This window comes from Streptomyces sp. NPDC020192, assembly GCF_044388685.1.
In the GTDB taxonomy this organism is placed as follows: domain Bacteria; phylum Actinomycetota; class Actinomycetes; order Streptomycetales; family Streptomycetaceae; genus Streptomyces.
Genome location: NZ_JBIRXG010000010.1, coordinates 1 through 115343 on the forward strand (window position 1 = coordinate 1; position 115343 = coordinate 115343).

The 115343-nt window shown below is 71.8% G+C and carries 95 protein-coding genes (1 of these 95 running past the window's edge); 64 read left to right on the top strand and 31 right to left on the bottom strand.

Annotation, left to right across the window (positions count from 1 at the left end):
• Positions 1 to 157: 157 nt before the first annotated feature.
• The 3 genes from ACH47Z_RS20145 to ACH47Z_RS20155 form a co-directional block, all read right to left on the bottom strand.
• On the bottom strand, positions 158 to 949 hold the full coding sequence (locus tag ACH47Z_RS20145; protein WP_399075393.1) for a S1 family peptidase: 792 nt from the start codon (positions 947 to 949) through the stop codon (positions 158 to 160).
• A gap of 204 nt (positions 950 to 1153) precedes the next feature.
• Entirely contained in the window at positions 1154 to 3973 is a 2820-nt protein-coding gene (locus ACH47Z_RS20150; protein ID WP_399075395.1) for an ATP-binding protein, read from the bottom strand.
• 188 nt (positions 3974 to 4161) lie between these two features.
• Positions 4162 to 4992, bottom strand: coding sequence for a LuxR C-terminal-related transcriptional regulator (locus ACH47Z_RS20155; RefSeq protein ID WP_399075397.1), 831 nt, complete (start codon positions 4990 to 4992; stop codon positions 4162 to 4164).
• Positions 4993 to 5108: 116 nt separating this feature from the next.
• On the opposite strand from ACH47Z_RS20155, the gene ACH47Z_RS20160 reads away from it, so the two are divergent.
• The 3 genes from ACH47Z_RS20160 to hpnH all read left to right on the top strand — a co-directional run bounded on the left by ACH47Z_RS20160 (position 5109) and on the right by hpnH (position 9468).
• Positions 5109 to 6779: an AMP-binding protein gene (locus ACH47Z_RS20160; RefSeq protein ID WP_399075399.1), complete on the top strand. Its 1671-nt coding sequence runs from the start codon at positions 5109 to 5111 to the stop codon at positions 6777 to 6779.
• A complete protein-coding gene (locus tag ACH47Z_RS20165) occupies positions 6776 to 8371 on the top strand; it encodes an AMP-binding protein (protein WP_399075401.1) in 1596 nt (531 codons plus the stop codon). Before ACH47Z_RS20160 ends, ACH47Z_RS20165 begins: the two co-directional genes overlap by 4 nt.
• Positions 8372 to 8463: 92 nt before the next feature.
• The gene (gene hpnH, locus ACH47Z_RS20170) at positions 8464 to 9468 is read left to right on the top strand and encodes an adenosyl-hopene transferase HpnH (RefSeq protein WP_399075403.1); all 1005 of its coding nucleotides are present in this window, start codon (positions 8464 to 8466) and stop codon (positions 9466 to 9468) included.
• Between the two features lie 65 nt (positions 9469 to 9533).
• Here hpnH and ACH47Z_RS20175 read toward each other — a convergent pair whose 3' ends face one another.
• Positions 9534 to 10748: a cytochrome P450 gene (locus ACH47Z_RS20175; protein ID WP_399075405.1), complete on the bottom strand. Its 1215-nt coding sequence runs from the start codon at positions 10746 to 10748 to the stop codon at positions 9534 to 9536.
• 92 nt (positions 10749 to 10840) lie between these two features.
• Positions 10841 to 11578: a hypothetical protein gene (locus ACH47Z_RS20180; RefSeq protein ID WP_399075407.1), complete on the bottom strand. Its 738-nt coding sequence runs from the start codon at positions 11576 to 11578 to the stop codon at positions 10841 to 10843.
• Between the two features lie 205 nt (positions 11579 to 11783).
• Here ACH47Z_RS20180 and gcl point away from each other — a divergent pair, with 205 nt between their 5' ends.
• The gene (gcl, locus tag ACH47Z_RS20185; protein ID WP_399075878.1) at positions 11784 to 13562 is read left to right on the top strand and encodes a glyoxylate carboligase; all 1779 of its coding nucleotides are present in this window, start codon (positions 11784 to 11786) and stop codon (positions 13560 to 13562) included.
• Between the two features lie 106 nt (positions 13563 to 13668).
• Here the strand turns inward: gcl and ACH47Z_RS20190 are convergent, their stop codons facing one another.
• From ACH47Z_RS20190 to ACH47Z_RS20205, 4 genes are all read right to left on the bottom strand, one after another.
• Entirely contained in the window at positions 13669 to 13902 is a 234-nt protein-coding gene (locus tag ACH47Z_RS20190; protein WP_399075409.1) for a hypothetical protein, read from the bottom strand.
• A gap of 336 nt (positions 13903 to 14238) precedes the next feature.
• Positions 14239 to 15696, bottom strand: a complete 1458-nt coding sequence (locus ACH47Z_RS20195; protein WP_399075411.1) for a catalase — start codon at positions 15694 to 15696, stop codon at positions 14239 to 14241.
• A 184-nt stretch (positions 15697 to 15880) separates the two neighbouring features.
• Entirely contained in the window at positions 15881 to 16795 is a 915-nt protein-coding gene (locus ACH47Z_RS20200; RefSeq protein ID WP_399075414.1) for a 2-hydroxy-3-oxopropionate reductase, read from the bottom strand.
• Between the two features lie 43 nt (positions 16796 to 16838).
• Positions 16839 to 17678: a TIM barrel protein gene (locus tag ACH47Z_RS20205; RefSeq protein ID WP_399075416.1), complete on the bottom strand. Its 840-nt coding sequence runs from the start codon at positions 17676 to 17678 to the stop codon at positions 16839 to 16841.
• A gap of 149 nt (positions 17679 to 17827) precedes the next feature.
• On the opposite strand from ACH47Z_RS20205, the gene ACH47Z_RS20210 reads away from it, so the two are divergent.
• The 9 genes from ACH47Z_RS20210 (at position 17828) to ACH47Z_RS20250 (ending at position 26053) form a co-directional block, all read left to right on the top strand.
• Positions 17828 to 18091 carry a hypothetical protein gene (locus ACH47Z_RS20210; RefSeq protein WP_399075418.1) on the top strand — a complete coding sequence of 88 codons (264 nt, stop codon included), beginning with the start codon at positions 17828 to 17830 and terminating at the stop codon, positions 18089 to 18091.
• A complete protein-coding gene (locus ACH47Z_RS20215; protein ID WP_399075420.1) occupies positions 18088 to 18450 on the top strand; it encodes a helix-turn-helix domain-containing protein in 363 nt (120 codons plus the stop codon). The genes ACH47Z_RS20210 and ACH47Z_RS20215 overlap by 4 nt, the downstream gene beginning before the upstream one ends.
• 153 nt (positions 18451 to 18603) lie before the next feature.
• Complete coding sequence (gene uraD, locus ACH47Z_RS20220; RefSeq protein ID WP_399075422.1) at positions 18604 to 19113, top strand: 2-oxo-4-hydroxy-4-carboxy-5-ureidoimidazoline decarboxylase; 510 nt, start codon at positions 18604 to 18606, stop codon at positions 19111 to 19113.
• A 4-nt stretch (positions 19114 to 19117) separates the two neighbouring features.
• Positions 19118 to 19513 (top strand): hydroxyisourate hydrolase, encoded by a 396-nt coding sequence (uraH, locus tag ACH47Z_RS20225; protein WP_399075424.1) that lies wholly within the window; start codon positions 19118 to 19120, stop codon positions 19511 to 19513.
• A gap of 8 nt (positions 19514 to 19521) precedes the next feature.
• On the top strand, positions 19522 to 20469 hold the full coding sequence (gene pucL / locus ACH47Z_RS20230) for a factor-independent urate hydroxylase (RefSeq protein ID WP_399075426.1): 948 nt from the start codon (positions 19522 to 19524) through the stop codon (positions 20467 to 20469).
• A 59-nt stretch (positions 20470 to 20528) separates the two neighbouring features.
• Positions 20529 to 21956, top strand: coding sequence for a nucleobase:cation symporter-2 family protein (locus ACH47Z_RS20235; RefSeq protein ID WP_399075428.1), 1428 nt, complete (start codon positions 20529 to 20531; stop codon positions 21954 to 21956).
• A 79-nt stretch (positions 21957 to 22035) separates the two neighbouring features.
• Positions 22036 to 23421, top strand: coding sequence for an 8-oxoguanine deaminase (locus tag ACH47Z_RS20240; RefSeq protein ID WP_399075431.1), 1386 nt, complete (start codon positions 22036 to 22038; stop codon positions 23419 to 23421).
• A 587-nt stretch (positions 23422 to 24008) separates the two neighbouring features.
• Entirely contained in the window at positions 24009 to 25376 is a 1368-nt protein-coding gene (locus tag ACH47Z_RS20245; RefSeq protein WP_399075433.1) for a nucleobase:cation symporter-2 family protein, read from the top strand.
• 62 nt (positions 25377 to 25438) lie between these two features.
• Positions 25439 to 26053: a TMEM175 family protein gene (locus ACH47Z_RS20250; RefSeq protein WP_399075435.1), complete on the top strand. Its 615-nt coding sequence runs from the start codon at positions 25439 to 25441 to the stop codon at positions 26051 to 26053.
• Between the two features lie 10 nt (positions 26054 to 26063).
• On the opposite strand, the gene ACH47Z_RS20255 is transcribed toward ACH47Z_RS20250, so the two are convergent.
• Positions 26064 to 26867: a helix-turn-helix domain-containing protein gene (locus ACH47Z_RS20255; protein ID WP_399075437.1), complete on the bottom strand. Its 804-nt coding sequence runs from the start codon at positions 26865 to 26867 to the stop codon at positions 26064 to 26066.
• Between the two features lie 95 nt (positions 26868 to 26962).
• Between ACH47Z_RS20255 and ACH47Z_RS20260 the strand changes: the two genes are divergently transcribed.
• On the top strand, positions 26963 to 27817 hold the full coding sequence (locus ACH47Z_RS20260) for an NAD(P)H-binding protein (RefSeq protein ID WP_399075438.1): 855 nt from the start codon (positions 26963 to 26965) through the stop codon (positions 27815 to 27817).
• Between the two features lie 36 nt (positions 27818 to 27853).
• Here the strand turns inward: ACH47Z_RS20260 and ACH47Z_RS20265 are convergent, their stop codons facing one another.
• Positions 27854 to 29293: an MFS transporter gene (locus ACH47Z_RS20265; protein ID WP_399075440.1), complete on the bottom strand. Its 1440-nt coding sequence runs from the start codon at positions 29291 to 29293 to the stop codon at positions 27854 to 27856.
• 91 nt (positions 29294 to 29384) lie between these two features.
• Between ACH47Z_RS20265 and ACH47Z_RS20270 the strand changes: the two genes are divergently transcribed.
• Complete coding sequence (locus tag ACH47Z_RS20270) at positions 29385 to 29786, top strand: winged helix-turn-helix transcriptional regulator (RefSeq protein WP_399075442.1); 402 nt, start codon at positions 29385 to 29387, stop codon at positions 29784 to 29786.
• A gap of 244 nt (positions 29787 to 30030) precedes the next feature.
• On the top strand, positions 30031 to 30666 hold the full coding sequence (locus ACH47Z_RS20275; RefSeq protein ID WP_399075445.1) for a hemerythrin domain-containing protein: 636 nt from the start codon (positions 30031 to 30033) through the stop codon (positions 30664 to 30666).
• Positions 30667 to 30753: 87 nt separating this feature from the next.
• Here ACH47Z_RS20275 and ACH47Z_RS20280 read toward each other — a convergent pair whose 3' ends face one another.
• The 5 genes from ACH47Z_RS20280 to ACH47Z_RS20300 all read right to left on the bottom strand — a co-directional run bounded on the left by ACH47Z_RS20280 (position 30754) and on the right by ACH47Z_RS20300 (position 34975).
• The gene (locus tag ACH47Z_RS20280; RefSeq protein WP_399075447.1) at positions 30754 to 31176 is read right to left on the bottom strand and encodes an acyl-CoA thioesterase; all 423 of its coding nucleotides are present in this window, start codon (positions 31174 to 31176) and stop codon (positions 30754 to 30756) included.
• 80 nt (positions 31177 to 31256) lie between these two features.
• Positions 31257 to 31877, bottom strand: coding sequence for a hypothetical protein (locus tag ACH47Z_RS20285; RefSeq protein WP_399075449.1), 621 nt, complete (start codon positions 31875 to 31877; stop codon positions 31257 to 31259).
• A 68-nt stretch (positions 31878 to 31945) separates the two neighbouring features.
• Positions 31946 to 32545 (bottom strand): histidine phosphatase family protein, encoded by a 600-nt coding sequence (locus ACH47Z_RS20290; RefSeq protein WP_399075451.1) that lies wholly within the window; start codon positions 32543 to 32545, stop codon positions 31946 to 31948.
• A gap of 85 nt (positions 32546 to 32630) precedes the next feature.
• Positions 32631 to 33167 carry a DUF4232 domain-containing protein gene (locus ACH47Z_RS20295; protein WP_399075452.1) on the bottom strand — a complete coding sequence of 179 codons (537 nt, stop codon included), beginning with the start codon at positions 33165 to 33167 and terminating at the stop codon, positions 32631 to 32633.
• Positions 33168 to 33193: 26 nt separating this feature from the next.
• Positions 33194 to 34975, bottom strand: a complete 1782-nt coding sequence (locus ACH47Z_RS20300; protein WP_399075454.1) for an FG-GAP-like repeat-containing protein — start codon at positions 34973 to 34975, stop codon at positions 33194 to 33196.
• A 353-nt stretch (positions 34976 to 35328) separates the two neighbouring features.
• Here ACH47Z_RS20300 and ACH47Z_RS20305 point away from each other — a divergent pair, with 353 nt between their 5' ends.
• Complete coding sequence (locus ACH47Z_RS20305; RefSeq protein ID WP_399075456.1) at positions 35329 to 37593, top strand: MMPL family transporter; 2265 nt, start codon at positions 35329 to 35331, stop codon at positions 37591 to 37593.
• On the top strand, positions 37590 to 42011 hold the full coding sequence (locus ACH47Z_RS20310) for a type I polyketide synthase (protein ID WP_399075458.1): 4422 nt from the start codon (positions 37590 to 37592) through the stop codon (positions 42009 to 42011). The genes ACH47Z_RS20305 and ACH47Z_RS20310 overlap by 4 nt, the downstream gene beginning before the upstream one ends.
• A 20-nt stretch (positions 42012 to 42031) precedes the next feature.
• On the opposite strand, the gene ACH47Z_RS20315 is transcribed toward ACH47Z_RS20310, so the two are convergent.
• Positions 42032 to 43240: a pyridoxal phosphate-dependent aminotransferase gene (locus ACH47Z_RS20315; RefSeq protein ID WP_399075460.1), complete on the bottom strand. Its 1209-nt coding sequence runs from the start codon at positions 43238 to 43240 to the stop codon at positions 42032 to 42034.
• An 81-nt stretch (positions 43241 to 43321) separates the two neighbouring features.
• On the opposite strand from ACH47Z_RS20315, the gene ACH47Z_RS20320 reads away from it, so the two are divergent.
• Positions 43322 to 43948, top strand: a complete 627-nt coding sequence (locus ACH47Z_RS20320) for a winged helix-turn-helix transcriptional regulator (protein ID WP_399075462.1) — start codon at positions 43322 to 43324, stop codon at positions 43946 to 43948.
• Between the two features lie 46 nt (positions 43949 to 43994).
• On the opposite strand, the gene ACH47Z_RS20325 is transcribed toward ACH47Z_RS20320, so the two are convergent.
• From ACH47Z_RS20325 to ACH47Z_RS20335, 3 genes are read right to left on the bottom strand one after another with little or no spacing between them, the layout of a single operon-like run.
• Positions 43995 to 44801, bottom strand: coding sequence for a hypothetical protein (locus ACH47Z_RS20325; RefSeq protein ID WP_399075464.1), 807 nt, complete (start codon positions 44799 to 44801; stop codon positions 43995 to 43997).
• Positions 44801 to 46063, bottom strand: a complete 1263-nt coding sequence (locus tag ACH47Z_RS20330) for a VWA domain-containing protein (RefSeq protein ID WP_399075467.1) — start codon at positions 46061 to 46063, stop codon at positions 44801 to 44803. The genes ACH47Z_RS20325 and ACH47Z_RS20330 overlap by 1 nt, the downstream gene beginning before the upstream one ends.
• Before the next feature lie 9 nt (positions 46064 to 46072).
• Positions 46073 to 47587 (bottom strand): IucA/IucC family protein, encoded by a 1515-nt coding sequence (locus ACH47Z_RS20335; protein WP_399075469.1) that lies wholly within the window; start codon positions 47585 to 47587, stop codon positions 46073 to 46075.
• Between the two features lie 242 nt (positions 47588 to 47829).
• Between ACH47Z_RS20335 and ACH47Z_RS20340 the strand changes: the two genes are divergently transcribed.
• The 9 genes from ACH47Z_RS20340 (at position 47830) to ACH47Z_RS20380 (ending at position 57892) form a co-directional block, all read left to right on the top strand.
• Positions 47830 to 49332, top strand: coding sequence for an IucA/IucC family protein (locus ACH47Z_RS20340; RefSeq protein WP_399075471.1), 1503 nt, complete (start codon positions 47830 to 47832; stop codon positions 49330 to 49332).
• 215 nt (positions 49333 to 49547) lie between these two features.
• On the top strand, positions 49548 to 50660 hold the full coding sequence (gene trpS, locus ACH47Z_RS20345; protein ID WP_399075473.1) for a tryptophan--tRNA ligase: 1113 nt from the start codon (positions 49548 to 49550) through the stop codon (positions 50658 to 50660).
• A gap of 360 nt (positions 50661 to 51020) precedes the next feature.
• On the top strand, positions 51021 to 51542 hold the full coding sequence (locus ACH47Z_RS20350; protein WP_399075476.1) for a hypothetical protein: 522 nt from the start codon (positions 51021 to 51023) through the stop codon (positions 51540 to 51542).
• A 3-nt stretch (positions 51543 to 51545) separates the two neighbouring features.
• Positions 51546 to 51848 carry a MoaD/ThiS family protein gene (locus tag ACH47Z_RS20355; protein ID WP_399075478.1) on the top strand — a complete coding sequence of 101 codons (303 nt, stop codon included), beginning with the start codon at positions 51546 to 51548 and terminating at the stop codon, positions 51846 to 51848.
• Positions 51848 to 53071 (top strand): cytochrome P450, encoded by a 1224-nt coding sequence (locus ACH47Z_RS20360; RefSeq protein WP_399075480.1) that lies wholly within the window; start codon positions 51848 to 51850, stop codon positions 53069 to 53071. Before ACH47Z_RS20355 ends, ACH47Z_RS20360 begins: the two co-directional genes overlap by 1 nt.
• A complete protein-coding gene (locus ACH47Z_RS20365; protein WP_399075482.1) occupies positions 53068 to 54021 on the top strand; it encodes a 2-dehydropantoate 2-reductase in 954 nt (317 codons plus the stop codon). Before ACH47Z_RS20360 ends, ACH47Z_RS20365 begins: the two co-directional genes overlap by 4 nt.
• Positions 54022 to 54072: 51 nt before the next feature.
• Positions 54073 to 55161, top strand: a complete 1089-nt coding sequence (locus ACH47Z_RS20370) for a histidinol-phosphate transaminase (protein ID WP_399075484.1) — start codon at positions 54073 to 54075, stop codon at positions 55159 to 55161.
• 140 nt (positions 55162 to 55301) lie between these two features.
• The gene (locus ACH47Z_RS20375) at positions 55302 to 57173 is read left to right on the top strand and encodes a RiPP maturation radical SAM C-methyltransferase (RefSeq protein WP_399075486.1); all 1872 of its coding nucleotides are present in this window, start codon (positions 55302 to 55304) and stop codon (positions 57171 to 57173) included.
• Positions 57164 to 57892 (top strand): DUF5825 family protein, encoded by a 729-nt coding sequence (locus ACH47Z_RS20380; protein ID WP_399075488.1) that lies wholly within the window; start codon positions 57164 to 57166, stop codon positions 57890 to 57892. Before ACH47Z_RS20375 ends, ACH47Z_RS20380 begins: the two co-directional genes overlap by 10 nt.
• 57 nt (positions 57893 to 57949) lie before the next feature.
• On the opposite strand, the gene ACH47Z_RS20385 is transcribed toward ACH47Z_RS20380, so the two are convergent.
• The 3 genes from ACH47Z_RS20385 to ACH47Z_RS20395 are packed head-to-tail and all read right to left on the bottom strand — an operon-like array spanning position 57950 to position 60903.
• The gene (locus ACH47Z_RS20385) at positions 57950 to 58234 is read right to left on the bottom strand and encodes an acyl carrier protein (protein WP_399075490.1); all 285 of its coding nucleotides are present in this window, start codon (positions 58232 to 58234) and stop codon (positions 57950 to 57952) included.
• The gene (locus tag ACH47Z_RS20390) at positions 58218 to 59759 is read right to left on the bottom strand and encodes an amino acid adenylation domain-containing protein (RefSeq protein WP_399075492.1); all 1542 of its coding nucleotides are present in this window, start codon (positions 59757 to 59759) and stop codon (positions 58218 to 58220) included. The genes ACH47Z_RS20385 and ACH47Z_RS20390 overlap by 17 nt, the downstream gene beginning before the upstream one ends.
• A gap of 4 nt (positions 59760 to 59763) precedes the next feature.
• A complete protein-coding gene (locus tag ACH47Z_RS20395) occupies positions 59764 to 60903 on the bottom strand; it encodes an acyl-CoA dehydrogenase family protein (RefSeq protein ID WP_399075494.1) in 1140 nt (379 codons plus the stop codon).
• Positions 60904 to 61166: 263 nt separating this feature from the next.
• Here ACH47Z_RS20395 and ACH47Z_RS20400 point away from each other — a divergent pair, with 263 nt between their 5' ends.
• From ACH47Z_RS20400 to ACH47Z_RS20415, 4 genes are all read left to right on the top strand, one after another.
• Positions 61167 to 61454 (top strand): DUF5132 domain-containing protein, encoded by a 288-nt coding sequence (locus ACH47Z_RS20400; protein WP_399075496.1) that lies wholly within the window; start codon positions 61167 to 61169, stop codon positions 61452 to 61454.
• On the top strand, positions 61454 to 61669 hold the full coding sequence (locus tag ACH47Z_RS20405; RefSeq protein WP_399075498.1) for an MbtH family protein: 216 nt from the start codon (positions 61454 to 61456) through the stop codon (positions 61667 to 61669). The genes ACH47Z_RS20400 and ACH47Z_RS20405 overlap by 1 nt, the downstream gene beginning before the upstream one ends.
• An 82-nt stretch (positions 61670 to 61751) precedes the next feature.
• Positions 61752 to 61964: a hypothetical protein gene (locus ACH47Z_RS20410; protein ID WP_399075500.1), complete on the top strand. Its 213-nt coding sequence runs from the start codon at positions 61752 to 61754 to the stop codon at positions 61962 to 61964.
• Between the two features lie 133 nt (positions 61965 to 62097).
• Positions 62098 to 62367, top strand: a complete 270-nt coding sequence (locus ACH47Z_RS20415) for a DUF5132 domain-containing protein (RefSeq protein ID WP_399075502.1) — start codon at positions 62098 to 62100, stop codon at positions 62365 to 62367.
• 126 nt (positions 62368 to 62493) lie between these two features.
• Here ACH47Z_RS20415 and ACH47Z_RS20420 read toward each other — a convergent pair whose 3' ends face one another.
• The 3 genes from ACH47Z_RS20420 to ACH47Z_RS20430 all read right to left on the bottom strand — a co-directional run bounded on the left by ACH47Z_RS20420 (position 62494) and on the right by ACH47Z_RS20430 (position 75282).
• On the bottom strand, positions 62494 to 64842 hold the full coding sequence (locus tag ACH47Z_RS20420) for an ABC transporter ATP-binding protein (protein WP_399075504.1): 2349 nt from the start codon (positions 64840 to 64842) through the stop codon (positions 62494 to 62496).
• A gap of 70 nt (positions 64843 to 64912) precedes the next feature.
• The gene (locus tag ACH47Z_RS20425; protein WP_399075507.1) at positions 64913 to 65122 is read right to left on the bottom strand and encodes a hypothetical protein; all 210 of its coding nucleotides are present in this window, start codon (positions 65120 to 65122) and stop codon (positions 64913 to 64915) included.
• Positions 65119 to 75282 carry an amino acid adenylation domain-containing protein gene (locus tag ACH47Z_RS20430; protein WP_399075509.1) on the bottom strand — a complete coding sequence of 3388 codons (10164 nt, stop codon included), beginning with the start codon at positions 75280 to 75282 and terminating at the stop codon, positions 65119 to 65121. The genes ACH47Z_RS20425 and ACH47Z_RS20430 overlap by 4 nt, the downstream gene beginning before the upstream one ends.
• Positions 75283 to 75758: 476 nt before the next feature.
• Here ACH47Z_RS20430 and ACH47Z_RS20435 point away from each other — a divergent pair, with 476 nt between their 5' ends.
• Both ACH47Z_RS20435 and ACH47Z_RS20440 read left to right on the top strand, forming a co-directional pair.
• Entirely contained in the window at positions 75759 to 76985 is a 1227-nt protein-coding gene (locus ACH47Z_RS20435; protein WP_399075511.1) for a M20 family metallopeptidase, read from the top strand.
• A 151-nt stretch (positions 76986 to 77136) separates the two neighbouring features.
• On the top strand, positions 77137 to 78051 hold the full coding sequence (locus ACH47Z_RS20440) for a HipA family kinase (protein WP_399075513.1): 915 nt from the start codon (positions 77137 to 77139) through the stop codon (positions 78049 to 78051).
• A 56-nt stretch (positions 78052 to 78107) separates the two neighbouring features.
• On the opposite strand, the gene aceB is transcribed toward ACH47Z_RS20440, so the two are convergent.
• The gene (gene aceB, locus ACH47Z_RS20445) at positions 78108 to 79733 is read right to left on the bottom strand and encodes a malate synthase A (protein WP_399075514.1); all 1626 of its coding nucleotides are present in this window, start codon (positions 79731 to 79733) and stop codon (positions 78108 to 78110) included.
• A 184-nt stretch (positions 79734 to 79917) separates the two neighbouring features.
• Positions 79918 to 80520 carry an NTP transferase domain-containing protein gene (locus ACH47Z_RS20450; RefSeq protein ID WP_399075516.1) on the bottom strand — a complete coding sequence of 201 codons (603 nt, stop codon included), beginning with the start codon at positions 80518 to 80520 and terminating at the stop codon, positions 79918 to 79920.
• Positions 80521 to 80649: 129 nt separating this feature from the next.
• Between ACH47Z_RS20450 and ACH47Z_RS20455 the strand changes: the two genes are divergently transcribed.
• Complete coding sequence (locus ACH47Z_RS20455; RefSeq protein ID WP_399075518.1) at positions 80650 to 80964, top strand: DUF5955 family protein; 315 nt, start codon at positions 80650 to 80652, stop codon at positions 80962 to 80964.
• Between the two features lie 121 nt (positions 80965 to 81085).
• Here the strand turns inward: ACH47Z_RS20455 and ACH47Z_RS20460 are convergent, their stop codons facing one another.
• Entirely contained in the window at positions 81086 to 81880 is a 795-nt protein-coding gene (locus ACH47Z_RS20460; protein WP_399075520.1) for an IclR family transcriptional regulator, read from the bottom strand.
• Positions 81881 to 82153: 273 nt separating this feature from the next.
• On the opposite strand from ACH47Z_RS20460, the gene allB reads away from it, so the two are divergent.
• From allB to ACH47Z_RS20505, 9 genes are all read left to right on the top strand, one after another.
• The gene (gene allB / locus ACH47Z_RS20465) at positions 82154 to 83494 is read left to right on the top strand and encodes an allantoinase AllB (RefSeq protein ID WP_399075522.1); all 1341 of its coding nucleotides are present in this window, start codon (positions 82154 to 82156) and stop codon (positions 83492 to 83494) included.
• Positions 83495 to 83540: 46 nt separating this feature from the next.
• On the top strand, positions 83541 to 84656 hold the full coding sequence (alc, locus tag ACH47Z_RS20470) for an allantoicase (protein ID WP_399075524.1): 1116 nt from the start codon (positions 83541 to 83543) through the stop codon (positions 84654 to 84656).
• 122 nt (positions 84657 to 84778) lie between these two features.
• Positions 84779 to 85600 carry an AIM24 family protein gene (locus ACH47Z_RS20475; protein ID WP_399075526.1) on the top strand — a complete coding sequence of 274 codons (822 nt, stop codon included), beginning with the start codon at positions 84779 to 84781 and terminating at the stop codon, positions 85598 to 85600.
• A 74-nt stretch (positions 85601 to 85674) separates the two neighbouring features.
• Positions 85675 to 86301 (top strand): dihydrofolate reductase family protein, encoded by a 627-nt coding sequence (locus tag ACH47Z_RS20480; protein ID WP_399075528.1) that lies wholly within the window; start codon positions 85675 to 85677, stop codon positions 86299 to 86301.
• A gap of 318 nt (positions 86302 to 86619) precedes the next feature.
• Positions 86620 to 87531, top strand: coding sequence for a DMT family transporter (locus ACH47Z_RS20485; protein WP_399075530.1), 912 nt, complete (start codon positions 86620 to 86622; stop codon positions 87529 to 87531).
• A gap of 85 nt (positions 87532 to 87616) precedes the next feature.
• Positions 87617 to 88012 carry a ribonuclease domain-containing protein gene (locus ACH47Z_RS20490; RefSeq protein ID WP_399075532.1) on the top strand — a complete coding sequence of 132 codons (396 nt, stop codon included), beginning with the start codon at positions 87617 to 87619 and terminating at the stop codon, positions 88010 to 88012.
• Positions 88013 to 88336: 324 nt separating this feature from the next.
• On the top strand, positions 88337 to 89539 hold the full coding sequence (locus ACH47Z_RS20495) for a sensor histidine kinase (RefSeq protein ID WP_399075880.1): 1203 nt from the start codon (positions 88337 to 88339) through the stop codon (positions 89537 to 89539).
• Between the two features lie 35 nt (positions 89540 to 89574).
• Positions 89575 to 90258: a response regulator gene (locus ACH47Z_RS20500; protein ID WP_399075534.1), complete on the top strand. Its 684-nt coding sequence runs from the start codon at positions 89575 to 89577 to the stop codon at positions 90256 to 90258.
• Positions 90259 to 90329: 71 nt separating this feature from the next.
• Positions 90330 to 91514: a cytochrome P450 gene (locus ACH47Z_RS20505; protein WP_399075536.1), complete on the top strand. Its 1185-nt coding sequence runs from the start codon at positions 90330 to 90332 to the stop codon at positions 91512 to 91514.
• 35 nt (positions 91515 to 91549) lie between these two features.
• On the opposite strand, the gene ACH47Z_RS20510 is transcribed toward ACH47Z_RS20505, so the two are convergent.
• A complete protein-coding gene (locus tag ACH47Z_RS20510; protein ID WP_399075538.1) occupies positions 91550 to 92572 on the bottom strand; it encodes a Gfo/Idh/MocA family oxidoreductase in 1023 nt (340 codons plus the stop codon).
• 118 nt (positions 92573 to 92690) lie between these two features.
• Here ACH47Z_RS20510 and ACH47Z_RS20515 point away from each other — a divergent pair, with 118 nt between their 5' ends.
• The 20 genes from ACH47Z_RS20515 (at position 92691) to ACH47Z_RS20610 (ending at position 115176) form a co-directional block, all read left to right on the top strand.
• Complete coding sequence (locus ACH47Z_RS20515; RefSeq protein ID WP_399075882.1) at positions 92691 to 93440, top strand: GntR family transcriptional regulator; 750 nt, start codon at positions 92691 to 92693, stop codon at positions 93438 to 93440.
• 161 nt (positions 93441 to 93601) lie between these two features.
• Complete coding sequence (locus tag ACH47Z_RS20520) at positions 93602 to 94606, top strand: sugar ABC transporter substrate-binding protein (protein ID WP_399075541.1); 1005 nt, start codon at positions 93602 to 93604, stop codon at positions 94604 to 94606.
• Positions 94603 to 95643 carry an ABC transporter permease gene (locus ACH47Z_RS20525; RefSeq protein ID WP_399075543.1) on the top strand — a complete coding sequence of 347 codons (1041 nt, stop codon included), beginning with the start codon at positions 94603 to 94605 and terminating at the stop codon, positions 95641 to 95643. The genes ACH47Z_RS20520 and ACH47Z_RS20525 overlap by 4 nt, the downstream gene beginning before the upstream one ends.
• Positions 95640 to 96410: an ATP-binding cassette domain-containing protein gene (locus ACH47Z_RS20530; RefSeq protein ID WP_399075545.1), complete on the top strand. Its 771-nt coding sequence runs from the start codon at positions 95640 to 95642 to the stop codon at positions 96408 to 96410. Before ACH47Z_RS20525 ends, ACH47Z_RS20530 begins: the two co-directional genes overlap by 4 nt.
• Before the next feature lie 107 nt (positions 96411 to 96517).
• The gene (locus ACH47Z_RS20535) at positions 96518 to 97663 is read left to right on the top strand and encodes an ROK family glucokinase (RefSeq protein WP_399075548.1); all 1146 of its coding nucleotides are present in this window, start codon (positions 96518 to 96520) and stop codon (positions 97661 to 97663) included.
• Positions 97660 to 98238: a sugar kinase gene (locus tag ACH47Z_RS20540; RefSeq protein WP_399075550.1), complete on the top strand. Its 579-nt coding sequence runs from the start codon at positions 97660 to 97662 to the stop codon at positions 98236 to 98238. Before ACH47Z_RS20535 ends, ACH47Z_RS20540 begins: the two co-directional genes overlap by 4 nt.
• Before the next feature lie 124 nt (positions 98239 to 98362).
• Positions 98363 to 101218, top strand: a complete 2856-nt coding sequence (locus ACH47Z_RS20545; RefSeq protein WP_399075551.1) for a DEAD/DEAH box helicase — start codon at positions 98363 to 98365, stop codon at positions 101216 to 101218.
• 317 nt (positions 101219 to 101535) lie between these two features.
• Entirely contained in the window at positions 101536 to 103512 is a 1977-nt protein-coding gene (locus ACH47Z_RS20550; RefSeq protein ID WP_399075884.1) for an SWIM zinc finger family protein, read from the top strand.
• Between the two features lie 333 nt (positions 103513 to 103845).
• Entirely contained in the window at positions 103846 to 106332 is a 2487-nt protein-coding gene (locus tag ACH47Z_RS20555) for an MFS transporter (protein WP_399075553.1), read from the top strand.
• A gap of 221 nt (positions 106333 to 106553) precedes the next feature.
• Complete coding sequence (locus ACH47Z_RS20560; protein WP_399075555.1) at positions 106554 to 107177, top strand: DUF6230 family protein; 624 nt, start codon at positions 106554 to 106556, stop codon at positions 107175 to 107177.
• 51 nt (positions 107178 to 107228) lie between these two features.
• On the top strand, positions 107229 to 107708 hold the full coding sequence (locus tag ACH47Z_RS20565) for a DUF6114 domain-containing protein (protein WP_399075557.1): 480 nt from the start codon (positions 107229 to 107231) through the stop codon (positions 107706 to 107708).
• The gene (locus tag ACH47Z_RS20570; RefSeq protein WP_399075558.1) at positions 107698 to 108576 is read left to right on the top strand and encodes a hypothetical protein; all 879 of its coding nucleotides are present in this window, start codon (positions 107698 to 107700) and stop codon (positions 108574 to 108576) included. Before ACH47Z_RS20565 ends, ACH47Z_RS20570 begins: the two co-directional genes overlap by 11 nt.
• Positions 108577 to 108627: 51 nt before the next feature.
• Complete coding sequence (gene pcaC, locus ACH47Z_RS20575; RefSeq protein ID WP_399075560.1) at positions 108628 to 109917, top strand: 4-carboxymuconolactone decarboxylase; 1290 nt, start codon at positions 108628 to 108630, stop codon at positions 109915 to 109917.
• A 46-nt stretch (positions 109918 to 109963) separates the two neighbouring features.
• The gene (locus ACH47Z_RS20580) at positions 109964 to 110599 is read left to right on the top strand and encodes an MBL fold metallo-hydrolase (RefSeq protein WP_399075562.1); all 636 of its coding nucleotides are present in this window, start codon (positions 109964 to 109966) and stop codon (positions 110597 to 110599) included.
• Between the two features lie 36 nt (positions 110600 to 110635).
• Complete coding sequence (locus tag ACH47Z_RS20585) at positions 110636 to 111415, top strand: exodeoxyribonuclease III (protein ID WP_399075564.1); 780 nt, start codon at positions 110636 to 110638, stop codon at positions 111413 to 111415.
• 15 nt (positions 111416 to 111430) lie between these two features.
• Positions 111431 to 111850, top strand: coding sequence for a DUF6278 family protein (locus ACH47Z_RS20590; RefSeq protein WP_399075566.1), 420 nt, complete (start codon positions 111431 to 111433; stop codon positions 111848 to 111850).
• A 122-nt stretch (positions 111851 to 111972) separates the two neighbouring features.
• Entirely contained in the window at positions 111973 to 112716 is a 744-nt protein-coding gene (locus ACH47Z_RS20595; protein WP_399075568.1) for an amino acid ABC transporter ATP-binding protein, read from the top strand.
• A 17-nt stretch (positions 112717 to 112733) separates the two neighbouring features.
• Positions 112734 to 113660 carry a glutamate ABC transporter substrate-binding protein gene (locus ACH47Z_RS20600; RefSeq protein WP_399075570.1) on the top strand — a complete coding sequence of 309 codons (927 nt, stop codon included), beginning with the start codon at positions 112734 to 112736 and terminating at the stop codon, positions 113658 to 113660.
• Positions 113657 to 114301: an amino acid ABC transporter permease gene (locus ACH47Z_RS20605; protein ID WP_399075572.1), complete on the top strand. Its 645-nt coding sequence runs from the start codon at positions 113657 to 113659 to the stop codon at positions 114299 to 114301. The genes ACH47Z_RS20600 and ACH47Z_RS20605 overlap by 4 nt, the downstream gene beginning before the upstream one ends.
• Complete coding sequence (locus tag ACH47Z_RS20610; protein ID WP_399075574.1) at positions 114298 to 115176, top strand: amino acid ABC transporter permease; 879 nt, start codon at positions 114298 to 114300, stop codon at positions 115174 to 115176. Before ACH47Z_RS20605 ends, ACH47Z_RS20610 begins: the two co-directional genes overlap by 4 nt.
• A 49-nt stretch (positions 115177 to 115225) precedes the next feature.
• Here the strand turns inward: ACH47Z_RS20610 and ACH47Z_RS20615 are convergent, their stop codons facing one another.
• A protein-coding gene (locus tag ACH47Z_RS20615) for an alpha/beta fold hydrolase (protein WP_399075576.1) crosses the window boundary here: on the bottom strand, positions 115226 to 115343 show its 3' portion. The gene runs 1463 nt beyond the window's last position; 118 of the gene's 1581 nt are visible here — the last part of the coding sequence; its start codon lies beyond the right edge, outside the window — the gene reads right to left on this strand; the stop codon is at positions 115226 to 115228.

Genomic DNA, 115343 nt, shown 5'->3' on the forward strand with positions numbered 1-115343 from the left:
CCGCCCGGCCCCCCCCCCCCCGGGGGGGCCCCCCCCCCCCGGGGGCCCCCCCCCCCGCGGGGGGGGGGGGGGGGGGGGGGGGGGGGGCGGGGGGGGGGCCCCCCCCCCCCGCCCCCTGGCATCTGCCTGAGGGATGCTCAGGCATTCGTTTTCCCGGTTACGAGTTGACCTGCGTGGTCACCAGGTCCGAGAAGGTGGTCAGCCGGGTGTAGACACCCGGGTAACCGGCCTCCGCGCACCCCTCGCCCCAGGAAGTGATCCCTGCCAGGACGCCCCCGATGAGCAGGGGACCGCCGCTGTCGCCCTGGCAGGTGTCAACGCCACCGGATGTGTATCCGGCGCAGACCATGTCGGACTGGACGAAGTCCGAACCGTAGGAGCTCTTGCAGCTGGAGTCGGCCACGACCGGGACGGTCGCGGTCCGCAGCTGGTTGGAGGAGCCGCCGTTCTCCGAGGTGGTGCCCCAGCCGAGGATCCGGGCCGTGCTGCCGGCCGCGTACACGCCCGTCTGGGAGGAGGAGACGTACGACGCCGGGGTGTACGGCATCGCGGTCGTGAGGGTCAGCACGGCCACGTCGTTGCCGTTGGTGGCGTCCGTGTAGTTGGGGTTGATCCAGATCTTGCCGACCTTGCCGACCGTGCCGTCGGTGCCGTTCAGATACGCCCGGCCGCCGACCACGCGGATGCCGGCGGCGGACTCGCCCACCATGCAGTGCGCGGCCGTCACGACCTTCTTGGCGGCCACCAGGGTGCCGCCGCAGAACTGGCTGCCGGAGGCGTCCGTGATCTGCATGACGAACGGGTACGCCGTCGTCGTGGTGGTCGTACCACCGACGATGGGCTGCGGGGCGGCGCTCGCCGTGGGGGAGGCGATGACCACGGTCGCCGCGACGGCGGCACAGGCCACCAGGGTCGCGGCGGTCCGTCTGGCACGTGTGAGGCCGAACATGTGTCTCCTCAGTGGGGTTGCACCGGTGGGGGGTTCGCACGGGCGGGGTGAGGCACGGGGGTCGCGGGACCGACCCCCGTGTGCCCGGGCGAGCGGCACGCCCATTACGCTAGGACCCGGAACCCTTGGCTCCCAATGAGGGAACCCCCTAGGGGGGCGGGTGAGGGAAAACCCTCGGTCCGGTTCAGTTAACTCGCGCCGCGCTCAGCGCGCGCGCTTACCTGCCGCCAATCGGACGATGTCCACCCGCGATCGGATCCCCAGCTTGCGGTAGACCCGGGTCAGGGTCGCCTCCACCGTCTTGACGCTGATGAACAGCCGGGCGGCGATCTCCCGGTTGGTGGCGCCCTCCATGACCAGCGCGGCGACCTGACGCTCCATCGCGGCCAGCACGCCGAGCGCGTCCAGGGCGTCCGCCGCGGCCGGCGCCGGTTCCGGTTCAGGGGTCGTCAGGGCCTCGTCCACCTGGCGCAGCCAGGGCAGCGCCCGGCAGCGGCGGAACATCCGGGTGGCCTCGTCGTACCCGGAGGAGCCCGGACGTCTGCCGCGCAGCCGGGCCAGCGCGAAGGCGGCCCGTGCCTCCTCCAGTCCGTAGCCGAGCTTGCCGAGCCGGTCCTGAGCGGACGTCAGCTGGGCCACGGCCGCTTCCAGGTCGCCCTGGGCGGCCCGGACCAGTGCCTCGGAGCGGTCCAGGACCGCGAGGACGCTCTCCCGGCCGAGCCGCAGCGCGTGGTGCCGGCTCGCGTCGATGACGTCCTGCGCCTCCGCCGGTTCACCGATCCGGACCAGTGCCTCGGCCAGATCGCCCTGCCAGCGGCCGCGCGCCGGGTCGGTGATGCCGAGCCCCAGCTCCAGCCGGCGCACCCGGCGCAGCGAACGCACCGTGCCCGCCGGGTCCCCGGCCACCAGCTGGGCGTAACCGAGGGCGCCCAGGGCCCGGGAGAGATACATCTGGTCGCCGTCCTCCTCGGCGTGCTGCACCGCCTCCCGGGCGAGCGCCAGGGCCCGGTCCACATCACCGCCGGAGGCCTCCGCGAGCGAGGTGAGCATCGCCGAGGCGGTCTCGCCGATCCCGGAGTCCCGGGCGAGCAACAGGCTGTCGCGGGCCAGCTCCAGGGCGCGCCCGCAGTGCCCGGCGCGCAGTTCGGTCTCGGCGAGGCCGCGCAGGAAGTGCACCTCGCTCTCCACCGAGCCGCGCCGGCGCACCTCGCGCAGCAGCGCGGTGACCGCCGCCCGGGCCTCGGTCAGCTGGTCGCCCATGACCAGCCAGCGGAACCGGGCGCTGCCCGCCCCGTTGTGGTGCCAGGCCACCCGGGGGTCCTGAGGCTCCTTCAGGGCCCGCTTGATGGTGCGGGGCGCCTCCGGATGGCCCATCAGGGTCTCGGTCTGCGCCTGGAAGGCGAGCGAGAGCAGTTCGGTGCGCCGGTCGCCGCCGCGCGCGGCCAGCTCGGCGGCGTGCGCCGCGGCCTGCCGGGCCTCGGTGAAGTCGCCCGCCACGATCAGGGCCCGCCAGGCCAGCTGGTAGTGGACCAGGGCCAGCAGCCGGGGGTCGTCACCGGCGTCGGCGAGGGCCTGCGGGAAGACGGCGTCCACCTCGGCCATGGTGTGCCCGGCGCTGTCGATGACGATCATCCAGGCCCGCACCCGGTCGACGGGCACCGTCGCGCGGCTCAGCACCTCCCGGGCGATGTCCCGGGCCAGGTCGAGCTCGCCCGCGGTGATGGCGTCCTCGGCTGCCTGGAGCCGGCGCTCGGGCGGGCTCGGCACGCCGTCGGCGGGGGTGTGCCGGGCGGCGAGCAGCCCCAGCTGGGCCGCGACCGAGGGGGCGCCGCGGTCGCGGGCGAGGGCGGCGGCCTCGGCGAGCCGCGCGGCCACCTCCGGATCGGTGCCGGTGCTGGCCAGCGCCAGATGCCGGGCCCGCTCGATCGGATCGGAGGCGGCCGTGGACAGGGCCGCGTGCGCGGCGCGCCGCTCGGGGGCGGGCGCCTCGGCGTACAGCGCGGCCGAGATCAGCGGATGCGCGAACCGTACGGCGGGGGCGTCGGGCTCGGTGGCCAGCAGCCCGAGTTCGGCGGCCTGCGCGCACTCGGCCTCGGCGTTGGTCCGGCCGGCCGCGTGCAGCAGCGCCGGGGTGGGTCTGGCGCCGGCGCTGGCCACCAGCAGGGTGCGCCGGGCCTCGACGGACAGCATGTCCAGGCGGCTGAGCACCAGGGCGCGCAGGCTGGTCGGCACCGGCAGCGGCTCGCCCGGCCGGGGCGGGGTCGGGTTCTCGGCGAGGGCGCGGCCGAGTTCCAGGGCGAACAGCGGGTTGCCGCCGGAGGTGCGGTGGATCTCGCGGACCGTGGAGCGGGGCAGGCCGCCATGGCCGCGGTGGTCGAGCAGGTGGGCGACCTGGGTGCGGGTCAGCGCGCCGAGCCGGACCGCGAGGGTGCCCGGCGGGCAGGCGCGCAGGTGCCGGTCGTACTCCTGGCTCTCGGTGCCCTCGGTGCGTACCGCGCACAGCAGTTGGACCGGGGTGCCCTCCAGACGGCGGGCGGCGAAGCCGAGCAGTTCGGCGCTGGCCGGATCCAGCCACTGCAGGTCGTCGGCGACGACGAGGACACCGCCGCGCCCGGCCAGCGCGCGCAGCGCGGAGAGCACGGCGAGGCGCAGGGCGAGCCCGTCGCGCTGGAGGCTGGACTCGCCGCGGCCGGTGAGCGCCGACTCCAGGGCGGTGCGCTGGGCGGCGGGCAGCCGCGGGGAGACGTCGTCGAGGACCAGACCGAGGAGGTCGGCGAGGGCCAGGAAGGGAAGATGGGATTCGGACTCGGTGGCCGAGCAGCGCAGGACGGTGTGCGCGGTGGCGCCGTATTCCTCGGCCAATGCCCGCAGGACGGTGGATTTCCCTATTCCGGCGGGACCGTGGAGCAGCACACTGCCGCCCGAGGCGAGCTGGTCGCGGGCGCCGGTGAACAGCTCCTCGCGGCCGATGACCAGGTCGGGGCGGCACCTTGCAGGCTCCTGGAAGTCCCGTCGCACGGTCACCGCTCCCCTCGTGTGTCGTGTTCGGGCCAAATTCTAGGCAACGATCCCTGAAATTCAGACGGGCGCCGTGGTGAGGGAAATAACAGAAGGGCAAGTAGGGGGAAAATCAAGGCTTGCCCGCTTGAATAGTCAGGTTTCTTTACTGCTGTCACGCCCGGCCCGAAGGAGCTGCGGCACGGCCCGAAGGCCTACGGCAGCAGTCCCGCCCTGCGGGCCGCGGTCACCGCCTCCCCTCGTGTGTGGGCGCCCAGCTTCCGCATCGCCGAACGCAGATAGCCCTTGACCGTCTCCGGCCGTAGGCCCAGCCGGTCGGCCACCGCCGCGTTGGTGGCCCCGGCCGCCACCCAGGAGAGCACGTCGAGTTCGCGTGGCGCCAGACTCGCACCGGCCGTCGGACGGGCCGCGGTCAGCAGCCCGCACGCGGCCAGCAGTTCCGCCCGCAGCCCCGGGTCCGTGATCCGGGGCGCGAGCGCGCGCAGGGCCGCGTGCGCCTCGCGCACCTGCTCCCAGACGGCACCGTGCTCGGTGTCGGCCGGCTCCGGCCGGGCCGCCGCCAGCAGCTCCCGCACCTCGTCCCGCACCACCAGCGCCTGCTCCACGTCCCGGGCGACGGCCATCGCCGCGCCCAGCGTGCGGTCGCCGAGCGGCTGGGCCGAGCGCAGCGCGCCGTACAGCACCCCGCGCACCCGGCGCCGCACCACCACCGGCACCGCGAGCACCGAGCGGATGCCCTCGGCGGCCACCTGCACGTCGTACTCGTGGCTGATCTGCCGCGAGACCGAGTAGTCCGTCACGGCGCACGGCCGGGCCAGCGCCACCGCCTTGCCGCCGAGCCCGTAGCCGGAGGTCACCGCGAGTGCGCGCAGCGAGTCCGTGCGCGTGCCGCTCAGCTCGCTGATCCGCATCTGCGACCGGCCGGGCTCGACCAGGCCGCCGAACGCGAGCGGCAGGCCCGTCGTCCGGCGCAGCCGGACCAGCGCGCCGCCGATGTCCACTGCCCCCGCCACGTCTGCCGTCACCTGGTCCGTCCCTTCGGCCGCCCACACCCCCGTTCGGGGGTAGTGAGACCTGCATCACGGATTAGACGATGCCAGAGAGCCGCCCGGCAATGGTCCGGAACAGCAAGGAGCGTGTGATGACGACGGTGACCGAGGTGTTCCGTAACGCCAGGGACTTCCTTCTGGAACACCGAGAGGACTACACAGCCGCCTACGAGGGCTTCGCCTGGCCGCGGCCCGCGCGCTTCAACTGGGCGCTGGACTGGTTCGACGCGATCGCCGCCGGCAACGACCGGACCGCGCTGCACATCGTCGAGGAGGACGGCGAGGAGACCAAGCTGTCCTTCGCCGAACTCGCCGAACGCTCCGGCCGGATCGCGAACCACCTGCGCGCGCGGGGCGTCCGCGCCGAGGACCGCATCCTGGTCATGCTCGGTAACCAGGCCGAACTGTGGGAGACGGCGCTGGCCGCGATGAAGCTGCGCGCGGTCGTCATCCCCGCCACCCCGCTGCTCGGCCCGGCCGACCTGCGCGACCGCGTCGACCGCGGCCGGGTGAGGCACGTGATCGCGCGGGCCGCGGACACCGCCAAGTTCGCCGAGGTGCCCGGCGACTACACCCGGATCAGTGTCGGCGGCCCGGCGGCCGGCTGGGAGCCGTACGAGGACGCCTACACCGCCCCCGCCGCGTTCGTGCCCGACGGCCCGACCCTGGCCGACGACCCGCTGATGCTCTACTTCACCTCCGGTACGACCGCCCGCCCCAAGCTCGTCGAGCACACCCACACCTCGTACCCCATCGGGCATCTGGCGACCATGTACTGGATCGGCCTGAAACCCGGCGACGTGCACCTGAACATCTCCTCGCCCGGCTGGGCCAAGCACGCCTGGTCCAACCTGTTCGCGCCGTGGAACGCCGAGGCGACCGTCTTCCTGTACAACTACACCCGCTTCGACGCGCCGCGGCTGATGGCCGAGATGGACCGGGCGGGCGTGACCACGTTCTGCGCCCCGCCGACCGTGTGGCGCATGCTCATCCAGGCCGACCTCGGCCGGCTCGTCACCCCGCCCCGCGAGGCGGTCGCCGCCGGGGAACCGCTGAACCCCGAGGTGATCGACCAGGTCCGGCGGGCCTGGGGCGTCACCATCCGGGACGGCTTCGGGCAGACCGAGACCGCCGTGCAGGTCTCCAACAGCCCCGGGCAGGTGCTCAAGACCGGTTCCATGGGCCGCCCGAGCCCGGGCTACCGGGTCGAACTGCTCGACCCGGTCTCCGGCGCGCCCGGCGCCGCCGAGGGCGAGATCGCCCTCGACCTGTCCGAGCGTCCGGTCGGCCTGATGACCGGCTACCACGGCGACCCGGACCGTACGGCCGAGGCGATGGCGGGCGGCTACTACCGCACCGGCGACATCGCCGCGCGGGACGCGGACGGCTATCTGACCTACGTCGGCCGCGCCGACGACGTCTTCAAGGCCTCCGACTACAAGATCAGCCCGTTCGAGCTGGAGAGCGCGCTGCTGGAACACGAGGCGGTGGCCGAGGCGGCCGTGGTGCCCGCGCCGGACGAGGTGCGGCTGGCGGTGCCGAAGGCGTACGTCGTCCTCGCCGAGGGATACGACCCCGGCCCGGACACCGCGAAGGTCATCTTCGAGCACTCCCGCCAGGTGCTCGCCCCCTACAAGCGCATCCGCCGGCTGGAGTTCGGTGCCCTGCCCAAGACGGTCTCCGGCAAGATCCGCCGCATCGAGCTGCGCGAGGCCACGGCCGAGGGCTCGCAGAACGAGTACCGCGAGGAGGACTTCCGGTGACCTCTCAGCTGTCGTACACGCACGGAACCGGTTCCATCGCCCTGCTCGGCGACACCATCGGCGCCAACCTGGACCGGGCCGTGGCGACCTGGCCGGACCGCGAGGCACTGGTCGACGTGCCGTCGGGGCGGCGCTGGACGTACGCCCAGTTCGGCGCCGCTGTCGAGGAGTTGGCGCAGGCACTGGTCGCCGCCGGGATCGCCAAGGGCGACCGGGTGGGCATCTGGGCGGTCAACTGCCCGGAGTGGGTGCTGGTGCAGTACGCCACGGCCCGCATCGGCGCGATCATGGTGAACATCAACCCGGCCTACCGCACCCACGAGGTCGAGTACGTCCTGAAACAGGCGGGGATCTCCCTGCTGTTCGCCTCCCTCAGCCACAAGACCAGCGACTACCGGGCGATGGTCGACGAAGTCCGGGGCGGATGTCCCGAGTTGCGCGAGGTCGTGTACATCGGCGACCCGAGCTGGGAGGCACTGCTCGGGCGGGGGACCGGTGACGCCCCGTACGCGGAACTGTCCTGCGACGACCCCATCAACATCCAGTACACCTCGGGAACCACCGGATTCCCGAAGGGCGCCACCCTGTCCCACCACAACATCCTCAACAACGGCTATTTCGTGGGGGAGTTGATCTCCTACACGGAGCAGGACAGGATCTGCGTACCGGTGCCCTTCTACCACTGCTTCGGCATGGTGATGGGCAACCTCGCGGCCACCTCGCACGGCGCCTGCGTGGTCATCCCGGCCCCCTCCTTCGAGCCGAGGGCCACCCTGGAGGCGGTGCAGCAGGAGCGCTGTACGTCCCTGTACGGCGTGCCGACGATGTTCATCGCCGAGCTGAACCTGCCCGACTTCGCGTCCTACGACCTCTCCACGCTCCGCACCGGCATCATGGCGGGCTCGCCCTGCCCGGTGGAGGTGATGAAGCGGGTCGTCGCCGAGATGCGCATGGCGGAGGTCTCCATCTGCTACGGCATGACCGAGACCTCGCCCGTGTCTCTCCAGACCCGCGTCGACGACGACCTGGAGCACCGCACCGCCACCGTCGGCCGGGTACTGCCCCACCTGGAGGTCAAGGTCGTCGACCCGGCCACCGGAGTCACTCAACCACGAGGCACGGCGGGCGAGTTGTGCACCCGCGGCTACAGCGTGATGCTCGGCTACTGGAACGAGCCCGAGAAGACCGCCGAGGCGATCGACGCGGGCCGCTGGATGCACACCGGGGACCTGGCGGTGATGCGCGAGGACGGGTACGTCGAGATCGTCGGCCGCATCAAGGACATGATCATCCGGGGCGGCGAGAACGTCTACCCGCGCGAGATCGAGGAGTTCCTCTACGCCCACCCGAAGATCAAGGACGTCCAGGTCGTCGGGGTGCCGCACGAGAAGTACGGCGAGGAGGTCCTCGCCTGTGTCATCCCGCGGGACCCCGCCGACCCGCCCACCCTGGAGGACGTCCGCGCCTTCTGTGAAGGCCGGCTCGCCCACTACAAGATCCCGGCCCGGGTGCGGATTCTGGAGGCCTTCCCGATGACGGTGAGCGGAAAGGTGCGCAAGATCGAACTGCGGGAGGCGTACGCCGATTCGTGACCTGGATCTGTCCCGCGGGACGTGTGCGTGCATGGTGCATGGGGCACATCTGAAAGCCATAAAGAGCTTCGTGTCCGGACTGGAGAGACGGTATGAGCCTGCCGCTGCACCTGTCGTTAAAGCTCGGCGCCCATCTGATCAAGCAGAAGATCCGGCGGGTGGAGAAGTTCCCGCTGCTGGTCGAGGTCGAGACGCTCTTCGCGTGCAACCTCGCCTGTGCCGGCTGCGGGAAGATCCAGCACCCGCACGACGTGCTCAAGCAGCGGATGCCGGTGCAGCAGGCGGTCGGAGCCGTCGAGGAGTGCGGGGCTCCGATGGTGGCCCTGTCCGGCGGTGAGCCACTGATGCACCCTCAGATCCATGAAGTCGTACGACAGTTGGTGCAGCGCAGGAAGTTCGTGCTGCTGTGCACCAACGCGCTGCTGCTGCCGAAGCACATCCACAAGTTCACGCCGGACAAGAACTTCGCCTGGATGGTGCACATCGACGGCATGCGGGAACAGCACGACGCGGCCGTCAGCAAGGAGGGCGTGTTCGACAAGGCCGTCGAGGCGATCAGACTCGCCAAGTCCAAGGGCTTCCAGGTGTACACGAACAGCACGTTCTTCAACACCGACTCGCCCCAGACGGTGATCGACGTCATGAACTTCCTGAACGACGAGGTCGGCGTCGACCGCATGGAGATCTCTCCCGGATACGCCTACGAGAAGGCGCCCGACCAGGACCGTTTCCTGGCGGTGGAACAGACCCGCGAACTGTTCCGCAAGGCGTTCGCCGACGGCCGCCGCAAGAAGTGGCGGTTCAACCACTCCACGCTCTTCCTGGACTTCCTCGAGGGCAAGGTGGAGTTCGAGTGCACTCCGTGGGGCATCCCGTCGTACTCGCTGAAGGGCTGGCAGCTTCCCTGCTATCTGATGGCCGACGGCCATGTCGCCACCTACCGCGAACTGATCGAGGACACGGAGTGGGAGAAGTACGGCCGCGGCAAGGACCCGCGGTGCGACAACTGCATGGCGCACTGCGGTTACGAGCCCAGCGCCGTGCTCGCGACCATGGGCTCGCTCAGGGAGAGCCTGCGCGCGATCACGGTGAAGTGAGCCGCACGGCCGCCCACCGGCCCGCACGGTCGGTGGGCGGCGCGTTCAGCGGGCAGCGGCGTGGGTCACCACTCCACGGGGAGACTGACCGGACCCTCCGTGATGAGGTTCTGGTGGGCGCGTATCTCCTCGGGCGGGACCGCGAGCCGCAGCCCCGGGAAACGGTCGAGAAGGGATCCGACGGCGATCTGCATCTCCACGCGCGCCAGCGGAGCGCCGATGCAGAAATAGCGCCCGTGGCCCAGCGTGAGATGCGCGTTGGGCCGGCGGCCGACGCGGAACACATCGGGGTCGGCGAACTGCTCCGGGTCCCGGTTCGCCGCGAAGTGCGGCACGATCACGGTCGCGCCCCTGGGGATCACCGTGTCGCCGAGGGGCACGTCCACCAGCGTCTGGCGCGGGATGCCGTAGCCGGAGTCCAGCGGGGCGTAGCGCAGCATCTCCTCCACCGCGCTGTGCAGCAGCGAGCGGTCCGCCCGCAGCGCCGCCAGCTGCTCCGGGTTGCGGAACAGGGCGAACATGCCCTTGCCGAGGGCGTTGCCGGTCGTCTCGTAACCGGCGATGAACAGCCCGTGCGCCGTCACCAGCAGCTCCGCCTCGGTGAGCTTCCCGGCGTCGGCGTCGTGCAGATGGACCAGCTGGGTGAGCAGGTCGTCGCCGTCCTCGTGGCGCTTGCGCTCGACCAGCTCCTTGAAGAAGCCCTCCATGTCGGCGTTGAGCCGCGCGATGTCCTCGGGCGAGCGGCCGGTCAGCGCCACCGAGTCACGGGCCCACCCGCGGAACCGGTCCTGGTCGGTGTTGGGCACCCCGAGCAGCTCGCAGATGACCTCCATGGGCAGCGGGAAGTGGTACGCCTCCACCAGGTCGGCGGGCGGTCCCTGCTCCTGCATGGCGTCGAGGAGTCCGTCGACGATCTTCTGCATACGGGGGCGCAGCGTCTCGACGTAGCGCGGTGTGAACGCCTTGCTGACGATCTTCCGCCAGCGCTCGTGGTCGGAGAGCTGGGCGGGGCGGGCGTTCATGGTGTCGTCGAAGCCGCCGTCCTCGGTGAGCCGCGCCGCGTCCTCGCCGATACGGACGAAACGTTTGTCCGCGAAGGCCGTACGGGCGTGGTCGTAGCGTGGGATCAGCCAGGCGAGGTCGCCGCTCGGCAGACGCACCTGGGTGACCGGGTCCTCCCGGCGTAACCGTGCGTACGGGCAGGGTGGCTGGAGCATGTCGTCGTGCGGGAAGGGGAAGGAGAGAAGGTCCAGTTCTGGCCGGGTCGTTTCCGTCGTCATGATCACCTTTCACGGCGCATGGTCCCGGTGCGTACTGCGAACGGTCAAAATCAGAACCGAACTGGACTGAAAATGCACGGACTTGACTTCTTCTAAATAGTGTTGCGATTGCTCGCGGCATGTGCATGCGCATTGACCGGGCGGGGTGTGCCCGTGAGGTCGAGGACGAACAGGGGGACGCGCAGGGTGTCCGCCCGGCTGCGGGCGTCGTCCGTGTAGCCGGCCAGCGAGAAGTACGCACAGTCCGTGGACTCCGTCATCGCCGTCAGCCACAGACACTCCACGTCCCGTGGCGCCGCCGGGCGGACGGTCGGGTCCACCTGGGCGAGGAGCCCGTGCGCGGCGAGCCCGATGCCCTTCGGGGGCCGCTGGTCGGCGCGGCGGATGTCGCGGTAGCCGAGCCAGCGCAGATAGAGCGCGGTGGTGGTGACGGCGTCCCGGGCGGTGTGGATGGCGCGCGGCTGGAAGGCGGGCCGGGTGCATCCCGGCTCGCGGCCGGCGGCCGGCCCCGGTTCCGGCCTCGGCTCCGGCGAGGCCGGGGGCGCCGCCGCGGGTGGCTCGGTCCCGGGGGTCCCGGCCACCGGGATGCGCAGCACCGTGCCGCAGGGGCATCCCAGCTCCGGGTGCGGCCACTGATTGCGGCGGCCGCAGGCGGTGCAGGGCAGCGCGAGCCACTCGTCGTCCCAGGCGCGGTGGGCCGTCGCGACCGGCTCGACGGCCGGATCGAGGCGCGGGGCGGCGAGCGCGCCGCACGCGCACGGATAGACCGGCGCGGTGTAGACGTGCTCGCGCCGGCAGGCCGGACAGCGCACCGGCACGCTCTCGGGCATGGCCACTCCCAGGCGTCGCGTCGGGACAGCGCCCCCATCCTGCTCCGGTCGGACCCTCCTTGTCCCTCTCTTGACGACCTTCGGCGACCCCCCTACATTGATTTCAGATAGTAGAAAGTAATTTCCGCAATACGGAAGTGCTCACCGCGGGGGCGCGACGGGAGTACGCATCCGACAGCCGAAGCAGGAGTACTCGATGGCTCGTATGACCGCTGCCCGCGCGGCAGTTGAGATCCTCAAGCGCGAGGGCGTCACCGACGCCTTCGGTGTGCCGGGCGCGGCGATCAACCCGTTCTACAAGGCGCTCAAGGAGGGTGGCGGCATCAACCACACCCTCGCCCGCCACGTCGAGGGCGCCTCGCACATGGCCGAGGGCTACACCCGTACCAAGCCGGGCAACATCGGCGTCTGCATCGGTACGTCCGGCCCGGCCGGCACCGACATGATCACCGGCCTGTACTCGGCCATCGGCGACTCCATCCCGATCCTGTGCATCACGGGCCAGGCGCCCACCAGCGTGATCCACAAGGAGGACTTCCAGGCCGTCGACATCGCCTCGATCGCCAAGCCGGTCACCAAAATGGCGGTCACCGTCCTGGAGGCCGCCCAGGTCCCCGGCGTCTTCCAGCAGGCCTTCCACCTGATGCGCTCCAGCCGTCCCGGCCCGGTCCTGATCGACCTGCCGATCGACGTCCAGCTCACCGAGATCGAGTTCGACCCGGAGACGTACGAGCCGCTGCCCGTCTACAAGCCGGCCGCGACCCGCGCCCAGATCGAGAAGGCGATCACCTTTCTTCTGGAGTCGCAGCGCCCGGTCATCGTGGCCGGCGGCGGCATCATCGGCGCCGACGCCTCCGACCTGCTGGTGGAGTTCGCCGAGCTGACCCAGACCCCGGTCGTCCCGACCCTGATGGGCTGGGGCACGCTACCCGACGACCACGAGCTGAACGCGGGCATGGTCGGCGTCCAGACCTCGCACCGGTACGGCAACGCGAACTTCCTGGAGTCGGACTTCGTCCTCGGCATCGGCAACCGCTGGGCCAACCGCCACACCGGCTACAAGCTGGACGTCTACCGCCAGGGCCGTACGTTCGTCCACGTCGACATCGAGCCCACCCAGATCGGCAAGATCTTCCCGCCGGACTACGGGGTCGTCTCCGACGCCAAGGCCGCGCTGGAGCTGTTCGTCGAGGTCGCGAAGGAACTGAAGGCCGAGGGCAAGCTCCCCGACCGTGCCGACTGGGTTGCCTCCACCCAGGAGCGCAAGGCCACCCTGCTGCGCCGTACGCACTTCGACAACGTGCCGATGAAGCCGCAGCGCGTGTACGAGGAGATGAACAAGGCCTTCGGCCCGGACACCCGGTACGTCACCACCATTGGCCTCTCCCAGATCGCCGGCGCGCAGATGCTGCACGTCTACAAGCCGCGCCACTGGATCAACTGCGGCCAGGCCGGCCCGCTCGGCTGGACCATCCCGGCCGCGATCGGCGTCGCCAAGGCCGACCCGGACAGCCCGGTCGTCGCCCTGTCCGGCGACTACGACTTCCAGTTCATGATCGAGGAGCTGGCGGTCGCCGCCCAGCACCGGATTCCGTACGTCCACGTCCTGGTGAACAACGCCTACCTGGGCCTGATCCGGCAGGCGCAGATCGGCCTGGACATCAACTTCCAGGTCAACCTGGAGTTCGAGAACATCAACACGCCCGAGATCGGCGTCTACGGCGTCGACCACGTCAAGGTCGCCGAGGGCCTGGGCTGCAAGGCGATCAGGGTCACCGAGCCGGACCAGCTGGGAGCGGCCTTCGAGGAGGCCAAGAAGCTGGCCGCCGAGTACCGGGTGCCGGTCGTCGTCGAGGCGATCCTGGAGCGGATCACCAACATCTCGATGAGCCGCACCATGGACATCAGCGACATCTCCGAGTTCGAGGACCTGGCCACCGAGCCGGGCCACGCGCCGACGTCGATCAAGCCGCTGAAGGTCTGACACACCGCACGCGACGAGGGGCGGTCCATCCGGGAGGATGGGCCGCCCCTCGTCGTGCTTCCCGCTTCCTGCCTGTCCCTGTCCTCGTCCCTGTCCACGTCTGCGTCTACCACTCGTGCTCCGACAGTCCCGGCCAGTCGTCCGGGCCGCCGCCCTGCCACTCGATGAGGTCGCTCTCCTCGACCTCGATCCGGTCCAGGTCGGCCAGCCGCAGGATCTCGACGACGTCGTCCAGATGGGAGGCGATCCCCAGGGTCACGTCCCCTTCTGTGACCCGCCGTGAGCCGTCCAGGGCCGGGGAGTGGACCACGATGTGCGGATACTGCGTCGGATTGCCCATGCCTTCAGCGTCCTGCGGATACGGCGGACGCGCACGCCGAAGCGCCCCCTGGACCAGGGGGCGCTTCGGCGGTGTCATGTGGCCGTCCGACGGCGCGAGGCTGGGCGCGACAGGTCGTTCGCGCCGCCGGACGGAGTCCGTGTTCGGCTGTTTGGCTGGGACCGCGGCGGATGCAACGGTCCGGGGCGCTCCTTCCCCTCAGGTCGAAGAAGGAGGTCCGGGACCTTCACCACCGCACTGGCTCGCATGCCGCCGCGGTCCTCGCCCTGCCCACGAGCTGTTCCGACCAGCCACCCCTCATCCGGGCCGGTCGGCTGCCGCGGGCTGTCCGCGGACTCAGTCCTCGCGCAGGGCGCGGACCGCGTCCTCCACGCGCTTGCCGTACTCCGGGTCGGCGGCGTGGAAGTGGGCCAGGTTCTTCTCGATCACGTCGTCGCGGGAGACCTGCGCGAGGCCGCCGGCGATGTTCGCGATCAGGCGGGACCTCTCCTCCGCGGACATCAGGCGGTACAGCTCGCCCGCCTGGTAGAAGTCGTCGTCCTTGGTGTGCAGGGGGGCGGAGTGGGTGCCCGTGTGGCCCGACACCGCCAGGGGGGCCGAGAGCGGGCGGCCGGTCTCCACCGGGCCGTCGTAGGAGTTCGGCTCGTAGTTCTTGGCGCCGCGGCCCTGGGCGTTGGCCGCCATGAAGCCGTCCCGGCCGTAGTTCTGCGCGGTCGTCGCCTTCGGGGCGTTCACGGCGAGCAGGGTGTGGTTGACGCCCAGGCGGTAGCGGTGCGCGTCCGCGTAGGCGAACAGGCGGCCCTGGAGCATCTTGTCGGGGGAGGGGCCGATGCCCGGAACGAAGTTGTTCGGGGAGAACGCGGCCTGCTCGACCTCGGCGAAGACGTTGTCCGGGTTGCGGTCCAGGACCAGACGGCCCACGCGCCGCAGCGGGTAGTCCTTGTGCGGCCAGACCTTGGTCAGGTCGAACGGGTTGAAGCGGTAGTCCGCCGCCTCGGCCGCCGGCATGATCTGGACGTACAGGGTCCAGGACGGGTGCACCCCGCGCTCGATGGCCTGCAGCAGGTCCGTCTGGTGCGAGCCCGGGTCCTTGCCCGCCAGCTCCGCGGCCTGCTCGCTGCTCAGGGAGCGGATGCCCTGGTTCGTCTTGAAGTGGTACTTGACGAAGAAGGCCTCGCCCTCGGCGTTCGTCCACTGGTAGGTGTGCGAGCCGTAGCCGTTCATGTGGCGGTACGACGCCGGGATGCCGCGGTCGCCCATCAGCCAGGTCACCTGGTGCGTGGCCTCCGGGGCGTGCGCCCAGAAGTCCCAGACGTTGTCCGGCTCCTGACGGCCCGTGAACGGGTCGCGCTTCTGCGAGTGGATGAAGTCGGGGAACTTGATCGGGTCCTTGATGAAGAACACCGGGGTGTTGTTGCCGACGAGGTCGTAGTTGCCCTCCGCCGTATAGAACTTGACGGCGAAACCGCGCGGGTCGCGCACCGCGTCCGCGCCGCCGAGGGAGTCGGCGACCGTCGAGAAGCGCGTGAACACCTCGGTGCGCTTACCGATCTCGCCGAGGAAGTCGGCGTGGGTGTAGCCGGTGACGTCGTCGGTCACCTCGAAGTGGCCGTACGCGCCGGAGCCACGGGCGTGCACCACACGCTCCGGGATGCGCTCACGGTTGAAGCGCGCGAGCTTCTCCAGGAGGTGCTGGTCCTGGAGCAGGAGCGGGCCGCCGACGCCGGCGGAGGCTGAGTTCTGGTTGTCGGCGACCGGGGCGCCGGACTCTGTCGTGAGCACGCGCTTCGACATCAGGGACCTTCCGTACGAGGGGCAGCGGAAAACTGTTTCCGCTTTGTGGAGCCTAAGTTCGGGCCTTCCGGGCGTCAACAGTTTGTTGAAGCTCGAGGCTGGGGATGTGTTCCGGGCGGCGCCGGCGCCTGGGCGCGACAGGACAGGTGTCAGCGACGGCGCCGCCCGGAAGTCTCGGGGTGCGTCAGACCTGGGCGCCGGACAGGCGCTCCACGGCCCGCAGCAGGGCCGAGTGGTCCAGGCCGCCGTCACCCTGGGCCCGCAGCGAGGCGACCAGCTGGGCGACGACGGCGCCGACCGGCAGGGCCGCGCCGACGTTGCGGGCGGCGTCGGTGACGATGCCCATGTCCTTGTGGTGCAGGTCGATGCGGAAGCCCGGCTTGAAGTCGCGGTTCAGGAAGTTGTCCTTCTTGCGCGTCAGCACGGTCGAGCCGGCCAGGCCGCCGCCCAGGACGTCCAGCGCGGCCGCCAGGTCCACGCCCGACTTCTCCAGGAAGACCACGGCCTCGGCGCACGCCTGGATGTTCACGGCGACGATCAGCTGGTTGGCGGCCTTCACGGTCTGGCCGGAGCCGTGCGGGCCGCACAGCACGATGGTCCTGCCGAGCGCCTCGAAGATCGGCTCGGCCTGGTCGAAGTCGGCCTGCTCGCCGCCGACCATGATCGACAGTACGGCCTCGATGGCGCCGGCCTCGCCGCCGGACACGGGGGCGTCCAGCACCCGGACGCCCTTGTCCCTGGCGGCCTTCGCGAGGTCCACGGAGGTCTGCGGGGTGATCGAGGACATGTCGATCAGCAGGGCGCCCTGCCGCGCGTTCTCCAGGATGCCGTCGGGGCCGTAGGAGATGGCCTCGACCTGCGGGGACGCGGGCACCATCGTGATGATCACGTCGGCGTCGCGCACGGCCTCGGCGATCGAGCCGGCCACGGTGCCGCCGGCTGCGGCCAGGCGGTCCAGCTTGTCCTGCTCCAGGGTGAAGCCGGTGACGTCGTAACCCGCCTTGATCAGGTTCTCGGACATGGGGGAGCCCATGATGCCGAGGCCGATCCAGGCAATCGCCGGGCGGGTTGGGTGGGAAGAAGCTGCAGGGTTGCTCATGTCAGGGGTGCCTCTCTCAACTGCTGTGCAAAGTCAGGGGTGTTCAGCGAGCCGCGCGGGCTTCCCTCGGGAGCCAGTCGAAGGCCTCGGCGCTCGGGCGGTCGCCCGGCTTGTACTCGAGGCCCACCCAGCCGTCGTAACCGGCCTTCCTCAGCTGGTCGAGCAGTTCCTCCAGGGGGAGCGAGCCGGTGCCGGGGGCGCCGCGACCGGGGTTGTCGGCGATCTGGACGTGGCCGGTCCTCGCCGCGTACTGCTCGATGACCGAGGGCAGGTCCTCGCCGTTCATGGACAGGTGGTACAGGTCCATCAGGAACTTCGCGTTCCCGAGGCCCGTCGCCTCGTTGACCTTGTCCACGATCCCGACGGCGGCGGGCGCGCTCACCAGCGGGTAGAGCGGCGACTCGGGCTGGTTCAGCGCCTCGATCAGCAGGATCGCGCCGATCCGGTCGGCCGCCCGGGCCGCGAGGACGAGGTTCTCCAGGGCGAGCGCGTCCTGCTCGGCCGGGTCCACGCCCTCGACGCGGTTGCCGTACAACGCGTTCAGCGCCGTGCAGCCGAGGGAGGCGGCGAAGTCCGCCGCCACGTCGATGTTGGCGCGGAACCTCGCCGACTCCTCACCGGGGACCGACAGGGCGCCGCGGTCCGGGCCGGGCAGCCGGCCGGCGTAGAAGTTCAGCCCCGTGAGCTGGACGCCCGCGTCCTCGATCGCCTTCTTCAGGGCGTCGAGCTCGGACTGCTCGGGGGTGGGGGAGTCGACCCAGGGCCACCACAGCTCGACCGCCGTGAAGCCCGCCGCGGCGGCGGCCGCGGGGCGCTCCAGGAGCGGGAGTTCCGTGAAGAGGATCGACAGGTTGACGTTGAAGCGCTGGTCTGCGAATCCCATCGGGGGCCGCGCTCCCTTCCGTGATCGAGATTCCGTATTGCGGAAGTTCGTTTCTGCTTAATGGAAGATTGCCGCCGTGTGTCGGCGCTTGTCAAGGGGCGTCCGTCACCGGCCGCCCGAAAGGCCCCATCGGGCGTTAGGTTGAGCGCGTGCGATTGAGAGTGGAGTTCACGACCGAACCCTTCGACCTGGACGAGGCGCCCGCGCACGCCCTGGCGGCGCGGGAGGTCATCGAGACGGCCGAGCTGGACGCCGTCGACGTCGGCCCGTTCGGCAACACGGCGGAAGGTGGCGCGGACAGCGTCCTGACCGCCGTGGACGCGCTGCTGCGCAAGAGCCTGAAGGCCGGCGCCACCCGGATCTCGCTCCAGGTCAACGTGATCGACGACGGGTTCGGGGAGGGCGATAGATGAGTGGCGACGAGCCCTTCATCGCGGCGGTGAAGCCGCTGGTCGACGCGATGGGCGGAGAGATCCTGCCGCCGGACGAGGCGCGGGACGAGGACGTCGTCCTCGCCTGGGAGGGCGTCGACGTCGTCGCCGTACGCCTGCCCCAGCTGGCCGACTCCCTCGACCACATCCTCGCGGCCATGGAGCGCCGGCAGGGGCGCCCGCTGGCCGACCTGGACCGCAAGGCCAAGCAGGAGCTCGTGCGGACCCTGGAGGCACGCGGCGCGTTCGCCGTCCGGCACGGGGTGGAGACGGTGGCCGGCGCGCTGGGCGTCAGCCGCTTCACGGTCTACAACTACCTGAACCGCGACAAGGGAGCCTGATCGGCCAAGGGGGTGGGGCGGGCGGACCGCCCCGGATCCGTCCGCTCTTGTTACACGGATTTTTCAACAAAGTGTTGACGTGGCGTTTCCGGGGGCGTTCACTAACGGCAGCCCGCTCAAGCACGAAGGCCGTTTCCGGCCACGGAGGCTCCCGTGACGACTTCCACGCCCCCGGGCCTGGCCCGGTTCAACGATCTGGAGGAGCGCGAGGCTCTCGCCGCCCTCCATGAGGCGTGCGCCTCCGCCGAGTGGGGCCGGCGCCTCGCCGCCGCCCGCCCGTACGCCACCGTCGACGACCTCTACGCCGCCGGCGACGCCGCCATGGCCGAGCTGACCACGGCCGACCTGGAAGAAGCCATGGCGGGACACCCCCCGATCGGGCGCCCCAAGCCCGGCGACCCCACCTCCGCGCGGGAGCAGGCCGGCATGGCCGGCGCCGCCGAGGAACTCAGGGCGGAGATGCTCGAGCTCAACCTGGCCTACCAGGAGAAGTTCGGCCATGTGTTCCTCATCTGCGCCACCGGCCGGACCGGCGAGCAGATGCGTGACGCCGTCAAGGAGCGGATCGGCAACGCGCCGGAGCGGGAACGGGAGATCGTCCGTACCGAGCTGGGCAAGATCAACCGTATCCGCCTGGCCCGACTCGTCGAAGAGGACGCCTGACACCATGAGCACCAGCACCACCGCCTCCGTGTCCACCCACATCCTGGACACCTCGATCGGCCGCCCCGCCGAGGGCGTCGCCGTCCAGCTCACGGCCCGCAGCGGTCGTCACGCGGACTGGCAGGCGCTCGGCGGCTCCGCGACCGACGCCGACGGCCGGTGCAAAGACCTGCCGGCACTGCCGGAGGGGACCACACATGTACGGCTCGACTTCGCGGTGGAGCCGTACTTCGAGAAGAAGCAAGCCGATGCGCAGCAGGACGCCCCCGCGAATCGGGACAGCGGACGCGGCGTGTTCTTCCCGGAGGTGGCGATCACGTTCGCCGTCGTACCGGGCGAGCACTACCACGTGCCGCTGCTGCTCAACCCGTTCGGCTACTCCGTTTACCGAGGGAGCTAGCAGACACCATGGCAGACATTTCCCGCCCGGCCCGCCCGGTGATCCTTGGACAGAACCAGTACGGCAAAGCCGAGAACCGAGTCGTCAAGATCACGCGGGACGGCGCCACCCACCACATCAAGGACCTCAACGTCTCCGTCGCCCTGAGCGGTGACATGGACGAGGTCCACTACTCCGGCTCCAACGCCAACGTCCTGCCGACCGACACCACCAAGAACACGGTGTTCGCGTTCGCCAAGGAGTACGGCATCGAGTCCGCCGAGCAGTTCGGCATCCACCTCGCCCGCCACTTCGTCACCTCGCAGGAGCCGATCCAGACCGCGCGGATCCGCATCGAGGAGTACGCCTGGGAGCGGATCGAGACCTCCGACGCCAACTCCAGGTTCATCGGCGCGGACGAGGTCAAGCACTCCTTCGTCCGCAAGGGCCAGGAGACCCGCGTCACCCAGATCACCTACGACGGTGAGCGGTGGGAGGTCGTCTCCGGTCTCAAGGACCTGGTCGTGATGAACTCGACGAACTCCGAGTTCTGGGGTTACGTCAAGGACAAGTACACGACCCTGCAGGAGGCGTACGACCGCATCCTGGCCACCCAGGTCTCCGGCCGCTGGCGGTTCAACTGGACCGACGACGAGCAGAAGATGCCCAACTGGGAGAAGTCCTACGAGCAGGTCAGGAAGCACATGCTCCAGGCCTTCGCCGAGACGTACTCGCTCTCGCTCCAGCAGACGCTGTACCAGATGGGTGCGCGGATCATCAACAACCGCAGCGAGATCGACGAGGTCCGCTTCTCGCTGCCGAACAAGCACCACTTCCTGGTCGACCTGGAGCCGTTCGGGCTCAAGAACGACAACGAGGTCTACTTCGCCGCCGACCGGCCCTACGGCCTCATCGAGGCGACGATCCTCCGGGACGGCTGCGAGCCGAAGATCCCGGTCGACATGACCAACCTCTGACGCGGGACGCGCGCCCCCCGCCAACCGGCCCGGGGGCGCGCCACACCGGAGGGAACGAAATGGCACTGCCTGCGAAGGGGCCCGACACAGCCCCGTGTTCCACCCCGCCGGTGCACTCCGAGAACGCCGTCACGTCCGACGCCGTCACATCCGTGCACCCGGTGGACGAAAAGCTCCACCCCTCGCGGCTCGTCCCCGCCGCGCTCCAGCACATCGCCGCGATGTACGCGGGCGTCGTCACCCCTCCGCTCATCATCGGTCAGGCCTGCGGACTCGACAGCGCGGCCCGCACCCGGCTGATCGCCGCGAGCCTGATCGTCGCCGGCGTCGCGACCCTCCTGCAGACCCTCGGCGTCAAGGGCTTCGTCGGCAACCGGCTGCCCTTCGTCAACGCCGCCTCCTCCGCGAGCATCGCCCCGATCCTCGCGATCGCCGAGACGAACGGCAAAGGGCACCAACTCCCCGCCGTCTACGGCGCGGTGATGGTCGCCGGTGTCTTCTGCCTCGCAGTGGGACCGTTCTTCGGGCGCCTGCTGCGCTTCTTCCCGCCGCTGGTCACCGGCGTGGTCATCACCCTGATCGGCGTCACGCTGATGCCGGTCCCGGTGAGCTGGGCGCAGGGCGGCGACCGGAACGCCGCCGACTTCGGCTCCCTGCGGCACCTCGCGCTCGCCGGGTTCACCCTCGCCGTGATCCTGCTGATCCAGCGCTTCGGGCGCGGCTTCGTCCGGCAGATCGCCCTGCTCTTCGGGCTGTTCATCGGCACCCTGGCCGCGATCCCGTTCGGCATGGGCGACTTCAGCGCCCTGAGGTCCGCGCCCGTCGCCGCGCTGCCCGCGCCCTTCGCCTTCGGCCCGCCCGAGTTCCAGCCCGCGGCCGTCCTGTCGCTGTGCATCGTGATGCTGGTCCTGATGACCGAGTCCAGCGCCGGCATGCTGGCCCTCGGCGAGATCTGCGACCGCCGTACCGACGCCAGGACCATCACCCGGGGCCTGCGCACCGACGGCCTCGCCACCCTGATCGGCCCGGTCTTCGGCGGCTTCCCCACCTCCGCCTTCGCGCAGAACGTCGGCGTCGTCTCGCTCACCCGGGTGCGCAGCCGCTACGTCGTCGCCGTCGCCGGCGGCGCCCTGCTGGTCCTCGGCGCCTTCCCGGTGCTGGGCGCGGTCGTCTCCCTGGTCCCCATGCCGGTCCTCGGCGGCGCGGGTATCGTCCTGTTCGGCTCGATCGCCGTCAGCGGCATCCGTACGCTGTCGGAGGCGGGCCTGGACGACAGCTCCAACATCATCCTGGTCGCCGTGGCGCTCGGTGCCGGCATCATCCCGCTGGCCGCACCGACCTTCTACGCGGACTTCCCGGCCTGGGCGCAGACCGTGCTCGGCTCCGGCATCAGCGCGGGCGCGCTGGTCGCGGTCCTGCTCAACCTGTTCTTCCACCATCTCGGCACCCGGAGTGGCGGGCCCGCTCCGGCACTCAAATCCTCCTAGGGTCCTGCCGTGCCCTCCCCGTGGACGCCTCCCCGCCTCCCCTGTTCACGGGCCCGCCACTGAAAGACAAGGAAGCACCATGGCACCATCGGCAGACCAGCGCATCGTCATCGAGAACTGCGCGATCGCGACCGTGGACGCGGGCGACACCGAGTACGCCTCCGGGTACCTGGTCCTCGCCGGCAACCGCATCGAGTCGGTCGGCGCCGGCCAGGCCCCCGCAGGCCTCGAGAACGTGGTGCGCCGGATCGACGCGAGCGGCCACCTGGCCACGCCCGGCCTGGTCAACACCCACCACCACTTCTACCAGTGGATCACCCGGGGCCTGGCCACCGACCACAACCTGTTCAACTGGCTCGTCGCGCTCTACCCCACCTGGGCGCGCATCGACGAGCGGATGACGTACGCGGCCGCGCAGGGCTCCCTCGCCACGATGGCCCGCGGCGGTGTCACCACCGCCATGGACCACCACTACGTCTACCCGCAGGGCTCCGGCGACCTGTCCGGGTCGATCATCCGGGCCGCTGCCGAGATGGGTGTACGCTTCACCCTCGCCCGCGGCTCGATGGACCGCAGCGAGAAGGACGGCGGCCTGCCGCCGGACTTCGCCGTCGAGACGCTGGAAGGTGCCCTCGCGGCCACGGAGGAGACCGTCAAGCAGCACCACGACGCCTCCTTCGACGCCATGACCCAGGTGGCCGTGGCGCCCTGCTCGCCGTTCTCCGTGTCCACCGAACTCCTGCGTGAGGGTGCCGAGTTGGCGCGCCGACTGGGGGTACGGCTGCACACCCACGGCTCGGAGACCGTGGAGGAGGAGAAGTTCTGCCACGAGCTGTTCGGCATGGGCCCGACCGACTACTTCGAGTCCACCGGCTGGCTCGGCGAGGACGTGTGGATGGCGCACTGCGTCCACATGAACGACTCCGACATCGCCGCGTTCGCCCGCACCAGGACCGGCGTCGCGCACTGTCCGTCGTCCAACGCCCGCCTCGCGGCGGGGATCGCACGGGTCCCGGACATGCTGGCGGCCGGCGTCCCGGTCGGCCTCGGCGTCGACGGTACGGCGTCCAACGAGTCCGGCGAACTCCACACCGAACTGCGCAACGCCCTGCTGATCAACCGCCTCGGCGCCCACCGCGAGGCCGCCCTCAACGCCCGCCAGGCGCTGCGGCTCGGCACCTACGGCGGCGCCCAGGTCCTCGGCCGAGCCGGCCAGATCGGCTCGCTGGAGCCCGGGAAGCTGGCCGACGTCGTGCTGTGGAAGATGGACACCCTCGCCCACGCCTCCATCGCCGACCCGGTGACCGCGCTGGTCTTCGGCGCGGCGGCCCCGGTCACCGCGTCCTTCGTCAACGGCGAGCAGATCGTCGACAACGGCCGCCTGCTGACGGTCGACGAGGACGCCATCGCCCGCTCCACCCGCGAGGAGGCCCAGCGCCTCGCCCGGATTGCCGCCCAGGCCTGATCCACCCCACACTTCGGTGCGCCGGCCCGGTACAGGGCCGACGCACCGGAAACCCGGCGACGGGCCGCTCGTACGGCCGGCTCACCGGGTCACCCGGCGCAAGCCCCGCGGGGCCGGGCGCCGGAAAGCCCGGCGGCCGCCTGCCCGGTGGCCGCCGGCAGGCTCGGCCCTCGCCCGCGTGGACGAAGCGGGTGCAGCGGACGGAGCACCGGAGGATTCCGGGCGGTCTCCCCGTACCTGCGGGTGGCCCGCCGGACAGCTCGGTGGGTCTCCGCAGGGCTGATCCGCCGGAATGCCCGGCGGCCGGCCCCACGGCCGGTCCGCCGGAAAGGCTCGGCCGTCGCCTCACCGGACGGCCCGCCGGAAAGACTCCGGCCGGGAGGGACGGCTCCCGGCCGGGAACCGTGGACCCGAGCGGGGTCCGCGGCTGCCGTTCCGGGGCGGGTGCGTCCGCACCCGCCCCGGAACGGTCACCCCCCACCGCTCGCCACTTGAGCGCCCTCCGTCACCGGTCCCGCACGACCAGACGCACCACCTCCATGAAACCCGCGTTGACGAAGACGTGTTACCCGACCGGAGGAGCCGCCGTGGCCGCCCATCCTGTTGACGAGAAACTCCCCGCCCTCAAAATGGCGACCAGCGGCCTGCAGCACGTGGCCGCCATGTACGCGGGAGTCGTCGCCCCACCCCTGATCGTCGGCGCGGCCACAGGCCTCTCCGGCACCGACCTCACCTTTCTCACCGGAGCCTGTCTGTTCACCGCCGGGCTCGCCACCTTCCTGCAGACCCTCGGCTTCTGGAAGATCGGCGCCCGGCTGCCGTTCGTCAACGGCGTCACCTTCGCCGGCGTCGCGCCCATGACGGCCATCGTCGCCTCGGCCAAGGACAAGTCCGACGCCCTGCCGATGATCTTCGGCGCGGTGATCGTCGCCGGTCTCCTCGGCTTCCTCGCGGCGCCCTTCTTCAGCAAGGCCGTCCGCTTCTTCCCGCCCGTCGTCACCGGCTCGGTCATCACCCTGATCGGCGTCTCTCTGCTCCCGGTCGCCTTCGGCTGGGCCCAGGGACCGAACCCCGCCGCGCACGACTACGGCTCGACGACCAACCTCACCCTGGCCGGCATCACCCTCGTGATCGTCCTGCTGCTGCGCCGCTTCACCCGCGGCTTCGTCAAGCAGATCGCGGTCCTGCTCGGCCTGATCCTCGGCACACTCATCGCGATACCCTTCGGCGCCACGGACTTCAGCCCCGTCGCCCACGCCGACGTCGTCGGTTTCCCGACGCCGTTCCACTTCGGCGCCCCGACCTTCCACATCGCGGCGATCCTGTCGATGTGCGTGGTCATGGTCGTCTCCATGACCGAGTCCACGGCCGACATGCTCGCCCTCGGCGAGATCGTCGAACGCCCCTCGGACGAGAAGACCATCGCGGCCGGTCTGCGCGCCGACACCCTCGGCTCCGCGCTCAGCCCGCTCTTCAACGGCTTCATGTGCAGCGCCTTCGCCCAGAACATCGGCCTCGTCGCCATGACGCGGATCCGCAGCCGCTTCGTCGTCGCGGTCGGCGGCGGTTTCCTGGTCCTGATGGGCCTGTGCCCGATGGCCGCCTCGCTCATCGCGGTCGTCCCCCGGCCGGTCCTCGGCGGCGCCGGCGTCGTACTGTTCGGCTCGGTCGCCGCGAGCGGCATCCAGACCCTGGTCCGGGCCGGCCTGGAGAAGGACAACAACGTCCTGATCGTCGCGGTCTCCCTCGCCGTCGGCATCATCCCGATCACCACGCCGGGCTTCTACCACGCCTTCCCCGAGACCGCGAGGATCGTCCTGGACTCGGGCATCTCCACCGGCTGCCTCACCGCCGTCCTGCTCAACCTCGTCTTCAACCACCTCGGCACGAACCCCGACGCCGAGGACGTCACCCATCCCATGGAGTCGGGCCAGGAACTCACACCCACCCACTGAACACCGGTGCGGGGCACGGCAGATGCCGTGCCCCGCACGGCCGGGTACGGCAGGCTGGGCCCATGAACGAGTCCGGCCGGGTCGAGGCCTTCAGCGACGGCGTGTTCGCCATCGCCATCACCCTGCTCATCCTGGACATCAAGGTGCCGAAGGAGGGTGAGAACGGCGGTCTGTGGCACGCGATCGGCGCGCAGTGGCCCTCCTACGCCGCCTATGTGGTGAGCTTTCTGGTCATCGGCATCATGTGGGTCAACCACCACCAGCTGTTCAGCTACGTCGCCCGGGTCGACCGGACGCTGATGTTCCTGAACCTGCTGGTCCTGATGGTCGTGGCCGCCGTACCGTGGCCGACCGCCATGCTCGCCGAGTATCTGCGCGAGGACACCGCCTCGCACGCCGCGGCCGCCGTCTACAGCCTGGTGATGGTCGCGATGGCCCTCACCTTCCAGGCCCTGTGGTGGCATCTCACCCGCACCGGCCACCTCTTCGACGCCCGGGTGGACACGGCGGCGGCCCGCGCCACCCGGATCCGGTTCGCCCTCGGCTCCCTCGGCTATCCCTTGACCGTGGCCCTCGCCTTCGTCTCCGCGCCCCTCACCCTCGCCGCCCACGGCCTGCTCGCCCTGTACTACGGCTTCAACCAGGTACCCGTGCCGCTCCGCCGGGACACCCCGTGAGCCGAACCGCTCAGAAACGCGGCATGCCCTGACAGGGCGTCAGCGCGGGCAGCCGGCCGACGAAGTACGAGCGGGGCGGGACCCCCATCAGGGCGCGGAAGTCGGACGTCATGTGTGACTGGTCGAAGTAGCCGGTGGTGGCGGCCAGTTGGGACCAGGGGGCGTTTCCGGCCCGGGTGACGAGCGTGCGGACGCGGTCGATACGGGCGTAGTGCTTGGGGGAGACCCCGACGCCCTCGGCGAACAGATTGCGCAACTGCCGCTCGCTGACCGCCAGTTCCCGGGCCACGTCCCGCACCTGCGCCGGTCCCCGGTCCGGGCGGACCGACAGCGCGTCGACCCCCGCCCGCAGCAGCGCCGTACGGGCCGGGTCCACGGCGGCCGACAGCAGCTCCGGGAGCGTATCGGCGAGGTACGGCACCGCCTCCCGCGGGTCCAGCCGGCGCAGCCCGGCCGCCAGCCGACGGGGTGTCTCGCCCGGCAGATCCGCCAACCGCACGACCCTGCCGACCAGTTCGGCCGCCGGTACCCCCAGCAGCGGCCGGGCCGTGCCGGGTGCGAGGCGCAGTTCGACGCAGCGGACGTGGGCCTTGCCCTCGTGGTACGAGGCCCGCACCCGCGGCCCGGAGACGAGCACATCGCGCCGCCCGTCCGCCCCCACCCGCAGGATCACCTTGGTGACCGCGGCGGGCAGCCGGATGAAGGGCTGCTCGGCGGGCTCGGCGAGGGACACGGACAGCGTGCGCACCCCGGCGATCCAGGGGCGCAGCACCTCGGGTGTGGTCAGGGCCTGCTCGGCGACGGCGTTCGGCATCACTCCACGGTAAGCGCGCCCGACCGCTTCCGGGCCGGTGAACCGTGCCGGAATTTCCAAGAGTCCGGCATCGCTCCCGGCCCATCGTGGACCGCATGATTCTGGTGACGGGTGCCACGGGCACCACCGGCAGTGAAGTCGTACGACAGCTCACGGCGCGCGGCGAGAAGGTGCGCGCGCTGACCCGCGACCCGGGAAGGGCCCAGCCGCCCGCCGGGGTGGAGACGGTCCGCGGGGACTACGCCGACCCGGACTCCCTGGCGGCGGCGATGGCCGGGGTGACGGCCGCGTACCTGGTGTGTCCGCCCGGTCCCGGCGCCGCCCACGACACGGCCCTGGTCGCGGCGGCCCGGGCGGCGGGGGTGCGGCGGCTGGTGAAGCTCTCCGCCATCGGCACCGACGATCCCGCCACGGGGCCGACCGTCGCCTGGCACGGGGAAGGGGAGCGGGTGGTCCGGGGAAGCGGTGCCGAGTGGACGGTCCTGCGGCCGTCGTCGTTCGCCTCGAACACGCTGGCCTGGGCGGCGGCGGTCCGCCGGGGCGAGCCCGTGCCGAACATGACCGCCGACGGCGCCTCCGGCGTCATCGACCCGCGCGACATCGCCGAGGTGGCCGTACGGGCCCTGCTCGACGCCGGGCACGCGGGCCGGACGTACACCCTGACCGGACCGGCGGCGATCAGCGCCCCGGACCAGGTCGCCGTCCTCGCCGAGGTGCTCGGCCGCCCGCTCACCGTCCGGAACCTGACGCCGCAGGAGACCCGCGACTTCCTCCGCACCGCCTACGGCATCGACGAGACCGGGGTGGAGGACGTCCTGACCGGTGTCGCCTATCTCCGCGACGGCCGCAACGCGACGGTCACCGAGGACGTGCCCGAGGTGCTGGGCCGGCCGGCCCGGACCTTCCGGGAGTGGGCCGAGGACCACAAGGAGGCCTTCGACGCGGCCTGAACAGGACGGAGAGGACGGCGGGGAACCGGAGGCCGCCTACCGGCGCCGGGGCCGCAGCACCACCCCGGCCAGCACCAGGGCCGCCACCGCGATCCCCGTCGCCACCCGGAAGGCCAGCCGGTAGCCCTCCGCCGTGGCCGGGATCAGCTCCGCGCCCCGGTCGAGCAGGCCGCCGGTGCGGCTCGCGGCCAGCGTGCTCAGCACCGCCAGGCCCAGTGAACCGCCCACCACCTGCGTGGTGTTGAACAGCCCCGACGCCAGCCCCGCGTCCTCCTCCCGCGCCCCGGACATCGCGAGCCCGGTCAGCGCGGGCATCGCCGCCGCGAACCCGGCCGAGAGCAGCAGCAGCGGCGGCAGCACGTCGACGGCGTAGGACGCGTGCACCGGCGCCCGGCTCAGCAGCGCCATCCCGGCGGCGATCAGCACCAGACCGGCCAGCAGCACCCGGTAGCCGCCGTACCGGGCGACCGTGCGCGCGGACAGGCCCAGCATCAGCAGCCCGATCGCGACCGGCGCCGGCAGGAACGCGGTGCCGGTCGCCAACTCGCCGTAGCCGAGCACCCTTTGCAGATACAGCGCGCCGATGAACTGGAAGCCGTACATCGTCGCGATCATCAGCACCTGCACCGCGTTGGCGCCGCTCAGCAGCCGGGAGCGGAACAGGCGCAGCCGCAGCAGCGGGCGGGCGGTCCGGGCCTGGCGCAGCGTGAACGCCGCGAACAGGGCGAGGGCGAGGGCCGTGAGCAGCAGGGTGGCGGTCAGGGAGCGGCCGCCGGCGCCGACGATGACGTACACCGTGAGCATGAGCGCGCTCGTGACCAGCGCGGCTCCCGGGTAGTCGGCACCCTTGCCGAGCCCGGCGCCGCGCTCCGGGGCGAGGACCCGTAGCGCGGCGAGCCAGGCGGCCACGCCGATCGGCAGGTTGATCAGGAAGATCCAGTGCCAGTTCCGCGCCTGCGTCAGCGCGCCGCCGAGGAAGGTGCCGAGCGCCCCGCCCGCCGCGCCGACCGCGCTGAACGCCGCGATGGCGCGGGCCTGTTCACGCGGCTCGGGGAAGAGGGCGACCAGCATGCCGAGGACCACCGCGGAGGCCATCGCGCTGCCCGCACCCTGGAGCGCCCGCGCCGCGATCAGCAGCCCCTGGCCGGTGGCGGTCCCGGCGAGCACCGAGGCCGCGGTGAACACGGCCAGCCCGGCCGTGAACATGCGCTTGCGGCCGACCAGATCACCGAGCCGCCCCACCAGCAGCAGCAGCCCGCCGAAGGCGATCAGATAGGCGTTGACGACCCAGGCCAGCCCCGGCCCGCTGAAGCCGAGGTCGCGCTGGATGGCGGGCATCGCCACCGTGACGATGTTGCCGTCCAGCACGGTCATCAGGGTGCCCGCGCACAGCACGGCGAGAGACGCCCAGCGCGAGTACCTGCGTGACGCTGTCACCGCCGCCGGTGACATGCTGTTCTCGATGGTGGCCGACATGACTCCCCGTTCCTCCCACACACCTTGGTGCACGACTTGTAACGGGGTTCATCGTGGGTGACCATGGAGGCCGGCGTAAGGAGGCAGTCGGATGTCCCAGAGGAACACCGGTGTTACCGTCCAGGCAGTGAACGCACACGCCTGCCCCATCCGGGAAGTTCTTGACAGGGTGGCCGGCAAATGGAGCGTGCAGATCCTCGTCGCCGCCGCGCACGGACCCATCCGGTTCACCGAACTGGAGCGCGGCATCGAGGGCATCAGCCGCCGGATGCTCACCCTCACCCTGCGCAACCTGGAACGGGACGGCCTCGTCACCCGCACCGTGCATGCGACGGTGCCGCCGAAGGTGGAGTACGAACTCACACCCGTCGCCCACGAGTTGAACGACACCCTGCTACGGCTGACCGACTGGGCCGAGCACAACCGCGAGTACATCGCGGGAGCCCGGGCGGCCTACGACGCCGAACACCAGCCGGAGTTGCTCGACGCGTAGGCGTGCCCCGCCTGAGATCCGGTGGAACTCCAGGACGCTCAGCGACGGTCCAGGCCCACCTTCGATCTCCTGAACTGGCCTGGCACTTCCACGAGTTGGCGCCGACTTGGCGGCCGGTGCCGTCGGCGGCACCAGCCGGTTACGGTGTCGGTCAGGCCGTCACATTCCTGTGCTCCGGCCGGTCATAGGGGTGAAGCCGCGGGTCGGTCCGACCCGGCGGGCACGGGACAGATCAGGAGAGATCATGAGCGGCAAGCTCGACATGTCGTTGATGTACGCGATGCACAACGCCCTGCGGCGCGAGCTGGAACAGATGGCCAGGATCACCGCGCGCGTCGACGACGACCCCCGGCGGTTCCTCACCGGCGCCGTCGGCTGGGACATCTTCAAAAAGGCCCTGCACATCCACCACACCGCCGAGGACGAGGCGCTGTGGCCGGTGGTGCGCGAGATCGTGGCCGGGCGCCCCGACGACCTGGCCCTGCTGGACGCGATGGACGCCGAACACGGCGCCATCGACCCGCTCATCGTCACCATCGACGCCGCGCTGGCCGACCCGGAGGGCGGACCCGAACGCCTCGCGGCCGCCGTCGACGCCCTGGCCACCAACCTGACCGGACACCTCAAGCACGAGGAGGACGAGGCACTGCCCCTGATCGAGGCCACCCTGTCGCTCGAGCAGTGGCAGCACTACGGCCAGGTCCACGGCGCCAAGACCGGTCCCGACGGCCCCGTCCTGACCCCCTGGGTCCTGGACGGCGCCGACGAACAGACCATCACCACCATGCTCGCCATCCTGCCCGAGCCCGTACGCGCCGCCTACCACAATGCCTGGCAGCCCTCCTACGCCGCCCTCGACAAGTGGAACACCAAGAGCTGAGGCAGGACTGAGGCGCCGCACATGCCGACCGCCTGTACGGCCGGACCGCCGGCTGTACGGGCGGTCGGCGTGGCCCGGGCGCCGAGCCTACAGGCCGAACAGGTTCGGGGCGGCGCCCAGTTCCTTGAACACGGTGCGTGGGTCGGCGACCAGCCTGCGGTCCTTGAGGTCCAGCAGGCCGGCGACCGCGGAGATCTCGGCCGCCACCGTGCCGTCCGCCCTGCGTATCTCCTGCCGGATCGTGAAGGTCTTGCCCGCGCCCCACTCGAACGCGCAGGTCACATCGACCTCGTCACCGGCCAGCAGCTCGCGCCGGTAGCGGATCGTCGTCTCCAGCGTGACCGGCCCCACCCCCTTGCCCACCAGCCCGGCCTGGCTGATCCCGGCCGCCTTCAGCAGCGTCCAGCGGGCGTGCTCCGCGTAGTTGAGGTACACCGCCTGGTTGAGATGGCCCTGCACATCGGTCTCGTAGCCGCGGACGGTCACGCGCACGGAAAACGGCTCGCTCACGGTTTCCCCTTCTCGTATACGACTTCTCGTGTACGACTTCTCGTGTACGACGCACTGACCCTCCGATCCTGGCACGCCGCTCACACCCGGCGCGGCGAGGCCAGCAGATACCGCGCTCTCGTCCGCGGCTCGGTGTACTCACCCGCCTGCCAGCCCGCCCGCTCCAGCGTGGCCGAGCAGGCGGCCAGCGTCCCGGCGTCCGGCGCGTACACGGCCACCGCCTCCGGCTGCGGGGTCGCCCGCACCCGGTAACCGTCCGCGTCCCCGCCCGCCGGACGGTGCCCCGCCGCCTCCAGCGCGAGCGCCGCGGCCCGCACCAGATGCGCCCGTTCCCAGCCGCACGGCCGGTCCGCGGCACCGTCGGGATTGGTCATCCGGCGCAGCTCCAGCAGCCCCTGCCAGGCACTGTGCACCTCGCGCGCCCGCCCCGGCCCGGTCTCGACCGGCTCCTGCGCACCGCCGACCCGCGCCGCGAACACTCCCGCGTCGGGCACCGGCTCCGGCGCCGCCTCGGGCACCGCCTCCCGTATCCGGTGCCCCGCCGGCGTCAGAAAGTGATCGTGCGGCGGCCGGGGATGCCGAAAGGCCAGCCCCTGCTTCACCAGCCCCGCGAGCTGCGCCTCCGTGCCGCGCAACCGCCCGGTGACCGGATCGGCCCCCTCGATCACCCGCCGCTGCGCGGCACTCGGCGCTCGGCTCACAGCCGTACTCCTTCCGTCCTTTCGCAGAGTACGGCGCGGGTCCGACAACAGGTCCCGGTCTGTTCCCCCTACTCCCGCCCCCGGATGTTCCACCCCGCCACCACCGGCCGCCCGTGCTCCGTGCCGAGGCGGCAGAGCGCGCCCGTCGCCAGTTGGAACAGTGCCCCCTGCTGGGGCGGGAGGCCCAGGTGGCGGGCGGTGAGGACGCGGAGGAAGTGGCCGTGGGCGATGAGGACGACGCCGCCCTCGGTGTCGCGGAGGGCGGCGTCGGCCTTGGCGAGCATCCGGTCGGCGCGCTCGCCGACCTGTTCCGGGGTCTCGCCCGGGTGGTCCGGCGGGCCCGGCGCGACCCCGTCGGTGAACAGGAACCAGTCGGGCCGGGTGCGCTGGATCTCCACGGTGGTCACGCCCTCGTAGCCGCCGTAGTCCCATTCGCTCAGGTCGGCGTCGACCCGGGCGTCGGGGATCCCGATGAGCGCGGCGGTCTCCCGGGCCCGCTGCCGGGGGCTGACGAACGCCGTCCCGATCCGGTGGGAGCGGAGCAGCGGGACCAGCCGGCGTGCTTCCTCCCGGCCGTGTTCGGTCAGGGGTACGTCGGTCCAGCCGGTGTGCCGTCCGGAGCGCGACCACTCGGTCTCACCGTGCCGGACGAGAAAGAGGTCACCCACGCGCGCGCCCTTCCCGTTCGTCTCCCAGCACCGTGACACATCCGGGCCGCGGCCCGCAGAACGGACTGCGCCAGACGGCCGTTGGTCAGGACCGGTGTGGTGCCGCCAGGGAGAGGGTCTGGCCGCAGGCGTCGATCACGGTGGTCCGGCCGTGGCCGTCGGTGACGGGGACGACGGCGGGGTTCGTGTCGTGCGGTGCGCGGACCACCGCCTCGTTCTGCCGTACGCACCAGTCGCCGGCGCCGCTCGTACCGGCGGGTGTGTAGCGGAGGTCCACGGTGACCGCCGCCTTCCCGTTCCCGGGCAGGGAGACGGCGGCGGGCCGGCCGTGCCCGGAGCCCTCGATGCTGTCCGCCTTGCCGTTGTGGATCTCCAGTCCCGGGAAACCGTCGAACACACACGGGCCCGGGCCCTTGTTGACGGCTTTCAGCCGGGCGCGGGCCGGGCCGCCACCGTCCCGGCCGAGCAGGGTCAGTGTCCACGTCAGCGAGGCGGTACGGCACGACGGTACGGCCGGCTCCGAAGCGGTGCTGCCGGTGGTCGTACCGCAGGCCGTCAGGGTGAGGCCCGCGGTGAGGACGGCGAGTCCGCCGCTGGTCAGCCGGGTGGTCGTCGCGCGCATCGTTCCCCCTCCTCCTTCTCGGTACGTCAACTGCCGGGGTGGACCAGCGTGTTCTCGGTGCCGAGGGTCTTGGCGCCGGTGTCGGCGTACAGCGTGGTCTCGCCGTCGGACCAGCGCACCACGAGGTCGTTGGCCTTGTGGTCGGCGGTGAAGTTGCCGGAGGTCATGACCTGGGCGTGGGTCCAGGTGCCGTTCGGACCGAGTACCCGGGAGCGGGTGCCGAGCCCGGCGGCCGAGGTGCCGGTGTAGGAGTCGAGCGAGCCGTCCGCCCAACGGGTCAGGAAACCCGGGGTGGCCCCGAAGTTTCCGCCGGTCAGCGGGGCGGCCTTGGTCCACGTGCCGTTGGCCGCGAGGAGCTGCCTGGTGGGGCCGAAGGTGCCGGAGCCGACCCCGGTGTGCAGGGTCAGCCGGCCGTCGGACCAGCGCACCAGCAGGTCGCCGGCGCCCTTGCCGTCGAACTGTCCGGAGGTGATCTGTACGGCGTTCTTCCAGGCGGAGCCGGGGGCGGCCATGCGGACCTCCCGGCCCACGCCGCCGGCGCCGATGGCCGGGTACAGCGTGGCCTCGCCGTCGGACCAGCGCACCAGGAGATCGCTGCGGCCGTCGCCGGTGAAGTCCCCGCCGGTGAGGGTGCGGGCGTGGGTCCAGGTGGAGTTGGCCTTCGCCAGCCGCTTCTCGGACCCGAACCAGCCCTTGCCGTCCCCGGGATACAGGGTGATCCCGCCGTCGGACCAGACGGTCAGCAGATCGTCCTGGTGGTCGCCGGTGTAGTCGCCGGAGGCCAGCAACGCGGCCTGGCGCCAGCGGGTGGCGCCGCCCGGCAGCGCGTCCAGTCCCTTGTAGGGCGGCAGACCGGCGGGCGGGTCCTGGTTCGCGACCGCGTCGGCCAGGAGGTTGGCGGCGTCGTTGCCGAACGCCGGGGCGTAGCTGATGTAGTCGACGTTCGCGTCGTTGCCGCCGCCGTTGTAGCCGCCGAGGTTGCCTATGACGTGGCCGGTGCGGGCGTCGTCCTGGTAGTCCGTGATCCACGGGCTGCCGGAGACCCCGCCGTAGTAGCCGCCGCAGGTCATGGACATCTGCCGGTAGCCGGGCAACTGGGTGGTCGGCACGGTGCACTTGACGGCACTTCCGGCGCCGTTGTGCCCGTAGGAGGGGTAGCCGACGACGGTCACGTTCTTGTTCGTGTAGCCGGACGGCCGGGTGAAGGTCAGCCCGCCGCCGACGGCGTCCTGCAGGCTCTGGCCGCGCTGGTTGGCCGAGACCCGGGCGAACGCGGTGTCCAGGTCGGACGCGGCCGCCTTGGTGGTGCTCGACCCCTTGTCGGGCACGTACCGGGGGTCGGTGAACAGCCGCTGGATGTGGAAGATCCCGTACGGCTGCTGGTCCGGGCTCGCGCCCTTCACGAACTTCGGGACGAAGATGTAGTCGCCCTGCATGCTCAGCGCGCAGTGGGCGGCGGTGAGGACGACGTTCCGGGCGGTGGTGTCGATCACGCTGCCGGTGCAGTGCCAGGTGGTGCCGCCCGGCCCGTCCGACCCGAAGAACGTCCCTATCAGCCGGGTCCCCGGGAACAGGGTGCCCTGCGGCTGTCCCGTCGCCGCGACCGCCGTCCCGGGCCCGCCCGGTGTCGTCCGGCCCCCGTCCAGCGGCTCGGCGTCGGCCATGCGCTGCGCGGTCCAGAACCGCGCGGCCTGCCGCGCCTCCTGCCCGGCGGAGGGCGTCGGCGACGCGGCCGTCCCGGCCTGCGCGGCCGGAACCCCGCCCCCGAGGGCGGCGCCGCACACCACCGCGACGGTCACCCGGCGCATGCGTGACGAGGACGGTCTTCTGTACGACAACGGTGCTCCCCCTGGTGTGCTGGAAACCGGACCAGAGGGAACGGCGACGCGCGTGCCGGTCGAGCGTCGCGCGGCGACACCACGTACCGAAGACCCCCCGGTCGGCCCGCCGCCGGAGACGACGGGACACGCGATCTTCGCACATGTTGGCGAACCCGCCGCAAGCGGGTTCCGCCGCGGAGACGGCGGCGCGTTTAACGCACGGCCCGCCTTCCGTCAAGTAACGAACTGTCGGGGCTGGGGCGCCGCCGCGCTCGTGGGGACGGTGGAGTCGACCGCCCGTACGACCCGCCGGAGCGGACGCGAACCGGAAAGGAGGCGGGATGCACCGCTGGCTGGGCGCCCTCGCCACCCGTCGCCCCCGATGCGTGCTGCTCGCCGCGCTCGGCTTCCTCGTCGTGTCGCTGGTCGCCGGCGCGTCGGCGACGGCCCGGCTGAAGACGCAGGGGTACGACGATCCCGCCTCCGACTCCAGCTACGCGGCCCGCGTGACCGCCCCGTACCGGGGTACGGCCGCGAACCTGGTCGTCGTCGCGCGGGTCCGGTCCGGCGGCGTCGACGATTCCGCCGCGCGCACCGCCGGCCGCGCACTGACCCGGCGGCTGGCCGCCCAGCCGTACGTGAGCGACGTGTCCTCCTACTGGAGCGGCGGGGCGGCCGGGCTGCGCGGCCGCGACGGCCGTTCGGCGCTGCTGCTCGCGCACATCGACGGCACGGCAGAACAGCTCGGCCCCCGCGCCGAGCGGGTGCGCGCGGCGCTGTCCGGCGGACCGGCCCTCGACGTGCGCGTGGGCGGCCCGGCCCTGGCCGACGCCGAGATGCAGCGCCTGGCCACCGCCGACCTGAAGCGGGCCGAGGCCGTGGTCCTGCCCGGCACCCTCCTGCTGCTGGTCCTGGTGTTCGGCAGCGTGCTGGCCGCAGCCCTGCCCCTGCTCATCGGCGTCCTGGCGATCGGCGGGACCCTGCTGGCCCTGAGGCTCCTCGGTGGCGTCACCGACGTGTCGGTGTTCGCGCTGAACCTCACCACCGCGCTCGGCCTCGGCCTGGGCATCGACTACGGGCTGCTGATCGTCTCCCGGTTCCGGGAGGAACTCACCGCCGGACACGAGCCCCGCGAGGCCGCCCGGCGGACGGCCTGCGCCGCGGGCCACACCATCTTCTTCAGCGCCGCCACGGTCTGCGCCGCGCTCGCGGCCCTGCTGCTCTTCCCGCCGTACTTCCTGCGCTCCTTCGCCTACGCCGGCATCGCCGTGGTGGCCGTCGCCGCGGTCGCGGCCGTCACCGTGCTGCCGGCGCTGCTGGCACTGCTCGGCCGGCACGTGAACCTGTGGCCCGTGCCCTTTCGCCGCGGGACCCGGGCAGGCTCCGCGTCCCGGTTCTGGGAGCGGCTGGCCCGGGTCGTCGTACGCCGCCCGGTGCTCGCCGCACTGCCGGTGCTGGGCCTGCTGGCGGTGTTCGCGGCACCCTTCACCCACGCCGGGTTCGCGACCCCCGACGACCGGGCGCTGCCCCGGACCACGTCCAGCCGTCAGGCCGGCGACCTGCTGCGCGGCGACTTCGGCCCCGGGAGCGCCGGCGCCCTCACGGTGTTCTTCACGAGCCACACGCCCCGGGACGCGCGCGACTACGCACCCGGGCTGTCCGTCCTGCCCCACGTGGCCGAGGTCGTCGGACCGTCCGGAGTGTGGCGGGACGGCGAGCGGGTGGCCCCGCCGGGCTCCGCCGCGACCCGCCTGCTGCCCTCCGGACCCGGCGCTCCCGCGCTGTTCTCGGTGGTGCCGTCGGCCGACCCGCACTCGGCCGCCGCCCAGCGCCTGGTCCGCGCCGTCCGCGGGACACCGACACCCCCGGACACCGAGATCCACGTCGGCGGTCCGAGCGCGGCACTCGTCGACGCCAAGGACACCGTCGCCCGGCGGCTGCCGGTCGCCGCCGCCGTGATCGCCGCCGGTACGTTCGCGCTGCTGTTCCTCTTCTCCCGCAGCCTCGTCCTGCCGCTGAAGGCGATCGCGCTGACCTGCCTGAGCCTCGCGGCGGTCCTCGGCGCCCTGGTGTGGATCTTCCAGGCCGGACACCTGAGCACCCTGCTCGGCTTCACGCCCGGGCCGCTCAGCACGACCATGCCGGTGCTGCTGTTCTGCGTCGTCTTCGGGCTCTCGGTCGACTACGAGGTCTTCGTCCTGGCCCGCATCAAGGAGGCGCACGACGCCGGTCACGACACCGCCGACGCGATCGTGCACGGCGTCGCCCGCACCGGCGGCATCGTCACGACCGCCGGCGCCCTGCTCGCCTTCACGCTCCTCGCCTTCGGCACCTCCCAGGTGGCCCTCCTGCAGTTCTTCGGGATCGGGGCGGGCCTCGGCGTCCTGCTCGACGCGACCCTCGTGCGCGGAGTCCTCGTACCGGCGCTGATGCGGCTCGCCGGCCGACTGAACTGGTGGGCGCCGTGGCCGTTCGCCGGGCGGACTCCCCCCGGGCCGCCCCAGGGACGACCTCCGCCGGCCCCGCGCCCCCGCAGACATGACACCGGCACCCCCCTCTCCCCACCCCCGCCCCCGCCCCCACTCAAGAACCAGGTCTCCCCATGAACGACATCGCCATCGTCGGCCTCGGCTGCCGCTTCCCCGGCGCCCGCGACACCCACGCGTACTGGCGGCTCCTCCGCGGCGCACAGCGGCGGTTCGCCCCCGTCCCGAAGGAGCGCTGGAACCACACCGCCTTCCACGACCCGGCCGACCGGTCCGCCCCCGACACCGCCTACACCGACCAGGTCGCCTTCCTCGACGCGGTGGACCGCTTCGCCGCCCCGCACTACGGTCTGCCGCCCCGCCGGGTGCGGGCCATGGACCCCCAGCACCGCCTGATGCTCGACGTCACCCGCGAGGCCCTCGACGACGCGGGGCTCGGCCGGGGCGGCCTCGACCGGGAGAACACCGGCGTCTTCTTCGGCCTGTCGGCGTCCGACTACCGGGAACTGACGGCGGCGAGCCTGAGGGCACGCGGCCTCGCCGACGCGGGGCTGCTGGTCAGCGAACGGGCAGCGGAACAGTTCGCCGCCGTCGACGCCTTCACCCTGCCGGGAAGCCTGCTCAACATGGCGCCCGCCGCCGTGAGCCGGCACTTCGGCCTGGGCGGCCCGAGCTTCGCCGTCGACGCCGCCTGCTCCGGCTCCCTGATCGCCCTCGACCAGGCGGTGCTCCACCTGCGCCAGGGCACCTGCGCCGCGGCCGTCGTCGGCGGTGTCTACCTCAGTCTCACCCCGGACGGCCTCGTCGGCTTCTCCCGCCTCGGCGCGCTGTCGGCCGACGGGGTGTGCCGCCCGTTCGACGAGCGGGCCGACGGTTTCGTCCTGGGCGAGGGCGCCGGCGCGGTCGTCGTACGGCCCCTGAGGGACGCGCTCGCCGCCGGTGACCGTGTCTACGCCGTCATCAAGGGCATCGGCTCGGCCAACGACGCCAGCACCGACGGCCCCCTGTGTCCGACCTCCGAAGGGCAGCTGCGGGCCATGCGCCGCGCCTACGCCGACGCGGACCTGCCGCCCTCCGCCGTCGGGTTCATCGAGGCCCACGGCACCGGCACCACGGTCGGCGACCGCGTCGAGGTGGAGGCGCTGCGCCGGCTGCGGACCGAGCACCCGGACGAGGACCCCGGCCTGAGCTACCTGTCCTCGGGCAAGGCGCTCATCGGGCACTCGCTGTCCGCGGCGGGCATCGCGGCGCTGATCAAGACCGCCCTGGTCGTGCACCACCGTACGGTCGTGCCGCAGCCGGACATCACCCCCCACCCCGGTCTCGGGCTCGACGCCGCCGGCCTGCGCATCGCCGACACCGTCCGGCCCTGGCCGCAGGGCGACACCTCGCGGTGCGCCGCCGTCAGCTCGTTCGGCTTCGGCGGTACGAACGTCCACGTGGTCCTGCGCGAGGCGCCCGCCCCGGCCTCCGTACGACGGCCGGCGGCCACCCGGTCCGCGCCCGAACCCCAGCTCGCCCTGATCTCGGCGGGCGGCCCGGAACTGCTCCAGGAGCACATCGGCGAGCTGCTCGACACCCTGGAGCACACGCCCGACGCGTCGATGGCGGCGCTGGCCCACACCCTGGGCGGGCGCGAACCGCTGCCCAGCAGGCTCGCGATCGTGGCCGCCGACCCCGCCGCGTTCACGGAGCGGCTGCGCCGGGCCCGCCGGCAACTGGCCGACGGTGCCCGGGGCGACCTCGGTGACGGCGCCTTCGCCGCCGACGCGCCCCTGCCGCCCGCCGAACGCCGTGTGGCCTTCGTCTTCCCCGGCCAGGGCAGCCAGCGGCCGGGCATGCTGCGGGACCTCCACGAGAGGTTTCCCGAGTTCCGCCACGTCGTCGGCGCGCTGGGCGCCGCGGCCGGGACCGACGTGTCCGGACTGCTCTACGGCGCCCGCGCGGACGACCCGGAGACGGGGCGGCGGCTCGCCGCCACCGAGGTCGCCCAGCCCCTCCTCGGCACCGTGCAGATCGCCGCCACCCGGCTGCTGGCCGCGTGCGGCGCGGCTCCCGACCTCGTACTCGGCCACAGCCTCGGGGAGTTCGCCGCGGCCACGGCGGCCGGCTTCCTCACCGACGAGGAGACCGTACGGCTGCTCGCGCACCGGGGTGCGGTGGTGCGGGCGGCCGAGGCCGCGTCCCGCGGCGGGATGGTCGCCGTACAGGCAGACAAGGCGACCTGCCGGCGGCTCGTGCGGAACATCGACGGCGTATGGCTCGCGTGCTTCAACCACGCGCGCCAGATCGTGGTGAGCGGCACCGGGGAAGGACTCGACGCGCTGCGGCGGGTCTGCGCCGAGGCGGGCATCGCGACCCTCGCCCTCGACACCTCCCACGCCTTCCACTCGCCGCGACTGGCCGAGGCCGACGACGCCATGCGCACGGACCTCGGCCGCCGCCCCCTGAACACGCCCCGCCTGCCGTTCGTCTCGGCCGTGAGCGGGACGGTGTGCGACGAGCCGGAACTGCTGCGCGAGCTGTGGTCCCGCCACGCCTCCGCGCCGGTCCGTTTCGGCGACGCCGTGCGCAGCGCCTACGACGCGGGCGCCCGCGTCTTCCTCCAGGTGACGGGGGGCGGTTCACTCCTCCCCGCCGTGCGCCGCAACCTCGCCGACCACGACGACGTCCACGGCGTCGCCGGTACGGCGCCGGACGACGCGTGCGCCTTCCCGCGGGCCCTGGCCCGGCTGGCGGTGCTCGGCGTACCGGTCGACCCCCGGGCCCTGGTGCGGGAGGACGACCGCCGACTGCTGGACCTGCCGGTGGCCCGGCTGGCGGAGCGGTCCTACTGGGTGCCCCGTCCCGATCCCGGGCGGAGGTCCCACGCACCCCACGAGCCCCACCCCCCGACCGGCAACTCGACCCCGGAGACCCCGATGCGCGAACTGCTCGACCTCGTCCAGCAGCAGGTGACACTGCTCAGGCACCTGAGCGACACGCTGCCCGCCACAGCCACAGCCACAGCCACAGCCACGGCCCGGCCCGCGGCCGATGCCTCCGATGTCCCCGCTGCCCCCGGGGTCGAGGACGCCGTACTCGAGCACATAGCCCGCGTCAGTGCCTTCCCGGTGGACGACCTGCGGTCCGACCAGCGCCTGATCGACGACCTCGGCTTCGACTCGCTGATGCTGACCGACCTGTTCACCTCGCTCAAGGCCCGCTGGCCCGCGCTGACGATCGACGAGCGATGCGCCCGGCCGACCGTCGGAAGCATCACGGCGATGATCACGGGGGACACCGGGACGGCCGACGCCCCGCTCCCGGAGGAACAGCGGCGCATCGAGTGCTTTCCCGAGGTCACCGCACACCAGGAGCGGATCGGCGTACTCGGTGAACTCCGGCTGCCCAACCCCTACTTCCTGGTCCACGAAGGCGGCATGACGGACCGGACGGTCGTCGACGGCCGGGAACTCGTCTCCTTCTCCGGCTACAACTACCTGGGCCTGGCCACGCATCCCGAGGTGACCGAGGCCGTCAAGGAGGCCGTGGACCGGTACGGAACCTCGGCCTCCGCCAGCCGGCTGCTGTCCGGCACCCGCCCGCTCCACCTGGACCTGGAGAGCGAACTCGCCCGCACCCTGGGGACGGCGGACGCGATCACCCTGACCAGCGGCCACGCCACCAACGTCACCGTGATCGGGCACCTCGTCGGGCCGGGCGACCTGATCGTCCACGACGCGCTCGCCCACGACAGCATCCTGCAGGGCTGCACGCTCTCGGGCGCGACGCGGCGGCCCTTCCCGCACAACGACGCGGCCGCCCTGGACGCACTCCTCACCCGGGTCCGCCACCAGTACCGACGGGTGCTGGTCGTGGTCGAGGGCGTGTACAGCATGGACGGTGACATCGCCGATCTGCCCGCCCTGGTCGAGGTCAAGCGCCGACACGGCGCGCTGCTGATGGTCGACGAGGCGCACAGCATCGGCGTGATCGGCGCCACCGGGCGCGGTGTCGGCGAGCACTGCGACGTCGCGCGCCCGGACGTCGACCTGTGGATGGGCACCCTGTCCAAGTCGCTGGCCGGGTGCGGCGGTTACGTCGCGACGAGCCGTGCCGTGGTCGACTACCTCCGTTACACCGCGCCCGGCTTCGTCTACAGCGCGGGCATGACCCCCGCCAACGCGGCCGCCTCGCTGGCCGCGCTGCGCCTGATGCGGGCCGAACCGGAGCGCCTCGCCCGGCTCAGGGAGAACGCGGCGCTGTTCCTGCGCCTGGCCCGCCGGGCGGGCGTCGACACCGGGAGCAGCGAGGGCACGCCGATCGTGCCGTGCGTCGTGGGGAACTCGGCGGAGACGCTGCGGCTGGCCCGCGCCCTCTTCGAACAAGGCGTCAGCGTCAACCCGATCCTGCATCCCGCCGTCCCCGAGGAGCTGGCCCGGCTGCGCTTCTTCCTCACCTGCGAGCACACCCCGGACCAGATCCGGTACACGGTCGCGGCCCTGGAACGGCACCTGCGCCGGGCCGACAGCGCGGACATCGCCCCCGCGGCATGACGACCGGAGGGATCCGGCGGCTACTGCCGGTACCCGCCGAGGAACCGCCCGATGCGTCCGATCGCCGCCTCCAGGTCCTCCGCGTACGGCAGGGTGAGGATGCGGAAGTGGTCGGGGGAGGGCCAGTTGAAGCCAGTGCCCTGGACCACCTGGATCTTCTCGCGCAGCAGCAGGTCGAGGACGAACTTCTCGTCGTCGTGGATCTTGTGGACCTGGGGGTCGAGGCGCGCGAAGGCGTACAGCGCGCCCCTGGGTTTGACGCAGGAGACGCCGGGGATCTCGTTCAGCTTCTCCCAGGCCACGTTCCGCTGCTCGTACAACCGCCCGCCGGGCAGTGTCAGTTCGCGGATGGACTGGCGGCCGCCGAGCGCGGCCTGGATGGCGTACTGGGCGGGCGCGTTGGCGCACAGCCGCATGGAGGCCAGCATGGTCAGGCCCTCCAGGTAGTCCTTCGCGTGCTGGCGCGGGCCGGTCACGACCAGCCAGCCGGAGCGGAAGCCCGCCACCCGGTACGTCTTCGACAGGCCGCAGAAGGTGAGGACGACCAGGTCGGGGGCGAGGGCCGCGGCCGAGTGGTGCACGGCGTCGTCGTACAGGATCTGGTCGTAGATCTCGTCGGCGAACACCATCAGCCCGTGCCGGCGGGCCAGGTCGAGGATGCCCTCGACGACCTCCTTGGGGTAGACCGCGCCGGTGGGGTTGTTCGGGTTGATGATCACGACCGCCTTGGTGCGGTCCGTGATCTTCGACGCCATGTCGGCCAGGTCGGGGTTCCAGTCGGCCTGTTCGTCGCACAGGTAGTGCACGGCCTTGCCGCCGGCCAGGGTGGTCACAGCCGTCCACAGCGGGAAGTCCGGGGCGGGGATGAGGATCTCGTCGCCGTCCTCGACCAGCGCGGTCACCGCCATGGAGACCAGTTCCGAGACGCCGTTGCCCAGGAAGACGTCGTCCACGCCGACGTCGAGGCCCAGGTTCTGGTAGCGCTGGGCGACCGCCCGGCGGGCGGAGAGGATGCCGCGCGAGTCCGTGTAGCCGTGCGCCTGCGGCAGCATCCGGATCATGTCCTGGAGGATCTCCTCCGGCGCCTCGAAACCGAAGGCCGCGGGGTTGCCGGTGTTCAGGCGCAGCACGCTGTGGCCCGCCTTCTCCAGCGCGTTGGCGTGCTCGATCACCGGGCCGCGGATCTCGTAACAGACCTCGCTGAGCTTGTTCGACTGCCGGAACTCCATGCGCCCCTCCGGAAACTCGTGTTGCTTGGTTTTACCAAGTAGGCGCTTGGAAAGTCCAACATCTTGTCTAGACTGCGTCGCATGTCACCTCGCCGAAGCTACGACCAGTACTGTTCCGCAGCCCGCGCCCTCGACCTCGTCGGCGACCGCTGGACCCTGCTGATCGTCCGGGAGCTGCTGGCCGGCCCCCGCCGCTATACGGACCTGCACGCGGACCTGCCCGGCGTGAGCACGGACGTACTCGCCTCACGGCTGAAGGACATGGAGCGCGACTGCCTCACGACCCGCCGGAAACTGCCCCCGCCCGGCGCGGCCTTCGTCTACGAACTCACCGGCCGTGGGCGGGAGTTGCTGCCGGTACTCCAGGCGCTGGGCACCTGGGGCGGGGCCGAGCTGGGGGAGCGGCGTCCGACGGACGCGGTGCGCGCCCACTGGTTCGCGCTGCCGTTGCTGCGGGCCCTGGACGGGGAGGGGCTGGTCGAAGTCCGCCTGGAGGAGGGTGAGTTCCATCTGCGGGTCGGTGCGCAGGAGGGGCCGGTGTACGGCGACGGTCCCGCGCCCGGGGAGGCCGACGCGCGCCTGGTGATGGACGCGGGGACCTGTGAGGCCGTGGCGCGCGGGGAGCTGGGCCTCGCGGACGCGGTACGGGCCGGACGCGTGACGGTGACGGGCGAGAGCGCGTTGGCGAAGGCGCTGCGGGAGGGCTGAGGAAAGAGAGAAGGCCCGCCGTCGGGCGGGCCTTCGTCATGGCTGCTCAGACGCCCGGCGGCACCCGGGACGGCCGTCCCGACCCCCGCGTCAGCGCATAGCCCCCGATACCGGCGAGAGCCGCGAGCACGGCACCGATCCCGGTCCACACCCACCGGTCGGACCACCAGCCGGACGACCAGCCGTCGTGCGAACCGAAGCTGGACAGCACCGCCGTCTTCGAACCGTCCTTGTTCTCCCCGGACTTGACGGCGATACCGGGCACCAGCGGCTTACCCAGCGAGCCGTCCACGGCCGCCGCGCCGCCGATGTCCTTGGAGTCGGCCCGCACCTCGGCGCTCACCGGCTGACCCAGGTCGGAGGCGCCGAGGTCGACCACGGTCAGCCGGAGGTAATACGTGCCCGGCAGCGGGTCGTTGGCCCACGGCTCCGCCCAGCCGCGCACCGTACGCAGCACACACGCCAGCTCGACGGAGGTGGCGTCCTGCGCGGCCGTGCGGGTGTTGGCGCCGTACTGGCAGGCCTGCCGGCGCCGCAGCCCGTCGTACACGTCCAGCTGCCAGGTCTGCGACCCGTGCGACTGCGGGAGCTTCACGGTCGCCTTGACGGTGGGCCGCTGGCCGGCGTCGGCCGGGAACGACCAGTACAGGTAGTCACCGGTCGAGCCCGACGCGGTGGCCGACTGGCCCTGCTGGAGCTCCGTCGCCGTACGGAAGGAGGTGCCCGCCCGGGTCGGCGCCGAGCCGTCGGACGACGCGCTCGCCGAAGGACTCGGGGACGAGTCGGCGGCGGCCGGCCCCGCGGCCAGCCCCACCGCCAGCAGCGCGGCACTCAACACACGTGGGATACGCATCAGTTCGTCCTCCAGACCGCGACCCGCCAGCGCGACAGCCAGCCCCACAACAGACCGGCCAGGAACCCGATCACCACGAGCGCGCCCAGCAGCCACCAGCCGCGCCCGAGGCCGAAGGAGGCCACGTCGTGATGGCCCGACGGCCCGTCCACGACGTCGACCGTCAGCTCGATCGGCAGACCCGGGGTCGTCTTGACGCCGGCGGCGGCCGAGAAGGAGTGGGTGACCTGGAGACACACGGTCTCGGCGGGCGCGTTGTCGTCGTCGCTCGCCGGCTTCGGATAGCGCAGCCCTGTGGAGACGACGTCCGTACGGCCGGTGCCGGCGGCCTCACCGCGCACGATCTCCCGCCCGGGCACCGTCACCGCCCGCAGCAGCACCCCGTAACCGGGGTTCACGGCGCGGTCGTCGGCCACGCTGACCGAGGCGCGCAGTTCCTGGCCCCCCTTGACGGAGACCTTGTACCAGCGCTGCTGCCCGAACGCGGCGCGGTCCGTGTACAGCCCGGACTTCAGCTCGGGCGCGTTCGTGCACCGGTCGGCGCCCTCGGTGGCCACCGGCGTCACCACGGGATCGGCGGCCCGGTCGACCAACTGGCCGACACGGCCGCTCAGTTCCTCCTTGTGCCGCACGTCGGTGTACGTGCCGCCGGTCGCGTCCGCGATGCAGCTGAGCTGGTCACGGGTCTTGGCGTCCGGCACCAGACCGAGGGTGTCGATGGTCATCCCGATGCCCTTGGCCGCTATCTCGCGGGCCACCTCGCACGGGTCGAGCGGCTGGCAGGTGTCCTCGCCGTCGGTGATCAGGACGATGCGGTGGGTTCCGGTGCCGCCGTTCAGGTCGTCCGCGGCCTTCAGCAGCGCGGGCCCGATCGGCGTCCAGCCGGTCGGCTGCAGCGTGGCCACCGCGGTCTTCGCGTCGGTCCGGTTCAGCGGGCCGACCGGGTAGAGCTGCGCGGTGTCCTTGCAGCCCTCCTTGCGGTCGTTGCCGCGGTAGTTGGCGCCCAGCGTGCGGATGCCGAGCTGGACCTCCTGCGGGGTCGCGTCCAGCACCTCGTCGAACGCCTGCTTCGCCGCGGCCATCCGGGAGCCGCGGTCGATGTCCCGCGTACGCATGGAACCGCTGACGTCCAGCACGAGTTCGACCTTCGGGGCGGTCGCCTGTGTCTCGTCGGCGACAGCCCCGCCGGGGAACGCGATCCCGGCCGCCAGGGCGGCGAGCAGAGCACAGACGCCCGCCGCCAGCCGTTGTCTTCTGATCATCGCAGGATCCTATGGAGCAGACGCGCCGGGCTCCAAAACGAGCGGGTTCGGCAGCGACGTCCACTGGTCGCCCGGGGTCCGCGGGGACAGCCGCATCAGCGTCAACGCCTTGGCCGGCACGGGGGCTTCGCGCAGGAACGGCAGGTCGGGGGTGGCGGGAAGGTGGGGGAGCGCCGATGCCAGGGCCGCTCCCAGGGGGGCGCTCGAGCCCGCCGTGGCGGCCAGGGCTCCTGCCACCAGGGAGCCGAACAGCTTGCGGCGCAGGGCGGTTTCGTCGTCCGTGACCAGGCGGCCGGTGAGCGGGGGCGGGGTGAGGCCGTGGCGGGTCAGGCGGGCGGGGCTGACGCGGATGTCGGCCAGGTCGCGGTAGACCAGCCGCCGGGGCGTGCCGTCGGCCGCCAGGATCACCAGCAGGTTCTGGCCGTGCGCCTCCAGGGCCACGCCGAGGTCGAGCAGGCGCAGACCCACCGTGAGCGCGAGCCGGGTGAACGCGGCGAGCCAGCCGGGGGAGTCCGGCAGACCGGTCAGGGGAAGCGCGGCCACCGGCAGGACCCGCTCGCCCGGCGTGGCGTACACCTCGGGCGACTCCCGCAACAGCGCCGCCAGATCGGGCGAGTCGGCCGTGACCGCGCCCAGCGTACGGGTGATGTGCAGCAGGCCCTCGCCGCGCGCCACCAACTGCTCGGCGAGGTCGTTGAGGGGCCCGGCGGACCGGATCGAGTAGGCCGAGATGTCCCGCACCGACGAGGTCAGCCGGGCGCTCAGCGCGGTCTTCACATGCGGCCCGCCGCCCGGGAGGGCGAGGGTGCGCAGGGAGAGGAGGGGGTGGGCCGGGCGCCAGGGATCGTACGCGCGCTTCAGGACGTGGGCGGCCTGCCACGGGTGCACCGGGATCAACAGGCGCTCCCCGTCCCGGAGTTCCGTCGGCCAGTCGCCGGTCACCAGGCAGTCGGCCGCCGGCACCGGCACCGTCCCCAGCCCCACCACCGGCCGGTGCTCGGGGCCGTACGCCAGTTGCTCCGCGACCGAGAAGCCGGGCCGGGAACGGCAGTTGGGGTGGTACGGATGCCCGTCGGTGACCCGCTGCTCCCACTCCCAGTCCCTGCCCCACTCCTTCGGGTGATCCGCGTCCGCCCGGGACAGCGCCAACGAAGCTGTACTCTCCGCCAGTTCGGCCGCGAACGCCTCGCCGTGCGGCACCGCCAGCGCGGTCATCAGGCCCGCCGGATCCACGTGGCGGTCCCGGCCGAGGCGGACGCCGGTGACGTACGCGCTCGTCGCGTACGGATCCGCGTGCGGCCCGTACAGCGTCCTGCCGTCGGCCAGCCGCAGGGCCAGGCCCGCCGCCCCGCGCACCCGCCCGGTGATCCACGGCAGCGGCTCATGGGCCAGCGCCCGCCACAACCGGGTCAGCACGGCGGCGCGGGCACCCGGCAGTTCCGCCGTGTACCGGGGCAGCAGGGCTGGCCGTACGACGGCCAGCTCCGCGGCGATCTCGGCCTCGGCGGCGGGGGGACGGTGCACGGTCGCTCCTCGGGAACGGGGGAGACGGGGGACGGGGACGCGGAGACGCGGGCATGGGGCCCGCCCTCGGGGCACGATTGTGCGGGACGACGGACATACTGGTCGCGACGGGCTCCCGGTGCCGTGAGCCCTGCGGATCAGCGGTGCGCCGGGCCCGCGCACCGCGACGCCGGACACGACCCCCGCCGGACGGACTCCCGCTGGACAATGGACGACGTGTTCGGCCCCTGGACGTAGAACGAATGGATCGCGTGGACCTCACATCCCCCACCGCCGCCGTCGGCCGCCGCGCCGACGCGTACGCGGCCGCGCCCCTGCTCAACTGCCTGCTGCGCGAGGTGGCCGAGCCGCTCCCCGACCCCGGTGACCGGCACCGGCTGCACCGGCTGCCCAGCGGCCGGCTGCTGCGGGTACGCGCCGGGCGGCGCCCCGCCGACCCCGAGGTGCGCGCGGCCGGGGCCTGGCGGCCCGTCGGCCACACCGAGCTGGTCAAACTGGTCGCCGAGGAACTGCGCCGGCACACCGGGCTGCCCGGCGGCGACCTGCCCGCCGAGATGGTCGACAGCCGGGACGCGGTCGCCGCGCTGCTCACCGCCCGCGCCCGCGCGACCGCGCCCGCCGACCCCTATCTGCGCTCCGAGCAGTCCCTGATCACCGGCCACCCCTACCACCCGGCCCCCAAGGCGCGCGGCGGCGGCCCGGTCGCGTCCTGGCTGCCGTACGCCCCCGAGGCACAGGCACGCTTCCCGCTGGTGCTGCTCGGCGTCCGCGAGGACCAGGTCGCCGAGGAGGGCGACACCCGCGCCCTCGACGCCCTCGGCACCGCCCCGCCCGGCTACCGGCTGCTGCCCGCCCACCCCTGGCAGCTCGACCTCGTCGCCCGCGACCTCGCCCCGGCCTTCGCCGACGGCCGCCTGGTCCGGCTCGGCGCCACCGCCTTCGACACCTGGCCGACAGCGGCGATCCGCACGGTCTACGAACCCCGCGGCGACCTGTTCCTGAAGTTCTCCCTGGACGTCCGCATCACCAATGACATCCGCCGCCTGTGGCGCCACGACCTGCGGAAACTGCGGCGTACCGACACCGCCGCCGCCCACGCCTTCGCGGCCGTGGACCCGCCCGCGGCCTGGCTGAGCGACCGCGGCTACCGTACGGCCGCCTTCGCCTTCGAGGAACTGGCCGTGCTCGTCCGCGACGGGCTGCGCGCGCACCTCCCGCCCGGCGCCACCGCGCTGCTCGCCGCCGGACTCGCCGAGGGCTTCGAGGGCAGCCCGCTGGCCGCCGCGACCGACCCGCAGGGCTGGTGGGAGGCGTATCTGCGCCAGGTCGTACCGCCCGCCCTCGCGGCGTTCGACGACCACGGGGTCGTCGTAGAAGCTCATCTGCAGAACACCCTCGTCGCCGTCGACGCGGCCGGCACCCCCGTGCGGGCGCTGTTCCGGGACGCCGAGGGCGTCAAACTGCTGCCGGACGTGACCCGGGCCGCGGGTTGGGAACGGCTGGTGTACTGCCTGGTGGTGAACCACCTCACCGAGATCGCCGCCGCCCTCGCCGAGCACCACCCCGGCCTCGACCCCTGGCCCGCCGCCCGCCGCGAACTCGCCCGGCACGACCTGCCGGAGATCCCCGCCCTGCTCACCGCGCCCACCCTGCCCGGCAAGACCAACCTGCTGCTGCGCTGGACCGGCGCGGACGGCGCGGACGCCCGCTATCTGCCCCTGCCCAACCCGCTGGCCGACGCCTGACCCGCCGCGCCCCGACTCATATTCCACCCGGACTCCAGCGGCCGACGCTATGCTGTCCGCATGCATCTTTCGTCATGTCGCAGCTGGTGGCGCTCCCCTTAGGAGCGGCCGACTCGCACGCATGACCGGGCCGTTCGGAAGGACGGCCCTTTCGCGTCCCCTGGACCAGGGCCCGTGCCATTCCGACGGCGAGACCGACCCCACCAGGAGACGTTGTGAACAACACGCCCCAGGCCGCCGGCCCCGACGCCGCCGCCGCAGCTCCCTCCGCCGACACGCTCGGGACGTCTGCCGCGCAGGCCCGCAGTGCGGTGCTGGAAGAGCTGATCCGCAAGGACCCCGGACAGTTCCGCATGCTGACGGGCGACCGCCCCACCGGCCGGCTGCACCTGGGTCACTACTTCGGCACGCTGCACAACCGCGTACGTCTTCAGGACCTCGGCGTGGAGACGTACGTGATCATCGCGGACTACCAGGTCCTGACCGACCGCGATGTCGCGGACAACCTGACCGGGCACGTCGAGGACCTGGTCCTGGACTACCTCGCCATCGGCGTGGACCCGGAGCGCAGCACGATCTTCACGCACAGCGCGATCCCCGCCCTCAACCAGCTGATGCTGCCCTTCCTCAGCCTCGTCTCCGTCGCCGAGCTCAACCGCAACCCCACGGTCAAGGACGAGATCGCCCACTCGCGCCAGTCCGCCGTCAGCGGCCTGATGTTCACCTACCCCGTCCACCAGGCCGCCGACATCCTCTTCTGCAAGGGCAACCTGGTGCCCGTCGGCCAGGACCAGCTCCCGCACCTGGAGGTCACCCGCACCATCGCCCGCCGCTTCAACGACCGCTACGGCAACGGCACTTCGGTCTTCCCCCAGCCCGACGCCCTGCTCTCCAGCGCACCGCTGCTGCTCGGCACGGACGGCACCAAGATGAGCAAGAGCCGCCGTAACGCCATCACCCTGGCCGCCGACGCCGACGAGACCGCCCGCCTGCTCAAGGGGGCCAAGACGGACTCCGAGCGGCACATCACCTACGACCCGGTGAACCGCCCCGAGGTGTCCTCCCTCCTGCTGCTGGCAGCCCTGTGCCAGAACCGGACCCCGGAGGAGGTGGCCGACGGCATCGGCTCCGCGGGTGCCGCCGCGCTGAAGAAGACCGTGACCGAGGCGGTCAACGAGTTTCTGGCGCCGATCCGGGCCCGCCGCGCCGAGTACGCGCAGGACCGCGCCCACCTCCACCGCACGCTGCGCGAGGGCAACGAGCGCGCCCGGGCCGTGGCCGACGCCACGCTCGCCGAGGTGCGTGCCGCGATGAACAGTCACTACTGACCGCCCGCCCGCACAGACCGTCCCCCGGCCCGGTGTAACCGGCCGGGGGATTTTTTTCTGCCCGGACACCCTGATCCCCGCCGGCTCCACGGACCCGCCCTACAGACCCGCCTCACAAACGGTCAAGACAAACGGTCAAGGACATCTCGAAACGGTCCAGGAAGTCTCGAGAACGATTCGAGGCCCGAGGACCACCCTCGTACGAGGTGCAGCCGACCCCGAAGGGGGGAGCCACAGGTGACAGGACCGTACGGCGATCTGCCGGAAACCGTCCGATTCGAACTCGAACCCGCCAGGCGTTTCATGAGCAATGCCGTGCGGGAGGCCCGGGCATGCCTGGACAGCCGTGACGCCGACGGCGTGCCCAGCCATCTGCCGCGCTGCTCGGGTCTTCTGTTCGGCCGGGTGGACGCCGCCGAGATCACGATCAGCCACATCGAATTCGTGCCCAATGTGCGCGACCGCGACGAGAGTGTCATCGCCGAATTCGAAAGGACCATCGCCCCGAAATTCGGCGACGTGTACCGGAATCCGGGGCGAGGATTCTGGTCCGACGAAAAGGGCGTTCTGCGGGCCGTCATGGAACAGTCCGCGAACGGCCTGGAGTTGATGGGGTCCATTCATTCGCACCCCAACTGGCACGAGATCGGCCCGCCGCACGAACGATTCCAGGAACTCAGCGAGAATCCGACCCGCATGGACGAATACCTCTTCCGGCAGTCGTCCTGGCCGGTCAACGTGATCTGGTACGTCCGCGCGACCGGCGCCGGTATGACCCACCGGGTGGCCGGCTGGCGGCCCGGGCCGGAGCACTGCAGCGCGCTCGACGTACGGATCCCGGCGTCGATCCACGAGGAACTCACCGTCGCATCGGAGGTATGAGACATGACCGTCACCGTGAAGCTTCCCGCGGCCTTCCACGTGCTCACCGGCGGACGCAGGCAACTGCCCGGAGAGGGCGAGAACATACGGGACGTCCTGACCGACGTCGACCGGGAGTGTCCGGGCGTACTGGACCGGCTGATGGACCAGGAAGGGTCCGTGAAGCGGTACGTCAACGTCTACCGCAACGACGACGACATCAGGGGCCTCGACGGTCTCGAGACGAAGGTCGAGAACCACGACGTCATCTGGATCGTGCCTGCGGTGGCGGGCGGCAGCGGCACCGCAGCGACCGAGGAGAAGTGATGACCGACCCGACGGACGTCATTCCCACGGAATTCTTCACCGACCCCGGGCCGAATCCGCACGTGGCGGCCGCGGAGTACCGGTCCCGGTGTCCGGTGCACCGGATCGACGTCCCGCCCGGCGCCGAGGCGTACGCGGTCCTCGGGAACAAGACCGTGGAGGAAGCGCTCGGCGACGCGCGGCTGTCCAAACAGGTCGAGAACCTGCCGCCGCGATACCGGCACCGGGCCGTCACCAACAGCCTCCTCGTGGTCGGCAACCTGGGGTTCGCCGACCCGCCCAAGCACACCCGGCTCAAGGAGCCCATCCGGCGGGCGTTCCTGCCGGGCAGGATCGCCCGGCTCCGGCCGCGCATCCAGGCGATCGTCGACGACCTCATCGACGCCTTCCCCGAGCACGGTGAGATCGACCTGCTCACCGATTTCGCCCTGCCGATGCCGCTCACCGTCATCTGCGAATACCTCGGGATACCCGTCGCGGACAGGCCGCTGTTCCTGGAGTGGAGTTATGTCCTCAGCCAGGACCCCCTGCAGCACGACGAGGCCGAACTGAAGGCCGCCAGCGAGGAGTTCAGCGCGTACTTCACCCAGCTGGTGGCCGAGCGCCGCACGGATCCGCGGGACGACCTGCTCGGCGCGATCATCAGAGCCCACGACGCGGGCGTGTACAGCGAGACGGAACTGCTCTCCACGCTCCTGCTGCTGATCATCGCCGGACACAAGACGGTCGCCAACATGCTGGGCAACGGCACGGCCCTGCTGCTGCGCCACCCCGAGCAACTCGCCCTGCTGCGCGCCGAGCCGGAGCGGATCCCCACCGCGATCGAGGAGATCCTGCGCTACGAGGGCTCCGCCGCCTGGGCCTCGCTGCGCGTCGCCGCCGAGGACATGCACCTCGGGGGAGTGGACATCCCCCAGGGCAGCTTCGTCCATCTGTCACTGTCGAGCGCGGGCCACGACCCCGAGGTGTACGACGACCCGGAGCGCTTCGACGTCACCCGCTCACCCAACCGGCACCTGGGCTTCGGTCACGGCCCGCACTTCTGCATCGGCGCCCCGCTGGGCCGGCTCCAGGGCGAGATCGCCTTCTCCGCGCTGCTGCGCCGGCTGCCGGGGCTCGCCCTCGCGGTGCCCGCCGAGGAGATCGCCTGGCTGTCCGACAGCTCGCTGAGCCGCGGACTCGAGTCCCTGCCCCTGCGCGTGGGGGAGAAGCTGCCGCGATGACCAGGGAACCGGACGCTTCGCGCGTCGCCGTGGTGGGAGCCGGCGCCGTGGGCGGATATCTCGGCGGACGGCTCGCCGCCGCCGGACACGACGTGCGCTTCCTGGCGCGTGGCGCGACCCTCGCCGCGCTCCGCCGGCACGGGCTGCGCATCACCGACGCCTCCGGTGTCGAGACGGTGTCCGAGGTACGGGCGTCGGACGATCCGCGGGAGATCGGCGCGGCCGACTATGTCCTGTTGTGCGTGAAGACCCCACAACTACCGGACGCCGTCGACGCGTTGGGGCCGCTGGTCGGTGCCGACACCGCCGTCGTCACCGTGCAGAACGGGGTGGAGGCCCCTGAGCAGGCCGCGGCCGCGCTCGGCCGCGACCGGGTCCTGCCCGGCACCGTACGGGTCGTCGCCACGACCGCCGGCCCGGGCGAGGTCAGGCACGTGGGTCCGCCCGGCGCCCTCGGCTTCGCCGAGTGGGACGGCGGCGCGTCCAAGCGGGTGCTGCGGCTGCGCGAGCTGTTGCGGTCCGCCTCGGTCACGGCGCTGGAGCCGGACGACATCTGGGCCGCGCTCTGGGCGAAGTTCCTGCTGCTGGTCCCGATCGGCAGCCTCGGCGCCGCCACCGGCGGGGCGAGCGTGGGCGAACTGCGCTCGCGTCCCGGCACCCGGAAACTGCTGATCGCCGGCATGCACGAGATCCATGCGACCGCTCGTGCCCTCGGGATCGCCCTCCCGGACGACGCCGTGGACACCGCGACCGCGCTCATGGACGGGCAGGCGCCCGACGTCACCACCTCGCTGCAACGGGACATCCTGGCCGGCCGGCCGTCGGAGCTCGACGCCTGGACCGGGGCCGCCGTACGCCTCGCCGCCCGCGCGGGCACCGGCGCACCGGTCCACGAGATGCTCCACGAACTGCTCGCCACGCGCGCGTCGCTCCCGGTGCGCACTCCGTGACACGCCGATGCTCCCGCACCCCCTACCGGCACGCAGGAGGAGTCTGATGCGATGAACGTGAGGTTCGCGGAACGCGGCGCCCTCGGCGAGATGAGTGCCTACCGGGTCACCGAGTCGGACGGTGCGCCGGACAGCCCGTCCGTCGCCTTCGACCTGTCCAGCAACGAACTGGCCCTTCCCCCGCTGCCCGCCGCGCTCGCCGTGCTCCGGGAGGGCCTGTCCCGGCTCGCCCGCTACCCCGACCCGACCGCACGCGCCCTGACCGAAGAGATCGCCGCCCATCTGCGGCTGACCGCGGACCGGGTGGCGGTCGGCCCCGGGAGCGCGGGCGTGCTCCAGCAGATCCTGCTCGCCCTGTGCGGCGAGGGCGACGAAGTCGTCTACGCCTGGCCCGGGTTCGACGCCTATCCGCTGCTGGTCGCCGTCTCCGGCGCGGCCGGCGTACAGGTCCCGCTGACCTCGTCCGGGGACCACGACCTGGCCGGTATCCGGGCCGCGGTGGGCGCGCGGACGAAGGTGGTGATCCTGTGCTCCCCGCACAATCCCACCGGAACCGTCATCGAGCGCGCCCGGCTGCACCGGTTCCTGCGTTCCCTGCCGGACCATGTGGTCGCCGTCCTCGACGAGGCGTACGTGGAGTTCGACCGGGGCGGCGATCCCCCGGGCAGGCCGCAGGTGCTGCGCGCGCACGGCAACACCGTGGTCCTGCGCACCTTCTCCAAGGCCTACGGGCTGGCCGGGCTGCGGGTCGGATACGCGGCCGGACCCCGGCAGGTCATCGCCGCGGTCCGCAAGACGGCACTGCCGTTCGGCGTGACGCATCTCGCCGAGCGCGCCGCGATCCTCTCCCTGCACAGCGGCGCCGAACTGCGCGCACGGCTGCGGACGGTGACCGCCGCGCGCGAGGAACTGACCTTGGAAATCGGGAAGTTGGGGCTGCCCGTCCTGCGGTCCAGAGCCAACTTCGTCTGGCTCCCGGTGCCTTCGGCCGCCGAGTCGCTCGCCCGGGCCGCGGCCGCCGCGGGGGTCAAGGTCCGGGCCTGCCCGGGGTACGGCGTCCGGATCTCGGTGGGAGAGGCCGAGGCGCATCGAAGGCTGCTGGAAGCGTTCGGCGCCACGGACCGCGGTAATTGGTTCTAATTCCCCTGGAAGGCGGCCGGAGCACCGCTCGAATTCCCGCCCGGCCGCCTTCCGTTCCCGCTTCTTCCGAGTAATCTCGGGAGAACTTCCATGTCCTTCGCATGTGGCGCTTTCGACCGACATCCAAGGGTGGGCATCCTGTGAGAATCCTGATGATCGCCATGCCGTGGCAAGGTCTCGACACGCCGTCCAGCGCACTGGGCATCCTGGGGCCGTGCATCCGCAAGAACGCCTCCGACTGGACCATCGACACGCTCTACGCCAATCTCCGCTGGGCCGAACACCTGATGCGGGAGAGTGACGGCGCCATCACGACGGCGCATTACGGCGATGTCGCGGACCAGGTATTCCACGGCGTGGGCGACTGGGTGTTCACTCCGGCGCTCTACGACGTCGACACCTACAAGGTCGACGAGTACGCCCAGTTCCTCGAACAGCGGGACATCGACCCGGCGTTGCCCGTCGAGATGCAGCGGCATGCCCGCGCATTCGTCCGGGATCTCGCGGCCGAGATCGCCGCCGACCCGCCGGACGTCGTCGGATTCACGAGCACCTTCATGCAGAATGTGCCCTCCCTCGCCCTGGCCCGGGAACTGAAGAAACGCGTACCCGGAATTCTCACCGTGCTGGGCGGCAGCAACTGCGACGGCGCCCAAGGACCAGCCCTGCACCGGAATTTCGAGCAGCTCGACTTCGTGGTCAGCGGTGAGGGGGAGCGCGCCCTGCCCGCGCTGCTGAACCGTATCGCCCGGGGCAGGAGCGTGGCCGACGTCCCGGGGCTCAGCTGGCGCGGGGACGACGGGCGGACGGTCGTGAACCCGCCGGCACAGGGGGCCATCCCGTTCGCCCTGGTGCCCGCGCCCGACTACGACGCCTACTTCCGGTCGCTGGAGCGGTCACCCGTCCGGCACCACGTCAGCCCGATGCTGGTGCTGGAGACCTCCCGCGGCTGCTGGTGGGGAGAGGCCCACCAGTGCACGTTCTGCGGCCTGAACGGATCGAACATCGACTTCCGCAGCAAGGCCCCCGAACGCATCGCCCAGGAAGTCAGGGATCTCGCCGAGCGTCATCAGGTCCTCGACATGGTCATGGTGGACAACATCCTCGACCTGAAGTACCTCGACACGGCCATGCCGGAGATCGCCGCCCTCGACTGCGATCTGCGTATCCACTACGAGATCAAGTCCAACATGAACCGGGAGCAGCTGAGCAAGCTGAAAGAGGCGAACGTCCTGTTCGTGCAGCCCGGTATCGAGAGCCTCAGCAGCCATGTGCTGCGCCTCATGGACAAGGGCGTCAGCGCCGCGCACAACGTGCGCATGCTGCGCGACGGACAGGATGTCGGTCTCAACGTGACCTGGAGCATCCTCTACGGCTTCCCCGGCGAGACCGAGGACGACTACCGCCGACTGCTCGGGAAGATCGCCGCACTCGAGCATCTGGAACCGCCGACCGGGGCCTGGCGCATCGCGCTGGAGCGGTTCAGCCCCTACTTCGAGGATCCCGGTCAGGGATTCATGTTCCGTCGTCCGTCCGAGATATACGACTTCATCTACGAGGTCCCCCGCGACGAGCTGTACGACATGGTGTTCTTCTTCGACACCAGCGTGCAGGGGATCTCGGGCGCCATCGAGGACGAGATCAAGCAGGCGTGCGAGGAATGGGCCAAGGCCTATCCGCACAGCAGCCTCTCCTACTGGCTCGACGACCGGGGCCGGGTGGTCATCGAGGACCGCCGTGCCAGTTGGCCGGAGGAAGTGATCGAGCTGGACGAGGTCCGGAGCAATGTGTACCTCGGCATGTTCCAGGGGGCGGCCCTCAACGGCGTACGCCGGCGGCTGGCCGAGAGCGGACACGACGTGGCGGAGGCGGACGTCGAGGAGATGCTCCGCTCCTTCGTCGAGCGCGGCCTGGCCTTCGAGGACGAGGGGCGCTACGTGAGCGTCGCTGTCGAGATCGACCCGTACCGGCGCAAGCTGATCGAGGGCAAGGAGGTCATGGCATGTCGATGAGCACGCTGCTGGACATCGGTGAACTCAGGGCACGGGCCGCCGACGAGTCCCGCACCCCGGCCGCCGGCCGGCCCAGGGCCGCCACGCTGACCCTCGGCGCCGACGGGGACGGCCTGCCCGCCGCGACCGAACTGGCGGCGCTCCTGCCGCGCGTCCCCGTCTGCGGGGTACGGCTGGCCGAGCCCGCCGACCTCTCCTCGCTGCCCGCCCACACGATCGTGCGGATCGTCGCGCTGCTGCGCGAGTGCTCCTCGATCGGCACCCCGGTCACCTGGTCCCTGATCATCGGCGCGGACCAGCTCGGTCTGATCCCGCGGCTCGACCATCTGCCCGCCCCCGAGACGATCACGGTGGTGCGGCGGGGGACCGCACCGGCCGCCGACTGGCGCTCCGGGCGCAGCTTCGGCCTGCTGTACTTCCGCAAGGGCCCGACGTTCCTGTCCGTCGTCGACGAACGCCCCGAGTCCTGCGGCCGGATCGTCCTGGACGATCCCGCCCCGACGGAGGTCTTCCTGCGCGGCCTGGAGGGCCGCTCCTGGTCCGAGCTGACCCCCACCCCGGACCACGCGGCCGCCGCACGGGACCTGGTGGACCGGGGCCTGCTCCTCCGCCTCGGCGACCAGTGCGTGACCCTGCCGGTCCACATGCGCTCCTGGCCGCTGGGCGCGGCCCTGCTGGGCGGCACGCTGGCATCGGCGGGCAAGAAGAAGGAGGAGTGACGGGGCGCCCACGCCGATCGGCGGGTCCGGGACGCGACCCGGCTCGCGCTCGGCGGACTACATCGGTGCTGAGGCTGCCTTCCGCGACCGTGCCTCGTCCAGCTTGCGGGCGACATACTGGTCGATGCTCCTGAGCGTGCCCAGGTTGTCGGGGATGATGTCGCGATCGTCGACCTGGATCCCGAGGCTGTTCTCCAGGTGGGTGACCAGCGAGAGGAGGCCCAGGGAGTCGAGGATGCCCTTCTCGATCAGCGGCAGGTCGTCCGTGAGCTCGGCCGGGGATCCGTCCCAGCCGAGGCCCTCCACGATGAACTTCCGCACCTGGTCAGCGGTGTTGCGCATGGGCGCTTACCTCCATGTCCGCCTTGAGCCGGCGGTAGTCGATCTTGTCTGTGGTGGTTCTGGGCAGGGCCGCCACTGTCCGCAGCCGCCACGGGACCATGTAGCTGGGCAGGACGGTGCGGCAGTGGGCGGTCAGCCGGGCGGCCGCCACGTCCTCGCGCGGCACGACGAACGCCGCGATGAGGTGGCCGAACTCCTCGTCGGGGACGGCGACGGCGGCGCACTCCAGTACGGCCGGGTGGGTCGCCAGCGCCCGTTCCACCTCGCCGAGTTCGACCCGGTAGCCGCGGGTCTTGATCTGGGAGTCCCGCCGTCCGAGGAAGTGCCAGTGGCCCTCGGCGTCCTGGGTGACCAGGTCGCCGGTGTGGTAGGCGGGGACGCCCGGCCGGTCGGGGGCGGGGCGCAGGGCCTGCGCGGTGCGCGCCGTGTCACCGAGGTAGCCGCGCATGACCGTGGCGCCGCGGACGCACAGTTCACCCGTCTCGCCCACCCCGGCCGGGCGGCCGTCGTCGGCCTCCGCGCAGAGTTCGACCCCGGGCAGCGGGACCCCGATGGGTAGTGCCGCGCAGTCTTCCGGGAGGGGCCGCGGCACCTGGTAGTAGGTGCAGACGTTCGTCTCCGTGGGGCCGTAGAGGTTGTAGAAACGCGTGTCGGGAAGCGTCTGCATCGCCCGCCTGAGCAGCGGTACGGGGTACACCTCGCCGGCGAAGAGGGCCAGGCGCAGATCAGGCAGGTCACCGGCGTCCAGGCCACCGCGCGAGACCAGCAGGTTGAGCGCCGAGGGCACCGAGTACCAGACGGTGATCCGCCGGTCACGGACGAACTCGGTCAGCACACGGGGAAAAGCGGCGACGGTCGTGGGCACCGGCACCACGGCGGCACCCGCCCACGCCGCGGCGAAGACATCGAACACCGACAGGTCGAAGTGGAGCGGGGCGTGGTTCGCCAGCCGGTCGGCCCCGGTCACCTCGAACTCCCGCGCCGCCCAGGCCACGAACGACAGCGCGTTGCGGTGCGAGATCATCACGCCCTTGGGATTACCGGTGGACCCCGAGGTGTACAGGACGTACGCCAGGTCGTCCGGCTCCACGGTGATGTCCGGCGCGGCACCGGGCCGTTCGGCCGCCTCGTGCGGGGCGACCACCTCGGCGACCGGGGAACCGGGCCCGCCCAGGTCCGCCCGCAACCGGTCGGCCTCCTCTCGCGCCGCCACCACGACACGGATCCCGGCGTCGGTCGCGATGGTGCGCAGCCGGGGCGCCGGAACGCCGAGGGGCAGCGGGACATAGGCGGCACCGGCCGCGAGCACCCCGTACACCCCGACCAGGGCGTCGGCGGTGCGAGGCAGGTGCAGTCCCACCCGGTCACCGGGCCGGACCCCCAGCGACAGCAGCAGGCGGGCCAGTTGGTTGGCCCGCCGGTCGAGCTCGGCGTAGGTCACGTCACCGCCGTCGTCGATCACCGCGGTGGCGTGCGGAGCACGGGCGGCGCTTCGGCGCAGAAGGTGGTGCAGCAGATCGGTCATGAGTTCACAGCCCCAGCATCCGCGCGATGATCACGCGTTGGAGGTCGGACGTGCCCGAGTAGATGCGGCTTGCCAGGGCATCGCGGACATCGCGCTCCTGCGAGGTGCCGGACATGTAGGCGTACGCACCGTGGGTCGCGAAGGCCGACATGCTGGACTCGCACAGCGCCTCGCTCAGGTACAGCTTCACGATGGAGGACTCCAGACTCGTGCGTCTGCCCTGATCCTTGAGCCAGGCCAGGTGGTACTGCATCAGCCGGGCGGCCTCCAGTCGCACCCGCATGTCGGCGATGCGGCCGGCCACCGACTGCTTCCGGCCGATGGGCTCACCGAACCGTGTGTGGGTGCGCGCATGGGCGACCGACTCGTCCAGTTGACGGCGCATGGTGCCCAGGGCGGTGGCCATGATGAAGCAGCGCTCCCACTCGATGGTGGTGTTGAACACCGTCATGCCCGCGCCGGGGCCGCCCAGCAGTGCCGATGCCGGCACGCGGCAGCCGTCCAGAACCACCTCGCCCATCGGGGAGGAGGACAGCCCCATCTTCTCGAAGGGCTCTCCCACAAGGACGCCCGGTCGGTCCCGCTCGACGATGAACGCGGACAGTCCGCCCACGTCCTCGGGCTCGCCGGACCGGGCGAGCACGACGAAGACGTCGGCCACCGGCGCGTTGGTGATGAACGTCTTGACCCCGTCGAGGACGTAGCCGTCACCGCTCGGCCGGGCGGTCGTGCCGACCGCGAGCGCGTCGGACCCGGACCGGACCTCCGTCACCGCCTGGACGCCGATCATCGAACCGTCGCACAGCGACGGCAGATAGAGGGCTCGCTGCCCGGCGTCGCCGAAACGCCAGAGCGGCAGCGCACAGGACCACATATGAGCGCCCAGCGAGAAAAGCAGTCCGTTGTCGGTGCAGCCGTAGCCCAGTTCTTCCAGCATCAGGACGGTGGTGAGCAGGTCGGCGCCCTGGCCACCGTACTCATGGGGAAACGGCATGCCCTGAACGCCGAATTCGGCGCATTGCCGCCACAGGTCGCGGGAAAAGGGGCGGTCATCACTCGGCGAAGAGGGGTTGAGTTGGGCTTGGGAGAAGCGCAGAGCTTCCTTGCGCATTTGCTCCTGTTCGGCGGTCAGCGCGAAATCCACGCGCCGATCTCCTCTCTTTTTCGTGGCCCGTAATCGGGCGCCCGAGCGACGTTATCGCATCCCTCCAGGACACTTCTACCTGCGCACACGGATGGAGGAGTCCTCGTGTTGCGGCGAATTGTATTTCGATCGAGTTCACTTGATGATAGATATTTTTCGCCCGCAAGGGTGAAGCTGGATGCGTGTGCAGGAATTGGCGGCACAAGGGCGCCACTATTTCATTCGAGCCCCCCGTTCCTCACCCGCAGAGAGAGATCCCGACCATGCCCCCTGTCATCCCCTCCTTCCTGCTCGGCCTCGTCCTGGCGCCGTTGGCGAAGCGCCTCGCCAAGCCGCTGGTGCACGGCACCATCAAAACGACCGTGGGTCTGGCCATGGAGGTGAAGAAGGCCGCGCACCAGGCAGGCGAGGAGTTCCACGACATCGCCGCGGAGGTGACCGCCGAGATGATCAACGCCGAGCTGCGGGATGACGCGAAGCTCGTGGAAACGACCGTGCGGCCTCGGTCTGCCGCGGCCACCGCGGGCGTCGCGAGCGGCAAGGGCGACTGATGACCAACCCGTTCGAGGACGAGGACGCCCGCTTTCTCGTGCTGGTCAACGACGAGCACCAGCACTCCCTGTGGCCGGCCTTCGCCGATGTGCCCGACGGCTGGACCGTGGCCCAGCCGGAGAACAGCCGGCAGGCGTGCCTGGAGTACATCGAGCGCACCTGGACCGACATGCGGCCGCGGAGTCTCGCCGAGGCGATGGACGGCGGCCGGTAGAGCAGCCGCGGCCATGGCGTGCCCAGTTCCTTGTGTCAGCCACCTACGTCAACCCGGACAAAGCTGAGAAGGAGTGGAATCCATGGCCGAAGGCCGTGACCTCGTGATGGAGACAGCGGAGGAGGGCACGTCCGCGAGTCTTTTGTACAGGGTCGAGCTCGTGTACGACCGTGGCGTCTACATGCTCATCGTCCGGGACCTGGTGCAGGGGACCCTGCAGACGACAACGGTCCCCGGCAGGACGGTGGCGAAGATCCCCATGTACCTCTCCAAGCTCGACCTGCGGCAACACTGATGGCGCCCGCCGGAGTGAATGTCCAGGGCCGTGTGGCTCGTCCAGCGGTCCGTGGTCGTCCCTCGGCCGCTGACGCGGGTACGGCGTATATGCGGGTACGGCGTACAGACCGATGAGAGAAGGAGAGATCACCATGGCACCTGTTCCTGTCGCCCCCTTCGTCGCGGGTGTGGTAGCGGCGCCGCTGGTTCAGCGGATCGTCAAGCCCCTCGCGCGCGGCGCTGTGAAGACCTCGGTGGGGCTGGTCATGGACGTCAAACAGGCCTCTGTCAGGGCGGCCGGGGAGATGCGTGACGTCGCAGCCGAGGCGGCAGGGAAGAAGGAACCCGACGCGGCGCCTCGGGACGTCACCGACGGGGTCGTGCCCCCCAAGAAACGGTCGGGTACGGCCAAGACGAGCTGAGTCCGGCGCCCGACGGGAAACGGTGCTTCGACGGGCTCTCCGCACACTGGCCCTGCTCCGGCTGCCTCGCAGCCGGAGCAGGGCCAGTGTCGTCCCGGCGCCCTGTGGTGCGGGGTCGCCCCCGCCTCAGACCGGTACCCGATGGCCGGCCTGCAGCCGCCACAGGGTGGCGTAGGTGCCGTCCCGCGCCACGAGTTCGTCATGTGTCCCGTGTTCGGCCACCAGGCCCCCGGGGCCCAGGACGTAGATCCGGTCGGCGCTTCGGACGGTGGAGAGCCGGTGGGCGATGACGATCATCGTGCGGTCGGTCCCGAACGCCTGAAGAGCGTGCTGGATGGCGGCCTCGGTCTCGTTGTCGACGGCGGAGGTGGCTTCGTCGAGGATGACGACCGGCGGGTCGCGCAGGATGGTGCGGGCCAGTGCGATGCGCTGTTTCTGCCCTCCCGAGAGCGCGGCACCGCGCTCCCCGACCAGGGTGTCGTAACCGTCGGGCAGGGCGTCGATGAAGGCGTGGGCCCCGGCGGTGCGGGCGGCCTCCACGAGCTGCTCGTCGGTGGCGTCGAAGGTGCCGTAGCGGATGTTCTCCGCGATCGTGGAGTCGAACAGGAACGGCTCCTGGGCGACGTACCCGATCGCGCGACGCAGGTCGGGCAGGGCGACGGTACGTACGTCGGTTCCGTCGAGCAGCACCTGTCCCTCGTCGAGGTGGCGGAAGCGCATGAGCAGTTTGGCGATGGTGGTCTTGCCCGCGCCGGTGACGCCGACGATGCCCGTGGTCCGGCCGGGGGCGATGGTCAGGGAGGTGTCGAGCAGCGCCGGCGGGCGACCGGGGTAGGCGAAGGTCACCTTCCGTAGTTCGATGTCGCCGCCGACCTGCTGGGCGGGCAGCCGACAGCCTTCCGTGACGGGCTCGACGGGCAGGTCGTGCAGGTGCTGCACCCGCTCCAGGGCGGCGAGGGTGCGCTGGTACTGATCGGTGATTCCGCCCAGCCGGGTCAGCCGCACCAGGGCGAGGCCCGGCAGTTCGACCAGCGGGCCGAACGCCGCGGAGGGCAGCTCACCCCTCAGTACGGCCCGACCGCCCAGCAGTAGTGTGCCGACCAGTGCCGAGCAGCCGGCCAGCCGCAACGTCTGGGACTGGGCCGCCGCGCTGCGGTCGGTGGAGCCGTTGGCCTCGCGGTACTCCCGGCTCAGCTCGGCGATCCGCGTGCTCTCGTGCTCCTCGGTGCACGCGGCCTTGATGGTGGTGTGGGCATGGAGGTTGTCGGCCATCCTGCCGTTCAGCCGAGCCCGCTGCTCACCGGAGGCGATGTGGTCGGCGACCGCGCGCTCGTGGAAGCGGAAGGACAGCCAGGTGACCAGCGGGACAGGCGCGAAGGCGACCCAGGCGATCTGCGGAGCCAACAGCAGGTACACCGGGATGAGCGCCGCGAGGCTGGTGGCCAGCTGGACCGTTTCATGCAGGCTGGTGCCGACGAAGGTGCCCAACTGGCTGATGTCCTCGGACAGCACCGCGGTGACCCGGCTGGTGCGCTCGCTCTCCAGGTCGGCCGGTGCCAGTCGCTGGATGTGGGCGTAGGTGCGGGTGCGCCAGTCGTGCTCGACCGTCTGTCCCAGCTTGCGCCAGGCGACGCCGGCGCCGTAGCCCAGGGCGGCCATGGCGAGGCAGGCCACCAGGGCGGCGCCGACGAGGACCGACAACTGGGCCGTGGCGCCCGCCACGCCCAGCGCGGCCAGGGTCGCGCTCTCACCCTTGGCGAGCAGCAGCACGGTCGAGGGGACCAGGGCGAACAGCGCCATTTCCGCCAGCTGGGCGAGTACCGACATCAGCGTTGCCGCGCCGAGCTGCCGCTTGTGCCGGCCGATGATGGTCCGCAGCGGGTGGTGGTCCGGGGCGGTTCCGCCCTGCTCCCGCGCCTTCTCCTGCTGCTGGGCGCGATCGGAGCGCGACCACGCCCTCCGGACCACGACGGCCGTGGCCGTGGCGGCCAGGCCGAGGCTGACGAGGGGGTTGGCGAGCAGCGGCATGCAGAACGTGCCACAGGCCAGGGCCGCGACCGCCACGGCGCCGCCGCGAACCAGCAGCGGGAACCGCTGGGGACGCCGAGTCGGGTCGGCGGCATGGGGGCGGTCGGCCGCGGTGGCCGGTGTGCTGGTGCGTCCGGCGCGCGACCGCGCGTACCGCAGGGTCCGGGTGACGGCTTCGTGCAGCCGCGCGGCGATGCGCTGCGGGGGGACGCCGGGGTCGTGCAGGACCAGCACCCGCCCGGTGACCGGGTTCGCGTGCGCCTCGACGATGTCCTCGTCCTCGTTGAGGAAATCCTCGATCAGGCGGGCCACGACCGGTCTGCCACAGACGCCGTCGACATCCCAGCGCTGCCTGCCGGGGATGACGGACCGGGCTCGCAGCGCAGGCCGCACGTCCGGACGGGGTGTCACCGAGGTTTCGGTGGGCGGGTTCTCAAGCAACAGCATGTCAGCAATCACCGGTTTCCGAAGAGGAAGGGGCTCGTACTCGTCACCGCTTCGACGAACGCGTCCGCGCTCACGGCTCGTCGACCAACCCACGCAGACAGGTGCTGGTCCACGGCCGTCCGAGATGACCGGGCCAGCCCCGTCGAAGCCCCGGAGGGCCGTCGGCTTCCTGGCCGTCCGGCACGGTGGGCTGGTTCACGTCCTCGGCTCCGGTCTCGGGCTCGGTCCCGGCCGGGGGAACGGCGCCGTCGCTTCCGCTCGGGTCGCTCGGGTTCGTCATGGTCGGATGTCCTCTTCTGTCCTCTGGGCAAGGCGGGCGTCGATCCGGTCGAGCTCCGTCGCGAGGACCGGCCCGATCTGGGCGAGCGCCTCGGATCCGGTCATCCCGTGGTGTGCGGCGCCGACCGCGTGGGTCTCGATCCGTCCCCGCACGTGGGGGCGCCACGCCTGCGGGGAGGGTGCCTCGGGGGTCGCGTCGTGGGCCGCGGTGAACAGCAGCAGGTCGCCCTCGATCACCCCCGGGGTGTGCGTCTGCGCGAGCCGCGAGAAGTCGCGCGCGGTGGCGACGACGGCGGCAATGCGGTCCGGGCTCAACGAGGCCAGCGGATGGCCGTATGCGCGCAGTACCTCGACCACGTCCTCCGGGCGCAGGTCCGAGGGGCCGGGGAACATGGTGCCCGGGTCGCAGCCGAGAGCCGCCTCGACCACGTCGCGCACGGACGGCACGGCCGGCGCCGCCGAGGGATCCGCCGGGCCGTGCTGCCGAGGGTAGGCATCGAGGGCGGCCACGAGGTCGGCCCGTTCTCCCGAGCGGGCCAGTTCCTCGGCGACGGCGTGTACGAGCAGTCCCCCGGCCGACCAGCCGAGCAGCCGGTAGGGCCCCTGCGGCTGCACCGTGCGGATGTGCTGGACGTACCCGGCCGCGGTCTGCGCCAGCGTGTCCGGCCGGGCCTCGGGCCGGGTCAGGGTCTCCGCCTGGAGCGCGTAGACCGGCTGGTCGGCGGGGAGGTGGCGCAGCAGGCCACTGTAGGACCAGCTGATCCCGGTCGCGGGGTGGATGCACCACAGCGGCGGGCGGCTGCCCTGGGTCCGCAGCGGCAGGAGGGCGTCGAACGCGTCGAGGGAGCCGTCCGAGCCGAGGCGTTCGGCCAGCCCTGCCGGGGTCGGTGCCTCGAAGAGCGTTCGCAGGCCCAGGGGGACGCCCAGAACCTCCCGGACGCGGCTGGTGAGGCGGGTGGCGAGCAGGGAGTGGCCGCCGAGGGCGAAGAAGTCGTCGTCGGCGCTGATCCCGGATACGCCGAGTACCTCGGTGAACAGGTCGCACAGTACCTGCTCCTGTGGGGTGTGCGGAGGCCGGCCACTGCCCGCGACCGGGGTGAAGTCCGGTGCGGGCAGTGCGGCCCGGTCCAGTTTCCCGTTCGGTGTCACCGGCAGCTTCTCCAGGAGCAGGATCGCCGCAGGCACCATGTACTCGGGCAGTCGGGACCGCACGTGCTCACGCAACGTCCCGCTGTCGGGCGTGGCCCCGGCCGCCGCTACGACGTAGCCCACCAGCCGGTCGTCGTGCGTGGTGACGGCGGCGTGGGCGACCGTGGGGTGGGTGGTCAGGGTGGCTTCGATCTCGCCGGGTTCGATGCGGTGGCCGCGCACCTTGACCTGGTCGTCGGCGCGGCCGGCGAAGTGGAGTTGTCCGTCGGGCCGTCGGCGGGCCAGGTCGCCGGTGCGGTACATGCGGGTGCCGGGCGGGCCGTAGGGGTCGGCGACGAACCGCTGCGCGGTCAGGCCCGGTCGGCGCAGATAGCCGCGGGCCAGATGGATTCCGGCGACGTAGAGTTCCCCCGCGACCCCCGGCGGCACCGGCTGCAGCCTGTCGTCCAGGACATGGACGCGGGTACCGGAGATCGGCTGCCCGATCGGTGGGGCCGTGTCCGAGGCCAGTGGCTCGCTCAGGGTCGCGCACACGGTGGTCTCGGTCGGCCCGTAACCGTTGATCATCCGTCGGCCCGGTGCCCATCGCTCCACCAGTCCTGGCGGGCATGCCTCTCCCGCGACGACCAGCGTCGACACTCCGGCGTCCGTCTCGGTCACCGCGGCCAGTGCGGAGGGTGGCACGGTGGCGTGGCTGAGGTGCAGGCCGGGGTCGGTGAGGGCGGTCAGGGGGTCGGTGGTGGGGGCGAGGACGAGGGTGGCTCCGGTGAGCAGGGCGGTGCACAGTTCGGATACGGAGGCGTCGAAGCTGGGTGAGGAGAACTGCAGGACGCGACTGGAGGTGTCGATCGCGAACCGCTTCGCCTGGGCGGTGACCAGGTTGGCGATGCCGGTGTGGGCGACGACCACACCCTTGGGTCGCCCGGTCGATCCGGAGGTGTAGATCACGTAGGCGGGGTGCCGGGGGTCGATCGTGATGCCCGGGTCGGTGTCCGGCTGGTCCCGTGTCAGCGCGGCGATGGCGTGCGGGTCGTCGATGACGAGGGCGGGGCGCGCGTCGTCGAGCATGTACGCGATCCGCGCCGGTGGGTAGGCGGGGTCCACGGGCAGGTAGGCGGCCCCTGCCTTGAGTACGCCCAGGATCGCCACGACCAGCTCCACGCTGCGGGGCAGTACCAGGGCCAGCACGTCCTCGGCCCCGATGCCCCTGGAGACCAGCGCGTGCGCGAGCCGGTTGGCCCGTGCGTTCAACTCCCCATAGGTCAGGGTGGTGTTGCCCGCCACCAGCGCGACCGCGTCCGGAGTGGCCCGCGCCTGGGCCTCGAACAGGACCGGTACGGGAGCGGCCGGAGCCGCGGCCTCGGTGGCGTCACCCGCCCCCAGCAGACACCGCCGCTCGTCCACCGACAGCACGTCCAGCCGGCTCAACGGCCGGTCGGGTGCCTGGACGGCGGCGCTCAGCAGCCGTACCCAGCGGGCGAAGAGGCTGTCGACCGTCTGCCGGTCGAACAGATCGGTGCTGAAGTGGATCGAGACATCCAGACCGGCCGGGCCGCCGTCCGCGCGTTCACGCTCGGTCAGGCTGATGGAGAGATCGGTCTTGGCCGTTCCCGACGGTACGGCGACCTCGCTCACGCGCAGGCCGGGCAGGCCGAAGGTGTCGTCGGGGGTGTTCTGCAGGATGAGCGCGACCTGGAAGAGGGGGTGGCGGGAGAGGGCCCGGCTGGGATTGAGCGCCTCCACCAGGTGGGCGAAGGACACGTCCTGGTGGGCGTAGGCGGCCAGGGCGGTTTCGCGGACGCGGTCGAGGAGCTGGGCGAAGGTCGGGTCGCCCGAAGTGTCGGTGCGCAGGACCAGGGGGTTGACGAAGAAACCGACCAGGTTGTCGAGGGCGTGGTCGGTGCGTCCCGCGACGGGGCTGCCGATGGGGATGTCGGTACCCGCGCCCAGCTTGGTCAGCAGCGCGCTCAGTCCCGCGTGCAGCACCATGAACAGACTCGTCCCCGACCGGCGTGCCAACTCGGTCAGCCCTGCGTGCAGTTCGGCGTGGATACGCAGGGAGACGTCGGCGCCGCGGTGCGAGGCGAGGGGAGGCCGGGGCCGGTCGTGGGGGAGCGCCAGCTCGTCGGGGAGGCCGGCCAGGGTCTCGGTCCAGTAGGCGAGTTGGCGGCTGAGAAGGCTGTCGGGGTCGGCCTGGTCGCCGAGCAGTCGCCGCTGCCACAACGTGTAGTCGGCGTACTGCACCGGCAGGGGCTCCCAGGCGGGTTCCTCGCCGCGGCGGCGGGCGGTGTAGGCGGTTGCCAGATCCTGGGCCAGGGGCGCCATGGACCAGCCGTCGGCGGCGATGTGGTGGACCAGGATCAGGAGCACGTGTTCGGCGGGTCCGAGCGCCAGCAGCTCCGCGCGCAGCGGGGGCTCCACCGCCAGGTCGAACGCGTAACGGGCGGCTTCCGCCAGCCGCGACGGAAACCCGTCCTCGTCCACTTCGGTGACCCGTAGCGACGGACGTGCCGCGAACGCGTCGATGATCCGCTGGCAGGGAACGCCGTCGACCTCGGGGAAAACGGTGCGCAGGGTCTCGTGCCGGGCCACGACATCGCCCAGCGCCCGCTCCAGCGCGTCCCGGTCGAGCTCGCCGGACAGGCGCAGCGCCAGGGGGATGTTGTAGGTGGCGCCGGGACCCTCCAGGCGGTGCAGGAACCACAGGCGCCGCTGTACGAACGACAGCGGCATCCTTTCGGGACGCGGCAGGGGCAGCAGGGCGGGGCGTACGGGCTGCGTGCCGCCCTCGAGCCGCGCCGTCAGTTCGGCCACGGTGGGGGCCTCGAACAGCGTGCGTACGGCGAGTTCCGCGCCGAGGGCGGCCCGGATCCGGCTGGTGAGGCGGGTGGCGAGCAGGGAGTGGCCGCCGAGGGCGAAGAAGTCGTCGTCCACGCCGATGTCGGGTACGCCGAGTACCTCGGTGAACAGGTCGCACAGCACCCGCTCCCGTGGGGTGTGCGGGGGGCGGCCGCTGCTCGCGCTCGTCGTGAAGTCCGGTGCGGGCAGGGCTGCCCGGTCCAGTTTCCCGTTCTGCGTCAGCGGCAGTCTCTCCAGGAGAAGGATCGCCGCAGGGACCATGAAGGCGGGGAGACACGTACGAAGGAAGGCTCGCAGCCCGGCCGGATCCGTCTCGGCACCGGCCGCCGGTACGACGTAGCCGACCAACCGGTCCTCGTGCGCGGCGACGGCGGCGTGGGCGACCGTGGGGTGGGCGGTGAGGGCGGCTTCGATCTCACCGGGCTCCATGCGGTGACCGCGGATCTTGAGCTGGTCGTCGGCGCGGCCGGCGAAGTGCAGGTGGCCGTCGGGCCGCCAGTGGGCCAGGTCGCCGGTGCGGTACATGCGGGTGCCGGGCGGGCCGTAGGGGTCGGCGACGAATCGCTCGGCGGTCAGGCCCGGTCGGTGCAGGTAGCCGCGGGCCAGCCCGGTTCCGGCGACGTACAGTTCCCCGGTCACGCCCGGTGGCGTCGGCTGCAGCGCGTCGTCCAGGACATAGGCGCGGGAGCCGGGAACCGGCAGTCCGAGGACCGGGGTCGCGGTGGCGTCGAGCCGGGTGCGAACGGCGTCCACGGTGCACTCGGTCGGCCCGTACATGTTGTGGGCCACCAGCCCGTCCACGGCCCGGAGTTCCCGCCACAGCCGGTCCGGCAGGGCCTCGCCGCCGAGCACGGCCACGCTCGGCCGCCACCGCTCGTCGGCGAACAGACCCCGGTCGGCCAGGACGCGCATGTACGAGGGGGTCACGTCGACGGAGTCGATGCGGTGGTCCACCAGCCACGCCGTGAACCGGTCCGCGTCCGCCCAGGTGGCGGCGTCGACCACGTGCAGTTCATGGCCGTTCATGAGGGCCGCCAGCTGTGCCCAGGAGGCGTCGAAGGACACCGACGCGGTCAGTGCCACGCGCAGCCGCCGCCCTCCGGCCCGGTCCGCCGCCGGAGCGAACACCCGCTGCCCGTACTGGACGGCCATGTCGGCCACGCTCGTGTGCCGGGCGACGACACCCTTGGGCACGCCGGTCGACCCCGAGGTGTAGATCACGTACGCCGGATGGTCGGGCAGCAGCCCCGTCACCGGCTCGGCATCCGGCAGCGTCTTGAGCCTCTCGGCGGTCTCGGGCGCGTCGAGCAGCAGGCGCGGCACACCTGGATCCAGGCCTCCCGCGACGGCGGTGGGGATGTCGGTCAGGAGCAGCACGGGCCGGGCGTCCTCGACCATGGCGGCGATGCGCGCGGCCGGGTAGGCGGGGTCCAGGGGCAGGTAGGCGGCTCCGGCCTTGAGCACGGCGAGGATGGCCACGATCAGGTCCGCCGAGCGCGGCAGGGCGACGGCGACGACATCCTCCACCTCGACGCCGCGAGCGGTCAGTGCCTGGGCGAGCCGGTTGGCCCGGGCGTCGAGTTCGACATAGGTGAGGACGGCGTCATCGGCGACGACGGCGAACGAGTCCGGGGTGGTGGCCACCTGGGTGCGGAAGAGCTCGGGGAGCGTGTCCGCGGCCGTGCGCGCAGGCACGGCCCCGTCGGTACCGGCGAGGAGGCGGCGGCGTTCGTCGGCGGACAGCACGTCGATGCGGCTGATCGGCCGGTCCGGGTCCCGGACGGCCGCTTTCAGCAGTCGTACCCAGCGTGCGGCCAGGTCCTGGACCGTGGCGTGGTCGAACAGGTCGGTGGCGTACTCGATCGCACAGTCCAGCCCGGCACACTCGCCGCTCCCGGAGCGCTGTTCGCAGGCGGAGACGTCCAGATCGAACTTGGCTGTCGCCGTCGGCAGCGGGCCGGCGGAGGTCTCCAGGCCGGGGAGGGCGAACTCCCCGGCCTCGGCGCTGTCGACCGAGAGCATCACCTGGAACAGCGGGTGCCGGGCCGGTGACCGGAGCGGGTTGAGTGCCTCCACCAGGCGCTCGAAGGGCAGGTCCTGGTGGGCGTAGGCGGCCAGTGCGGTTTCCCGGACGCGGTCGAGGAGCTGGGCGAAGGTCGGGTCGCCGGACGTGTCGGTGCGCAGGACCAGAGTGTTGACGAAGAATCCGACCAGGTCGTCGAGGGCCTGGTCGGTGCGCCCCGCGACGGGGCTGCCGATGGGGATGTCGTCACCCGCCCCCAGCTTGGTCAGTAGCGTGCTCAGACCCGCGTGCAGCACCATGAACAGGCTCGTCCGCGACCGGCGCGCCAACGCCGCCAACTCCGCGTGCAGTTCGGCGTCGATGCCGAAGCCAACCTGCGCGCCCTGGTGCGAGGCGACGGGAGGCCGGGGCCGGTCGCAGGGGATCCTCAGTTCGTCGGGCAGGCCGGCCAGGGCCCGTGTCCAGTACGCGAGCTGGTGGCCCGCAAGGCTCTCCGGGCCGGTTTCGGCACCGAGGAGTTCGCGCTGCCACAGGCTGAAGTCGGCGTACTGGACCGGCAGCGGTGCCCACCCCGGCTCCTCGCCTCGGCGCCGGGCGGCGTACGCGGTCGCGAGGTCGCGGCCCAGGGGAGCCGTCGACCAGCCGTCGGCCGCGATGTGGTGGATCACGATCAGCAGCACGTGCTCGGTGGGCCCCACGGCGAACAGCTCCGTGTGCAGCGGGGGTTCGGCGGCCAGGTCGAACGTGTACCGGGCGGCCTCCGCCAGCCGGTCGGGCAGCTCCGCCCGGCCGACCACGGCCGTGTGCAGCTCCGGCCGGGCCGCGGCGGCGTCCAGCACCCGCTGGCAGGGCTCACCGTCGACTTCGGGGAAGACCGTGCGCAGGCTCTCGTGCCGGGCCACGACATCGCCCAGGGCCCGCTCCAGAGCCGCCGGGTCCAGGCGGCCGTTCAGGCGCAGTGCCACAGGGATGTTGTACGTGGCGTCGGGGCCCTGCATGCGGTGCAGGAACCACAGGCGCCGCTGCGCGAACGACAGCGGCACGGGATCGGGCCGTTCACGACCGGTCAGCGCCGGCCGTTCCCGGTCCGCGCCGCCCAGCCGGGCCGCCAGGCCGGCGACGGTGGGCGCCTCGAACAGCGTGCGCAGGTCCACGGGTGTGCCGAGGGCGGCTCGGATGCGGCTGGTGAGCCGGGTGGCGAGCAGGGAGTGGCCGCCTACGGCGAAGAAGTCGTCATCGACCCCTACGGCGGACAGCCCCAGTACCTCTGCGAACAGTGCGCACAGCACCTGCTCCTGTGGGGTGTGCGGGGGCCGGCCGCTTCCCGCGGCCGTGGTGAAGTCCGGTGCGGGCAGTGCTGCCCGGTCCAGCTTCCCGTTCCGCGTCACCGGGAGCGCCTCCAGCTCCACGAAGGCGGAGGGCACCATGTGTGCGGGCAGCCGGGACCGTAGATGCTCACGCAACGTCCCGCTGTCGAGCGTGCCGTCGGCCTCCGGCACCACATGGGCGACGAGCAGGTCGTCGTGCGTGGTGACGGCGGCGTGGGCGACCGTGGGGTGGGTGGTGAGGGTGGCTTCGACCTCGCCGGGTTCGATGCGGTGGCCGCGGACCTTGACCTGGTGGTCGGTGCGGCCGAGGTACTCCAGTTGGCCGTCGGGCCGCCGGCGGGCGAGGTCGCCGGTGCGGTACATGCGGGTGCCGGGCGGGCCGTAGGGGTCGGCGACGAAGCGCTGCGCGGTCAGGCCCGGTCGGCGCAGATAGCCGCGGGCCAGATGGATCCCGGCGACGTACAGTTCCCCCGCGATCCCCGGTGGCACCGGCCGCAACGCCGTGTCCAGCACATACGCGCGGGAGCCGGGGATCGGCGGTCCGATGGGCGGTGCCGTGTCCGCGGGTGTCAGGGGTCCGCTCATCGTCGCGCATACGGTGGTCTCGGTGGGGCCGTAGGCGTTGATCATCCGTCGTCCCGGTGCCCATCGCTCCACCAGTCCTGGCGGGCATGCCTCTCCCGCGACGACCAGCGTCGAGACACCTGCGTCCGTCTCGGTCACCACGGCCAGCGCGGACGGCGGCACGGTGGCGTGGGTGATGTGCGCGTCCGTGTCGGTGAGGGCGGTCAGGGGGTCGGGGGAGAGGACGAGCGTGGCTCCGGTGAGCAGGGCGGTGCACAGTTCGGATACGGAGGCGTCGAAGCTGGGTGAGGCGAACTGCAGGACGCGGCTGCCGGGCTCGATGGCGAAGCGTTCGGTCTGGGCGGTGACCAGGTTGGCGATGCCGGTGTGGGCGACCACGACTCCCTTGGGCTGTCCGGTCGATCCGGAGGTGTAGATGACGTAGGCGGGGTGCCGGGGGTCGATGGTGACGGCCGGGTCGGTGTCGGGCTGGTCCTGTGTCAGCGTGGTGAGTGTGTGCGGGGCGTCGATGACGAGGGCGGGGCGCGCGTCGTCGAGCATGTACGCGATCCGCGCCGGCGGGTAGGCGGGGTCCACGGGCAGGTAGGCGGCTCCGGCCTTGAGTACGCCCAGGATCGCCGTCACCAGCTCCACGCTGCGGGGCAGCGCGAGGGCCACGACGTCCTCCGCCCCGACACCCCTGGAGATCAGCGCGTGCGCGAGCCGGTTGGCCCGCGCGTTCAACTCCCCGTACGTCAGGGCGGTTCCGTCGGCCACCACGGCGACCGTGTCCGCAGTGGCCCGGACCTGTTCCTCGAACAGCACCGGTACGGGAACGGCGGGAGCCCCGGACGCGGTGGCGTCATCCGCCCCGAGCAGGCGCCCCCGCTCATCGGCCGACAACACCTCCAGCACGCCGACCGGCAGACCGAGATCGAGGTTCGCCATGTCCGCCAGGAGGCGCAGCAACCGCTGCTGGTGGTCCGCGAGGTCGGCGTCGTCGTACACCTCGGGCGCGGCGTGCAGTTCCAGGTGCAGGCCGACGTCGTCCCGGCGGTCCCACACCGCGACCATCAGGTCCGTGAGCAGTCCGGCGGAGACGTTGTGCGCGGTGCACCGGTGGCCGGCGAAGGTGATGTCGTAGTTGAACCCCATGAGGTTGACCACCGGCGAGAACGCCGAGCCGGCACCGCGGGGCAGACCGAGCTCGCGGTACAGGTCCTCGCCGCGGTAGCGCTGGTGTGCCACCGCCTCGCGCATCCGGTCGTCGACCTGGGCCAGCAGCTCTTCCAGCGGCATGCCGGGTCGTACGGCCAGCCGTACGGGCACCCCGTTGGCCAGCATCCCCGGCGTGGTGCGGGACGCCCGGTCCAGGCGGCCGGACACGGCCAGCCCGACCGTCACGTCCCGCGCGCCCGTCAGCCGGTGCGCGTACAGCGCCACCGCGGCGACCACGAACCGGTTCGGGGGGACGTCGGCTCGCCAGGCGGCCGCCCGCAGAGTCCGTGGGACGGGACACCCGCCGGTTGTGCGGGCGGGCCCGAGAGCCGGTCCGGTGGACGGTTCCGTCTCCGCGAGGCCGGGGTCCGGTGCCGCGCATCCCGAGCGGGGCGGAATCGCGGCCGTCTGCGTCCAGCCGGCGAGCCGCCGCGTCCAGTACTCCCGGTCGGCGGCGCAGTCCTGCGACGCGCGGTAGTCCTGGTCGGCCCGGACGAGGGCCGACAACGGGCCGAAGGGACTGGGGCCGGACCTCTGCCCGTGGGCCAGGGCCGTGTACACCTCGGCGGTCCGGCGTGCCATGAGGGACAGGCCGAACGCGTCCATGACCGCGTGGTGGTAGGTGTGGCACCACCAGGACCGGTCCGGCGCCAGCCGGAGCAGCGCGAAGCTGAAGAGCGGGTCGGACGCCAGGTCCATGGGCCGGGCCAGGTCCTGGGTGATCCATGTGCGTGCGGACGCCTCCGGGTCGGATGCGTCGCTGACGTCGACGAGCGGCAGCGACCAGCGCCGCTCGCGTTTCAGAAGCTGCTCCGGGCCGTCCTCGCCGGGCACCACCTGGACCCGCAGCGCGTCGGTCTCGGCCACGACCTGGCGCAGCGCCGCCTCGAACACGGCGGCGTCGACCGGCCCGCGGATGTCCAGGTACTCGCCCATACGGAGCGCGGCGCCCGCGCTCGGGGAATGCTGGTCGGCGAGCCAGATCTCGCGCTGTGCTGCGGTCAGCGGCAGGACCAACACGGGGCAACCTCCTGCAATGTCCGAGATTCCTGCCCACGCCCGCACCATTTCCGGCGGAGCAGTACCGAGTGCGGCCCGAAAGACGACCCAATGGTGCACTCATCGTGCCAGCTACGAGAGCGAGTTCCGGCACGTGCACGTCATTGCCACCCGAATGCAGGCACCGCAAACGCTGTTGTAGCACTAACGTGCTTCATCGGGCTCGCGATATTAGTGGTGCCGGATCAACTCCGTTTGCAGCAAGGGCGCTTGAGCTGCCGCACGGTGTCGGTGAAATTGCTCTCTGAATCCCCGTTCGGTGCAGCCTCACATTCTCCGATGAATCCTTTCTTCGGCGAGCGTGGCAGTGCATTTCCGTGTGAAATTCGAAGGGGTCGAGCACGCCAGCGCGTCGCTTCCTGTTCAACGGACGGAATCCGCCATCCTGTCGGTACGCCGTGCTGCCATGGGCCGGGTGAGGGAAGGAGAACGGTTGCATGACACCTCCGCCTCGGGACCCGTCTCTCCTCGACGAGGCCCGCCGCTTGGCACCCGAAGCGGTTGCCCTGCGCCGCGCGGTGCACCGTGATCCGGAGCTGGGCCTCGACCTGCCGGAGACGCGACGCCGTGTGCTGGGCGCGCTCGACGGCCTCGGCCTGGAGATCCGCACCGGCCGGGCGCTGTCCTCCGTCACCGCGGTCCTCACCGGCGCGGCCGACGGCCCGACGATCCTGCTGCGCGCCGACATGGACGCGCTGCCGGTCGCCGAGGAGACCGGCCTGCCGTTCGCCTCGCGGACTCCCGGACTCATGCACGCGTGCGGCCATGACGCCCACACGGCGATGCTCGCGGGCGCCGCACGGCTGCTCGCCGGGCGCCGCGAAGGAATTGCCGGACGTGTGGTGTTCATGTTCCAGCCTGGCGAGGAGGGCCATCAGGGAGCCCGCCACATGATCGAGGAGGGTGTGCTGGAGGCGTCCGGACGCAGGGCCGACGCCGCCTTCGCCCTCCATGTGCACCCCAACCTGCCCGCGGGCGCGCTGCGGTTGCGTCCCGGCCCGCAGTTGGCGGCCTCCGACCGGTTCCGGGTCGTCGTACGCGGGCGCGGCGGCCACGCCTCCGCGCCGCACACGACGTGCGACCCGGTGCCTGTGGCGTGCGAGATCGTGCTGGCGCTGCAGACGATGGTCACCCACAGCCTGTCCGCCGATGCCAAGGCCGTTCTCAGCGTGACGCGCCTGACCGCGGGTACGGCCACGGGCATCATCCCGGACACCGCGGAGCTGGGCGGTACCTTGCGCACCCTGTCCGAGCCGACCCGGAAGACGCTGCACGAGGGGATCACCAGGGTGGCCGAGGGCGTGGCCGCCGCTCACGGAGCGGAGGCCGAGGTGACCGTCGAGCCGGTCTATCCGGCCACCTTCAACGACCCCGGGTTCACCGACTTCGTCCTGCGCACGGCCGCGGGCGCGCTCGGGACGGAGAACGTGGATGTCCTGACGACCACGCAGATGGCGTCGGAGGACTTCTCCTACGTCCTCCGGGCAGTCCCCGGCGCCCTGGCCTTCCTCGGCGTGAGCCCACCGGGTCCGGCGCCGCACGAGGCCCCGTCACTGCACTCACCCCGCATGGACATGGACGAGGAAGCGATCGCGTCGGGCATCGCCTGCCACGCAGCCGTGGCGCTGGCCTTCCTTGCCGGAGGCGGTCCGGAGCCCGCGTGACGGCCCGACATACGCGCCGCTCTCCCCCTTACTATGCTCACTTCATGCCGGAGGCCGGAAGCCAGGGGCGTACCAGGGACGTTTCCCCAGGTCGCAACACGTGGGAGCTGGACGTGGAATGTAAGGCAAACGAGTTGTGGGGCCTTGGAAGATGCTGAGAGAGGTCACCGCAAACCGCTACATCGCCCCCCTCCACTCCGGTGGCTCCGTCCCCGGCGTCGTCGAGGCCGACGACCTCGGCACGTACGTCGTGAAGTTCACCGGCTCGGCACAGGGGCACAAGGCGCTGGTCGCCGAGGTGATCGTCGGTGAGCTCGCCCGTGCGCTGGGCCTGCGCTTCCCGGAGCTGGTGCTCGTCCACTTCGACCCGGTGATCGCCGCGGACGAGCCCCACCAGGAGGTCCGGGACCTGCACGGCGCGAGCGCGGGCGTGAACCTCGGCATGGACTGTCTGCCGGGCGCCGCCGACTTCACCCCCGAGATCGCGAAGACCTTCCCGGTGGACCCGCTGGAGGCGGGCCGGATCGTCTGGCTGGACGCGCTCACGGTCAACGTGGACCGCACGGTGCACAGCTCCAACCTCATGGTGTGGCCCACGCTCGGCACCGTACCGCCGCGCCTGTGGCTCATCGACCACGGCGCCGCCCTCGTCTTCCACCACCGCTGGGACACCACCACCCCGGGCAAGAGGTACGACTTCCGGCACCACGCCCTCGGCCACTACGGCCCCGACGTCCGGGCGGCCGACGCCGAACTGGCCCCCAGGGTGACCGAGGAGCTGCTGCGGGGCATCGTCGCCGAGGTCCCGGACGCCTGGCTGGCCGAGGACGCCGGCTTCGCGACCCCGGACGACGTCCGCGCCGCCTACGTCGACTACCTCCTCGCCCGGGTGCGCCTGTCGCCCGAGTGGCTGCCCACCGACTTCCCGAGCCGCGAGCAGCTCGCCGCCGAGGACGCCGCCCGCGCCGCGAGGACCCAGGCGGGCCGCCCGGCCTGGCTCCAACGCGTCCCCGATCTGCACGGCAAGCCGGCCGCGGAACAGGACTGGTCGGTCCACCTGGGGTGACCACGCGCGAGCGGCCCCGGGACGGGATCTCCCGGGGCCGCCCGCACGCGTCAGGTTCAGCCCTTGAGCTGCTCGTACGCCGGCAGGGTGAGGAAGTCGGCGTAGTTCTCGTCCAGGGAGACCTTCAGCAGCAGGTCGTGCGCCTCCTGCCAGTGGCCGGCGGCGAAGGCCTCCTCGCCGATCTCCTGGCGGATGTCGGACAGTTCCTCGGCGGCGACCTTGCGGGCCAGCTCGGGCGTGGCCGTGTCGCCGTTCTCGAACTCGACGCCCGCGTTGATCCACTGCCAGATCTGCGAGCGGGAGATCTCGGCGGTGGCCGCGTCCTCCATCAGGTTGAAGATGGCGACCGCGCCGAGACCGCGCAGCCAGGCCTCGATGTACCGGATGCCGACCTGGACGGCGTTGACGAGACCGTTGTACGTCGGCTTCGCGTCCAGCGAGTCGACCGCGATCAGGTCGGCCGCCTCGACGTGGACGTCCTCGCGCAGCCGGTCCTTCTGGTTCGGCTTGTCGCCGAGGACCCTGTCGAAGGACTCCATGGCGATCGGGACGAGGTCGGGGTGGGCGACCCAGGAGCCGTCGAAACCGTCGTTCGCCTCGCGGTCCTTGTCGGCGCGGACCTTCTCGAAGGCGACCTTGTTGACCTCGGCGTCCCGCCGGGACGGGATGAAGGCCGCCATGCCGCCGATCGCGTGCGCGCCGCGCTTGTGGCAGGTGCGGACGAGGAGTTCGGTGTACGCCCGCATGAACGGGGCGGTCATCGTCACCGCGTTGCGGTCCGGCAGGACGAACCTGGCGCCGCCGTCCCGGAAGTTCTTCACGATGGAGAACAGGTAGTCCCAGCGGCCGGCGTTCAGCCCGGCGGCGTGGTCGCGGAGTTCGTAGAGGATCTCCTCCATCTCGTACGCCGCCGTGATCGTCTCGATCAGGACGGTCGCGCGGATGGTGCCCTGCGGGATGCCGACGTAGTCCTGCGCGAAGACGAACACGTCGTTCCACAGCCGGGCCTCGAGGTGCGACTCGGTCTTCGGCAGGTAGAAGTACGGGCCCTTGCCGAGGTCCAGCAGCCGCTGGGCGTTGTGGAAGAAGTACAGGCCGAAGTCGACGAAGGCGCCCGGCACCGGCGTGCCGTCGGCGTCGACGAGGTGCCGCTCGTTCAGGTGCCAGCCGCGCGGCCGCATGACGACCGTCGCCAGCTCCTCGTTCGGCCGCAGGGCGTAGGACTTCCCGGTCCCCGGGTCGGTGAAGTCGATGTTCCGGGTGTAGGCGTCGGTCAGGTTGACCTGGCCGAGGACGACGTTCTCCCAGGTGGGCGCGGAGGCGTCCTCGAAGTCGGCGAGCCAGATCCTCGCGCCCGAGTTGAGCGCGTTGATGGTCATCTTGCGGTCGGTGGGGCCGGTGATCTCGACGCGCCGGTCGTTCAGCGCGGCCGGGGCAGGGGCGACCTTCCAGGAGTCGTCCGCGCGGATCGCGGCGGTCTCGGGGAGGAAGTCGAGCGTGGAGGTGCGGGCGATCTCGGCGCGGCGCTCGGCCCGGCGGGCGAGGAGTTCGTCACGGCGCGGGGTGAACCGCCGGTGCAGCTCCGCCACGAAGGCGAGCGCCGCGTCCGTGAGGACCTCTTCCTGCCGGGGCAGGGACTCGGCGTCGACGATGGCCAGCGGGGACGGCGCTGGTGCGGACATGAGCTGTCACTTCCTTCAGCGGTGGCACCAAGTGCCAAGAGGCACGAATAGGGCAATCAGCGCCGACTGTGCGGGCAGGCGCTTCTGAACAGTGGATAGTAGTTTCCTCATCGTGGAACTTCAATGGTTTGTTGACGTCGAGATTCTCTGAGTCGAGGGAAGGTGGCGCCCAGTGCCACCCCGTTCACTCAAGGTGGCGCAGATCGGCCTCGGTGTCGACGTCATAGGGCTCGGCGACGTCCGCGCACTCCACGAGCCGGATCTCGCCGTCGTGTTCCTTCAGATAGGCGCGTGCCCCGCGGTCCCCGGTGGCCGTCGCCGCGATGCCCGCCCAGTGGGCCGCGCCGAACAGCACGGGATGCCCGCGCACGCCGTCGTAGGCGGCCGAGACCAGCGATTTCTCGTCCTCGTACGCCCCGAGCACCCGGGCCACGGCCGCCGTCCCGATGCCCGGCTGGTCGACCAGGCTCACCAGGGCCGCGCGGGCCCCCGTACCGCCGAGCGAGACCAGCCCGGCCCGCAGCGACGAGCCCATCCCGTCGGCCCAGCCGGGGTTGTCCACGAGCACACAGCCGCCCAGCTCGGCACGCGCGCGTACCTCGTCCGCCGACGCGCCCAGGACCACATGGATCCGCCCGCACCCGGCCGCGCGCAGCACGCCGACGGCATGCTCGACCAACGGCCGCCCCCGGTGCTCCAGCAGCGCCTTGGGCCGCCCGCCGAGCCGCCGTCCCCCGCCGGCGGCGAGCAGCAGCCCGGTGACCTCTTCGTGATGCTTGTCCGTCATGCGTCCTGCATACCCGACGCGGCGGTCGGCGGCCGGTTCCCCAGGGCTGAATTTCGGTCCGTGCGGTGGCGCTCCCGGACGCGGTGGCGTTTACTGACCGGCGCACGACGGCGTGTGAGGGGGAGGCCAGTGTTGCGGAGCTTGGGGCAGAGACCGGTGACCGGCAGCGACGAGGACCCGAGAGTGGCGGAACTGCGGACCGCGGTGTCCCGGCTGCGCCGCGAACTCGCCGCGCTGCCCTCCGAGTTCCCCGACCGGGCGATCGCCGAGGACGAACTGGCGGCCCTGGCGGCGATGGCCTCCGGCGGCTCCCCGGAGATCCCGCGCCTGCGCGGCTCCCTGTTACTGATCGCGGGGGCGATCGGCTCGGTGAGCGCCTTGGCCAGGGGTCTGAGGGAGGTCAGGGACGCGGTGGACTTGTTCGGGGAATCACCGCGAGCTTGAAGGTGCAGGGCGAGGTGACCGACCCGGGGGCACGGGGCTGTTTCGATATGCGGCTCCGCCGCGTGGGCGCGATCCACCACGAACAACCCGCAGTCGCCCACGCGCCGAAGGAGGCACCCCGTCAGGCGCCCGAACTCGCCAAAGCCTGAGACAGCTCAAGGGCGATCTGCTGCAGCACCGGCACGATCTTGTCCGTCGCAGCCTCGGTGACCCTTCCGGCAGGCCCCGAGATGGAGATCGCCGCAGCCGTCGGAGACTCCGGCACGGACACCGCGAGACACCGCACCCCGATCTCCTGCTCGTTGTCGTCGACGGCGTACCCCGACCGTCGTACATCCTCCAGCGCGGCCAGGAACCCCTCGGGCGTGGTGATGGTCTTCTCGGTCGCGGCCGGCATCCCGGTACGGGCGAGCAGCGCCCGCACCTCGTCATCCGGCACCCCGGCGAGCAGCGCCTTGCCCACGCCGGTCGAGTGCGGCAGCACCCGTCGGCCCACCTCGGTGAACATCCGCATCGAGTGCTTCGACGGCACCTGCGCCACGTACACGATCTCGTCGCCGTCCAGCAGCGCCATGTTCGCCGTCTCGCCGGTCTCCTCGACCAGCCGCGCGAGATACGGCCGCGCCCAGGTGCCGAGCAGCCGGGACGCCGACTCGCCGAGCCGGATCAGCCGGGGGCCGAGGGCGTAGCGCCGGTTCGGCTGCTGACGGACGTACCCGCAGGCGACCAGGGTGCGCATCAGCCGGTGGATGGTCGGCAGCGGCAGCCCGCTGGTCGCGGACAGCTCGCTCAGGCCCACCTCGCCGCCCGCGTCCGCCATCCGCTCGAGCAGATCGAAGGCGCGCTCGAGGGACTGGACGCCGCCGCCGGCGGAGGGCTTGGCGGAGTCGGTGGTGCTGGCGCTGGACGTCGGCACGGCGCGTTCCTTTCGGGACTGGCGGGAGGGCAGAAGCCTACCCGGCAGTCGGTTGACTCCCTGCTTGTACGTAGCTACGTTCTGCTTGATGGAATTCTAATTCCGCTTTGTGGAAACGTCCAGAGTGGGTGCGGGTGACGTACTGCCCAGAAGTGTGCCCCTTGACGGCGTGGAAGCGGGAGTGAAGACTCCTTCAACAGAACGTTGAAATCCGTTACGTGGGTGTAAATCCCGTTTCCTGGGCGTAAAACGGCGGTACAGAGAGGGGTTCGGGTGTCCGACGCTGAACTGGTCCTGCGCTCGACGCGCGTCATCACACCGGAGGGGATACGGGCCGCCACGGTCACCGTGTCCGCCGGGAAGATCACGGCCGTCCTGCCGTACGACGCGGAGGTCCCGGCCGGGGCCCGGCTGGAGGACGTCGGCGACCATGTGCTGCTGCCCGGCCTGGTCGACACCCACGTGCACGTCAACGACCCCGGCCGCACCGAGTGGGAGGGCTTCTGGACCGCCACGCGCGCGGCGGCGGCCGGCGGCATCACCACGCTGATCGACATGCCGCTCAACTCCCTCCCGCCGACCACGACCGTCGAGCACCTGCGGGTGAAGCGGCAGGTGGCCGCCGACAAGGCGCACATCGACGTCGGCTTCTGGGGCGGCGCCCTGCCGGACAACGTCAAGGACCTGCGCCCGCTGCACGACGCCGGTGTGTTCGGCTTCAAGGCGTTCCTGTCCCCGTCCGGCGTGGACGAGTTCCCGCACCTCGACCAGGACCGGCTCACCCGGTCCCTGGCGGAGATCGCCGGCTTCGACGGGCTGCTGATCGTGCACGCCGAGGACCCGCACCACCTCGCCGCCGCCCCGCAGCAGGGCGGCCCGAAGTACACCGACTTCCTCGCCTCCCGCCCGCGCGACGCCGAGGACACGGCCATCGAGAGCCTCATCGCGCAGGCCAAACGCCTCCACGCGCGCGTGCACGTCCTGCACCTGTCCTCCAGCGACGCGCTGCCGCTGATCCGCGCCGCCCGCGCGGACGGTGTACGGATCACCGTGGAGACCTGCCCGCACTACCTCACCCTGACCGCCGAGGAAGTCCCGGACGGCGCCAGCGAGTTCAAGTGCTGCCCGCCCATCCGTGAGGCCGCCAACCAGGACCTGCTCTGGGAGGCGCTGGCCGACGGCACGATCGACTGCGTCGTCACCGACCACTCGCCCTCCACCGCCGACCTGAAGACCGACGACTTCGCCACCGCCTGGGGCGGCATCTCCGGCCTCCAGCTCAGCCTCGCCGCCGTATGGACCGCGGCACGCGCGCGTGGCCACGGCCTGGAGGACGTCGTCAGCTGGATGTCCGCGCGGACCGCCGCACTCGTCGGCCTGGGCGCCTCCAAGGGCGCCATCGCCCCCGGCCACGACGCCGACTTCGCCGTCCTCGCCCCCGACGACACCTTCACCGTCGACCCGGCCGCCCTCCAGCACCGCAACCGGGTCACCGCGTACGCCGGCAAGACGCTGTACGGCGTCGTGAAGTCCACCTGGCTGCGCGGCGAACGCATCGTCCACGACGGCGAGTTCACCGAGCCGAAGGGCACCCTGCTCACCCGCCCCCAGTAGTCCACCCCGCACCCGGCCCACTCCCGGAAAGGAACCCCTGATCACCGTGACGGCGACACCTAGCTTCACCGGCGACGCGAACCCCTACGGAGGCGGCGACCCGTACGCGGACTACCGCACCGCCGACTTCCCCTTCACCCAGTACGCCAACCTCGCCGACCGGCAGCTCGGCGCCGGTGTCATCGCCGCCAACGACGAGTTCTTCGCCCAGCGCGAGAACCTGCTGGTGCCCGAGCGGGCCGAGTTCGACCCCGAGCACTTCGGGCACAAGGGCAAGATCATGGACGGCTGGGAGACCCGCCGGCGGCGCGGTGTCTCCGCCGAGCACCCGTGGCCCACCGCCGAGGACCACGACTGGGCACTGGTCCGCCTCGGCGCGCCCGGCGTGATCCGCGGGATCGTCGTCGACACCGCCCACTTCCGCGGCAACTACCCGCAGGCCGTCTCCATCGAGGCCACCTCCGTCCCCGGCTCCCCGTCCCCCGAGGAGCTGCTGGGCGACGACGTGAAGTGGACGACGATCGTCCCGCGCACCCCGGTCGCCGGCCACGCGGCGAACGGTTTCTCCATATCGGCCGAACAGCGCTTCACGCACGTGCGTGTCCACCAGCACCCCGACGGCGGCATCGCGCGCCTGCGCGTGTACGGCGAGGTGGTACCCGACCCCGAGTGGCTCGCGGTCCTCGGCACCTTCGACGTCGTGGCCCTGGAGAACGGCGGCCGGGTCGAGGACGCCTCCAACCTCTTCTACTCCCCGGCCACCAACACCATCCAGCCGGGCCGCTCCCGCAAGATGGACGACGGCTGGGAGACCCGCCGCCGCCGTGACCAGGGCAACGACTGGATCCGCTACCAGCTCGTCTCCCAGGCGCAGATCCGCGCGGTCGAGATCGACACGGCCTATCTGAAGGGCAACAGCGCGGGCTGGGCCTCCGTGTCGGTCAAGGACGGCGAGAGCGGCGACTGGGTGGAGATCCTGCCGCGCACCCGCCTCCAGCCCGACACCAACCACCGCTTCGTGCTGCCGAGCCCGGCCGTCGGCACGCACGCGCGCATCGACATCTTCCCCGACGGCGGCATCTCCCGCCTCAGGCTGTTCGGCTCGCTGACCGAGGACGGCGCGGCCCGGCTCGCCGCCCGGCACCAGGAACTGGGCGGCTGACCCACCCCGCACGCGCGCGGGGCGCCCCGGCCTGGACAGCACCGGGCGCCCCGCGTGTCACCCACAGGGATTCGATTCCGGCCCCCTGGAACTCTCCGGTCCGTCTCCCGCGTTCTTCCCGCGTGACCCTTCAGCAAGAGATCGTCGGCAACGCCATGCAGATGGCGGTCGTCAACCTGCGCCCCGGCCAGACCGTGTACTGCGAGGCCGGGAAGTTCCTGTTCAAGACGACGAACGTGACCATGGAGACGCGCCTGTCCGGCCCGTCCGGAAACGGAAACGGCGGCCAGCAGGGGCAGGGCGGCGGCGGTGGCATGGGGGGCCTGCTGCGCCAGGCCATGGGCACCGCCATGCAGGTCGGCCAGCGCATGCTCGCGGGTGAGTCGCTGGCGTTCCAGTACTTCACCTCCCAGGGCGGGGAGGGCACGGTCGGCTTCGCGGGCGTGCTCCCCGGCGAGATGCGCGCGCTGGAACTCGACGGCACGCGCGCGTGGTTCGCCGAGAAGGACGCCTTCGTGGCCGCCGAGTCCACCGTCGAGTTCGGCATCGCCTTCGCCGGCGGCCGTACGGGCATGAGCGGCGGCGAGGGCTTCATCCTGGAGAAGTTCACCGGACACGGCACGGTGATCATCGCCGGCGCGGGCAACTTCATCGACCTCAACCCCGCCGACTTCGGCGGCCGCATCGAGGTGGACACGGGCTGTGTGGTCGCCTTCGAGGAGGGCATCCAGTACGGCGTCCAGCGCGTCGGCGGCCTCAACCGCCAGGGGATCATGAACGCCGTCTTCGGCGGCGAGGGCCTGTCCCTGGCCACGCTGGAGGGCAACGGCAGGGTGATCCTGCAGTCCATGACCATCGAGAGCCTCGCCAACGCCCTGAAGAAGGCCCAGGGCGGCGACAAGCAGGGCCCGACCGGCGGACTGTTCTCGACGCACGCGGGCTGAACCGATGAGTTCCGGGTGCCAGCGGGGTCTGAGCTGATGACAACGGACCCCGCCCCAGGAAGAAGGCACCCGCCATGGGCAAGCTCGTCTCCACCCTCTTCGTCACCCTCGACGGCGTCTACCAGGCCCCGGGCGGCCCCCAGGAGGACCCCAGCGGCGGCTTCACCCACGGCGGCTGGAGCTTCGTGTACGGCGACGAGGACTTCGGCCGCTTCGCCGCCGAGGTCTTCGACCGCGCCGGCGCCTTCCTGCTCGGCCGCCGTACGTACGACATCTTCGCCGCCTACTGGCCGAAGGTGACCGACCCGGCCAACCCCATCGCCTCCCGGCTCAACGTCCTCCCGAAGTACGTCGTGTCCTCCACCCTCGAGGCGCCCGAGTGGTCCGGTACCACCGTGATCGGCGGCGATCTCGCCAAGGAGGTCCAGGCCCTCAAGGAGCGCACGGACGGCGAACTCCAGGTCCACGGCAGCGGCGCCCTGGTCCGCTCCCTGATCGACCTCCGCCTCCTCGACACCCTGCACCTGCTGACCTTCCCGGTCGTCCTCGGCACCGGCCACCGGCTGTTCCCGGACGGCTCGGTCCCCACCCGCTTCCGGCACACCGACGGCCACGTCACGGGCACGGGCGTCTCGATCCAGTCGTACGACCTGGCGGGCGACCCCGAGTACGGCTCGTACGAACTCCCCGAGAACGCCTGAGCGGCACACGCCACGAGGCCCCTTGAGGTGCGTGGCGCCTGGGAAGGTCCGGGAGGCGGGCTCCCCGGAGGTGCCTAGGGTGTGCATTGCTTCGAGGACACCCAAGGCCGTCGCTCCCGGCGGATGCCTCAGCCGCGCTGTCTCCGAGGACGCCGGAAGGCGCGCACTCCCGGCGGACGCCTGAGCCGCGCTCTCCCCGAAGACGCCGGAGGCGCGCGCGGTCTCTGGTCGGAGATCGTCGCCGCAGGTACGGTGATCACGCCCCGCGCGAGCCGCCGACGTCTCCGCACCCCTTCGGAGACCGGGAGAGCCGCCCGCATGTCCTCGATCGCCGTACCGGGCGTCGCCGCCCTGCCCCGCCGCGCCTGGCGCACCGACCTGCCCGTCCTGCTCGTCGCGGTCTGCTGGGGCGCCAGCTACCTCGCCGCGAAGGACATCACCACCGCTCGTACCGTCCTGGCCGTCCTGGTGCTGCGGTTCGCGCTCGCCGTGCCCGTCCTGGCGGTCGCCGGCCGCCGCGCCCTGCGCTCCCTCACCGGCGCCCAGTGGCGCGGCGCGGCTCTGCTCGGGCTGATCCTGAGCGGGATCTTCCTGCTGGAGACCTACGGCGTCGTCCACACCTCGGCGACCAACGCCGGCCTGATCATCAGCCTCACCATGATCTTCACCCCGCTCGCCGAGGCCGCCGTCACCCGCACCCGGCCCGCCCCGGCCTTCCTCGGCGCGGCGCTGCTGTCGGTGCTCGGCGTCGTCCTGCTCACCCAGGGCGGCGGCTTCACCCAGCCCTCGCTCGGCGACCTGCTGATGCTGCTCGCCGCGCTCGCCCGCACCGTGCACGTCCTCGCCATGTCCCGGATCAGGGCCGTCCAGGGCGCCGACGCACTGCCGCTCACCACGGTCCAGCTCGGCGCGGCCGTCGCCGTCTTCGCCCTGCTGTCCGCCGGCTCCGGAACTCCGGCGCCCTGGACGGTCGCGGCGGGCCTCGGCGCGCGGGACTGGGCCGGGCTGCTGTTCCTCGCCGTGCTGTGCACGGTGTTCGCGTTCTTCGTGCAGATGTGGGCGGTGCGCCGTACCTCCCCGTCCCGGGTCGGTCTGCTGCTCGGCACCGAACCCCTGTGGGCCGCCGCGGCCGGGATCGCGCTGGGCGGCGAACGGCTCGGCGCGCTCGGTCTCGCGGGTGGCGTACTGGTGCTCGCGGGAACCGCGTGGGGGCGCAGGAGCGCAGGTTAACTTCCTGAAAACAGATGGGACTTGACGGGAAAATCTTCAACATTGTCGTTGACATGCCAACGTCTACGCGCGTCATCATGGGGGCATGAGATTCCCCCCACGTGCCACTCGCATCGGCGCCGCAGCAGCGCTCCTGTCCGCCCTCCTCGTCGGCGGCACCGTCTCCGCCACCACGGCGAACGCCGCCGCCGACTCGACCGGCAGCATCTGCTACAGCGCCCTGCCGTCGCAGGCGTACGACACCCTGGACCTGATCGCCCAGGGCGGCCCGTACCCGTACTCGCAGGACGGCACCGTCTTCTCCAACCGTGAAGGCGTCCTGCCCAGCGAGTCGTACGGCTACTACCACGAGTACACGGTGATCACGCCCGGCTCCTCCACGCGCGGTGCCCGGCGCATCGTCACCGGCGAGCAGGACCAGGAGGACTACTACACCTCCGACCACTACGCCACGTTCAACCTGATCGACTTCGGCTGCTGAGCCGGACGACAGGACCCGAGGGAACAGCGCGACAGACGTAGGACCGAAGTACCGCGCACCTCGCCCTGCGGCCGACCCCCCCACCCCGGGCCGCGGGACGAGCGGTGTCCGGGCCGGCGCCGGCCCGGACACCAGCGCCTTCCGCGTGAGCCGCCGAGACGCGGTGCCGCGCGAGAGCCGCCGAAAGTCGACGATCGCGCGACTTTGGTAGCCGATCACGCGCGCGTGGCGGTCACGTGCAGGGGGCGCTGCATAGATTTCTCGACCGTGAGTGAAGACCGACACCGGCCGGCCCCCGCCCCCGGAAGCGGGCTGCGCCGCTGGATGCTCCCGTCGGCGGTGGTCCGGGAACTGGACCCGGACGCGACCTCCGAGGGACGCCGACCGCGCCGCACGGCCCGGGACTGGGCCGTCGACACCTGCTGCTTCCTGCTGGTCGTCCTGCTGTACCTGGTGACCACGGTGTCCCTGGTGCACCACCCCGACGTGCCCCAGGGCTTCGTCGTCGTGGACGTGCTGCTGGGCGGCCTGTCCTGTCTCGCGGTCTGGCTGCGCCGCCGCCGGCCGGTCGGCCTCGCCGCCGCGATGATCGCGATCGGCTTCGTCTCCGAGACCTCCGGCTGGGCCTGCCTCGCCGCACTGTTCACCGTGGCCGTGCACCGGCCGTTCCGGTACGTCGCCTGGATCGCCGGCGTCGACCTCGCCCTCGTACCCGTCTACTACTGGCTGCGCCCGGAGTCCGGCCTGGCATACCTGGCCTCCCTGATCTTCGCGCTGCTCCTCACCGTCTGTGTCGTCGGCTGGGGCATGTTCGTGCGCTCCAAGCGGCTGCTGATGCTGAGCCTCAGGGACCGGGCGCACCGGGCGGAGACCGAGGCCCGGCTGCGCGCCGAGCAGGCCCAGCGCCTCGCCCGCGAGGACATCGCCCGCGAGATGCACGACGTGCTCGCCCACCGGCTCACCCTGCTCAGCGTGCACGCCGGAGCCCTGGAGTTCCGGCCGGACGCGCCGCGGGAGGAGATCGCGCGGGCCGCCGGCGTCATCCGGGAGAGCGCTCACGAGGCCCTCCAGGACCTTCGGGAGATCATCGGCGTCCTGCGCACCGGCGGCCCCGACGACGCGGCCGGCGGCCGCCCGCAGCCGACGCTCGCCGCGCTCGACCCGCTCGTCGCCGAGTGCCGCGAGGCCGGCATGAAGATCACGCTCGACCACCGCGTCGCCGACCCCGCCGCCGTGCCCGCCTCCGTCGGCCGCACCGCCTACCGCATCGCCCAGGAGGCCCTGACCAACGCCCGCAAGCACGCCCCCGGCGCCGAGGTCACCCTCCGCCTCACCGGCACCCCCGGCGACGGTCTCACGGTCACCGTCACCAACCCGCCCCCGCCGGCCGACGTCCCGCCCGTCCCCGGCTCCGGCCAGGGCCTGATCGGCCTCACGGAACGCGCGACCCTGGCCGGCGGGCAACTGGGGCACGGCACCACCGGCGACGGCGGGTTCGAGATCCGGGCCTGGCTGCCGTGGGGGTGAGCGGCACCCGCCGCGATCGTGGTTTCTTTGGACCCATGACTGAGTCCAAGACGCCGATCAGACTCCTCCTGGTGGACGACGACCCCCTGGTGCGCGCCGGACTCGCGCTGATGATGGGCGGGGCCGAGGACATCGAGATCGTCGGGGAGGCCGCCGACGGCGCCGAGGCCGAGGAACTCGTGGGGCGCACCCGGCCCGACGTCGTCCTGATGGACATCCGCATGCCGACGGTGGACGGGCTGACGGCGACCCAGCGGCTGCGCGCGCGTGCCGACGCCCCGCAGGTCGTCGTGCTCACCACCTTCCACGCCGACGAACAGGTGCTGCGCGCCCTGCGGGCCGGCGCCGCCGGGTTCGTGCTCAAGGACACCTCGCCCGCCGAGATCGTCGACGCGGTGCGCCGGGTCGCGGCCGGCGAGCCGGTGCTGTCACCCGCCGTCACCCGCCAGCTGATGCGGCACGCGGCCGGCACCGCCGCCGACTCCCGGCAGGCACGCGCGCGTGAGCGGCTCACCGCGCTCAACGACCGCGAACGCGAGGTCGCCGTCGCCGTCGGCCGGGGCCTGGCCAACGCCCGGATCGCCACGGACCTCTTCATGAGCGTGGCCACCGTCAAGACCCACGTCTCCCGCATCCTCGCCAAGCTCGACCTCGACAACCGGGTCCAGATCGCACTGCTGGCCTACGACGCGGGACTGCTCGAGGGGGACGGGCACTAAAGCCGGGACCCGCGCGTTGTTCCTGTACGGGAGATGCCCGGTGGGCCTCGGGGGAGTCCGGAAGGGGAGCGATGGACAGGCAACACGTGGTCGACCTGGGGGAGTCGGGGGACCAGCTCATCAGGGATCCGCATCCGGTGTACGCCCGGCTGCGCGAGCAGGGCCCCGTCCACCGCGTCCGGATGCCGGGCTGGGACGACGAGGCCTGGCTGGTCGTCGGGTACGAGGAGGCGCGGGCGGCCCTGGCCGACCTCCGGCTGGCCAAGGACACCAGCAAGATCGGTGTGACCGTCATGGACCAGGACATGATCGGCAAGCACCTCCTGGCCACCGACCCGCCCCAGCACACCCGCCTGCGCGGCCTCGTCACGCGCGCGTTCACGATGCGCCGGGTGGAGCAACTGCGCCCGCGGATCCAGCAGATCACCGACGAGCTGCTGGACGAGATGCTCCCGGCGGGCCGCGCCGACCTCATCGGCTCCCTCGCCTACCCGCTGCCCATCACCGTCATCTGCGAGCTGCTCGGCGTCCCCGACATGGACCGCGCGGAGTTCCGCAAGACGTCCAACGAGGTGGTCGCGCCGACCAGTGAGCAGACGGGGAACGACGCGGTCGTCCGCCTCGGTGAGTACCTCACGGAGCTGATCGAGGACAAGCGCCGCTCCGGCCCCACCGACGACCTGCTCAGCGACCTGCTCCGCACCACCGCCGAGGACGGCGACCGGCTCTCCGCGCAGGAACTGCGCGGCATGGCCTTCCTGTTGCTCATCGCCGGCCACGAGACCACGGTCAACCTCATCGGCAACGGCGTCCACTCCCTCCTGACCCACCCCGACCAACTCGCCGCCCTGCGCGCCGACATGAGCCTCCTGGACGGCGCCGTCGAGGAGATGCTGCGCTACGACGGCCCGGTACACACCGCCACGTACCGGTTCGCCGCCGAGCCCCTGGAGATCGCCGGTGCGGCCATCGAGCAGGGCGAGCACGTGGTGATCAGCCTCACCTCCGCCCAGCGCGACGACGACCGCTACGCCGACCCGCACCGCTTCGACATCCGCCGCGACACCCGAGGCCACCTCGCCTTCGGCCACGGCATCCACTACTGCCTCGGCGCGCCCCTGGCCCGTCTGGAGGGCCGCATCGCGATCGCCACCCTCTTGGACCGCGCCCCCGGCCTCACCCTCGACGCCACCCCGGACGAGTGGCTGCCGGGCCTGCTGATCAGAGGGATGCGCAGCCTTCCGGTGCGCTGGTGAGCGATGTTCGGCGGCAGCCGTGAGGGGCCCCGCCCTCAGCCCTGCGACGGCCGCACCCGGTCCGGGATCTCCGTGAGGTGTACCGGTCGGCGCTCCCGGCGGGAGAGCTCGCAGGCCTCGGCGATCCGCAGTGCCTGCAGGGCCTCGTGGCCGTCGCACGGGTTGGGCCGTTCGCCGCGCACCACCTCCACGAAGGCGTTCAGCTCGGCCTCGTAGGCGGGCCCGAACCGCTCCAGGAAGCCCGTCCACGGCTTGTCGGCGGGCGGCGGCCCGGTCGGCTCGGTCGACGCGAGCGGCGTACGGTCGTCCAGGCCCACCACGACCGTGTCCCGCTCCCCGGCCAGCTCCATGCGGACGTCGTAGCCGGCGCCGTTCAGGCGGGTCGCGCTCACCGTGGCCAGCGTGCCGTCGTCCAGGGTGAACAGGGCCGCGCCGGTGGCCACGTCACCGGCCTCGCGGAACAGCGCGGGCCCGGCGTCCGAACCGGCGGCGTACACGTCCACCACCTCACGGCCCGTCACCCAGCGCAGCACGTCGGCGTCGTGGATCAGCGTGTCCCGGAACAGCCCGCCGGACAGCTGCAGCCATTCCGCCGGGGGAGGCGACGGGTCGCAGGTCATCGCCCGTACCGTGTGCAGCCGCCCGAGCCGTCCCTCGCGCACCGCCTCCCGAGCGCCGGCGTATCCCGCGTCGAAGCGCCGCTGGAACCCCATCTGCAGGATCGTTCCGGCCTTCTCGACCTCGGTGAGCGCCTGCAGCGTGCCGGGCAGGTCGAGCGCGATCGGCTTCTCGCAAAAGACCGGCAGGCCCGAGCGGGCGGCCCGGCCGATCAGCTCGGCGTGCGCCGCCGTCGCCGTGGTGATCACCACCGCGTCCACGCCCCAGGTGTAGATCTCGTCCACCCCCGGCGCCGCCGTCTCGCCGAGCCGATGCGCCAGTTCCTGGGCCCGCGCGGGATCCGTGTCCGTCAGGATCAGCGAGCCGACCTCACGGTGGCGGCTGAGCGTTCTCGCGTGAAGGGCGCCGATGCGGCCCGTACCGATGACCCCGATGCGCATGGAAACAAAGTGAGGGCGGACCCCGTGCGCTGTCAATGCGTATGTCCGGACAATCGGACTACACAACTTCCCGTCAACCCGTCACCCGGCTACGCTCGGCCCCGTGCCGAAACCAGATGTGGACCCGACCGTCGCGCTCGACCTCCGGGTGGACCGTAGTTCGCCGGTGCCGTTGTACTTCCAGCTCTCCCAGCAGCTGGAGGCCGCGATCGAGCACGGCAGCCTCACCCCGGGCAGTCTGCTGGGCAACGAGATCGAGCTGGCCGCACGGCTCGGTCTGTCCCGGCCGACCGTCCGCCAGGCCATCCAGTCCCTCGTCGACAAGGGGCTGCTCGTACGCCGTAGAGGCGTCGGGACGCAGGTCGTGCACAGCCAGGTCAAGCGACCGCTGGAGCTGAGCAGCCTCTACGACGACCTGGAGGCGGCCGGCCAGCGCCCCGCGACCAAGGTCCTGGTCAACACGATGGTGCCGGCCTCCGCCGCGGTCGCGGCCGCGCTCGGCGTCGCCGAGGGCGGTGACGTGCACCGCATCGAGCGGCTGCGCCTCGCGCACGGCGAACCGATGGCGTACCTGGTCAACCATCTCCCGACCGGCCTGCTCGACCTGGAGACCGACCAGCTGGAGGCCACCGGCCTGTACCGGCTGATGCGCGCCGCCGGGATCACCCTGCACAGCGCCCGCCAGTCCATCGGGGCCCGCGGCGCCACGGCCGCCGAGGCCGAGCGGCTCGCCGAGGCCGAGGGCGCCCCGCTGCTCACCATGCAGCGCACCACCTTCGACGACACCGGCCGTGCGGTCGAGTTCGGCGACCACACCTACCGCCCGAGCCGCTACTCCTTCGAGTTCCAGCTGCTCGTGCGGCCGTGACCAGCCCCGGATTCGTCGCAATGTCCGGACAATGCGACTGCTGGGCGCCCCCCTGCCCTGTCACGAGTGTTCACGGTGTTCGATACTGGAGCGTTTGGGGCCGCTGAGCTGATCACCGGCCCCTTCCGTACGTACGAACACGGCAAGAAGGGCACGGCCTCGTGGCACGGTTTCGGACCTGGGCAGTCATCGCGCTGACGGGGGCACTTTCGCTGTCCCTGGGGGCGTGCAGCAGCACCGGCGGCAAACGGGCCGAGGACGCCCGCAAGGCCGCCGCCGCCCAGGGCAGGGCGGCGGTGAACACCCCGCGCTGGACCTTCGCGATGATCACCCACTCGGGGGACGGCGACACCTTCTGGGACATCGTGCAGAGCGGCGCCAGGCAGGCCGCCGTCAAGGACAACATCAACTTCCTGTACTCGCACGACGACCAGGCCCAGCAGCAGGCGCAGCTGGTCGATGCGGCCGTGGACAAGAAGGTCGACGGCATCATCGTCACCCTCGCCAAGCCGGACGCCATGAAGGCCGCCGTGGCCCGCGCCGAGAAGGCCGGCATCCCGGTGATCACGGTGAACTCCGGCTCCGAGGAGTCCAAGGCCTTCGGCGCCCTCACCCACATCGGCCAGGACGAGACCATCGCCGGCGAGGCCGTCGGCGACGAGCTGAACCAGCGCGGCAGGAAGCAGGCCGTGTGCGTGCTGCACGAGCAGGGCAACGTCGGCCACGAGCAGCGCTGTGACGGCGTCGCCAAGACGTTCAAGGGCACGCTGCGGAAGCTCTACGTCAACGGCACCAACATGCCCGACGTGCAGTCCGCGATCGAGGCCAAGCTCCAGGCCGACAAGTCGATCGACTCGGTCGTCACCCTCGGTGCCCCGTACGCCGACACCGCCGTGAAGGCGAGGAGCGACGCGGGCAGCAAGGCCGAGATCGACACCTTCGACCTCAACGCCCAGGTCGCCGCCGAGCTGAAGAACGGCACCCTCGGCTTCGCCGTCGACCAGCAGCCGTACCTCCAGGGCTACGAGGCGGTCGACCTGCTGTGGGCCTACAAGTACAACGGCGACGTCCTCGGCGGCGGCAAGCCGGTGCTGACCGGCCCGCAGATCATCACCAAGGACCAGGCGGCCGCGCTCGCCGCGTACACCGAGCGGGGCACCCGATGAGTACGACGATCGAGAAGAGGGCTGATGAAAGGATTCTTCAGACCTCTCCGCTGAAGAAACTGCTCGGTCGTCCGGAACTCGGCTCGGTCGTCGGTGCGCTCGCCGTCTTCCTCTTCTTCGCCGTCTCCGCCGACGGCTTCCTCAACGCCGCCAGCCTCAGCACGGTCCTGTACGCCTCCTCGACCATCGGGATCATGGCCGTACCGGTGGCGCTGCTGATGATCGGCGGCGAGTTCGACCTGTCGGCCGGTGTCCTCGTGACGTCCTCGGCGCTGGTCTCCTCGATGTTCAGCTACCAGATGACGGCGAACACCTGGGTCGGCGTGGGTGTGTCCCTGCTGGTCACGCTGGCCATCGGCGCCTTCAACGGCTTCATGCTCACCCGCACCGAGCTGCCCAGCTTCATCGTCACGCTCGGCACCTTCCTGATGCTGACCGGCATGAACCTCGGCTTCACCAAGCTGATCGACGGCACGGTGTCGACGAAGACCATCGGGGACATGGAGGGCTTCCCCGCCGCCCACGCCCTCTTCGCCTCGACCCTCACGATCGGCGGCGTCGACTTCAAGGTCACGATCCTGTGGTGGCTCGGCCTGGTGGCCGTGGGCTCCTGGGTCCTGCTGCGCACCCGCGCCGGCAACTGGATCTTCGCCGTCGGCGGCAACGAGGACGCGGCCCGCGCGGTCGGCGTCCCGGTCGCCAGGACCAAGATCGGCCTCTACATGGGCGTGGCGTTCGGCGCCTGGATCTCCGGCCAGCACCTGCTCTTCTCGTTCGACGCCGTCCAGTCCGGCGAGGGCGTCGGCAACGAGCTGATCTACATCATCGCGGCCGTCATCGGCGGCTGTCTGATCACCGGCGGCTACGGCAGCGCGATCGGCTCCGCCGTGGGCGCCCTCCTCTTCGGCATGACCAGCAAGGGCATCGTCTTCGCCGAGTGGAATCCCGACTGGTTCAAGTTCTTCCTCGGAGCGATGCTGCTCCTCGCGACCCTGCTCAACGCCTGGGTCAAGAAGCGCGCGGAGGCCAACAAGTGACTCTCGTTCAACTGGCCGGCGTCAGCAAGCGCTACGGCACCGTGCGTGCCCTCGAAGGCGTCTCACTGGAGGTCAACCCCGGTGAGATCACCTGCGTTCTCGGTGACAACGGGGCCGGCAAGTCCACCCTGATCAAGATCATCGCGGGCCTGCACGGGCACGACGGCGGCACGCTGAGCATCGAGGGTGAGGAGACGACCCTCTCCTCCCCGCGCGAGGCCCTGGACCGCGGTATCGCCACGGTCTACCAGGACCTGGCGGTGGTCCCCCTCATGCCGGTGTGGCGCAACTTCTTCCTCGGCTCCGAGCCCCGCAAGGGCAAGGGCCCCTTCAAGCGCCTGGACATCGACTTCATGCGCGAGACGACCCGAGCCGAACTCCTCCGCATGGGCATCGACCTCCGCGACGTCGACCAGCCCATCGGTACCCTCTCCGGCGGGGAACGCCAGTGCGTGGCGATCGCCCGCGCGGTCCACTTCGGCGCGAAGGTCCTGGTCCTGGACGAGCCGACGGCGGCACTGGGGGTGAAGCAGTCCGGTGTGGTCCTCAAATATGTGGCCGCGGCACGGGACGAGGGCCTGGGCGTCGTCTTGATCACCCACAACCCGCATCACGCGTACTTGGTGGGCGATCGTTTCGTCCTGCTGAGGCGCGGCACGATGGTGGGCAATTACACACGGGACGAAATAACACTGGACGAGCTGACCCGGCAGATGGCCGGCGGATCCGACCTCGAGGCTCTACGCCACGAACTGCAGCGCGGTTGAGGGGTGCGGGGCCGTCTCGGCATGCGGCTCCGCCGCGTGGGTGCGACCCTGCCCCCTCTCCTGCCCCGTACGGCACCCTTACCGGCGGTGAGGCACAATCGAGCCCGATGAGCACCTACCGCGACCTCACCGCCCCCATCGGCTCCCGCCGGGCCCCGGTCCTCCGTACCGTCGGTACCCGCGAGCGCCGCTCCCACCTGACCGCACCCCGGGTGCCCACGGTCGGAATCGACATCGGCGGCACCAAGGTCATGGCGGGCGTCGTGGACGCCGACGGCAACATCCTGGAGAAGCTCCGCGCGGAGACCCCGGACAAGTCCAAGAGCCCCAAGGTCGTCGAGGACACCATCGTCGAACTGGTCCTGGACCTGTCCGACCGGCACGACGTGCACGCGGTGGGCATCGGTGCCGCCGGCTGGGTCGACGCCGACCGCAACCGCGTCCTGTTCGCGCCCCACCTGTCCTGGCGCAACGAACCGCTGCGCGACCGCCTGAGCGGCCGGCTCTCCGTGCCGGTCCTCGTGGACAACGACGCCAACACCGCCGCCTGGGCGGAGTGGCGCTTCGGCGCCGGCCGCGGCGAGGACCACCTCGTCATGATCACGCTCGGTACCGGCATCGGCGGCGCCATCCTGGAGGACGGCCAGGTCAAGCGCGGCAAGTACGGCGTCGCGGGCGAGTTCGGCCACATGCAGGTCGTCCCGGGAGGGCACCGCTGCCCGTGCGGCAACCGCGGCTGCTGGGAGCAGTACAGTTCCGGCAACGCCCTTGTCCGCGAGGCCAAGGAGCTGGCCGCCGCCGACTCCCCGGTCGCCTACGGGATCATCGAGCACGTCAAGGGCAACATCGACGACATCACCGGTCCGATGATCACCGAGCTGGCCCGCGAGGGCGACGCCATGTGCGTCGAGCTGCTCCAGGACATCGGCCAGTGGCTCGGCGTCGGCATCGCCAACCTGGCGGCGGCCCTCGACCCGTCCTGCTTCGTGATCGGCGGTGGCGTCAGCGCCGCCGACGACCTGCTCATCGGCCCCGCCCGGGACGCCTTCAAGCGCCACCTCACCGGCCGCGGCTACCGCCCCGAGGCCCGCATCACCCGCGCCCAGCTCGGCCCCGAGGCCGGCATGGTCGGCGCCGCCGACCTGGCCCGGCTGGTCGCACGCCGGTTCCGCCGTGCCAAGCGCCGCCGCGTGGAGCGCTACGAGCGCTACGAGCGCTACGGCCAGGCCCGCCACGACCGGGACAGCGCATGACCCCGACGCTGCCCCACCAGGGCGGCCCGCCGGACGAGCCGCGACGGCTCACCGAGGACCCGCGACACAAGGCCAGGCGCCGGGCGCTGACCCTGCTGATCATCGTCCTGTTGATCGGCGTCCCGGCCGGCTACCTGGTGATCTCCGCCAACCAGAGCCGTAACAGCGGCAAGGACAAGGAGGCGAAGTACGCGGCGACCGGCCTCACCCCGGGCTGGCCGTCGAAGGTGCAGCGCCGCCTCTACCAGGTGACCGTTCCGCACCCCGCCGACTCCACCGCCGCCTACGAGACGAACAACTGGAAGACCAGCCGCCTCTACGTGCAGTTCCGCACCAACGCCGCCGGCCTGGACGCCTTCCTGCAGTCCATGGGCGCGCGCCGGGACGAGCTGAGGAAGGGCGACAGCGCGATCAGCGCCCGCGACCAGAAGGTCAGCGGCTGGCACTTCAGCGGCACCGGCTGGTGGGGCCTGACCCACGCGCAGAAGAACCCGGCACCCACCCAGGACGTGGTCGTGAACATGTCCGACCCCAGCAGCCCGATGGTGTACGTCGTCTCGCGCACGGTGCCGTAACCGCCGTAACCGCCGTAACCGCAGTGACCGTGGGCCCCGGCCGGTGTCCGGGGCCGATTGTCAGACCCCGCCCGTAGAGTCGAAGACGTCTGATCCGGCACACGGGTGGGAGGTGGCAGAACGTATGAGCACAGGCACGGCCGCGGTGGCCGAGCGCACGGAGGGTTCCGGGCGTAGCGGGAGCGAGGTCCCGGTCCGCCTCGCATCGGTCTACCTGCCCGCGCCCCTGCCGCGCGAGGGCCACATCGCCTTCTGGGACCCCGACGGCGGCCCGCTGCCCGGCGCCGGCGACACCGAAGAGCTGACCGTCGTACGACGCCATGGCGCGGACGTACGACGCCGACAGGTCTCCGCGCTGACCCTGCCGCTCGCCGATGTCCTCCCGCTGCTGGTCCGGGCCCGCCGCGACCCGGCCGCCCACCCGGCGACGGCCTGCTGGGGCGCCGCCGCGCTGCACGCGCTACGGCTCGTCGCCCGCGGCCGGCTGCTGCCCGGTCTGACCCCGGGCGGCCACGACGCCTGGCGGGCCGGCCCGCTGGAGCCCGACGACATCGCCCATCTGCGCGCGGTGGCCGCGGCGCTGCCCCCGGAGGGCCACGCCGTGCCGCTCGCCGGCCCCGGTCCGCTCCGGCTGCCCGAGCCGGAGGCCCTGGTCCGCTCCTTCCTCGACGCGGTCGCCGACACTCTGCCCCGCACCCCGGCCGCCCCGCACACGGCCGGCCGGCCCTTCGCCGCCCGGGAGCCCGTGGCCCTGCCCCACGCGCACGCGTGGGCGGCCGAGGTCGCCGCTGGCATGGACGCGGGCGTACGGATCTCGCTGCGCCTGGACCTGTCCGCCTACGCCGTCTTCGACGCCGGTGCGAGCGACGGCGCGCGGGCGGCGGGGGCCGCGATCGTGCAGGTGCACAGCCTCGCCGACCCCACCCTGGTGGCCGACGCGGCGGCCCTGTGGGCGGGGGAGGCCGAGACGGCGTTCGGCCCCCGCGCGCGCGTGGACGCCGCCCTCGCGGTACGGCGCGCCGCCCGCGTGTGGGCGCCCCTGGAGCGGCTCGCCGAGCAGGACGTGCCCGATGTGCTCGCCCTGTCCGAGGAGGAGCTGGGCGAGCTGCTCGGTGTCGCGGCCTCCCGGCTGGCCGCCGCCGGTGTCGCCGTGCACTGGCCGCGGGACCTCGCCCGCGATCTGACGGCCGCCGCGGTGGTCCGCCCGGCGCCCGGCTCGGCCACCGACGGCACCGGGTTCTTCGAGAGCGAGGACCTGCTCCAGTTCCGCTGGCAGCTGGCCCTCGGCGGCGACCCGCTCAGCGAGGCCGAGATGGACTCCCTCGCCGAGGCCCACCGTCCGGTCGTCCGGCTGCGGGACCGCTGGGTCCTCGTCGACCCGGCGCTGGTCCGCAAGGCCCGCAAACGCGAACTCGGCCTGCTGGACCCGGTGGACGCGCTGTCCGTCGCGCTCACCGGCACCGCCGAGGTCGACGGCGAGACCGTCGAGGCCGTCCCGGTAGGTGCGTTGGCAGCCCTCCGCGACCGGCTCACGGCGGGCCTGCACCCGGCCGACCCGCCCGCGGGGCTGGCCGCCACCCTCCGCGACTACCAGCTGCGCGGTCTCGCCTGGCTCGACCTCATGACCGCCCTCGGCCTCGGCGGCTGCCTCGCCGACGACATGGGCCTCGGCAAGACCGTCACCCTCATCGCCCTGCACCTGAAACGGGCCCGCACCGAGCCGACCCTCGTCGTCTGCCCGGCGTCCCTGCTCGGCAACTGGCAGCGGGAGATCACCCGGTTCGCGCCCGGCGTCCCCGTCCGCCGCTTCCACGGCCAGGACCGCACCCTGGACGGCCTGGCGGGTGGCTTCGTCCTCACCACGTACGGCACGATGCGCTCGGCGGCCGCGCACCTCGCCGAACAGTCCTGGGGCATGGTCGTGGCCGACGAGGCCCAGCATGTGAAGAACCCCTACTCGGCCACGGCCAAGGCGCTGCGCACGATCCCGGCCCCCGCGCGCGTGGCCCTCACCGGCACCCCGGTCGAGAACAACCTCTCCGAGCTGTGGGCCCTGCTCGACTGGACCACCCCCGGCCTCCTCGGCCCCCTGAAGTCCTTTCGCGCCCGGCACGCGCGCGCGGTGGAGAACGGCGGGGCCGATGAGAACGGGGCGGCGGTGGAGCGCCTCGCCCGCCTGGTCCGCCCCTTCCTCCTGCGCCGCAAGAAGTCCGACCCCGGAATCGTCCCCGAACTGCCCCCCAAGACCGAGACGGACCACCCGGTGCCGCTCACCCGCGAACAGGCCGCGCTGTACGAGGCGGTGGTGCGCGAGTCGATGCTCGCCATCGAGACCGCCGAGGGCATCGCCCGCCGGGGCCTGGTCCTGAAGCTTCTCGGCGCCCTGAAACAGATCTGCGACCACCCCGCGCTCTACCTGAAGGAGGAGACGCACCGGGACCGCCTTTCCGCCCGCTCCGGCAAACTGGCCCTGCTGGACGAGCTGTTGGACACTCTCCTCGCCGAGGACGGCTCGGCACTCGTCTTCACCCAGTACGTCGGCATGGCCCGCCTCATCACAGCCCACCTGTCCGCCCGCGCGATCCCGGTGGACCTCCTGCACGGCGGTACGCCGGTGCCGGAGCGCGAGCGCATGGTGGACCGTTTCCAGAGCGGCGAGACCCCGGTCCTGGTGCTGTCCCTGAAGGCGGCCGGCACCGGACTGAACCTCACGCGCGCGGGCCATGTCATCCACTTCGACCGCTGGTGGAACCCGGCCGTCGAGGAGCAGGCCACCGACCGCGCCTACCGCATCGGCCAGACCCAGCCCGTCCAGGTCCACCGCCTGGTCACCGAGGGCACGGTCGAGGACCGCATCGCCGAGATGCTGGCGGCCAAGCGCGCCCTGGCCGAAGCCATCCTCGGCTCCGGCGAGACAGCCCTCACGGAACTGACCGACCGTGAACTGTCCGACCTCGTCTCCCTCCGGAGGACTCCATGAACCTCCCCCCGGAGGCCACCACCCCACGCCCGTCCGACGCGGCCCGCCAGGCCCTGCGCGCAGCCCGGGCACGGGCCGAGGAAGCACCGGCCACGACGGAGGAGACGGCACCTGGCGACGCCCCGCAGACGCCGGAGCGCCTGGCCGACGCCGAGCCAGGGCTTGCCGGTGCGCCACAGGATCCGGAGGCCCTGGCCGACCGTGAGCCGAGGCCCGACGGCACGGCGTACCCACCGCTGCCCACCCCCGAGCCGGTGGCGGAACCCCTTGCCTCCGAGCGGAGGCCGGCCGATGCGGTGCGTGCTGCCGTGAGGGCTATGGCTACCACACCGGCACCGGATGCGGCTGAGGAGGCGGCACCCGGCGGTGGGACGGAGGCGCCGGGTGGCTCGGCCGAGCTTGCGGGGGAGTCCTCCGCCCGCGGCGGGCGGAGGCCGGCCGACGCGGTGCGTGCGGCGCTCCGGGCCGCTGGCGCCGTCCCGGTCCAGGACGGCACCGCCGCGCACCGCCCCCGCCCCGCCGACGCCACCGCCCCGGCCCACGACGGTGACCCGGCGCCCCGCCCCACCCCCACGCCGGGCGGGCGGCCCGGTGACGTTGCCCGGGAGGCGCTGCGGGCGGCTCGGCGGGAGGCGTTGCGGGCCGAGGCCGAGGCGGGCGAGGCCGTCGTACGGGATAAGCGGACGGCCGAGCCCCGTGTCCGGCGTGGGCCGCGTCCGGCCGGGGGCTCCGCCGGCACCGTGCCGCACCAGTCACCCGCCCCCGGACCGGACTCCCGGACCGTCCGTATCAAGGCCGCCCAGGACATGCGGCACTACCTGGCCAACGCCTTCCGGATGCCGGCCTGGTCCGACACCCCGGAGGAAGAGCCCCTCCAGGCCACGGGAACCGGCGACCACGGTCATTCGGACCCGTCGCCCTCCGCCCCCGCCATGCCCGAGGCGTCCCCGAACCTGCCCGCCAGCCCCACTGACCCCACCGAAGCGGACCAGCCCGTCCCCGCGTCCGCGCACGTCCCCGCCACCATGGCAACCCCCCACCGCGACACCGAACTCCGGCGTACCTTCCCGGCGTTCGCACCCCGTGAGGGCACCGCGGACGGTGCGTCGTTCGCCGGGACCTGGTGGGGCAATGCCTGGGTGGGGGCCCTGGAGCAGGGGGCGTTGGATGCCAAGCGGGTGGCACGGGGGCGGGGGTATGCCGAGCAGGGGCATGTGGACGCGATCACCGTGACACCGGGGCTCGTGCTGGCGTACGTGCGCGGGAGCCGGCCGCGGCCGTACCGGGTGCAGGTGCGGGTCCGCACGCTGGAGGGCGACGAATGGGCGCGCTTTCTCGACGCGGCCGCCGACCGGCCGGGGCACATCGCCGCGCTGCTCGACAAGGAACTGCCCGAGTCCCTCGCCGACTGCGGTGTGCCCCTGCTGCCCGGCCCCGGAGACCTCGCCCCACGGTGCAGCTGCCCCGACTCCGGGCACCCGTGCAAACATGCCGCAGCGCTGTGCTATCAGACGGCCCGGCTGCTCGACGCCGACCCGTTCGTGCTGCTCCTGCTGCGCGGCCGGGGCGAGAAGGACCTGCTCGACGCGCTGTCCCGACGCAGCGCCGCCCGCGCGGCCCGCGCCGCCCAGGACCGGCAGCCCGAGGCGCTGCCCGGTGTGCGCGCCACGGATGCCCTCGCGCCCCGCACGCTCCCGCCGCTGCCCGCCCCGTTGCCTGTGCCGCCGCATCCCGAGCAGCCGCCGGTGTATCCGGCGGCGCCCGGCGGCCCGGATCCCTTCGCGCTGGACCAGCTCGCGACCGACGCCGCAGCCCGGGCGCACGCGCTGCTCGGCACCGGCCGGGACCCGGTGGGGGAGCTGACCCTGTGGCAGGACGCGGTACGCCTCGCCGCGGCCCGCCCCGGCTCCGGCCTCACCGCCACCACCCGCACCCTCTACGCGGCGCTCGCCACGGCCGCCGGCCGCACCCCGACCGACCTCGCGCGTGCGGTCGCGGCCTGGCGGCAGGGCGGTTCTGCCGGGCTGGCCGTCCTGGAGGAGCCCTGGGACCCGCCGGCCGGCCGTTTCGACCGGGCCCGCCCGCTGCTGCTCGCCGCCGACCTCCCGGCGTTCCGTCCCTGGCGCAACCGCCTCACCCACCCGCACGGCCACATGCAGCTCCGCCTCGGCCGCGACGGGCTGTGGTACGCCTACGAGTCGGAGCCCGGCCGCGACGACTGGTGGCCGCGCGGCACCCCGGATCTCGACCCGGTGGGCGCGCTGACCGGCCTCGGCGCGCTTGGCGACAGATGACCCAACCCGTGTGACTCGACGGTCGCCACAGGCGCGACACAGCGCGCCGCGCCCGGGGCCTACACTCAGTTGGTAGCCGCAAGCAACAGAACGTGGAGCACGACCGGCACAAGCGAACGGAGCGGTCGGGACAGCGCCGGGCACGCGGTGTGCGAGCCCTTCGTACTCGTCCGTACCCTCCGTATCCCTCCGTTCGCTGAGGCCTTTCGACGACGACCTGGTGGGAGATCCGCACGCATGACCACGTCCGCATCCCCGGTCCGCGGGGAAACCGCAGCGATATCCGGATCCGGATCGGCACCGCCGGCCGGCAGGCTGACGCATCGGCAGATCATGACGATCCTCAGCGGCCTGATGCTGGGGATGTTCCTCGCGGCGCTCGACCAGACCATCGTCAGCACCTCGATCCGTACGATCGCCGACGATCTGCACGGACTCAGCGCGCAGGCGTGGGTCACCACCGCTTACCTGATCACGTCCACCATCAGCACACCGCTGTACGGAAAGCTGTCCGACCTCTACGGCCGCAAGCCCTTCTTCCTGGCGGCCATCACGATCTTCATCGCCGGCTCGGCGGCCTGTTCGTTCGCCACCTCGATGACGGAGCTGTCCGCCTTCCGGGCCTTCCAGGGCATCGGCGCGGGCGGCCTGATGTCGCTGGCGCTGGCGATCATCGGTGACATCGTGCCGCCCCGCGAGCGGGCCCGCTACCAGGGCTACATGCTCGCGATGTTCGGTTCCTCCAGCGTGCTCGGCCCGCTGATCGGCGGCTTCCTCGCGGGCCGCGGCAGCATCCTGGCCATCGCCGGCTGGCGCTGGGTGTTCCTGGTCAACGTGCCGGTCGGCATCATCGCCCTCTTCGTCGTCGCCAAGGTGCTGAACCTCCCCCATACCCGGCGCGAGCACCGCATCGACTGGTGGGGCGCGCTCACCATCGCCCTCGGTGTCGTACCGCTGCTGCTCGTCGCCGAGCAGGGCCAGACCTGGGGCTGGACCTCCACCAAGGCCTACGTCTGCTACGGCGTCGGTGTGGTCGGCCTGATCGTGTGGGTCCTGGTCGAACGGGCGATGGGCGAGGAGGCCCTGATCCCGATGCGGCTGTTCCGCAGCGCGGTGTTCAGCAAGATGAGCCTGCTGTCCGTGATCGTCGGCATGGGCATGTTCGGCGGGATGATGATGGTTCCGCTGTACCTGCAGATCGTGAAGGGCGTCAGCCCCACCAAGTCCGGTCTGCTGATGCTGCCGCTGATGGTCGGGATGATCGCCGGCACCATCGTCGTCGGACGCATCATCCAGCAGACCGGCAAGTACAAGATCTTCCCGGTCATCGGCACCGCACTGATCATCGCGGCCCTGCTGCTGTTCCACTACCGGGTGCAGTGGGACACGGCGCTGCCGGAGACCATGGCCTACATGGCCCTGTTCGGCATCGGCCTCGCCGGCTGCATGCAGATCCTGACCCTGGCCGTGCAGAACGCCGTCGAGCCCAAGGACATGGGTGTGGCGACCGCGTCGGCCACCTTCTTCCGGCAGATGGGCGGCACCGCCGGTACGGCGATCTTCCTCTCCGTGCTGTTCAGCACCGTCGGCGACAAGATCAGCTCGGCCTTCCGGTCCGCCGCGCAGACGCCCGCGTTCCAGGCCGCGCTGCACGACCCGGCCGTACACGCCGACCCGGCCAACGCGCCCGTGCTGGCGATGCTCAAGCATCCGGCGGCGAGCGGCGGCGGCTCGGGCGTGCTCGACGACTCCTCGTTCATCCAGCGGCTCGACCCGCGCCTGGCCGAGCCGTTCAAGGTCGGCTTCACCGACTCGATGCAGCTCGTCTTCCTCATCGCGGCGGGCGTGATGGTCCTCGGCTTCCTGGTCGCGCTGTGGACCAAGGAGGTCCCGCTGCGCAAGGTCTCCGGACTGGAGGCGCAGGCCGCCGAGAAGAGCGCTGAGCAGGGTGCGGAGCCGGCCACGGCCGCTGTCGCCGCACCGGCACCCGGCGAAAGCCTGCCCGACGCCGGGCCGGCGGCCGACAGGTTCGCACCCGTGCCCGCGTCCTCGCGGCACGGCGTGCGCGGCCGGGTGCTGGACGGCACGGGCGCGCCGGTGCCGCAGGCCGTGATCACCCTGATCGACGTGGGCGGGCGGCAGCTCGGCCGGGCCGTCAGCGGCGCGGACGGGGCCTACACGGTGACCGCCACCGGCCCCGGCACCTATGTGCTGATCGCCGCCGCCGGTGCCCGGCAGCCGCAGGCCGTCACCGTGGTCGTCGGCGAGGAACCGGTCGAGTGCGACCTCGCGCTCAGCGGCACCGTCGCCCTCACCGGGTCGGTCCGGGACGCCGCCGACGGGCAGCCGCTGGCGGGAGCCCTGCTGGTCGCCACCGACGTGCGCGGCGAGGTCGTGTCCTCCGGGAGCTCGGCCGCCGACGGCGGTTTCCTGCTCGCCGATCTGGTCCCCGGCAGCTACACGCTCGTGGTGAACGCGGTCGGACACCGCCCGGCCGCCGTCCCCGTCGACGTCACCCCGGGAGCCGCGGACGTCCACGAGATCCGCCTCGAGTCCGGCGCCCGGCTGAACGGCGTCGTCAGCACCGCCGACGGCCGGCCGCTCGACGACGCCAAGGTCACCCTGCTGGACTCGGCCGGCAACGTGGTCGGCACCGCGATCACCGGAGCCGACGGCGCCTACGGGTTCACCGACCTGGACGGCGGCGCCTACACGGTCATCGCCGGCGGCTACGCGCCGGTCGCCGCGTCACTGCGCCTGAACGGAAGCGACGTGACCGACTTCGACGTGGAGCTCTCGCACGAGGACGGTTCCCGGTAACTCCGCGCGGCGACGGGCCACCGGTCCGTCGCCGCCTGGCGCCCACGCCCCGGGCTCGGGAGCGAGCGATGCCGTCGTACACACCATGCATCACTCGTACGGAGGACCTGGCGTGCAGTCGGTTGCCGCACCCGGAAGCCTAGGATCCATCACCGGACAAACAAGGCGTTTTTCGCCTTGTCCGGCACGGGCGGGTTCGCCTCACGACTGAAGGAGACGGGATGTCGTACCGCGCCGGGAGAACCCGTTGGAGGCGTTTCGCGGTGGTCCTGGTGCCCAGCGTCGCAGCGTGTGCGGCGGTCGGCGTCGCCATGGCACAGGGAGTACTCGCCGCCTCTTTCTTCATCTCCGGCCAGAAGTTCCAGGTCACCGCCGACTCGTTGACCGCCCGTGGGTTCAGCCTCTACGGCATGATCGACGTGACCAGGAAACATGAACTCGTACCCGTCCTGGTCACCGGTTTCCGGCACGCGACGATCAGCGGGCTGTGCCAGTCCGTTCTCGTCGACATCCCGGTGCTGGGCACGCGGACTCTGCGGCTCACCGGCGGTGACGACCGGCCCGCCGAAGCGTCGGACTTCTTCCTCGACGCGACAACCGATTCGGCCAAGGACGCGAATTTCACCGGCCTCGACATCGGTGTCGCCCAGGGTGCCATCGCCAAGGGCCCGGTCAGGCCCGGAGACAGGGACTCGCGGTTCTTCGATCCCGACGGCGTCGGCCAGCAGGCTCTGTCGGCGGCCCTGACCGACGTACGGGTGAGCGCGGTCGCGCTCTCCGCCGGCACGTTCCACATTCCGGGCCTGCGCGTGCGGCTCGAACAAGGCAACCACACATGCTTCTGACCGGGTGGCCCCCGTGCGGGGACCACGGCACCACTGATCAGGACAGGACGCGTGATCACCAACCCCTTCAGCGGACGACGTGAACCGCTCGCCACAGCACCGGAGTTCCGGCGCAGGTTCGCCACCTGGCGTGGTGAACGCCCCTTCTGGGCCGGGCTGTTCACGTTCGCCGCCGGTCTGCCCGTCCTCTACTGGCCCTACGCGCACCTGGACCTGGGCGGGATTCCGCTCGCCCTGTCGACCACGTCCGGTGCCGGGTCCCTGGTGGTCGGAATTCTGCTCCTGGTACTGGGGATCGCGCTCTGGTGTCGCCCCCACCTTCGTGTGTTCGCCGGGATCGCCACCCTCCTGCTCGCCCTCGTCTCCTTTCCCGTCGCGAACTTCGGCGGCCTTTTCCTCGGTGTGGCCTCCGGCCTGATCGGCGGCTCCCTGGCCTGTGCCTGGATGCCGCCCGCGGCCGACGAGCCGCCGACGCCGAGCGACTGCACGGCCACGGCGGTTGCGGTGGGAGAGGGCCGAAGTGGCAGCTGACCACCGCACCGGCCGGACCGCGCACTCCCGCGAGCGCGCCTCCGGGCGCCGTCACCCCGGCCGCACGAGAGCGACCCGTCGCGCACTCGGCCGGGTACCCCGGCCTCTCGCCTGCGCGCTGGCCGTGGCCTGCGCGCCCCTGGCGCTGCACCTCGCCACACCGTGGGTGGCCGGCACGTTGCCCGGCTCCGGCACGGAATCCGGCCCCACGGCAACGGCGTACGCCTCGCCGACGGCCACGGACAGCACCGCCCCGGAACCGGCCGGTGCCTCGCCGGCACACTCCGCCCCCGGGTCTACGGCCCCACACGCCCCGCGACCGGCGGACGGTACCGCGCGAGCAACCGCGAGCGTCTCTTCGGCGCCCGCCGACGCACCTCTCGACCCGTCCTGGGCTCGCCCCGCGAAGATCTCCTGGGTGCTGCGCGCCGACCGGCTCGTGCTCCGCGGCGCGAGGTTCCGCGGGGTGGTCACGGTGCGTACTGCGGCCGGGACCGTCCGGGCACTGAAACTCACCGTACGGTCACTGGACGCCGTCGACCTCGACCTGACCGCGGGCCGGGGCCGTGCGGCGATGCGCCTTCGGGCCGGGCCGGCGACGACGTCCACCCTCAGGGGCCAGGGCGCCGACGGCGTGGTGACCCTCTACGTCCGCACGCTGTCCGGCACGGTCACGGCCCTCGGCGCCGGCCCGCTCCCGGCGGCCCGCACCGTCACCATCACCCCCGACGCCGTACCCGACTGGCTCTCGCACCCCGTCACCCCCACCCGCACGATCACACTCGTCGCGGCGACCGCTTCGCAGATCACGCAGTCCGGAGGCCGGCTCTCCCTCACCGGCCCGCAGCTGCGAGCCGCGGCCGGGTGACCGGCATGCCCCCGTCTCAGCGCCACAGGCGAGATGTGGCACCGTGAGCCTGTGAGCACGACGACGACCAAACCCCTGGAATACAGCTTTGACGGGCCGGAAGGCGCCCCGGTCCTGGTCCTCGGACCGTCCATCGGGACAACACGCCACATGTGGGACCGCCAGGTGCCGGAGCTGATCAAGCAGTGGCGGGTCCTCCGCTTCGATCTGCCCGGGCACGGCGGCGCCCCCGCTCATCCGGCCGGTTCCGTCGGCGAGCTGACGAGCCGGCTGCTGGCCACGCTGGACGCGGCCGGTGTGCAGCGGTTCGGGTACGCGGGCTGTGCGCTGGGCGGTGCGATCGGGATCGAGCTGGCGCTGCGCCACCCGGAGCGGCTCGCCTCGCTGGCGCTGGTCGCGGCCTCGCCCCGGTTCGGGAGCGCCGACGAGTTCCGCCAGCGCGGGGTGATCGTACGCACCAACGGGCTCGAACCGATCGCCCGGACCTCCCCGGACCGCTGGTTCACCGGCGGGTTCGCCGCCGCCCAGCCCGCGATCACCGAGTGGGCCGTGCAGATGGTCCGCACCACCGACCCCGGCTGCTACATCGCCGCCTGCGAGGCCCTGGCCGCCTTCGACGTACGGGCCGAGCTGGGCCGGGTCGGCGTACCGACCCTCGTGCTGGTCGGCTCCGACGACCAGGTCACCGGCCCCGCCGAGGCCCGCACCCTGGTCGCCGGCATCCGGGACGCCCGGCTCGCGGTCGTCCCCGGCGCCTCCCACCTGGTCCCGGTCGAGCAGCCGGCCGCCGTCACCGACCTGCTGACGCACCACTTCGCGACCGCCTGGCAGCAGCCGTACGACACCGGGCAGACGGCCCTGCCGAGCCTGCCCGCCGTCCCCGTTCCGGCCGTGCCGCCGCAGGCCGTGCCGGTCGCCGAGATCGCTCCGGCCGCCGTACCGGTGCGAGGCCCCGGGCAGTCCGACCGGTACGAGACCGGGCTGAAGATCCGCCGCGAGGTGCTCGGCGACGCGCACGTGGACCGGGCGCTGGCCGCGGCCGACGACTTCTCCGGGGACTTCCAGGACTTCCTCACCCGCTACGCCTGGGGCGAGATCTGGGACCGGCCGGGCCTGGACCGCCGTACCCGCAGCTGCATCACGCTGACCGCGCTGGTCGCGGGCGGGCACCTGGAGGAACTGGCCTTCCACACCCGGGCGGCCCTGCGTAACGGCCTCACCCCGGACGAGATCAAGGAGGTGCTGCTCCAGGCGGCCGTGTACTGCGGGATCCCGGCCGCGAACAGTGCGTTCCGGGTGGCCCAGCAGGTCATTCAGGAGGAGACCACGCCCGACGCGTGACCACCGGATGGGCTGAACATCGCCGGGTTCGGCAGGATGGGGAAGCATGAAGCTCACGAAGAAGTCCCACGCCTGCGTCCGTCTCGAGAAGGACGGGCGGACCCTCGTCATCGACCCCGGCGGCTTCAGCGAGCAGGACGCGGCCGTCGGCGCGGACGCGATCCTGGTCACGCACGAGCACCCGGACCACTTCGACGAGGGGCGGCTGCGCGCCGCCCTGGAGGCGAACCCGGCCGCCGGGATCTGGACGCTGAAGTCCGTCGCCGACCAGATCGCGGCGGCCTTCCCGGGCCGGGTGCACACCGTCGGCCACGGGGACACCTTCACCGCGGCCGGCTTCGACGTGCAGGTCCACGGCGAGCTGCACGCCGTGATCCACCCGGACATCCCGCGCATCACCAACGTCGGCTATCTGATCGACGGCGGCAGGGTCTTCCACCCCGGCGACGCCCTCACCGTCCCCGACCACCCGGTGGAGACCCTGATGCTCCCGGTGATGGCCCCCTGGAACAAGATCTCCGAGGTCATCGACTACGTCCGCGAGGTGAAGCCGCAGCGCGCCTACGACGTCCACGACGCCCTGCTCACCGACCTCGCCCGCCCGGTCTACGACCGCCAGATCGGCGCCCTGGGCGGCACCGACCACCAGCGGCTGGCCCCGGGAGCCTCGGCGGACGTCTGAGGCACGTTGTCAGAGGGGCCCGGTAGGTTGTGAAGCATGCGCATCGCTACCTGGAACGTGAACTCGATCACCGCCCGCCTCCCGAGGCTGCTGGCCTGGCTGGAGAGCAGCGGCACCGACGTGCTGTGCCTGCAGGAGGCCAAGGTCGCCGAGGAGCAGTTCCCGGTCGACGAGCTGCGCGAGCTGGGCTACGAGGCGGCGGTCCACGCCACCGGCCGGTGGAACGGCGTGGCGGTGCTCTCCAGAGTGGGCCTCGAGGACGTGGTCAAGGGCCTGCCCGGCGACCCGGGCTACGACGGCGTGACCGAGCCGCGCGCCATCTCGGCGACCTGCGGCCCGGTCCGCGTCTGGTCGGTGTACGTCCCCAACGGCCGCGAGGTGGAGCACCCGCACTACGCCTACAAGCTCCAGTGGTTCGAGGCCCTCAAGGCGGCCGTCGCCGGTGACGCGGGCGGCAGCCGGCCGTTCGCCGTGATGGGTGACTACAACGTGGCGCCGACGGACGACGACGTCTACGACCCGTCGGTCTTCGAGGGCTCCACCCATGTCACCCCCGCCGAGCGCGCCGCCCTCACCGCGCTGCGCGAGACGGGCCTGAACGACGTGGTGCCCCGCCCGCTGAAGTACGACCACCCGTACACCTACTGGGACTACCGCCAGCTCTGCTTCCCGAAGAACCGCGGCATGCGCATCGACCTGGTGTACGGCAACGCGCCGTTCGCCAAGGCCGTGAAGGACGCCTACGTCGACCGCGAGGAGCGCAAGGGCAAGGGTGCCTCCGATCACGCGCCCGTGGTGGTCGACCTCGACGTCTGATGCCACGCTGGGTCCATGAACCTTCCGTTCCTGGGCCACCGGCACCACAAGCACGGCGACACGGAGCTCCCGGCCGACCCCGAGGCGGTCGCCGCGCTGCTCGCCGAGTGCGAGCTGCTGCGCGCGCAGGCGGCCGAGGACGGCGTCCGCCTCGACGACACCCCGGCCTCCCTGGAGGCCCTGGACCAGCTGGTCCCGCGCTGGCGTGACGACGCCGAGACCCTGCCCTGGCTCGGCCATGACGCCGGGCTGTATCTGGGCACGGTCGTGGTGCGCACCGTGCCCGGAGCCGCCTGGCGGATCCGCTCCGACGGCGAGCCCGTCGTACTCCTCGCCTCCGGCCGGGAGTTCGAGGTCGTGGATGCCGGGCAGGACTGGGCGGCGAGCGGCGTGCCCGAGCTGTCCCAGCTGTACGGCGAGATCGCCGAAGTCTGAGCCCGCCCCTGCTGGGCGTAAATACGGCTAATGCCCGAAAAGTGCGTGTCGTAGCTCAACCCCTGTGGTGTCTGGATAGGTTGCGGCAACCACGACACGGCTGAGAGCGAGTAGGGCTGCGTATGGCCGTCGATCCGTTGATCGAGCTGCAGGGCGTCAACAAGTACTACGGGGAACTGCATGTCCTCAGGGACATCGACCTCTGCGTCGGCAAGGGGGAGGTGGTCGTGGTCATCGGCCCGTCGGGGTCGGGGAAGTCGACGCTGTGCAGGACGATCAACCGGCTCGAGACCGTCCAGTCCGGCACCATCACACTCGACGGACAGCCGCTGCCCCAGGAGGGCAGGGCCCTCGCCCGGCTCCGCGCCGAGGTCGGCATGGTCTTCCAGTCCTTCAACCTCTTCGCCCACAAGACGGTCCTGCAGAACGTCTCTCTCGCGCAGGTCAAGGTCCGCAAACGCGGGAAGGACGACGCCGACCGCCGCTCCCGGGATCTCCTGGACCGGGTGGGCCTGCTCACGCACGCCGGCAAGTACCCGGCACAGCTCTCCGGCGGCCAGCAGCAGCGCGTGGCCATCGCCCGCGCCCTCGCCATGGAACCCAAGGCGATGCTCTTCGACGAGCCCACCTCCGCCCTCGACCCGGAGATGATCAACGAGGTGCTGGAGGTCATGCGGCAGCTCGCCCGCGACGGCATGACGATGGTCGTCGTCACCCATGAGATGGGCTTCGCCCGCGCCTCCGCCCACCGGGTCGTCTTCATGGCCGACGGCCGGATCGTCGAGGACCGCGCCCCGGAGGAGTTCTTCACCGCCCCGCGCAGCGAGCGCGCCAAGGACTTCCTCTCCAAGATCCTCAAGCACTGACCGGGGGAGTGCGACCGATGTTCCGTACCGCACGTGTGTCCGCCGCCCTGGCCCTGTGCACCGCGCTGCTCGCCGCCGCCTGCGGCAGGGACGGCAGCCCGCCGAGCAAGGGCCCGGCGGCCGACAGGCTCCCGCACGACCAGGTGGACCGGGCCTTCACCCTGCCCGCCTCCGGCACCTGGACCCGGGCGAAGCGGCGCGGCTACTTCGTCGTCGGCGCCAAGGAGGACCAGCCCTATCTCGGCGAGAAGGACCCGGCCACCGGCGGCTACGCCGGCTTCGACATCGAGATCGCCAGGATGATGTCCGCCTCCCTCGGCTTCCCGCCCCAGTCGGTCAAGTTCAAGACGATCGCCTCCGCCAACCGAGAGACCGCCCTGCAGAACGGCCAGATCGACTACTACGTCGGCACCTACACCATCAACGCGAACCGCGAGAAGCTCGTCGGCTTCGCCGGGCCCTACTACCTGGCCGGCCAGTCCCTGCTGGTCCGCAAGGACGAGGACGACATCCACGGCCCCCAGGACCTCGACGGCAGACGGGTCTGCTCGGCCGCCGGCTCCACGCCGTACCAGCGCATCCAGGCCGACTACCCGCGGGCGGCGCTCGTCGCCTACGACACCTACTCGATCTGCGTCGACAACCTGCTCACCTACCAGGTCGACGCGGTCACCACCGACGACGCCATCCTCATCGGCTACGCGGCCAAGGCCCCCGACGAACTGAAGGTCGTCGGCAGGCCGTTCTCGAAGGAGCCGTACGGCATCGGTGTCCCGCGCGGCGACAGCGCCCTGCGCCTCGCCCTCGACGGCGCGCTTCAGGCCCGTGAGAAGGACGGGGACTGGAAGAAGGCGTACGAGGCCACGCTCGGCCTGTCCGGCGTGCCCGCACCCGACCCGCCCGCGATCGACCGCTATCCGGCTCGCGATGCGAGGACGGCATGAACGTACTGACCGACAACTTCTCCACCTATGCCCGGGGCTTTCTCGGCACCGTCGAACTCACCGTCTGCGCCGGGCTGCTGGCGCTGGTGCTGGGCTTCGTGACGGCGTCCTTCCGGGTCGCCCCCGTCGCCGGCCTGCGCGCCTTCGGCACCGTGTGGGTCACCGTGCTGCGCAACACCCCGCTCACCCTGCTGTTCTTCGCGGTGCTGCTCGGTCTGCCCCGGTTCGGACTCGTGCTGCCCTTCCAGCTGTTCGCGGTCCTCGCCCTCGGCTGCTACACCTCGGCGTTCATCTGCGAGGCGGTGCGCTCCGGCATCAACACCGTGCCCGCGGGGCAGGGGGAGGCGGCCCGCAGCCTCGGCATGACCTTCGGCCAGACGCTGAACCTGGTCGTGCTGCCGCAGGCGTTCCGGTCGGTGATCCCGCCGGTCGGCTCCACGCTCATCGCGCTCGCGAAGAACTCGGCGATCGCGGGCGCGTTCAGCGTCACCGAACTGCTCGGCACGTACAGGACGCTCAGCGAGCTCGGCTACGACATCGTCTGGACCTTCGTCTGGATCGCCGTCGGCTACCTGATCATCACGCTCGCCATCAGCGCGCTGTTCCACCTGCTGGAGCGGACGTGGGGAGTCGCCCGATGACCACCACCACCGCCCTGTACGACCTCCCCGGCCCGCGCACCCGGCGGCGCCATCGCGTGTATGGCGCGGTGTCCACCGCCGTGCTCCTCGGCGTCGTCGCCTGGATCCTGTATCTGCTGTTCGACACCGGCCAGTTCACCTACACCAAGTGGATGCCCTTCGAGTACAAGGGCATCCAGGAGCTGCTGCTGCGCGGCCTCGGCAACACCCTGAAGGCGTTCGCGATCGCGGCCGTCCTCTCCCTCGTCCTCGGCGGGCTGCTCGCCACCGGGCGGCTCTCCGACCACCGGCCGGTGCGCTGGGCGGCCACGCTCGTCGTGGAGTTCTTCCGCGCCATGCCCGTCCTGGTGATGATCTTCTTCGTCTTCGTGGCGCTCAGGGTGCAGCCGCTGCCCGCGCTGGTCGCCGGACTCACCCTCTACAACGGCTCGGTGCTCGCCGAGATCTTCCGCGCGGGAGTGGCCGCGGTCGAACGCGGCCAGGCGGAGGCCGCGTTCGCGCTCGGCATGCGCAAGACCCAGGTCATGACGCACGTCCTCGTGCCGCAGGCCGTACGCGCGATGCTGCCCGCCATCATCAGCCAGTTGGTGGTGGCCCTGAAGGACACCTCCCTCGGCTATCTCATCACCTACGAGGAGTTCCTCCACGCCGGGAAACTCATCGCCTCCAACCTCGACTACGATTTGCCGTTCATCCCTGTGGTGATGGTGATCTCGCCGATCTACATCGGGATGTGCATGCTGCTCTCGTGGTGCGCCGTCCGGGTGTCCCGCCGTGAGCAGCGCAGCCCCAAGACCGAGGCGGTGGCGGTCGCCACACCGGGTCCTGGGGCGCTGCTGCCGGGCAGGGAGCCCCCCTTGGCCCCGAAACCCTAGGAGGGGCGGCAGTTCACACGGGCCATGCTCGTCCGGCGGCAGCCGGAGATCACTGCTCGCGCACGGGGACGGACACGTACGACGGGTCGTCCGAGGGCGAGGAGAAGGTCAGCTGCGCGCCGGACGGGTTGTGCTCGATGTACAGCGGGTCGACCGTGTCGACCACC

Bases quoted from the DNA above. Each gene is read 5' to 3' on its own strand.
- ACH47Z_RS20425 (WP_399075507.1), bottom strand. From the start codon at position 65,122: ATGACGAACCCGAGCGACCCGAGCGGAAGCGACGGCGCCGTTCCCCCG.
- ACH47Z_RS20275 (WP_399075445.1), top strand. From the start codon at position 30,031: ATGAGCGGCAAGCTCGACATGTCGTTGATGTACGCGATGCACAACGCC.
- ACH47Z_RS20255 (WP_399075437.1), bottom strand. From the start codon at position 26,867: ATGCCGAACGCCGTCGCCGAGCAGGCCCTGACCACACCCGAGGTGCTG.
- ACH47Z_RS20235 (WP_399075428.1), top strand. From the start codon at position 20,529: ATGGCACTGCCTGCGAAGGGGCCCGACACAGCCCCGTGTTCCACCCCG.
- ACH47Z_RS20200 (WP_399075414.1), bottom strand. From the start codon at position 16,795: ATGAGCAACCCTGCAGCTTCTTCCCACCCAACCCGCCCGGCGATTGCC.
- ACH47Z_RS20315 (WP_399075460.1), bottom strand. From the start codon at position 43,240: ATGGAGTTCCGGCAGTCGAACAAGCTCAGCGAGGTCTGTTACGAGATC.
- ACH47Z_RS20510 (WP_399075538.1), bottom strand. From the start codon at position 92,572: ATGCGCATCGGGGTCATCGGTACGGGCCGCATCGGCGCCCTTCACGCG.
- ACH47Z_RS20485 (WP_399075530.1), top strand. From the start codon at position 86,620: ATGTCCTCGATCGCCGTACCGGGCGTCGCCGCCCTGCCCCGCCGCGCC.
- uraH (WP_399075424.1), top strand. From the start codon at position 19,118: ATGAGCACCAGCACCACCGCCTCCGTGTCCACCCACATCCTGGACACC.
- ACH47Z_RS20415 (WP_399075502.1), top strand. From the start codon at position 62,098: ATGGCACCTGTTCCTGTCGCCCCCTTCGTCGCGGGTGTGGTAGCGGCG.
- ACH47Z_RS20560 (WP_399075555.1), top strand. From the start codon at position 106,554: ATGTCGTACCGCGCCGGGAGAACCCGTTGGAGGCGTTTCGCGGTGGTC.
- ACH47Z_RS20495 (WP_399075880.1), top strand. From the start codon at position 88,337: ATGCTCCCGTCGGCGGTGGTCCGGGAACTGGACCCGGACGCGACCTCC.
- ACH47Z_RS20305 (WP_399075456.1), top strand. From the start codon at position 35,329: ATGCACCGCTGGCTGGGCGCCCTCGCCACCCGTCGCCCCCGATGCGTG.
- ACH47Z_RS20320 (WP_399075462.1), top strand. From the start codon at position 43,322: ATGTCACCTCGCCGAAGCTACGACCAGTACTGTTCCGCAGCCCGCGCC.
- ACH47Z_RS20205 (WP_399075416.1), bottom strand. From the start codon at position 17,678: ATGGGATTCGCAGACCAGCGCTTCAACGTCAACCTGTCGATCCTCTTC.
- ACH47Z_RS20325 (WP_399075464.1), bottom strand. From the start codon at position 44,801: ATGCGTATCCCACGTGTGTTGAGTGCCGCGCTGCTGGCGGTGGGGCTG.
- ACH47Z_RS20175 (WP_399075405.1), bottom strand. From the start codon at position 10,748: ATGACGACGGAAACGACCCGGCCAGAACTGGACCTTCTCTCCTTCCCC.
- ACH47Z_RS20365 (WP_399075482.1), top strand. From the start codon at position 53,068: ATGACCAGGGAACCGGACGCTTCGCGCGTCGCCGTGGTGGGAGCCGGC.
- ACH47Z_RS20380 (WP_399075488.1), top strand. From the start codon at position 57,164: ATGTCGATGAGCACGCTGCTGGACATCGGTGAACTCAGGGCACGGGCC.
- ACH47Z_RS20385 (WP_399075490.1), bottom strand. From the start codon at position 58,234: ATGCGCAACACCGCTGACCAGGTGCGGAAGTTCATCGTGGAGGGCCTC.
- ACH47Z_RS20505 (WP_399075536.1), top strand. From the start codon at position 90,330: ATGGACAGGCAACACGTGGTCGACCTGGGGGAGTCGGGGGACCAGCTC.
- ACH47Z_RS20300 (WP_399075454.1), bottom strand. From the start codon at position 34,975: ATGCGCCGGGTGACCGTCGCGGTGGTGTGCGGCGCCGCCCTCGGGGGC.
- ACH47Z_RS20310 (WP_399075458.1), top strand. From the start codon at position 37,590: ATGAACGACATCGCCATCGTCGGCCTCGGCTGCCGCTTCCCCGGCGCC.
- ACH47Z_RS20250 (WP_399075435.1), top strand. From the start codon at position 25,439: ATGAACGAGTCCGGCCGGGTCGAGGCCTTCAGCGACGGCGTGTTCGCC.
- ACH47Z_RS20600 (WP_399075570.1), top strand. From the start codon at position 112,734: ATGTTCCGTACCGCACGTGTGTCCGCCGCCCTGGCCCTGTGCACCGCG.
- gcl (WP_399075878.1), top strand. From the start codon at position 11,784: ATGACCGCTGCCCGCGCGGCAGTTGAGATCCTCAAGCGCGAGGGCGTC.
- ACH47Z_RS20500 (WP_399075534.1), top strand. From the start codon at position 89,575: ATGACTGAGTCCAAGACGCCGATCAGACTCCTCCTGGTGGACGACGAC.
- hpnH (WP_399075403.1), top strand. From the start codon at position 8,464: ATGAGCCTGCCGCTGCACCTGTCGTTAAAGCTCGGCGCCCATCTGATC.
- ACH47Z_RS20545 (WP_399075551.1), top strand. From the start codon at position 98,363: ATGAGCACAGGCACGGCCGCGGTGGCCGAGCGCACGGAGGGTTCCGGG.
- ACH47Z_RS20580 (WP_399075562.1), top strand. From the start codon at position 109,964: ATGAAGCTCACGAAGAAGTCCCACGCCTGCGTCCGTCTCGAGAAGGAC.
- ACH47Z_RS20590 (WP_399075566.1), top strand. From the start codon at position 111,431: ATGAACCTTCCGTTCCTGGGCCACCGGCACCACAAGCACGGCGACACG.
- ACH47Z_RS20420 (WP_399075504.1), bottom strand. From the start codon at position 64,842: ATGCTGTTGCTTGAGAACCCGCCCACCGAAACCTCGGTGACACCCCGT.
- ACH47Z_RS20440 (WP_399075513.1), top strand. From the start codon at position 77,137: ATGCTGAGAGAGGTCACCGCAAACCGCTACATCGCCCCCCTCCACTCC.
- pucL (WP_399075426.1), top strand. From the start codon at position 19,522: ATGGCAGACATTTCCCGCCCGGCCCGCCCGGTGATCCTTGGACAGAAC.
- ACH47Z_RS20525 (WP_399075543.1), top strand. From the start codon at position 94,603: ATGAGTACGACGATCGAGAAGAGGGCTGATGAAAGGATTCTTCAGACC.
- ACH47Z_RS20240 (WP_399075431.1), top strand. From the start codon at position 22,036: ATGGCACCATCGGCAGACCAGCGCATCGTCATCGAGAACTGCGCGATC.
- ACH47Z_RS20555 (WP_399075553.1), top strand. From the start codon at position 103,846: ATGACGATCCTCAGCGGCCTGATGCTGGGGATGTTCCTCGCGGCGCTC.
- ACH47Z_RS20610 (WP_399075574.1), top strand. From the start codon at position 114,298: ATGACCACCACCACCGCCCTGTACGACCTCCCCGGCCCGCGCACCCGG.
- ACH47Z_RS20410 (WP_399075500.1), top strand. From the start codon at position 61,752: ATGGCCGAAGGCCGTGACCTCGTGATGGAGACAGCGGAGGAGGGCACG.
- ACH47Z_RS20400 (WP_399075496.1), top strand. From the start codon at position 61,167: ATGCCCCCTGTCATCCCCTCCTTCCTGCTCGGCCTCGTCCTGGCGCCG.
- ACH47Z_RS20535 (WP_399075548.1), top strand. From the start codon at position 96,518: ATGAGCACCTACCGCGACCTCACCGCCCCCATCGGCTCCCGCCGGGCC.
- ACH47Z_RS20390 (WP_399075492.1), bottom strand. From the start codon at position 59,759: ATGACCGATCTGCTGCACCACCTTCTGCGCCGAAGCGCCGCCCGTGCT.
- ACH47Z_RS20260 (WP_399075438.1), top strand. From the start codon at position 26,963: ATGATTCTGGTGACGGGTGCCACGGGCACCACCGGCAGTGAAGTCGTA.
- aceB (WP_399075514.1), bottom strand. From the start codon at position 79,733: ATGTCCGCACCAGCGCCGTCCCCGCTGGCCATCGTCGACGCCGAGTCC.
- ACH47Z_RS20145 (WP_399075393.1), bottom strand. From the start codon at position 949: ATGTTCGGCCTCACACGTGCCAGACGGACCGCCGCGACCCTGGTGGCC.
- ACH47Z_RS20585 (WP_399075564.1), top strand. From the start codon at position 110,636: ATGCGCATCGCTACCTGGAACGTGAACTCGATCACCGCCCGCCTCCCG.
- ACH47Z_RS20355 (WP_399075478.1), top strand. From the start codon at position 51,546: ATGACCGTCACCGTGAAGCTTCCCGCGGCCTTCCACGTGCTCACCGGC.
- ACH47Z_RS20405 (WP_399075498.1), top strand. From the start codon at position 61,454: ATGACCAACCCGTTCGAGGACGAGGACGCCCGCTTTCTCGTGCTGGTC.
- ACH47Z_RS20340 (WP_399075471.1), top strand. From the start codon at position 47,830: ATGGATCGCGTGGACCTCACATCCCCCACCGCCGCCGTCGGCCGCCGC.
- ACH47Z_RS20540 (WP_399075550.1), top strand. From the start codon at position 97,660: ATGACCCCGACGCTGCCCCACCAGGGCGGCCCGCCGGACGAGCCGCGA.
- ACH47Z_RS20370 (WP_399075484.1), top strand. From the start codon at position 54,073: ATGAACGTGAGGTTCGCGGAACGCGGCGCCCTCGGCGAGATGAGTGCC.
- ACH47Z_RS20180 (WP_399075407.1), bottom strand. From the start codon at position 11,578: ATGCCCGAGAGCGTGCCGGTGCGCTGTCCGGCCTGCCGGCGCGAGCAC.
- ACH47Z_RS20160 (WP_399075399.1), top strand. From the start codon at position 5,109: ATGACGACGGTGACCGAGGTGTTCCGTAACGCCAGGGACTTCCTTCTG.
- ACH47Z_RS20480 (WP_399075528.1), top strand. From the start codon at position 85,675: ATGGGCAAGCTCGTCTCCACCCTCTTCGTCACCCTCGACGGCGTCTAC.
- ACH47Z_RS20595 (WP_399075568.1), top strand. From the start codon at position 111,973: ATGGCCGTCGATCCGTTGATCGAGCTGCAGGGCGTCAACAAGTACTAC.
- ACH47Z_RS20550 (WP_399075884.1), top strand. From the start codon at position 101,536: ATGGCTACCACACCGGCACCGGATGCGGCTGAGGAGGCGGCACCCGGC.
- ACH47Z_RS20605 (WP_399075572.1), top strand. From the start codon at position 113,657: ATGAACGTACTGACCGACAACTTCTCCACCTATGCCCGGGGCTTTCTC.
- ACH47Z_RS20490 (WP_399075532.1), top strand. From the start codon at position 87,617: ATGAGATTCCCCCCACGTGCCACTCGCATCGGCGCCGCAGCAGCGCTC.
- ACH47Z_RS20190 (WP_399075409.1), bottom strand. From the start codon at position 13,902: ATGGGCAATCCGACGCAGTATCCGCACATCGTGGTCCACTCCCCGGCC.
- ACH47Z_RS20265 (WP_399075440.1), bottom strand. From the start codon at position 29,293: ATGTCGGCCACCATCGAGAACAGCATGTCACCGGCGGCGGTGACAGCG.
- ACH47Z_RS20270 (WP_399075442.1), top strand. From the start codon at position 29,385: ATGTCCCAGAGGAACACCGGTGTTACCGTCCAGGCAGTGAACGCACAC.
- ACH47Z_RS20195 (WP_399075411.1), bottom strand. From the start codon at position 15,696: ATGTCGAAGCGCGTGCTCACGACAGAGTCCGGCGCCCCGGTCGCCGAC.
- ACH47Z_RS20450 (WP_399075516.1), bottom strand. From the start codon at position 80,520: ATGACGGACAAGCATCACGAAGAGGTCACCGGGCTGCTGCTCGCCGCC.
- ACH47Z_RS20435 (WP_399075511.1), top strand. From the start codon at position 75,759: ATGACACCTCCGCCTCGGGACCCGTCTCTCCTCGACGAGGCCCGCCGC.
- ACH47Z_RS20330 (WP_399075467.1), bottom strand. From the start codon at position 46,063: ATGATCAGAAGACAACGGCTGGCGGCGGGCGTCTGTGCTCTGCTCGCC.
- ACH47Z_RS20295 (WP_399075452.1), bottom strand. From the start codon at position 33,167: ATGCGCGCGACGACCACCCGGCTGACCAGCGGCGGACTCGCCGTCCTC.
- ACH47Z_RS20215 (WP_399075420.1), top strand. From the start codon at position 18,088: ATGAGTGGCGACGAGCCCTTCATCGCGGCGGTGAAGCCGCTGGTCGAC.
- ACH47Z_RS20360 (WP_399075480.1), top strand. From the start codon at position 51,848: ATGACCGACCCGACGGACGTCATTCCCACGGAATTCTTCACCGACCCC.